The sequence below is a fragment of the Acidovorax sp. BL-A-41-H1 genome (assembly GCF_051942715.1).
The window spans coordinates 449206-560000 of sequence record NZ_JBPVJQ010000006.1 but is presented as its reverse complement, the minus strand read 5'-3'; the positions used below and the strand labels follow the sequence as shown (position 1 = coordinate 560000).

At 64.3% G+C, this 110795-nt stretch carries 110 protein-coding genes (2 of these 110 only partly in view); 39 read left to right on the top strand and 71 right to left on the bottom strand.

What is annotated here, in order from left to right; genetic code table 11:
- Window positions 1–2555: the 5' portion of an aconitate hydratase AcnA gene (acnA, locus tag ACTPOI_RS15820; RefSeq protein WP_440110473.1), read on the bottom strand. The gene continues 280 nt to the left of window position 1, outside the view; only the first 2555 of its 2835 coding nucleotides appear in the window; the start codon lies at window positions 2553–2555; its stop codon lies beyond the left edge, outside the window.
- A gap of 307 nt (window positions 2556–2862) precedes the next feature.
- A complete protein-coding gene (locus ACTPOI_RS15815; protein ID WP_440110471.1) occupies window positions 2863–3273 on the bottom strand; it encodes a hypothetical protein in 411 nt (136 codons plus the stop codon).
- 229 nt (window positions 3274–3502) lie between these two features.
- On the opposite strand from ACTPOI_RS15815, the gene ACTPOI_RS15810 reads away from it, so the two are divergent.
- Window positions 3503–4390: a helix-turn-helix domain-containing protein gene (locus tag ACTPOI_RS15810; protein WP_440110469.1), complete on the top strand. Its 888-nt coding sequence runs from the start codon at window positions 3503–3505 to the stop codon at window positions 4388–4390.
- 348 nt (window positions 4391–4738) lie between these two features.
- Here ACTPOI_RS15810 and ACTPOI_RS15805 read toward each other — a convergent pair whose 3' ends face one another.
- Window positions 4739–5041: an H-NS histone family protein gene (locus ACTPOI_RS15805; protein WP_440110467.1), complete on the bottom strand. Its 303-nt coding sequence runs from the start codon at window positions 5039–5041 to the stop codon at window positions 4739–4741.
- Window positions 5042–5490: 449 nt separating this feature from the next.
- Between ACTPOI_RS15805 and ACTPOI_RS15800 the strand changes: the two genes are divergently transcribed.
- On the top strand, window positions 5491–6333 hold the full coding sequence (locus tag ACTPOI_RS15800) for a symmetrical bis(5'-nucleosyl)-tetraphosphatase (RefSeq protein ID WP_440110465.1): 843 nt from the start codon (window positions 5491–5493) through the stop codon (window positions 6331–6333).
- Window positions 6334–6342: 9 nt separating this feature from the next.
- Here ACTPOI_RS15800 and ACTPOI_RS15795 read toward each other — a convergent pair whose 3' ends face one another.
- Both ACTPOI_RS15795 and ACTPOI_RS15790 read right to left on the bottom strand, forming a co-directional pair.
- Entirely contained in the window at window positions 6343–7413 is a 1071-nt protein-coding gene (locus ACTPOI_RS15795; protein ID WP_440110463.1) for an FAD:protein FMN transferase, read from the bottom strand.
- A gap of 11 nt (window positions 7414–7424) precedes the next feature.
- Window positions 7425–7841 (bottom strand): c-type cytochrome, encoded by a 417-nt coding sequence (locus ACTPOI_RS15790; protein ID WP_440110461.1) that lies wholly within the window; start codon window positions 7839–7841, stop codon window positions 7425–7427.
- Window positions 7842–8111: 270 nt separating this feature from the next.
- Here ACTPOI_RS15790 and ACTPOI_RS15785 point away from each other — a divergent pair, with 270 nt between their 5' ends.
- The 8 genes from ACTPOI_RS15785 to ACTPOI_RS15750 all read left to right on the top strand — a co-directional run bounded on the left by ACTPOI_RS15785 (window position 8112) and on the right by ACTPOI_RS15750 (window position 17617).
- Window positions 8112–8429 carry a hypothetical protein gene (locus ACTPOI_RS15785; protein ID WP_440110459.1) on the top strand — a complete coding sequence of 106 codons (318 nt, stop codon included), beginning with the start codon at window positions 8112–8114 and terminating at the stop codon, window positions 8427–8429.
- A 22-nt stretch (window positions 8430–8451) separates the two neighbouring features.
- Complete coding sequence (gene nosZ, locus ACTPOI_RS15780) at window positions 8452–10380, top strand: TAT-dependent nitrous-oxide reductase (RefSeq protein WP_440110458.1); 1929 nt, start codon at window positions 8452–8454, stop codon at window positions 10378–10380.
- A gap of 317 nt (window positions 10381–10697) precedes the next feature.
- A complete protein-coding gene (locus tag ACTPOI_RS15775; RefSeq protein WP_440110456.1) occupies window positions 10698–13319 on the top strand; it encodes a 4Fe-4S binding protein in 2622 nt (873 codons plus the stop codon).
- The gene (locus ACTPOI_RS15770) at window positions 13319–14596 is read left to right on the top strand and encodes a nitrous oxide reductase family maturation protein NosD (protein WP_440110454.1); all 1278 of its coding nucleotides are present in this window, start codon (window positions 13319–13321) and stop codon (window positions 14594–14596) included. Before ACTPOI_RS15775 ends, ACTPOI_RS15770 begins: the two co-directional genes overlap by 1 nt.
- Window positions 14571–15524: an ABC transporter ATP-binding protein gene (locus tag ACTPOI_RS15765; protein WP_440110452.1), complete on the top strand. Its 954-nt coding sequence runs from the start codon at window positions 14571–14573 to the stop codon at window positions 15522–15524. The genes ACTPOI_RS15770 and ACTPOI_RS15765 overlap by 26 nt, the downstream gene beginning before the upstream one ends.
- Before the next feature lie 2 nt (window positions 15525–15526).
- On the top strand, window positions 15527–16342 hold the full coding sequence (locus tag ACTPOI_RS15760; RefSeq protein ID WP_440110450.1) for an ABC transporter permease: 816 nt from the start codon (window positions 15527–15529) through the stop codon (window positions 16340–16342).
- The gene (locus tag ACTPOI_RS15755; protein ID WP_440110448.1) at window positions 16339–16923 is read left to right on the top strand and encodes a nitrous oxide reductase accessory protein NosL; all 585 of its coding nucleotides are present in this window, start codon (window positions 16339–16341) and stop codon (window positions 16921–16923) included. Before ACTPOI_RS15760 ends, ACTPOI_RS15755 begins: the two co-directional genes overlap by 4 nt.
- A gap of 7 nt (window positions 16924–16930) precedes the next feature.
- Window positions 16931–17617, top strand: a complete 687-nt coding sequence (locus tag ACTPOI_RS15750; RefSeq protein WP_440110446.1) for a nitrous oxide reductase accessory protein NosL — start codon at window positions 16931–16933, stop codon at window positions 17615–17617.
- Between the two features lie 77 nt (window positions 17618–17694).
- Here the strand turns inward: ACTPOI_RS15750 and ACTPOI_RS15745 are convergent, their stop codons facing one another.
- The gene (locus ACTPOI_RS15745) at window positions 17695–19191 is read right to left on the bottom strand and encodes a DEAD/DEAH box helicase (RefSeq protein WP_440110444.1); all 1497 of its coding nucleotides are present in this window, start codon (window positions 19189–19191) and stop codon (window positions 17695–17697) included.
- A gap of 205 nt (window positions 19192–19396) precedes the next feature.
- Entirely contained in the window at window positions 19397–20284 is an 888-nt protein-coding gene (ypfJ, locus tag ACTPOI_RS15740; protein WP_440110442.1) for a KPN_02809 family neutral zinc metallopeptidase, read from the bottom strand.
- A 196-nt stretch (window positions 20285–20480) separates the two neighbouring features.
- Here ypfJ and pcp point away from each other — a divergent pair, with 196 nt between their 5' ends.
- Complete coding sequence (gene pcp / locus ACTPOI_RS15735; RefSeq protein ID WP_440112640.1) at window positions 20481–21110, top strand: pyroglutamyl-peptidase I; 630 nt, start codon at window positions 20481–20483, stop codon at window positions 21108–21110.
- Window positions 21111–21176: 66 nt separating this feature from the next.
- Window positions 21177–22145: a delta(1)-pyrroline-2-carboxylate reductase family protein gene (locus ACTPOI_RS15730; RefSeq protein WP_440110440.1), complete on the top strand. Its 969-nt coding sequence runs from the start codon at window positions 21177–21179 to the stop codon at window positions 22143–22145.
- A gap of 78 nt (window positions 22146–22223) precedes the next feature.
- Here ACTPOI_RS15730 and dcd read toward each other — a convergent pair whose 3' ends face one another.
- From dcd to ACTPOI_RS15710, 4 genes are all read right to left on the bottom strand, one after another.
- Window positions 22224–22796 carry a dCTP deaminase gene (gene dcd, locus ACTPOI_RS15725; RefSeq protein WP_055401412.1) on the bottom strand — a complete coding sequence of 191 codons (573 nt, stop codon included), beginning with the start codon at window positions 22794–22796 and terminating at the stop codon, window positions 22224–22226.
- Window positions 22797–22891: 95 nt separating this feature from the next.
- The gene (locus ACTPOI_RS15720) at window positions 22892–24937 is read right to left on the bottom strand and encodes a PKD domain-containing protein (RefSeq protein WP_440110438.1); all 2046 of its coding nucleotides are present in this window, start codon (window positions 24935–24937) and stop codon (window positions 22892–22894) included.
- 156 nt (window positions 24938–25093) lie between these two features.
- The gene (guaD, locus tag ACTPOI_RS15715; RefSeq protein WP_440110436.1) at window positions 25094–26395 is read right to left on the bottom strand and encodes a guanine deaminase; all 1302 of its coding nucleotides are present in this window, start codon (window positions 26393–26395) and stop codon (window positions 25094–25096) included.
- An 82-nt stretch (window positions 26396–26477) separates the two neighbouring features.
- A complete protein-coding gene (locus ACTPOI_RS15710) occupies window positions 26478–27581 on the bottom strand; it encodes a BMP family ABC transporter substrate-binding protein (protein ID WP_440110434.1) in 1104 nt (367 codons plus the stop codon).
- Window positions 27582–27721: 140 nt separating this feature from the next.
- Here ACTPOI_RS15710 and ACTPOI_RS15705 point away from each other — a divergent pair, with 140 nt between their 5' ends.
- Window positions 27722–28177 carry an HIT family protein gene (locus ACTPOI_RS15705; RefSeq protein WP_440110432.1) on the top strand — a complete coding sequence of 152 codons (456 nt, stop codon included), beginning with the start codon at window positions 27722–27724 and terminating at the stop codon, window positions 28175–28177.
- On the opposite strand, the gene ACTPOI_RS15700 is transcribed toward ACTPOI_RS15705, so the two are convergent.
- The 6 genes from ACTPOI_RS15700 to ACTPOI_RS15675 all read right to left on the bottom strand — a co-directional run bounded on the left by ACTPOI_RS15700 (window position 28171) and on the right by ACTPOI_RS15675 (window position 35270).
- A complete protein-coding gene (locus ACTPOI_RS15700; RefSeq protein ID WP_440110430.1) occupies window positions 28171–29223 on the bottom strand; it encodes an adenosine deaminase in 1053 nt (350 codons plus the stop codon). The genes ACTPOI_RS15705 and ACTPOI_RS15700 overlap by 7 nt on opposite strands.
- A 171-nt stretch (window positions 29224–29394) precedes the next feature.
- Entirely contained in the window at window positions 29395–30561 is a 1167-nt protein-coding gene (locus ACTPOI_RS15695; RefSeq protein WP_300460559.1) for a BMP family ABC transporter substrate-binding protein, read from the bottom strand.
- Between the two features lie 108 nt (window positions 30562–30669).
- Window positions 30670–31590 carry an ABC transporter permease gene (locus ACTPOI_RS15690; protein WP_440110427.1) on the bottom strand — a complete coding sequence of 307 codons (921 nt, stop codon included), beginning with the start codon at window positions 31588–31590 and terminating at the stop codon, window positions 30670–30672.
- Entirely contained in the window at window positions 31591–32673 is a 1083-nt protein-coding gene (locus tag ACTPOI_RS15685) for an ABC transporter permease (protein WP_440110426.1), read from the bottom strand. It lies immediately after the preceding gene.
- Window positions 32660–34258, bottom strand: a complete 1599-nt coding sequence (locus ACTPOI_RS15680; RefSeq protein ID WP_440110424.1) for an ABC transporter ATP-binding protein — start codon at window positions 34256–34258, stop codon at window positions 32660–32662. Before ACTPOI_RS15680 ends, ACTPOI_RS15685 begins: the two co-directional genes overlap by 14 nt.
- Before the next feature lie 79 nt (window positions 34259–34337).
- Window positions 34338–35270, bottom strand: a complete 933-nt coding sequence (locus tag ACTPOI_RS15675; protein ID WP_440110422.1) for a LysR family transcriptional regulator — start codon at window positions 35268–35270, stop codon at window positions 34338–34340.
- A 292-nt stretch (window positions 35271–35562) separates the two neighbouring features.
- On the opposite strand from ACTPOI_RS15675, the gene xdhA reads away from it, so the two are divergent.
- Both xdhA and xdhB read left to right on the top strand, forming a co-directional pair.
- Complete coding sequence (xdhA, locus tag ACTPOI_RS15670; protein WP_440110420.1) at window positions 35563–37119, top strand: xanthine dehydrogenase small subunit; 1557 nt, start codon at window positions 35563–35565, stop codon at window positions 37117–37119.
- Entirely contained in the window at window positions 37116–39530 is a 2415-nt protein-coding gene (gene xdhB, locus ACTPOI_RS15665; RefSeq protein ID WP_440110418.1) for a xanthine dehydrogenase molybdopterin binding subunit, read from the top strand. The genes xdhA and xdhB overlap by 4 nt, the downstream gene beginning before the upstream one ends.
- A 63-nt stretch (window positions 39531–39593) precedes the next feature.
- On the opposite strand, the gene ACTPOI_RS15660 is transcribed toward xdhB, so the two are convergent.
- The 3 genes from ACTPOI_RS15660 to ACTPOI_RS15650 form a co-directional block, all read right to left on the bottom strand.
- A complete protein-coding gene (locus ACTPOI_RS15660; RefSeq protein WP_440110416.1) occupies window positions 39594–41702 on the bottom strand; it encodes a diguanylate cyclase domain-containing protein in 2109 nt (702 codons plus the stop codon).
- Window positions 41703–41993: 291 nt separating this feature from the next.
- On the bottom strand, window positions 41994–42617 hold the full coding sequence (locus tag ACTPOI_RS15655; protein ID WP_440110414.1) for a Crp/Fnr family transcriptional regulator: 624 nt from the start codon (window positions 42615–42617) through the stop codon (window positions 41994–41996).
- A gap of 267 nt (window positions 42618–42884) precedes the next feature.
- Window positions 42885–44231, bottom strand: a complete 1347-nt coding sequence (locus ACTPOI_RS15650; RefSeq protein WP_440110412.1) for a glycerate kinase type-2 family protein — start codon at window positions 44229–44231, stop codon at window positions 42885–42887.
- Window positions 44232–44403: 172 nt separating this feature from the next.
- Here ACTPOI_RS15650 and ACTPOI_RS15645 point away from each other — a divergent pair, with 172 nt between their 5' ends.
- Complete coding sequence (locus tag ACTPOI_RS15645) at window positions 44404–46281, top strand: EAL domain-containing protein (RefSeq protein ID WP_440110410.1); 1878 nt, start codon at window positions 44404–44406, stop codon at window positions 46279–46281.
- Between the two features lie 797 nt (window positions 46282–47078).
- On the top strand, window positions 47079–47465 hold the full coding sequence (locus ACTPOI_RS15640; RefSeq protein WP_440110408.1) for a RidA family protein: 387 nt from the start codon (window positions 47079–47081) through the stop codon (window positions 47463–47465).
- A 50-nt stretch (window positions 47466–47515) separates the two neighbouring features.
- On the opposite strand, the gene ACTPOI_RS15635 is transcribed toward ACTPOI_RS15640, so the two are convergent.
- Both ACTPOI_RS15635 and xdhC read right to left on the bottom strand, forming a co-directional pair.
- On the bottom strand, window positions 47516–48760 hold the full coding sequence (locus ACTPOI_RS15635) for a urate hydroxylase PuuD (protein WP_440110406.1): 1245 nt from the start codon (window positions 48758–48760) through the stop codon (window positions 47516–47518).
- 391 nt (window positions 48761–49151) lie between these two features.
- Window positions 49152–49979, bottom strand: a complete 828-nt coding sequence (gene xdhC, locus ACTPOI_RS15630; RefSeq protein ID WP_440110404.1) for a xanthine dehydrogenase accessory protein XdhC — start codon at window positions 49977–49979, stop codon at window positions 49152–49154.
- A gap of 142 nt (window positions 49980–50121) precedes the next feature.
- Between xdhC and ACTPOI_RS15625 the strand changes: the two genes are divergently transcribed.
- The gene (locus ACTPOI_RS15625; protein ID WP_440112638.1) at window positions 50122–50607 is read left to right on the top strand and encodes a hypothetical protein; all 486 of its coding nucleotides are present in this window, start codon (window positions 50122–50124) and stop codon (window positions 50605–50607) included.
- A 438-nt stretch (window positions 50608–51045) separates the two neighbouring features.
- On the opposite strand, the gene uraH is transcribed toward ACTPOI_RS15625, so the two are convergent.
- Window positions 51046–51396, bottom strand: a complete 351-nt coding sequence (gene uraH, locus ACTPOI_RS15620) for a hydroxyisourate hydrolase (RefSeq protein ID WP_440110402.1) — start codon at window positions 51394–51396, stop codon at window positions 51046–51048.
- Window positions 51397–51509: 113 nt separating this feature from the next.
- Here uraH and ACTPOI_RS15615 point away from each other — a divergent pair, with 113 nt between their 5' ends.
- Genes ACTPOI_RS15615 through ACTPOI_RS15600 form a run of 4 tightly spaced genes read left to right on the top strand, consistent with a single transcriptional unit; the run spans window position 51510 to window position 56204 of the window.
- A complete protein-coding gene (locus ACTPOI_RS15615; RefSeq protein WP_440110400.1) occupies window positions 51510–52178 on the top strand; it encodes a GntR family transcriptional regulator in 669 nt (222 codons plus the stop codon).
- A gap of 17 nt (window positions 52179–52195) precedes the next feature.
- Window positions 52196–53152 (top strand): allantoinase PuuE, encoded by a 957-nt coding sequence (gene puuE, locus ACTPOI_RS15610; protein WP_440110398.1) that lies wholly within the window; start codon window positions 52196–52198, stop codon window positions 53150–53152.
- A gap of 50 nt (window positions 53153–53202) precedes the next feature.
- A complete protein-coding gene (gene uraD, locus ACTPOI_RS15605; protein ID WP_440110396.1) occupies window positions 53203–54966 on the top strand; it encodes a 2-oxo-4-hydroxy-4-carboxy-5-ureidoimidazoline decarboxylase in 1764 nt (587 codons plus the stop codon).
- 8 nt (window positions 54967–54974) lie between these two features.
- Window positions 54975–56204 carry a M20 family metallopeptidase gene (locus ACTPOI_RS15600; RefSeq protein WP_440110394.1) on the top strand — a complete coding sequence of 410 codons (1230 nt, stop codon included), beginning with the start codon at window positions 54975–54977 and terminating at the stop codon, window positions 56202–56204.
- 978 nt (window positions 56205–57182) lie between these two features.
- Here ACTPOI_RS15600 and lolD read toward each other — a convergent pair.
- Together lolD and ACTPOI_RS15590 are read right to left on the bottom strand one after the other, a co-directional pair.
- Entirely contained in the window at window positions 57183–57866 is a 684-nt protein-coding gene (gene lolD, locus ACTPOI_RS15595) for a lipoprotein-releasing ABC transporter ATP-binding protein LolD (protein WP_440110392.1), read from the bottom strand.
- Window positions 57859–59112, bottom strand: a complete 1254-nt coding sequence (locus ACTPOI_RS15590; RefSeq protein WP_440110390.1) for a lipoprotein-releasing ABC transporter permease subunit — start codon at window positions 59110–59112, stop codon at window positions 57859–57861. The genes lolD and ACTPOI_RS15590 overlap by 8 nt, the downstream gene beginning before the upstream one ends.
- A gap of 89 nt (window positions 59113–59201) precedes the next feature.
- On the opposite strand from ACTPOI_RS15590, the gene ACTPOI_RS15585 reads away from it, so the two are divergent.
- A complete protein-coding gene (locus ACTPOI_RS15585) occupies window positions 59202–60191 on the top strand; it encodes a phosphoglycerate mutase (RefSeq protein WP_440110388.1) in 990 nt (329 codons plus the stop codon).
- Window positions 60188–61903, top strand: a complete 1716-nt coding sequence (recJ, locus tag ACTPOI_RS15580) for a single-stranded-DNA-specific exonuclease RecJ (protein WP_440110386.1) — start codon at window positions 60188–60190, stop codon at window positions 61901–61903. The genes ACTPOI_RS15585 and recJ overlap by 4 nt, the downstream gene beginning before the upstream one ends.
- A gap of 197 nt (window positions 61904–62100) precedes the next feature.
- On the opposite strand, the gene ACTPOI_RS15575 is transcribed toward recJ, so the two are convergent.
- Window positions 62101–63903 (bottom strand): methyl-accepting chemotaxis protein, encoded by a 1803-nt coding sequence (locus tag ACTPOI_RS15575; RefSeq protein ID WP_440110384.1) that lies wholly within the window; start codon window positions 63901–63903, stop codon window positions 62101–62103.
- Window positions 63904–64151: 248 nt separating this feature from the next.
- Between ACTPOI_RS15575 and ACTPOI_RS15570 the strand changes: the two genes are divergently transcribed.
- Both ACTPOI_RS15570 and ACTPOI_RS15565 read left to right on the top strand, forming a co-directional pair.
- A complete protein-coding gene (locus tag ACTPOI_RS15570) occupies window positions 64152–65009 on the top strand; it encodes a 3',5'-nucleoside bisphosphate phosphatase (RefSeq protein WP_440110382.1) in 858 nt (285 codons plus the stop codon).
- 172 nt (window positions 65010–65181) lie between these two features.
- Complete coding sequence (locus tag ACTPOI_RS15565; RefSeq protein WP_440110380.1) at window positions 65182–65817, top strand: L-threonylcarbamoyladenylate synthase; 636 nt, start codon at window positions 65182–65184, stop codon at window positions 65815–65817.
- Between the two features lie 66 nt (window positions 65818–65883).
- Here ACTPOI_RS15565 and ACTPOI_RS15560 read toward each other — a convergent pair whose 3' ends face one another.
- Window positions 65884–67047, bottom strand: coding sequence for a methyl-accepting chemotaxis protein (locus ACTPOI_RS15560; RefSeq protein WP_440110378.1), 1164 nt, complete (start codon window positions 67045–67047; stop codon window positions 65884–65886).
- Window positions 67048–67334: 287 nt separating this feature from the next.
- Here ACTPOI_RS15560 and ACTPOI_RS15555 point away from each other — a divergent pair, with 287 nt between their 5' ends.
- The 7 genes from ACTPOI_RS15555 to ACTPOI_RS15525 all read left to right on the top strand — a co-directional run bounded on the left by ACTPOI_RS15555 (window position 67335) and on the right by ACTPOI_RS15525 (window position 76284).
- Window positions 67335–68003, top strand: a complete 669-nt coding sequence (locus ACTPOI_RS15555; protein WP_440110377.1) for a site-2 protease family protein — start codon at window positions 67335–67337, stop codon at window positions 68001–68003.
- Window positions 68004–68070: 67 nt separating this feature from the next.
- Window positions 68071–69378 (top strand): tryptophan--tRNA ligase, encoded by a 1308-nt coding sequence (locus ACTPOI_RS15550; protein WP_440110375.1) that lies wholly within the window; start codon window positions 68071–68073, stop codon window positions 69376–69378.
- Window positions 69379–69658: 280 nt separating this feature from the next.
- Entirely contained in the window at window positions 69659–69928 is a 270-nt protein-coding gene (locus tag ACTPOI_RS15545; RefSeq protein ID WP_440110373.1) for a hypothetical protein, read from the top strand.
- Window positions 69928–71064, top strand: coding sequence for a formylglycine-generating enzyme family protein (locus ACTPOI_RS15540; RefSeq protein ID WP_440110371.1), 1137 nt, complete (start codon window positions 69928–69930; stop codon window positions 71062–71064). Before ACTPOI_RS15545 ends, ACTPOI_RS15540 begins: the two co-directional genes overlap by 1 nt.
- 166 nt (window positions 71065–71230) lie before the next feature.
- On the top strand, window positions 71231–71920 hold the full coding sequence (locus ACTPOI_RS15535; protein ID WP_440110369.1) for a response regulator transcription factor: 690 nt from the start codon (window positions 71231–71233) through the stop codon (window positions 71918–71920).
- 208 nt (window positions 71921–72128) lie between these two features.
- Window positions 72129–73880, top strand: a complete 1752-nt coding sequence (locus ACTPOI_RS15530) for a FecR family protein (RefSeq protein WP_440110367.1) — start codon at window positions 72129–72131, stop codon at window positions 73878–73880.
- 58 nt (window positions 73881–73938) lie between these two features.
- Window positions 73939–76284 carry a CHASE2 domain-containing protein gene (locus ACTPOI_RS15525; RefSeq protein ID WP_440110365.1) on the top strand — a complete coding sequence of 782 codons (2346 nt, stop codon included), beginning with the start codon at window positions 73939–73941 and terminating at the stop codon, window positions 76282–76284.
- Window positions 76285–76450: 166 nt separating this feature from the next.
- On the opposite strand, the gene ACTPOI_RS15520 is transcribed toward ACTPOI_RS15525, so the two are convergent.
- From ACTPOI_RS15520 to ACTPOI_RS15510, 3 genes are all read right to left on the bottom strand, one after another.
- Entirely contained in the window at window positions 76451–77515 is a 1065-nt protein-coding gene (locus ACTPOI_RS15520) for a porin (RefSeq protein ID WP_440110363.1), read from the bottom strand.
- Window positions 77516–77690: 175 nt separating this feature from the next.
- On the bottom strand, window positions 77691–78530 hold the full coding sequence (locus ACTPOI_RS15515) for a substrate-binding domain-containing protein (protein ID WP_440110361.1): 840 nt from the start codon (window positions 78528–78530) through the stop codon (window positions 77691–77693).
- A gap of 44 nt (window positions 78531–78574) precedes the next feature.
- Window positions 78575–79549 carry a Bug family tripartite tricarboxylate transporter substrate binding protein gene (locus ACTPOI_RS15510; protein ID WP_440110359.1) on the bottom strand — a complete coding sequence of 325 codons (975 nt, stop codon included), beginning with the start codon at window positions 79547–79549 and terminating at the stop codon, window positions 78575–78577.
- A 104-nt stretch (window positions 79550–79653) separates the two neighbouring features.
- On the opposite strand from ACTPOI_RS15510, the gene ACTPOI_RS15505 reads away from it, so the two are divergent.
- Together ACTPOI_RS15505 and ACTPOI_RS15500 are read left to right on the top strand one after the other, a co-directional pair.
- Window positions 79654–80553, top strand: a complete 900-nt coding sequence (locus ACTPOI_RS15505; protein ID WP_440110357.1) for a LysR family transcriptional regulator — start codon at window positions 79654–79656, stop codon at window positions 80551–80553.
- 251 nt (window positions 80554–80804) lie between these two features.
- Window positions 80805–81137 carry a DUF551 domain-containing protein gene (locus ACTPOI_RS15500; protein ID WP_440110355.1) on the top strand — a complete coding sequence of 111 codons (333 nt, stop codon included), beginning with the start codon at window positions 80805–80807 and terminating at the stop codon, window positions 81135–81137.
- Here the strand turns inward: ACTPOI_RS15500 and ACTPOI_RS15495 are convergent.
- From ACTPOI_RS15495 to ACTPOI_RS15295, 41 genes are all read right to left on the bottom strand, one after another.
- On the bottom strand, window positions 81130–81579 hold the full coding sequence (locus tag ACTPOI_RS15495) for a hypothetical protein (RefSeq protein ID WP_440110353.1): 450 nt from the start codon (window positions 81577–81579) through the stop codon (window positions 81130–81132). The genes ACTPOI_RS15500 and ACTPOI_RS15495 overlap by 8 nt on opposite strands.
- A complete protein-coding gene (locus tag ACTPOI_RS15490) occupies window positions 81576–82043 on the bottom strand; it encodes a lysozyme (protein WP_440110351.1) in 468 nt (155 codons plus the stop codon). The genes ACTPOI_RS15495 and ACTPOI_RS15490 overlap by 4 nt, the downstream gene beginning before the upstream one ends.
- Window positions 82040–82366 carry a hypothetical protein gene (locus ACTPOI_RS15485; RefSeq protein WP_440110349.1) on the bottom strand — a complete coding sequence of 109 codons (327 nt, stop codon included), beginning with the start codon at window positions 82364–82366 and terminating at the stop codon, window positions 82040–82042. The genes ACTPOI_RS15490 and ACTPOI_RS15485 overlap by 4 nt, the downstream gene beginning before the upstream one ends.
- Window positions 82356–83075, bottom strand: a complete 720-nt coding sequence (locus ACTPOI_RS15480; protein WP_440110347.1) for a hypothetical protein — start codon at window positions 83073–83075, stop codon at window positions 82356–82358. The genes ACTPOI_RS15485 and ACTPOI_RS15480 overlap by 11 nt, the downstream gene beginning before the upstream one ends.
- A 110-nt stretch (window positions 83076–83185) precedes the next feature.
- A complete protein-coding gene (locus tag ACTPOI_RS15475) occupies window positions 83186–84829 on the bottom strand; it encodes a hypothetical protein (RefSeq protein WP_440110345.1) in 1644 nt (547 codons plus the stop codon).
- 2 nt (window positions 84830–84831) lie between these two features.
- A complete protein-coding gene (locus tag ACTPOI_RS15470) occupies window positions 84832–86325 on the bottom strand; it encodes a hypothetical protein (RefSeq protein WP_440110343.1) in 1494 nt (497 codons plus the stop codon).
- 93 nt (window positions 86326–86418) lie between these two features.
- The gene (locus ACTPOI_RS15465) at window positions 86419–87222 is read right to left on the bottom strand and encodes a hypothetical protein (RefSeq protein ID WP_440110341.1); all 804 of its coding nucleotides are present in this window, start codon (window positions 87220–87222) and stop codon (window positions 86419–86421) included.
- A 1-nt stretch (window position 87223) separates the two neighbouring features.
- The gene (locus ACTPOI_RS15460; RefSeq protein ID WP_440110339.1) at window positions 87224–87580 is read right to left on the bottom strand and encodes a hypothetical protein; all 357 of its coding nucleotides are present in this window, start codon (window positions 87578–87580) and stop codon (window positions 87224–87226) included.
- Window positions 87580–88617, bottom strand: a complete 1038-nt coding sequence (locus tag ACTPOI_RS15455) for a hypothetical protein (RefSeq protein ID WP_440110337.1) — start codon at window positions 88615–88617, stop codon at window positions 87580–87582. Before ACTPOI_RS15455 ends, ACTPOI_RS15460 begins: the two co-directional genes overlap by 1 nt.
- A gap of 250 nt (window positions 88618–88867) precedes the next feature.
- Complete coding sequence (locus ACTPOI_RS15450) at window positions 88868–90412, bottom strand: hypothetical protein (protein ID WP_440110335.1); 1545 nt, start codon at window positions 90410–90412, stop codon at window positions 88868–88870.
- On the bottom strand, window positions 90412–90936 hold the full coding sequence (locus ACTPOI_RS15445; protein ID WP_440110333.1) for a hypothetical protein: 525 nt from the start codon (window positions 90934–90936) through the stop codon (window positions 90412–90414). Before ACTPOI_RS15445 ends, ACTPOI_RS15450 begins: the two co-directional genes overlap by 1 nt.
- Before the next feature lie 3 nt (window positions 90937–90939).
- Window positions 90940–91410 (bottom strand): hypothetical protein, encoded by a 471-nt coding sequence (locus ACTPOI_RS15440; RefSeq protein WP_440110331.1) that lies wholly within the window; start codon window positions 91408–91410, stop codon window positions 90940–90942.
- Complete coding sequence (locus ACTPOI_RS15435) at window positions 91410–91835, bottom strand: hypothetical protein (protein WP_440110329.1); 426 nt, start codon at window positions 91833–91835, stop codon at window positions 91410–91412. Before ACTPOI_RS15435 ends, ACTPOI_RS15440 begins: the two co-directional genes overlap by 1 nt.
- Window positions 91832–92692 (bottom strand): hypothetical protein, encoded by an 861-nt coding sequence (locus tag ACTPOI_RS15430; protein ID WP_440110327.1) that lies wholly within the window; start codon window positions 92690–92692, stop codon window positions 91832–91834. Before ACTPOI_RS15430 ends, ACTPOI_RS15435 begins: the two co-directional genes overlap by 4 nt.
- A complete protein-coding gene (locus tag ACTPOI_RS15425; protein WP_440110325.1) occupies window positions 92689–93288 on the bottom strand; it encodes a phage adaptor protein in 600 nt (199 codons plus the stop codon). The genes ACTPOI_RS15430 and ACTPOI_RS15425 overlap by 4 nt, the downstream gene beginning before the upstream one ends.
- Complete coding sequence (locus tag ACTPOI_RS15420; RefSeq protein ID WP_440110323.1) at window positions 93285–93623, bottom strand: hypothetical protein; 339 nt, start codon at window positions 93621–93623, stop codon at window positions 93285–93287. The genes ACTPOI_RS15425 and ACTPOI_RS15420 overlap by 4 nt, the downstream gene beginning before the upstream one ends.
- Window positions 93624–93698: 75 nt before the next feature.
- On the bottom strand, window positions 93699–94667 hold the full coding sequence (locus ACTPOI_RS15415) for an SU10 major capsid protein (protein ID WP_440110321.1): 969 nt from the start codon (window positions 94665–94667) through the stop codon (window positions 93699–93701).
- Window positions 94668–94679: 12 nt separating this feature from the next.
- Window positions 94680–95639: a hypothetical protein gene (locus ACTPOI_RS15410; protein WP_440110319.1), complete on the bottom strand. Its 960-nt coding sequence runs from the start codon at window positions 95637–95639 to the stop codon at window positions 94680–94682.
- A gap of 91 nt (window positions 95640–95730) precedes the next feature.
- Entirely contained in the window at window positions 95731–96027 is a 297-nt protein-coding gene (locus ACTPOI_RS15405) for a hypothetical protein (protein ID WP_440110317.1), read from the bottom strand.
- Window positions 96024–96428, bottom strand: coding sequence for a hypothetical protein (locus ACTPOI_RS15400; RefSeq protein ID WP_440110315.1), 405 nt, complete (start codon window positions 96426–96428; stop codon window positions 96024–96026). Before ACTPOI_RS15400 ends, ACTPOI_RS15405 begins: the two co-directional genes overlap by 4 nt.
- Complete coding sequence (locus ACTPOI_RS15395) at window positions 96429–97511, bottom strand: hypothetical protein (RefSeq protein WP_440110313.1); 1083 nt, start codon at window positions 97509–97511, stop codon at window positions 96429–96431. It lies immediately after the preceding gene.
- Complete coding sequence (locus tag ACTPOI_RS15390; RefSeq protein ID WP_440112636.1) at window positions 97512–99824, bottom strand: portal protein; 2313 nt, start codon at window positions 99822–99824, stop codon at window positions 97512–97514.
- A 5-nt stretch (window positions 99825–99829) separates the two neighbouring features.
- Entirely contained in the window at window positions 99830–99991 is a 162-nt protein-coding gene (locus ACTPOI_RS15385) for a hypothetical protein (protein ID WP_440110311.1), read from the bottom strand.
- Complete coding sequence (locus tag ACTPOI_RS15380; protein ID WP_440110309.1) at window positions 99988–101241, bottom strand: PBSX family phage terminase large subunit; 1254 nt, start codon at window positions 101239–101241, stop codon at window positions 99988–99990. Before ACTPOI_RS15380 ends, ACTPOI_RS15385 begins: the two co-directional genes overlap by 4 nt.
- Window positions 101225–101560 carry a hypothetical protein gene (locus tag ACTPOI_RS15375; RefSeq protein ID WP_440110307.1) on the bottom strand — a complete coding sequence of 112 codons (336 nt, stop codon included), beginning with the start codon at window positions 101558–101560 and terminating at the stop codon, window positions 101225–101227. Before ACTPOI_RS15375 ends, ACTPOI_RS15380 begins: the two co-directional genes overlap by 17 nt.
- Window positions 101561–101837: 277 nt before the next feature.
- Complete coding sequence (locus ACTPOI_RS15370; protein WP_440110305.1) at window positions 101838–102092, bottom strand: hypothetical protein; 255 nt, start codon at window positions 102090–102092, stop codon at window positions 101838–101840.
- Between the two features lie 86 nt (window positions 102093–102178).
- Window positions 102179–102556 (bottom strand): hypothetical protein, encoded by a 378-nt coding sequence (locus tag ACTPOI_RS15365; protein ID WP_440110303.1) that lies wholly within the window; start codon window positions 102554–102556, stop codon window positions 102179–102181.
- Window positions 102504–102695 carry an NrdR family transcriptional regulator gene (locus tag ACTPOI_RS15360; protein ID WP_440110301.1) on the bottom strand — a complete coding sequence of 64 codons (192 nt, stop codon included), beginning with the start codon at window positions 102693–102695 and terminating at the stop codon, window positions 102504–102506. Before ACTPOI_RS15360 ends, ACTPOI_RS15365 begins: the two co-directional genes overlap by 53 nt.
- Window positions 102692–103261, bottom strand: a complete 570-nt coding sequence (locus ACTPOI_RS15355; protein WP_440110299.1) for a recombination protein NinG — start codon at window positions 103259–103261, stop codon at window positions 102692–102694. The genes ACTPOI_RS15360 and ACTPOI_RS15355 overlap by 4 nt, the downstream gene beginning before the upstream one ends.
- The gene (locus tag ACTPOI_RS15350) at window positions 103261–103671 is read right to left on the bottom strand and encodes a recombination protein NinB (protein ID WP_440110297.1); all 411 of its coding nucleotides are present in this window, start codon (window positions 103669–103671) and stop codon (window positions 103261–103263) included. Before ACTPOI_RS15350 ends, ACTPOI_RS15355 begins: the two co-directional genes overlap by 1 nt.
- Complete coding sequence (locus ACTPOI_RS15345; RefSeq protein ID WP_440110295.1) at window positions 103664–103894, bottom strand: hypothetical protein; 231 nt, start codon at window positions 103892–103894, stop codon at window positions 103664–103666. Before ACTPOI_RS15345 ends, ACTPOI_RS15350 begins: the two co-directional genes overlap by 8 nt.
- Window positions 103891–104385 (bottom strand): HNH endonuclease, encoded by a 495-nt coding sequence (locus ACTPOI_RS15340; protein ID WP_440110293.1) that lies wholly within the window; start codon window positions 104383–104385, stop codon window positions 103891–103893. Before ACTPOI_RS15340 ends, ACTPOI_RS15345 begins: the two co-directional genes overlap by 4 nt.
- A complete protein-coding gene (locus tag ACTPOI_RS15335; protein WP_440110291.1) occupies window positions 104382–104657 on the bottom strand; it encodes a hypothetical protein in 276 nt (91 codons plus the stop codon). The genes ACTPOI_RS15340 and ACTPOI_RS15335 overlap by 4 nt, the downstream gene beginning before the upstream one ends.
- Window positions 104657–104857 carry a hypothetical protein gene (locus ACTPOI_RS15330; RefSeq protein ID WP_440110289.1) on the bottom strand — a complete coding sequence of 67 codons (201 nt, stop codon included), beginning with the start codon at window positions 104855–104857 and terminating at the stop codon, window positions 104657–104659. The genes ACTPOI_RS15335 and ACTPOI_RS15330 overlap by 1 nt, the downstream gene beginning before the upstream one ends.
- Complete coding sequence (locus tag ACTPOI_RS15325; protein WP_440110287.1) at window positions 104854–105822, bottom strand: DnaB-like helicase C-terminal domain-containing protein; 969 nt, start codon at window positions 105820–105822, stop codon at window positions 104854–104856. Before ACTPOI_RS15325 ends, ACTPOI_RS15330 begins: the two co-directional genes overlap by 4 nt.
- Window positions 105806–106150, bottom strand: a complete 345-nt coding sequence (locus ACTPOI_RS15320) for a hypothetical protein (protein WP_440110285.1) — start codon at window positions 106148–106150, stop codon at window positions 105806–105808. Before ACTPOI_RS15320 ends, ACTPOI_RS15325 begins: the two co-directional genes overlap by 17 nt.
- Window positions 106150–106833 (bottom strand): hypothetical protein, encoded by a 684-nt coding sequence (locus ACTPOI_RS15315; protein WP_440110283.1) that lies wholly within the window; start codon window positions 106831–106833, stop codon window positions 106150–106152. Before ACTPOI_RS15315 ends, ACTPOI_RS15320 begins: the two co-directional genes overlap by 1 nt.
- Window positions 106833–107030, bottom strand: coding sequence for a helix-turn-helix domain-containing protein (locus ACTPOI_RS15310; RefSeq protein ID WP_440110281.1), 198 nt, complete (start codon window positions 107028–107030; stop codon window positions 106833–106835). Before ACTPOI_RS15310 ends, ACTPOI_RS15315 begins: the two co-directional genes overlap by 1 nt.
- A 204-nt stretch (window positions 107031–107234) precedes the next feature.
- Window positions 107235–107396, bottom strand: coding sequence for a hypothetical protein (locus ACTPOI_RS15305; RefSeq protein WP_440110279.1), 162 nt, complete (start codon window positions 107394–107396; stop codon window positions 107235–107237).
- Entirely contained in the window at window positions 107393–107896 is a 504-nt protein-coding gene (locus ACTPOI_RS15300) for a transcriptional regulator (RefSeq protein ID WP_440110277.1), read from the bottom strand. Before ACTPOI_RS15300 ends, ACTPOI_RS15305 begins: the two co-directional genes overlap by 4 nt.
- 336 nt (window positions 107897–108232) lie before the next feature.
- Entirely contained in the window at window positions 108233–108451 is a 219-nt protein-coding gene (locus ACTPOI_RS15295; RefSeq protein WP_440110275.1) for a hypothetical protein, read from the bottom strand.
- Window positions 108452–108522: 71 nt separating this feature from the next.
- On the opposite strand from ACTPOI_RS15295, the gene ACTPOI_RS15290 reads away from it, so the two are divergent.
- The 4 genes from ACTPOI_RS15290 to ACTPOI_RS15275 all read left to right on the top strand — a co-directional run.
- A complete protein-coding gene (locus tag ACTPOI_RS15290; RefSeq protein ID WP_440110273.1) occupies window positions 108523–109206 on the top strand; it encodes a LexA family protein in 684 nt (227 codons plus the stop codon).
- Window positions 109203–109607 carry a hypothetical protein gene (locus tag ACTPOI_RS15285; RefSeq protein WP_440110271.1) on the top strand — a complete coding sequence of 135 codons (405 nt, stop codon included), beginning with the start codon at window positions 109203–109205 and terminating at the stop codon, window positions 109605–109607. Before ACTPOI_RS15290 ends, ACTPOI_RS15285 begins: the two co-directional genes overlap by 4 nt.
- Window positions 109608–109627: 20 nt before the next feature.
- Window positions 109628–109984, top strand: coding sequence for a hypothetical protein (locus tag ACTPOI_RS15280; RefSeq protein WP_440110269.1), 357 nt, complete (start codon window positions 109628–109630; stop codon window positions 109982–109984).
- Between the two features lie 597 nt (window positions 109985–110581).
- Window positions 110582–110795: the 5' portion of a hypothetical protein gene (locus tag ACTPOI_RS15275; protein WP_440110267.1), read on the top strand. The gene runs 56 nt beyond the window's last position; the window shows 214 of its 270 coding nt (coding positions 1–214); its start codon is at window positions 110582–110584; its stop codon lies off the right edge, out of view.

Here is a 110795-nt window from a genome sequence, read left to right as displayed (position 1 = left end):
CGCTCAAAGCTGCGTGCCACCACGGCCTTGATGCCCAGCAGTTGCGTACCCTTGGCCGCCCAGTCACGGCTGGAGCCGGTGCCGTATTCGTCGCCCGCCAGGATTACCGTCGGGGTGCCCTGCGCCATGTAGTCCATGGCGGCGTCGAAGATCGGAATCGTCCTGCCGTGTTGCGCGCCCTGGCCCTGGAAGATGGTCAGGCCGCCTTCTTCGCGCGAGCCATCGGCCGTGGGCGGCAGCATCAGGTTCTTGATGCGCACGTTGGCGAACGTGCCGCGCACCATCACATCGTGGTTGCCACGGCGCGCGCCGTAGCTGTTGAAATCCTGTTTCATCACACCGTTGGCGCGCAGCCACTGGCCCGCCGGAGAGCTCTCCTTGATGGAGCCGGCTGGCGAGATGTGGTCGGTGGTGATCGAGTCGCCAAACAGCGCCATGATGCGCGCGCCGCGCACGGCGGTCGAAGCCCCATCGTGTGCCGTCGGGTTCAGCGCAAAGTCTGCAAAGAACGGCGGCTCTGCAATGTAGGTGCTGGCGGGCCAGGTGTAGGTGGTGCCGCTCACGCCACGGATGGCGCCCCAGAGCTTGCCGGGCTCGGTGCCCACGCGGGCGTAGTTGTCGCGGTAGGCGGCGCCGTTCATCGCAAACCGCATCAACGCGTGCACCTCATCGCTGCTGGGCCAGATGTCGCCCAGGTAGATGTCGCGCCCGCCCCGGCCCTTGCCCACGGGTTCAGTCATCAGGTCCTTGAGCACCGTGCCGGCAATCGCGTAAGCCACCACCAGCGGCGGGCTGGCCAGAAAGTTGGCCTTGAGGTTGGGGTGGATGCGTGCCTCGAAATTGCGGTTGCCCGACAGCACGGCCGCACACACCAGGTCGTTGCTGGTGATGGCGTCGTTCAGCTCGGCCGTGAGGTCGCCTGCGTTGCCGATACAGGTGGTGCAGCCGTAGCCCGCCACGGCAAAGCCCAGCTTTTCCAGATACGGCAACAGCCCGGTCTGAGTGAGGTATTCGGTAACGATGCGCGAGCCCGGCGCCAGCGATGTCTTGATGTGCGGCTGCACCTTGAGGCCCGCCTCCACCGCCTTCTTGGCCAGCAGGCCGGCGGACAGCAGCACGCTGGGGTTCGACGTATTGGTGCAGCTGGTGATGGCCGCGATCAGCACGTCGCCGTTGCCCAAGGAAATGTCGCCCTTGCCCGAACCGGCCGGCTTGCCGGCCACGTCGGGCGGGGTATTGCCCCCGCCTCCGCGCACCTGGTGGCGCGTATGCAGCAGCTCGGCGGGGCGGTTGAATCCGTTTTGCGCATTGGGCTTGCTGAACAAGTCGGCAAACTGGCGGCTGACCTGGCCCAGCTCGATCCGGTCCTGCGGGCGCTTGGGGCCTGCCAGGCTGGGCGTCACATCGCCCAGGTTCAGCTGCACCACTTGCGAATAGTCGATCTGCCCGGCCAGTGGCACACCAAACAGCCCCTGGGCCCTGAAATAGGCCTCGAAGGCCTCGATCTCGGCTTCCGTACGGCCGGTGCCACGGAAGTAGTCGATGGTCTTCTCATCGACCGGAAAGAAGCCCATGGTGGCGCCGTATTCGGGTGCCATGTTGCCGATGGTGGCGCGGTCGGGCAACGACAGCGTGCGGGTGCCTTCGCCAAAGAATTCGACGAACTTGCCCACCACCTTGTGCTGGCGCAGCACCTCGGTGACGGTCAGCACGAGGTCGGTTGCCGTGACGCCTTCGCGCAATTGGCCAGTCAGTTCAAAGCCCACCACATCGGGCGTGAGCAGATACACCGGCTGGCCCAGCATGGCGGCCTCGGCCTCGATGCCGCCCACACCCCAGCCCACCACGCCAATGCCGTTGATCATGGTGGTGTGGCTGTCGGTGCCCACCAGCGTGTCCGGGTAGCAGACGTCGTCGGCGCGCCGGTGCACACCGCGGGCCAGGTATTCCAGGTTGACCTGGTGCACGATGCCAAAGCCCGGGGGTACCACGCCAAAGGTGTCGAACGCCTGCATGCCCCACTTCATGAACTCGTAGCGCTCGCGGTTGCGCTGGAATTCGAGCTTCATGTTGAGGTCGAGCGAGTTCTTCTTGCCGTAATGGTCGACCATGATCGAGTGGTCCACCACCAGGTCCACCGGCACCAGCGGCTCGATCTGCTTGGGGTTCTTGCCCAGCCGGGCGGCCACGCTGCGCATGGCAGCGAGGTCGGCCAGCAGCGGCACACCGGTGAAATCCTGCAACACGACCCGCGAGACCACGAAGGGAATTTCGTCCTTGCGCTCGGAGACCGGCTGCCAGTTGGCCAGTTGCGCCACATGCTCGGGCGTGACCTTGCGGCCGTCGCAGTTGCGCAGAACCGATTCGAGAACGATACGGATCGACACCGGCAAGCGATCGATGCGCGGGAACTGGGCGGCCAGCGCAGGCAGGGAGTACAGCTTGCCCCCTGGGCCGGACGCCGTCCTGAAGCTCTTGAGCGTATGGGCAAACGCATGGCTGGCGGGCGCAGCGGGGCGGGACGCACGAACGGACGACTTGGACGTTGAGGCCATGGGGCGCACTCCTTTCTGAGAGGACAAAGCTTATTCTGGCAGTCTGCCGTGTCCGTGCCGTCGTGGGGATATGCAACCCGTAGGCGACCATGCCGCGCCGGGGGCAAAGAGGGCGTCCCCTGCGACCCGAGGTCCGCAAGTGAGCGGTGAGCACCGCCTCTTGCAAACCAGGCGGCGGGGGCGAGGCGTATGCAAGCATGCACCACACCGCTGTCGCAGACGCTTTTCAGGCGTTGGGGGGCTGTAGCGCTTGAATCATATGCCCAGCTAGCTATAGTATGTATAGCAAAAAGTACAACGCGCCGTGTCATGCCATGGCCGCGGGAGCGCGAAGGCGCCGCAAACCACCCCACTGCGCCGCAGCCAGGACGGCCACCGACACCACATGCATCAGCAGGTACGCCTGCCCCCAAAACGGTGGTTCCAGCGCCGTGCCCAGCAGCAATCCCAGGCTGGCCAATGCCCAGCAGGCGTTGCCCAACACCAGTACGGCCAGCCAGCCACGCGGTATCCGGTCTGCCCGGGCAAGGGCCGTAGCCAGCAGCGCGAAACCCAGCAGCATCACCCCCGACACCTGCAGCAGCGCGGCGGGCAAGCCCAGCCAATGCATCAGCAGGGCCGGTGCCGCCAGATGCAGGGCGCCCAGGCCATAACCCGTGCTGGCATCGAACCAGAGAACGGCACGCAAAAAACGGAGAGAAAAAACATCACGCAACATGGCAGGCTCCTTGATTGAACAGGCCCTGATGTTTGCAACCGATCGGCAGTGCGTCGATGACCTGGCAGGTAATGGCAGGCAGGTCGGGACCGCTGGCAAACTTGCGCACCATGCTGCGATGACGGCTCAATCAGGCACCGCGCACATGCGACAGGCGGCCGCCCGCCTGCCCACCACAGTGCAGCGAAACGAGAGCCCATACAACCGCGGAGCAACCAGGATGCGAACCATGAAAGTCCCCACGACCGCCCTCGGAGCTCCGCGCACGGCGCGCGCGCCCAGCCTGCACAGCGCACTGCCGACAACACCCGAGCCTTTCGGCGCCCGCCTGCGCATCTGGCGGCAGCACCGGCACCTGAGCCAGCTTGACCTGGCCGATGCGGCCGATGTCTCGACAAGGCACGTCAGTTTTCTGGAAACCGGGCGGACCAACCCCAGCCGCGACATGGTGCTGCGCCTGTGCGAGCGGCTCGATGTTCCGCTGCGCGAGCGCAACGCGTTGCTGACAGCGGCCGGCTATGCCCCCATGTACCGGGAGCGCAGGCTGGACGACCCGGCCATGGCGGCCGCGCGCGCGGCAGTGGAACTGGTGCTCAAGGGGCACGAGCCCTGCCCTGCCATCGCTCTGGACCGCCACTGGAACATGGTGGCGTCCAACCGCGCAGCGCAAGCCTTGCTGTCCAGCCTGGTGGGCCCCGAGCAACTGGCCGATCCGGTCAACGTTTTTCGCCTCAGCCTGCACCCGCAAGGCCTTGCGCCGCGCATCGTGAATCTGGCGCAGTGGCGCGCGCACCTGTTCGCGCGCCTGCACCAGCAGATCCAGGCCACGGCAGACCCGCTGCTGGTGGAATTGCAGGCCGAGCTGATGCAATACCCTGCGCCAGCCGATACGGCACCAAGGTCAATGCCGGGCGAATTGCTCGGCGTAGTCATGCCGTTTTGCATTCAAACCCCACAGGGCCAGCTTTCACTGATCAGCACCACCACCATATTCGGCACACCGGTGGACGTGACACTGCAGGAGCTGGCAGTGGAATCGTTTTTTCCGGCAGACGAATTCACGGCGCAGGTGCTTCGCAACCTGACGCACCCGGCACAATCCACAAAAGCTGACTGAGGTATTACAGAATATCGAACGCATAGGTCTCGAAACCTTTGACCCTGTTGCATGCAATCACGGCATGCCCAATGCCTACGGGAGTGTTAGCGGCCGCACAGACTGGCCTGAAATCAGCGATGCGGGCGATATTCATCTACGCGGGTGGCGCATTGCGGATCGCGCGTGGTCGATCTGCGCAAGACCGCTCATCAAAAAGCCGTGCAGCAATTCAAGCCGCAGAAATCGACGCGCTTCCGTATTGGTATCGCTCACTAGCGCCTAGGGCAGAGCCAGCACACTGCCTGCGGATTCTGTGAGCGCAAAAAAGCCCGCTGCACGCGGGCTTTTTCGTTAACTATTATGGGCTCAGATCGCGAATTTTTCACGGCTCTCGTTTTGAATCCACCGAGGCGCCTTGCCACGACCCGTCCAGGTTTCACCGGTGGCGGGATTGCGGTACTTGGGGGCCACCTTGGTGCCCGCTGTAGAACTGCGCGCGCCCTTGGCTGCGCCGCGCGCTGCAGGGAACACGTCCTGTGCAGTCAGGCCAAACTCCGCGACCAGAGAACGCACTTGCGAAACAGCATCTGACAGCTCCCTGCGGCGAGCTTCGCTGATTTGCTGCTCAAGGGCTTCACGCTGCTTCAGGAGTTCTTTGTAGCTGGTCATGGTGTCAGTACTGCAGGGTTGGTTGGGATTTGCAGATTATAGGAATAATCTTCGGACTGTGTGAAACGACTTTTGCTTTTTAGCCAAATGACCGCGCGCACAAGCCTTAGCAATGCATTTGTCCACAGAATCTGAGTGCGCAATCGGTCAATTTCAGCAGTGGCCCGATATTGCCTGAAGCTGCCTGCTTTCAATGCACTGCGGGCCGGGTGTACGGAAAACGACTGCACCCTCATTGGGCTCAGGCGTGCCCGCAGCCGCCACGCAGGCAGACAGGCGCACTGCACAATAATCCTGCATATCGGGGCGCCATGGGGCCTCAGCGGCAACCGCAACCACCCCGCCACCCCGATAAACACAAGCATTTGACCGGGCTTGAAAATGCCCGAATGCCTCCGTACCGGGAACGCCGTTTCAGGCATTGAACAAACGGACCCATCAAGGAATACATGACCCTTTACTGCATTGGCGATGTTCAAGGGTGCGAAAGCGCACTGGAACACCTGCTCGATACCATCGGTTTTTCTGCCAGCCGCGATACGGTTTATCTGCTGGGTGATCTCGTCAACCGCGGACCCGATTCTGCGGCGGTACTGCGGCGGTGCATGGCTGCAGGCGATGCCATCCGTTGCCTGCTGGGTAACCACGACCTGCACCTGCTTGCCACAGCCCACGGCGCCCGGGCGCCGTCACGGCGCGACACGCTGGGGGCGGTGCTCGATGCACCAGACGCCCACGCATTGCTTGCCTGGCTGCAGGCCCAGCCGCTGGCCCGGGTGCATGACCATGCCGGTCAACAGTTGCTGATGGTGCACGCGGGCGTGCTGCCGGCCTGGTCCGCCAGCGACGTGCTGGCGCGGGCAGATGAAGTGCAAGCCGTGCTGCGAAGCGATGCGCTCCCCGGGTTCCTGCATGCCATGTACGGCAACACGCCCGACCACTGGCGCGACGATCTGGACGGAGCCGACCGCCTGCGCGTCATCGTGAACGCGCTGACGCGGTTGCGCTTTTGCACGCCAGCGGGCGTGATGGACTTTGAAAGCTCCGAAGCGGCCAGCGCAGCCCCGCCGGGGCTTGTGCCGTGGTTTGACGCACCCGGGCGCCGCACCGCGGGTACCGTGGTGGCTTTCGGGCACTGGTCCACCCTGGGGTGGCTGAACCGCAGCGAGGTGATCGGGCTGGACACCGGCTGTGTGTGGGGCGGCTGCCTGAGCGCGGTGCGCTTTGGCGCCACCCTGGCCGACCGCGAGCTGCTGCAAGTGCACTGCGAACAGGCCCAGAAGCCAGGCTGAACGACCGGCTCAGGAGACCGCGGGCTCCAGCCGGGCTGCCATTGAAGGCGATGTCCACACGCTCCCGTCGGCACCGGCCATCAGCACACCCACATCGGGTGACTTGCGCGCCAGGGCCTGGCCAGCGGCCTTGCCCTGGACCATCAACGCTGCGCCAAGGCCATTGACGGCCGCAACGCTGCTGGCCACCAGGCTTACGCCGTGCACGCCCGCCGAGGGGCGCCCCGTGCGGGGGTTGAGCACATGGTGCATACGCTGCCCCTGGCTCAGGAAGTACCGCTCGTAGTCACCAGACGACGCCACCACGCCTGCCCCCTTCACCGTCACGACGCCCAGCAGGCGCTCAGGCGCACGCGGGTCGCGCAGGCCCACACGCCACGGGCGGCCATGCCACAGGCCTTCGGCCAGCACATCGCCACCGCCATTGACCATGGCGTTCTGAACGCCCAAGGCCCGCAGCACGCCCAGGCCCGCTTCCAGAATGGGCAGCTTGGCAATGCCGCCCAGGTCGAGCGCCATGCCGCGCCGCGCCAGAAAGGCCGTACCGGCACGCGCGTCCAGCACCAGGCCATGTGCGCCCACCAGCGGAAGCTGCTGCGCAATCTCACGATCCGTGGGCAACACATGGGCACCGGGGCCAAACTGCCAGGTCTTCAGGGCGCCTATGGTCACGTCGAACGCACCCTGGCTCGCGGTCGACACGCGCTGGGCGGACTGCAACACGGCCATCACCTCAGGCGGAACTGCTACCGGAGAAATACCCGCTGCGAAGTTGATGAGGCTGACAGCACTGTCCGGCCGGTAGCGGCTCATCAGCGCTTCCAGCCGCTGCATCTCGGCATAGGCCTGATCGAGTGCATTGCGCAGCAACGCGGCATCCGGACCCTGCGCGGCAATGTCGACGCGCGTGCCCATGAGCGACCGGCTGTCGCGCAGCGACGTGTCGGGCGAGCCGGCCCAGGCTGACGGGCTGCCCGGCAGGCCACCACCCCACAGACCGCAGCCCAGCAGTGGCAACGCCATCACGAGGCTACGGCGTGTTCGGCTCGGGCTGGCCGGGCCGGAAAAAGACAGCGACATGGCGCGCTCCGTCACATCGACTTGCCAACCATGTAATCCACCGCGGCCTTGACCTCGGCGTCCGCCAGGCTGGCGGCGCCGCCCTTGGGAGGCATCATGCCCTTGGCGCCCGTAAAGCCCTCGATCGCATGCTTGTACAGCGTGTCGTTGCCCTGCGCGATGCGGGGCTGCCAGTCGGCCTTGTCACCGGGTTTGGGAGCGCCGGCTACACCCGCGGCATGGCACATGGCGCAGGTCTTGCCGAAGATGCTTTTGCCCAGTTCGTTTTCGGCCACTGCAGCCGCCGCCGCTGCAGGCGCGGCAGCGGGTGCAGGCGCCGCTGCAGGGGCGGGCGCGGCTGCTGGCGAGGGCTCAGGCCGCTTGTCGCCGCAGGCTGTCAGCAGCGCAGCCAGGGCAAGGGCTGCAACGGTCATCGTGGTTTTTTTCATGGCAAACATCCTTGTCAGTCATTCAATGGTTGGGAAGGGAGGGCTGCGCAATTGCGCGCCGCAAGCAGCCGTGCAGCACCCGCTGCGCACACTGCACGCGGGCTGAAAGTGCCGCAGTGCACAGGTCATCAATGTAGGAGCAAGCCGGCCCCTTGGGCAGGGGCTCACACCATCCAGACATGATCCAGATCAAATAGATTCATATAACGTGAATCTATTATCCAGCCCATGCAAAACGCACGGCAAGTCCTCCCCAAACCGAGTCTGCGGATGCTGGCCTGGTTGCTGGTGGCCCTGTGGGCATTGGTGGTGGCGCAGCTTGTCCAGGCCCGCACGGTTGAGCTGGCCTGCTCGGGCTCTGGCGCGGCCATGCTGGTGGTTCACGCCATGGACGGCACCCCCGTTTCAGACATGCCGGGCCCCGATTGCCCGCTGTGCCTGCCCTGCTGCATGGCGCCAGCCCCCGCTGACGACACGGTTGCCAGCGCCGGCGCTTCATCGATGACCACGGGCCACTTGCCCGGCGCCCCGCCGCCCCCCTTCACCCGGCACCGCCCTCCGGCGCGTGCGCCCCCGCTTTTTTCCTGAGCCCATCCTAGAGAGGTAAACCATGAGCAAGAACAAAGACCTGCAACCTGCAACCGTTGGCCTGGGCCGACGCAGCTTTATCAACACGGCCGCGCTGGTCGGCCTGACCGCAGGCGTTGCGGCTTGCACCGAAAAGCCCGGCTCTGCCGCTGCGCCCGCAGCCCCCGCACCGGCGGCTCCTGCATCGGCCCACGCCAGCGCTGGAGCAGCCACCCACCTCAAGCCCGGCGAGCTGGACACCTACTACGGCCTGTGGAGCGGTGGCCACACCGGCGACATGCGCGTGCTGGGTCTGCCCTCGGGCCGCGAGATCACCCGCATCCCCTGCTTTGTGCCCGACGCACTGGTGGGCTGGGGTATCACCAATGAATCCAAGGCCATCATGGGCACCAAGGCCGATGGCAGCCTCAAATACACGGTGGCCGACACCCACCACACGCACGCCTCGTACAAGGACGGCAACTACGACGGCCGCTACGCCTGGATCAACGACAAGATCAACAGCCGCCTGGCCCGCATCCGCCTCGACTATTTCGTCTGCGACAAGATCACCGACCTGCCCAACGTGCAGGGCTTTCACGGCATCTTCCCGGACAAGGCCGACCCGGTCGATCCGGCCATCAACTACACCACCCGCGTGTTCTGCGGCGCCGAATTTTCGATCCCGTTGCCCAACACGGGATCGGAAGACAGCACCAAGTACCGCTCGATGTTCACCTGCGTGGACGCCGAGTCGATGGAAGTGCGCTGGCAAGTGCTGATTGACGGCAACTGCGACCTCACGGCCACGTCGTACGACGGCAAGCTTGCTGCAACCAATCAGTACAACACCGAGATGGGCGCGAAGTACGAGGACATGATGTCCGCAGAGCGCGACGCCTGCCTGTTTTTCAACATTGCCCGCATCGAGGCGGCTGTGAAGGCTGGCAAGTTCAAGACCGTGGGTACCAGCAAGGTGCCCGTGGTGGACGGCACGCTGGAGGCCAACAAGGACCCCAAGACCGCACTGACCGCGTACGTGTCGGTGCCCAAGAACCCGCACGGCGTGAACGCCAGCCCGGACGGCAAGTACTTCATCTGCGCCGGCAAGCTCTCGCCCACCGGCACCGTGATCGAGCTGGCCAAGGTACTCGACTGGTTTGACGGCAAGCTCGAAAAGCTCGACGCCGCCATCGTGGCCGAAGTGGAACTGGGCCTGGGCCCGCTGCACACCGCGTTTGACGGCCGTGGCAATGCCTACACCACCCTGTTCCTGGACAGCCAGGTCGTGAAGTGGAACGTGGAAGCCGCCATCAAGTTCCACGCGGGCGACAAGGCCGCCAAGTACGTGGTGGACCGCATCGACGTGCACTACCAGCCAGGCCACATCAACGCCTCGCAATCGGAGACCAAGGCCGCCGACGGCAAGTACCTGGCCGTGGGTTGCAAGTTCTCCAAGGACCGCTTCCTGCCCGTGGGCCCGCTGCACCCCGAGAACGAGCAACTCATCGACATCTCAGGCGAAAAGATGGTGCTCATGGCCGACCACCCCGTGCGTGGCGAGCCCCATGACTTCATCATCTTCAAGCGGGACCTGGTGCGGCCCAAGCAGGTCTACACACTCGACGAGTCGCCCATCGCCGTCAAGGACCCCAAGGAATCGGGTGTGTTCCGCAATGGCAAGAAGGTCACCGTCAAGATCACGTCGCAGGCCCCTGCATTCAGCCTGCGCGAGTTCAAGCTCAAGAAGGGTGACGAGGTCACGCTGATCCTGACCAACCTGGACAAGATCGAAGACCTGACGCACGGCTTTGCGATCCCGAACTACAACGTGAACTTCATCGTGAACCCGCTGGAGACCAAGTCGGTGAGCTTCATTGCCGACAAGCCCGGTGTGTTCTGGTGCTACTGCACGCACTTCTGCCATGCGCTGCATCTGGAGATGCGCACGCGGATGATTGTGGAAGGTTGATGGGGCGATCCCCCTGAGGCGCTGGCGCGCCTTCCCCCTTCTCTCTGCGCGCTTCGCGCTCCGGGAAGGGGGACGCAGCCCTCGCGGCGGGGCGGCCCTTGCTTGGCTGCTCTCGCCTAGGGCGCGCCAGTTGCGCAGATTGCGCTTGTTGCGGATCGCGCTTGCCCCTCCCCCACCCGTTCGGGCTGAGCTTGTCGAAGCAATTCGCACCGCTCAGCGAGCGGCGCCCCCACAAATGCCGAGCATAGATATTTGAACCAAATTGGCCGCTAGCGCTTGATAGATAAGCGCGAACAGCTATCAAAAAGATAGTTCACATGACTTCCCTCCGTCGGCGTTTCGCCACGCTTCTTCTGGTCTTGCTCGCCACGTTTTGGCTGGCGCCGCGCGCCCACGCCGCGGCAGGCGCCTACGAGGCCGAGCTGCCTGCAGAGCTGGCCACCGCGCGCGACATGTGCGCGCTGGTGCCGTGCAAGGACGTGTTTCCGGGGGCAACCCATTTTTCGGAACGCAAGGGGCAGCCGCCCTATGTGGAGGCCTACGACCAGGCCAGCGAGCCGCGCAAGCTGCTGGGCTACGTGATGCTCTCTACCGACATCACAGACACCCCCGCTTACTCCGGCAAGCCCGTGGTCACGCTCATCGGCATGGATGCCACGGGCCGCTTCGTGGGCGTCAAGGTGCTCAAGCATTCCGAGCCCATCTTGCTGCTGGGCATTCCAGAATCAGCCCTGCTCAATTTCAATGCCCAGTACCTGGGCAAGTCGGTGGCCGACAAGATCGAGGTGGGCCAGTCGCGGCCCGATGAAGACGTGCTGGGGCTGGACGCCATCTCGGGCGCCACGGTCACCGTCATCGCGCAGAACCAGGTCATGATGGCTTCGGGCTCGGCCGTGGCGCGGCAGGTGGGCATCTTGGCACCCACGGTGCGCGAGCCCGCCCGCTATGCCGAAACCGGCAAAAGCCTGAGCTGGGCCGAGCTGGTGCAGCAAGGCATGGTGCAACGCCTGCGCGTGGCGCCCGAACAGGTGGGCCTGGACAAGGGCCCCGAGCCGTTCATCGAACTGTGGTTTGGCGACCTGAACCACCCCGACGTCGGCAAGAGCCTGCTGGGCAACAACGGCTGGAACAACCTGCGCCTGCAGCTCAAGGACGGCGAACACGCGTTTTTCATCATCCGCACCGGCGGCAAGGAATCGTTCAAGGGCTCGGGCTTTGTGCGGGGCGGCATCTACGACCGCGTGCAGGTGCGCCAGGGTGCCGATTCATTCACCTTCCGCGACCTGGATGCGCTCAATCTGTATGGTATCGATGCCGCAGGCGCACCCAGCTACAACGAGTCGGGGATCTTCATCATCCGCTCCCCCTCGTTTTCTGCCGCTTATCCGTGGAAGCTGAGCTTTCTGGGCAACCGCGTGGACCGCGCCACGGGCACGCGCAGCTTCACCAGCTTTGATGCGCCCTACTGGCTTCCCGCTGCCACGCTGCAGGGCGGGCGCCCCACGATCCAGGAGCCCGATGCGCCCTGGGTGCGCGTGTGGAAGACCCGCGCCGTGGAGATCGCGCTTTTCGCCGCGCTGCTGATCGCGGTGACGGTGGTCTATGCCCTGCGCGAGAAGCTCACGCGCCTGTCCACCCACAAGAACAAGTGGCCTGTGAACGCCTTCAAGTACACCTTCTGGGCGCTGGCCGTGTTCTGGATCGGCTTTGGCGCCATGGCGCAGCCCTCCATCACGCAGGTGCTGACCTGGTTCCATGCGCTGCTGTTCCAGTGGACGTGGTCGCTGTTCCTGTCCGACCCGTTCATCTTCCTGTTCTGGGTCTTCATCATCGTCACCGTGTTCCTGTTCGGGCGCGGACTGTTCTGCGGCTGGATGTGCCCGTTCGGGTCGTTGCAGGAGGCGATCTACAAGGTCGCCCGGGTGGTGGGCTTCAAGCGCTTTCAGACGCAGCTGCCGCAAAAGTGGCACGACCGCCTCAAGTGGGTGAAATACGCCGTGTTCTTCGCTCTGCTGGTGGTGTCGATGTTCTCGATGGGCCTGGCCGAAAAGCTGGCCGAGGTGGAGCCGTTCAAGACCACCTTCCTGGTCGGCGTGCTCAACCGCGCCTGGCCCTACAGCCTGTTCGTGGCCGTCATCCTGGGGGTGTCGATCTTCATCGAGCGGCCGTACTGCAAATACATCTGCCCGCTGGGCGCATCGCTGGCCATGCCCAGCACATTCCGCTGGTTTGGTCTCAAGCGCAAGCAGGATTGCAACAGCTGCAAGGCCTGCGCCGTGGGCTGCGGCGCGCAGGCCATCGACGCAGACGGCCGCATCGACCACCGCGAGTGCCTGCACTGCCTCGATTGCATGATCCTCTACACCGACACCAAGGGCTGCCCGCCCCTGGCCAAGGAAAGGAAGCGCCGCGAAAAGGATGGCCTGGAAATCACGCCCATCGGCGCCAACGGCTACTTCATCCCGATCCACCCCGCCACGGTGGCGGACCAGATCTCGGCCAAGGCCTCCAAGGGCCCGGACCCCCGCATGCCTACCCCGCCCGTGGTGCCCCAGCACAAGGCTGGTTCGCGCGGCCTGGGTTGGGTAGCCAAGGAAATCGTGGATCACCTCTGGCCCTGGAGCCGCGAAGGCTGGGCATCGCGCCGCGCACTGCAGATCGCCGGCTTCTCGCTGGCGGTGGCCGCCAGCGTGGCGTGGGTGATGGCCGCCATGGGCACGCTGTCATCGGGCGCCATCATCGGCTGGTGGTTTGGCTGGAGCCTGTACGAGGTGCTGATCCGCCTGTCGGCCAAGCGCTATGTGAAGGACGGCCCGTGGTGGCGCGACCAGTACCGCCGCGCGGGCGTGATGGACATGCTGAGCTACGTGGGCTTCAAGAACCTGCTGATCGGCGCGGCGCTGTTCCTGGCCATCAAGGCTGCGGTGGGGCTGGCGTGATGAAGCCTTTGCAAGCGTTCCTTGCGCTACTGACGTCCAGCCTGGCATGGCTTGCGCCTGCCGCCAGCGCTGCCACCGTGCAGGTGCGCCCCGGGCAGGATTTGCAGGCCGCCATCGCGGCCGCCGCCCCCGGCGACACGGTGGAGGTGCTACGCGGCTTCTACCGCGCCAACCTGCGCATCGACAAGCCACTGACCCTGCGCGGTATCGATCGCCCCACGCTCAGTGGCGGGCAGGCGGGCGACACCATCCGCATCACTGCACCCGACGTGGTGGTCGAAGGCCTGATCGTGCGCGACTCGGGCACCAGCTTGAAGGGCCAGAACGCAGGCGTCTACGTGTACCCCGGCGCGCACCGCGCCGTGGTGCGCAACAACGACCTCACCTACAACCTGTTTGGCCTGTGGATCGAGAAGGCCAACGACGTGCAGGTGCTGCACAACACCATCACCGGCCTGCGCGATGTGAACTCGTCGCAGCGCGGCAACGGCGTGCAGCTGTACAACACCACCGGCGCGCGCATCGAGGGCAATTACATCAGCTTTGTGCGCGATGCGCTGTATGTGGATGTGTCGCACCGCGCCGTGTTTCGCGGCAACCGGCTGCACCACAGCCGCTACGGCACGCACTACATGAACTCCTACTACAACCTGTGGGAAGACAACGACACCTATGCCAACCGCGGCGGCCTGGCCCTGATGGAAGTGCGCGACCAGGTGGTGCGCAACAACCGCGCCTGGGGCAACAGCGACCACGGCATCATGCTGCGCACCCTGCAGGACTCGGTGATCGAGAACAACGTGGTGGCAGAGAACCAGCGCGGTTTTTTCATCTACGACGTCGAGTACATCACCCTGCGCGGCAACCTGGTGACGCGCAACGCGGTAGGCGTGCACCTGTCGGCAGGCTCCAAGAACAACAAGGTCGAGGGCAACGACTTCATTGGCAACCGGGAGCAGGTGCGCTATGTGGGCGCGCGCGACGAACGCTGGGGCACCGAGAGCGGCAACCACTGGAGCAACTACCTGGGCTGGGACCGCGACGGCAACGGCGTGGGCGACGTGCCCTACGAAGCCAACGACATGGTTGACCGCCTGACCTGGCGCCACCCCACCATCAAGCTGCTGCTGGCCAGCCCCGCCGTACAGGCGCTGCGCATGGTCGGCCAGCAGTTTCCCGTGCTGCGCGTACCCACCGTGGTGGACGGGAAGCCGCGCATGCATCCGAACCAACCCCAACGGAATTTTCAGCGTGACACGCAACCCACCCCCCATTGACCTGAGCAACCTGGGCGATCTCCCCGCCATCGAGGTGCGGGGCGCGCACAAGCACTACGGCGCCCTGCACGCCGTGGACGGCATCGACCTGCGCGTCGAGCGCGGCGAGATCCTGGGCCTTATTGGCCACAACGGCGCGGGCAAGAGCACGCTGTTCAAGATGGTCCTAGGCCTGGTGCCTGCCACCGCGGGCGAGATCCGCGTGGGCGGCGCCACCGTGCAAGGCCGCGACTTCCGCGCCGCGCGCCGCCACCTGGGCTACCTGCCCGAAAACGTGGTGCTGTACGACAACCTCAGCGGGCTGGAAACCCTGCGCTTTTTTGCAAAGCTCAAAGGCGCGCCGCTGGCCCAGTGCCCCGAGCTGATGGAGCGCGTGGGCCTGGCCCATGCCGGCAACCGCGCCGTGCGCGAATACTCCAAGGGCATGCGCCAGCGCCTGGGTTTTGCACAGGCCCTGCTGGGCAACCCGCAGGTGCTGCTGCTCGACGAGCCCACCAACGGCCTTGACCCCCAGGCCATCCGCGACTTCTACGCCACGCTGCGCGGTTTGCAGGCGGGCGGCGTGACGGTGGTCATCACCTCGCACATCCTGGCCGAACTGCAGGAACGCGTGGACCGCCTGGCCATCCTGGCCGCAGGCAAGCTGCAGGCCCTGGGCAGCGTGCAGGCGCTGCGCGACCAGGCCCACATGCCGCTGACCATTGCGCTGCGCGTGGACGAAGCCGATGTGCCTGCAGCGGAGCAGGCTCTTGCGCCCCTGGCTGGCGTCACCTGCGCAGCGCAGGCTGGCGGGCTGCGCATCAGCTGCCCGCGCAACACCAAGATGGCCGTGCTGGGCGCGCTGGCGCCACTGGGCGTACGGCTGCTGGACGTGAACATCCAGGAACCTTCTCTCGAAGACGTGTACTTCGATCTCCGCCAAGGCTAGCCATGGAAATCTCCCAAATCCTCACCATCGCGGGCAAGGAGTTCCGCGACCGCATGCGCAACCGCTGGGTGCTGGCCGTAGCACTGGTGTTCACCGTGTTCTCGCTGGCCATCGCCTACTTTGGCGGCGCACAGCAGGGCACCGTGGGTTTTCGCTCCATCGAATTCACCATTGCCAGCCTTGTCAGCCTGGTCATCTACCTCATCCCGCTGATCGCACTGCTGCTGGGCTTTGACGCCATCGTGGGCGAGCGCGAGCGCGGCTCGCTCGACCTGCTGCTGTCGCTGCCCATCACCCGGCTGGAGCTGCTGCTGGGCAAGTACCTGGGGCTGGCGGCTGCGCTCACGCTGTCCACGCTGGCGGGGTTTGCGCTGGTAGCGGTGCTGCTGGCGCGGCAGTTCAACTGGGGCGCGATATTCCATTTCGGCGGGTTCATGGTGAGCTCGGTGCTGCTGGGCCTGGCCTTTTTGAGTATGGCCGTGCTGCTGTCGGTGCTCACGCACGAGCGCACCCGCGCCTCGGGGCTGGCCATTGCCGCGTGGTTCTTCTTCGTGCTGGTGTTCGACCTGCTGCTGCTGGGCGCACTGGTGGCCACGGGTGGCAGCGTGGGCGGCGAGGCCATGGCCTACCTGCTGCTGCTCAACCCGGCCGACGTTTTCCGCATCCTCAACGTGTTCTCGCTCGACGACGTGCGCACCCTGTACGGCCTGACCAGCATCGTGCCCCCTGCCCTGGCCAAGCCATGGCTGATGGGCGCGGTGATGCTGGGCTGGATCGTGGTGCCCCTGGGCCTGGCGAGCTGGAGATTCAAACCATGACCACTTCCTATCAAAGCCGGTGCGCCTGCACCACACGCCGCCAGCTGCTGGGCTGGGGCGCACTTGCCACACTGGGCGCCCTCACCGGTGCGGCGGGCCTGGGCAGCCTCACCGGCTGCACACAGGCCGACAGCAGTGCGCAGGCCCTCCAGCCCGCGGACATCGAGCGCAGCACCAGCTGCGAGCTCGACGGCATGCTGCTGGCCGACTACCCCGGCCCCAAGGCGCAGGTGCGCTATGTGGGGCAGGACAAGCCTTCGTTCTTTTGCGACACCGTGGAGCTGTTTGCCGTGCTGCTCACGGCCGAACAGGTGCGCGCCGTGCAAGCCGTGTACGTGCAGGACATGGGCCAGGCCGACTGGAACGTGCCCCGCGGCCACTGGATCGACGCCAAGAACGCGCTATATGTGGTGGGCGGCAAGCGCCACGGCTCAATGGGCCCCACGATTGGCAGCTTTGCTCAGGAAGCCGATGCGCAGAAATTTGCAGGCGAGTACGGCGGCAAGGTGCTCCGGTTTGCCGAGATCACGCCCGCCATGGTGGACCTGAGCGGCGGCGCCCTGAACGACACGCGCATGTAGGTCCGCTGTGCAGCCTGCCCAGCCCTCGCCACCCCGCAGCCACCGCACTGGCAGCACCACCACGCGGCGTGCCGCGCTGGCTGCCCTGCTGGCCGCCACGGGGGGCCTGATGGCGTGGCGCTGGCCCGATCTGCAAACGGCGGCAGGCAGTGCAGCCCTGGCCGCAGAGGGTGCGTTACCCGCGCCTGACGAGGATATCTGCGTAGTGGCACCGCCCACCCCGTTCAACCCGACATCCGGCCAGCCGCTGCACGCGGCACGGGAGGTGCCACCCGATGCGCGCTGCCCCGTGTGCGGCATATTCCCGGCGCGCTCGCGCGCCTGGGCCGCGCAGGTGATCTTTGCCGATGGCGATGCGTATTTTTTCGACTCGCCCCTGAGCCTGAGGCTGTACCTGCTGGATGTACCCCGCTACACGCGTGGGCGCAGCGCCAGCGACACGGTTGCCCGCTACGTGACCGACACCGATTCCGGCCTGTGGCTCGATGCCGCGCTGGCGGCGTATGTTCTGGGATCGTCGGCGCGGGGGCCGATGCGGGCCGGCAACCTGCCGGCATTTGCCAGCGAGGCAGCCGCGCGGCGATTTGCACAGCAGCGCGGCGGGCGCGTGGTGGAGTTTGGCGACCTGGATGCGGCCCTGTTGCGGTCGATGGTGCCGGACCGCACGGCCGGCCATCAACAACACCAGGTGTGATGCCAACAGCAGTTTGCTATTATTTAAATAGCAATACAACCAATCAAAACGGGCGCTACAGCCCGGTTTGACCTAAATTACTGCGTGGAAGCCTCGGGCTGGGTTGCCTTGAACAGTGCGGCCACCTTGCGCTTGGGCTTGATGTTGGCCGACACGCTGCTGCGCGGAGCCGACTTGGTTGCCTCCCAGGCGGGCGCTGCATCCGGCGCCACGCTGGCCTCGTAGGGTTTTTCAAAGAACGGGTCGCGCGAGGCCACGGCCGGGCGAAAGCCACGGTGCTGCTCGCGCGGCTCGCGGGCCTCGCGGCCACCGCGGAGGTCGCGCTCGCGCTCGCGGCGGGGGGCCGAAGGGATGGCGTCGCGGCCATCGCCGGTCTCGCCCGCTTCACGCCAGGCGCGGCGGCCGTCGTTAATGCGACCCTTGGGCTGGTCTTCCTCGTATTCGATGGCTTCGAGGTCGATCTTCTTCTTGATCAGCTTCTCGATGTCGGCCACCAGCCGGGCGTCGCTGCCCGACACCAGCGTGACCGCCAGGCCCGACGCGCCCGCCCGGCCCGTGCGGCCGATGCGGTGCACGTAGTCTTCGGCGTTGAACGGCACGTCGAAGTTGAACACCGCCGGCACGTCCTTGATATCAAGGCCGCGGGCCGCCACATCGGTACACACCAGCAGGTCGACTTCGCCGCTCTTAAAGGCTTCCAGCGCCTTCAGGCGCTCGTCCTGGCTCTTGTCACCGTGCAGCGCGGTCGTCTTGAGGCCCTCGCGCTCCAGGCTGCGTGCCAGGCGCGCGCAACCGAGCTTGCTGTTCACAAAGATGAACGCCTGCTTGATGCCACGGGTCTTGAGCACCTGGTGGATAGCGCGGCGCTTGTCGTCGTCATTGGCGCTGTAAAAGCGCTGCTCCACCGTCGAGGCCGTCTCGTTCGGGCGGGCCACTTCGATGGTGATGGGGTTTTGCAGGTAGCTGCTGGCCAGGCGCTTGATCTCGGGCGAGAAGGTGGCGCTGAACAGTAGCGTGGTGCGCTGCTTGGGCAGGTAAGAGAGGATGCGCTGCAGGTCGGGCAAAAAGCCGATGTCCAGCATGCGGTCGGCCTCGTCCAGCACCACGTACTCGACCTGGTTGAGCACCGCGTTCTTGGCCTCGATGTGGTCCAGCAGGCGGCCCGGCGTGGCCACCAATACCTCGACGCCTTTTTTCAGCTCGATGGTCTGCGGCTTCATGTCCATGCCGCCAAACACGACGGTGCTGCGCAGCTTGGTGTACTTGGCGTACAGCGCGATCTGCTGGGCCACCTGGTCGGCCAGTTCCCGCGTGGGCAGCAGCACCAGCGCACGCACGGGGTGGCGGGCGGGCGATGTGGAACTGCTCTCGTGCTTGAGCAGGCGCTGCAGCAGGGGCAGCGAGAATGCCGCCGTCTTGCCCGTGCCGGTCTGGGCTGCGCCCATCACGTCTTGCCCCGTGAGCACCACCGGAATGGCCTGCTCCTGGATGGGTGTCATGGACTCGTAGCCCATTTCGGCTACGGCGCGCGCCAGCGGTTCAGCCAGCGATAAATTGGAGAAGGAACTTGTCATTTAGCCCGCTATTGTCGCACCGGCAGGCAAAAACACCATGTTTTGCGGATTTCGGTGGCCGGAGGCGCGGACCAGCGCGCATCGAGGGCACGTTTTGGCCGTCTTCCAGGCATCGAGATGTACAGGACCGGCACGCCCGTCGCGCTGGCCTGCATGAGCGCGCAGCGGGCGGCCACCCCCGCTGCAGTAGCGGCCACCAACCGCTTCAGACCGAGCGCGCCGAGAACGTGTCGCAGCCCTTGACGCTGCCGTTTTGCAGGCCGTTGTGAAACCACCGCTGCCGCTGGGCGCTGGTGCCGTGGGTAAAGCTTTCGGGCACCACCGCACCGCCGTTGGCGCGCTGCAGGGCATCGTCACCAATGCGTGCGGCCGCGTTCATGGCCTCTTCCACATCCCCCTGCTCCAGAATCTGCCGCGCACGCTGCGCGTGGTGTGCCCACACGCCTGCAAAGCAGTCGGCCTGCAGCTCCAGCCGCACCGAAAGCGCGTTGTATTCCGCCTTGCTGACGCGCCCGCGCATCTGGTCGACCTTGCCCGAAATGCCCAGCTGGTTCTGCACATGGTGGCCTACCTCATGGGCAATCACGTAGGCCTGCGCAAAGTCGCCCGGGGCGCCCAGCCGGTTCTTCAGCGTTTCATAAAAACCCAGGTCGATATAGACCTTCTGGTCCGCCGGGCAGTAAAACGGGCCCATGGCCGCCTGGCCGGTGCCGCAGGCCGTGCGCGTGGCGCCGCGAAACAGCACCAGCTGCGGTTCCTGGTAGCGCGCACCGCCCTGCTGGAAGACGCCCTGCCACACGTCTTCGGTATCGGCCAGCACGGTCGACACGAAGCGCGCCATGGTGTCGTCGGCGGGTGGCCGCTGCGCCGGGCCGGGGGCATGTGCTGCCGGAGGCGCCCCACCGCCGCTCAGCAGGCCCAGGATGGTCAGCGGGTTGATGCCGAAGATCCAGCCACCCACCAGCGCGATCACGATGGTGCCGATGCCGATGCTGCGCCCGCCAAAAATCGGCGATCCACCGCCACCGCCGCCGTAGCCCTCGCCACGGCGGTCCTCCACGTTGTCGGATTCGCGATTGCCTTCCCATTTCATGATCACATCTCCCTGCCGGCGAATGCGCGGCTTGCGCGCATGGTAAGCCCGGCCGATGCCCGTTGGCATTGCACACGCGCCCTCGTTTGCAGCTTGGTGGCGTGTCGTACCTTTTAAAACCAGGCCCTCCGCTGATGGAGCGGTTACGCTCGGTTTCCATTCAGGCTCTCTGATACATCCGCAAGGAGCACCCTTGATTTTGCTTACCGGCTTTGATCCGTTCGGCGGCGACACGGACAACCCCAGCTGGCGGGTGGCCCAGGCGCTCGCCGGCCAGCGCATCGCGGGGCATGTGGTGACGGCTGCGCAGCTGCCTACCGTGTTCGACGCATCGCTGACCGAGCTGGCGCGCCTTGTGCACCTGCACCAGCCCGCCATCGTGCTGTGCCTGGGCCAGGCCGGCGGACGGATGGCACTTTCCGTAGAACGCATCGGCATCAACATCGACGATGCCCGCATCCCCGACAACGCGGGCGCGCAGCCGGTCGATACCGCAGTGATTGCGGCCGGGCCCGCGGCGTACTTCAGCAGCCTTCCACTCAAGGCCATGCTGCGTGCCGTGCAACGCACCGGTGTGCCGTGCGAGGTGTCGCAGACAGCCGGCACCTTTGTGTGCAACCACGTGCTCTACGGGCTGCTGCACCTGCTGGCGCAGCACCCTTCTCTGGCGCACACACGGGGCGGCTTTCTGCATGTGCCGTGGTTGCCTGCCCAGGGCACGCCGCACCTTGCGCTGCGCGACATGGTGCGGGGTGTCCACGAGGCGCTTTGGGCCGCGATGCTGACCGGTCACGACATCCGGCTTGCAGCCGGCGCGACGCACTAAACGCGGCCGGGGGCCTTGCATGCGGCCGGGCTCGGCGGTCACGCAGGCGCTGTGTACATTGAGCGCATGACCGACGCAATCTTTTCCGCCGCCATCTCCGCCTCCACTGCGCTCGATGCCACCGCTACTGCGGCCCGGCTGCCGTGGCTGCCGCTGGCCACCGAAATCGAAGCCCTGCTAAGCGATGACAGCGTGGCTGTACCGGTGCGCACCGTGGTGCGGCTGCCGGGCGGCGCAGCGCTGTTTGTGATGCCTGCGGCCGACAACGCGGTGGCCATCACCAAGCTCATCACCCTCACGCCCGCCAATGCGGGCACGGGGCGCCCGACCATCCAGGGCGATGTGGTGGTGTTCGATGTAGCCACCGGCGAGCGCCGGCTGGTGCTCGATGGCCCCACCGTCACGGCGCGACGCACGGCTGCCGTATCGCTGCTGGCGGCCCTGCGGCTGGCGCCCTGCACCACCGGGCCGCTGCTGGTGGTAGGCGCGGGCGTGCAGGGGCTCGCGCATGTCGATGCGTTTGTGCACGGCCTGGGCGTGAAAGAGGTGTGGATCAGCTCGCGCAGCGCCACCAGCGCCGAGGCCCTGGCCCGGCACGCACGCAGCCTGGGTGCCCGTGCCCGCGTGACCGACGACCCAGACGCCGCGCTGGCGCACTGCCCGTTGGTCGTTACCTGCACACCCGCCCATGCAGTGGTCCTGCACGCCACGCCGCGGGACGATGCCTTTGTGGCGGCTGTGGGCGCCTATACGTCGGCCATGGCAGAGCTGTCACCCGCGCTGTGCCGGCACTTCGCGGCCCAGGGACGCATCGTGGTGGATACGAGCGATGCGGCCCATGAGGCGGGCGATCTGCTGCAGGCCGGGCTGGATGTGGCGGTGCTGCCCACGCTGCGCGACGTGGTGCGCGGTGCCGATGCACCCCGCCGCGGACCGATGCTGTTCAAAAGCTGCGGATGGGGAGGCTGGGATTTGGCCGCAGCGCGGCTCGCGCTTGCGGGCGATGTCGGGGCTGGAGAGCGCACAGCAGGCTGAATTTGCGGCGAAAGGCCGCTTCGCATGGAATGCGTTGCGCAGGCCGCAGGCGCCGGCCTCGGTGAGTCAGGCCCCGGATCAGGCCTTGGGCAGCGTCACGCCGACCTGCCCCTGGTACTTGCCGCCGCGGTCGCGGTAGCTCACCTCGCACACGTCGTCCTTGTCGCTTTCAAAGAACAGTACCTGTGCGCAGCCTTCGCCAGCGTAGATGCGCGCGGGCAGCGGCGTGGTGTTGGAAAACTCCAGCGTCACGTAGCCTTCCCACTCGGGCTCGAAAGGGGTCACGTTCACGATGATGCCGCAGCGGGCATACGTGCTCTTCCCCAGGCAGATGGTCAGCACATTGCGCGGAATGCGGAAGTACTCCATCGTGCGGGCCAGCGCAAAGCTGTTGGGCGGGATGATGCAGCTGTCACCCTCAAAATCCACAAAGCTCTTCTCGTCGAAATTCTTGGGGTCCACCACTGTGCTGTGGATGTTGGTGAACACCTTGAATTCGGGCGCGCAGCGGATGTCGTAACCGTAGCTGCTGGTGCCGTAGCTGATGATCTTGCGGCCCTCGACCTCGCGCACCTGGCCGGGCTCGAACGGTTCGATCATGCCGTGCTCGGCTGCCATGCGGCGGATCCATTTGTCGCTCTTGATGCTCATAGTTCACTCCTACTGCCATTGTAGGCAGGCAGGCATGGCGGGCAGCCGCGCGAAGGAATCTGCGCAACAGCCAGCCCACCCCGCAGAGCTCGAACTCAGCGCGTGATCGAATCCGAAGTTTCGGTATTCGTACCCGGAGCGTACGAATAACCGTCGAGGGTGGCACCGATCACTGTGAAGATGTAGGTTCCCTGTTGCTTGGTGTTCGGCGACGTGAATCGCGCTACTCCACTGGCGTCGGTAATGGCACTTACACCCCCCTTGTTGACAATGCCGCTCCACGCGCCAACCACGGACGCACCCATGACAGGTGCACCGCTGGCGTTCACCAGCTTCACTGCAGCAGTGGCCTGTCCATTGTTGCCCCCCTTTGCCGCCAATCCCATCGAGATGTCAGCTACCCGCATGGACAAAACCGCCACGGGAGATTGCGCAGTCACCGTGACCTGGCTCAGGCCGGTCAGACCGGCGTTGTCAGTCACCTTGAGTTGCACTGTGTAGGTGCCAGCGGTAGCGAAAACACGGCTCACCGTGGCGCCCGTGCCAGTGGTACCGTCCCCAAAATTCCAATCCCACGCCACGACCGTCCCGTCAGCGTCACTAGACCCAGAACCGGAAAAATTCACCGTAAGCGGAACAACGCCGGTCAACGCGCTGTTCGTGATGCGCGCGACAGGAGGCTGGTTTCCAGACGGGGAATATGTAGCGGTCAGCAGATACTGGCCAACGCTGCCATAGCTGGTATATCCATCAACCAGCGCGTCTCCCTTGCCCGTGCCCTTGACCGACGCGTAATACGTGCCAGTGGCAGGCAAGGTGACCGTGATCGAGGCGGTGAGCAGGTCGACCGGGTTCGCGGACGTGATGACGGCGCCTGAACCATTGTGCAGAGTGAGCACAGCATCCAGGTTGGCCGAGCGGGCCGCAGGATTGAGCGTCAGGCTGGCGCTACCCGCGCTGGCATTAAAGCTGAAGTAGTCCACATCACTTGCGCGCTCGATCACGCCCGACGCTGATGCCGTGACCTGGCCAAGACCGTTGGGGGCACCGACCAGCGCCGTGGCCGAGGCAGGAGTTTCGCCATGGTCGTCTGCACGCAACGGCAGTCCGTTCGTCTGCATGACGGCAAAGTCATCCTGAGCGTTGTTCGCGCCGGAATACTCGCCCTTGCTGAACTGGACAAGTGGTCTGCTGTACCCCACACCCATGATTGGGGCCCAGCCGGTGACGCCACTGCCCTGCCCCTGGTAGTAGCCTGTGGAGGAAGTGCCGTCGTGAGACAGGCCCATGTTGTGGCCGGCCTCGTGCGAGATCGCTTCGGCCACAGCCTTTTCGGAGCCTGAGGCCAGTTGGTTGTAGAACACGAGCGCGGGTTTGTAATAGTCGCTGGTGTCATCGAAGATACCAAGGTAAGCCACACCCCCACACGAACAGCTGTATACCCCATTGCTGTTAGTGATCAGTACGGTGGTACCGTACACATCGTCGGTGGTGCCACTGCGGGTAATCTTGTCAGGGCTGGGCGGCTCTGTGGTCACGTTCACATCGAACGGCGCGTAATCCTCGGCAACCCGCTGCCAGATGTATTGGATGCGCTGCAGTTCTGTGTTGGAAAAAGTGGACGGTACTCCGTCCAGATCGAAAGGCTGCGCGTTGATGCTGCCACCGCTGCTGTTCCACGCAGTGTTCAGAAGCGTCGCGCCCCTGAAATTCAGGTAGATGGTCCGCTTCGACCCGGGTCGGCTGTGCATCAGAAACGTCTGCTCTAACGGGAGTAACGTACCTTCGAGCAGACTGCCGTCCGCACCGGAAGGTGATGCAGACACCGGCTCATCGTGCTCGTCCACATAGAACACACGACCACGTCGGTCAAGCTTCATGCGCCTGTCTTGTTGCAGCATGCTCCTGAATTCGTCTGGTGACTTCCCATACCAGGCCGCCACTTCGGGTAGGCGTGATCCCAGCAAGTCGATAGCCCGTTGGCCACCTGCCACCTCCGGCAGCGACACCGAAGGAAATGGCCCTTTCTCCACGTGCGGAACGTTGGGTTTCGAAGGGCCCGCCCCCTGTGCGATGGTTCCGGTAAATGCGACGACTAATGCCAATATGGCAAGTCCGATCTGCTGGACATACTTGTTCATGACTCCCCCTCCAGACGGTGTTGTTCGGCAAACAGCGTCGATTCAACGCCGTTCGCAGCTTTGCTTGTTACCCCAGCGCGGAGTATTTACAAAAACCTACAACAACGGAAAGAAGTTACAACTTTTTGCTTGGTGCGGTTGTTTGTTGCCAAGCTTTCAGCGCATTGCGTTGCGAGGTGAAGGGTTTGCAATGTGGGTGCTTTGGATGACCCGGTCGTCGCCGATCACGATCAGCGCAAACAACAGCTCCGCCAGATTCCGCGCCTGCTGGGTCTTGCGGGCCAGCAGGGGCGTGGCCGCGGGGTTGAGCACCACAAAATCGGCCTCGCAACCGGGTTGCAGATTGCCCACCACGCCGCCCAACCCCAGCGCCTTGGCAGCCCCCGCGGTGTGCTGCCACCACAGTTGCTCGGGTGAGAGGCTCAGCCCCTGTTTGGTCTGCCCCTCGCGCCCCACGTAGTAGGCGGCCAGCATGGTGTGAAACGGGCTAAAGCTGGTGCCGCCGCCCACGTCGCTGGCCAGGCCGTAGCCAAAACCCACCCGGTCGGCGCCCGCGTAGTCAAAGAAGCCGCTGCCCAGAAACAGGTTGCTTGTGGGGCTGACGGCCGCCACCGAAGCGGTGTCCCGCATCAGGGCGCGGTCGTCATCATCAAAGTGGATGCAGTGGGCGTACACCGCCCGCTCGCGCATCAGCCCGAAGTCGTCGTACACGGCCAGGTAGCTGCGCGATGCCGGAAACAGCTCGCGCGCCCAGCGGATCTCGTCGAGGTTCTCGGCCACGTGGGACTGGATCCACACATCCGAGTAGCGCGCCGCCAGCTCGCCAGCGCCGCGCAGCTGCTCGTGCGTGCTGGTAGGCGCAAAGCGCGGCGTGATCGCGTAGCCCAGGCGGTCCACGCCGTGCCAGCGGCGGATGAGGGCTTCGGTATCGATCAGGCTCTGCTCGGTTTCGTCGCGCACGCCGTCGGGCGAATGCCTGTCCTGCAGCACCTTGCCGGTGATCAAGCGCATGCCGCGGCGCTGCGCCTGCGCCATCAGTGCATCCACGGATGCAGGATGCGACGTGGCAAACGTGAGCGCGGTGGTCACGCCGTTGCGCAGCAGTTCGTCAATGAAGAACTCGGCTACCTGCTCGCCATAGGCCGGGTCGGCGAACCGCGTCTCGTGCGGAAAGGTGTAGTTTTCCAGCCAGGGCAGCAAGCCATCCGCGGGCGAGCCGATCACATCGGTCTGCGGAAAGTGGATGTGCATGTCGACAAAACCGGGCGCAATGATGCGGCCCGGCAGGTGCGTGACCGGGTGACCGGCATAGTGCGACGACAGGGCCTGCCAAGGGCCTGCGGCCACCACGCGCTCGCGGCCCGCCGCATCGGGGGCCACGGCCAGCAGGCCATCCTGGTCGTAGAGGGCGGTGCCATCGTCGGCAAAACGCAGAAGGGCAGAACGGTAGACGCGCATGGTGACAAGCTTAGCGGCCCTCATGCGTGAGGGCATACGGCGAGGGAGATAGAGGCTATGGACCGGCAGCGCGGCGCAATCGTCAGCGTGTGACCTTGCCCTGCACGCCTTCCACCAGCCAGTTCATCTGCAGGATCTGCGTATCAGAGAGCGCTTGCCCGGCGGCCATCACCTCGCGGCCTTCGTTGTCGCGCACCGGGGCTTTGCCGGCACGAAACGGCTGCAGGCGCCCCTCACCCACCGCCCTTTGCGCGGCCAGCACTTCCTTTTGCACAGCGGCAGGCACGCGGGTGCCGAAGTCGCCCACGCGGATCATTCCCTCGCGCACGCCGCCCCACACGCTGGCGGTTTTCCAGGTGCCCTGCTGCACGGCGCGCACGCGCTGCGTGTAGTAGTCGCCCCACTGGTGCGTCACGGCCACGATCTGCGCATCGGGCCCGGTTCGGCGCATGTCCGAGTGGTAGGCCACTGCCATCTTGCCGCGCTCCTGCGCCGCAGCCATCACCGCGGTGGAGCCCGTGTGGAAGGCGATCACGTCCACGTTCTGGTTGAAGAGCGCCATGGCGGCATCACGCTCTTTGGGCGGATCAAACCACACATCCAGCCACACCACCTTGACCACCGCCTGCGGGTTGACCGAGCGCATGCCCAGCGTGAAGGCGTTGATGCCCTGCAGCACCTCCGGAATGGGAAAGCCCGCCACGTAACCGGCCACACCCGTCTTGGTCATGCGCCCGGCCGCAATGCCGGCCAGGTAGCGGCCTTCGTAATACCGGGCATTGGCCGCCGACACGTTGGGCGCCGTCTTGTAGCCGGTGATGGACTCGAACTTCACATGGGGGAAGTCCTGCGCCACCTTGAGCGTGGGCTCCATGTAGCCAAAGCTGGGCGTGAAGATGATCTGGTGGCCGGTGGCGGCCAGGTCGCGGATCACGCGCTCGGCATCGGCACCTTCGGCCACGTTCTCGACAAACGTGGTCTTCACCTGACTGCCCAGCGCCGCCTCGACAGCCTTGCGGCCCTCGTCATGCTGGCGCGTCCAGCCGGCTTCGGTGATGGGCGAGACATAGACAAAACCGGCCTTCACCGGCTCTGCGGGAGCGCCGACTTTACCGGGCGCCGTTTGCGAAAACACGGGGGAGAAAAAACAGGCGGCCGCGAGCGCGGCAGCGAGGTTTTTGTACATGGTGGTCCTCTACATGGTCCCGATGACAGAAAAAGCAAAAGGCTGCCGGGACAGCAGCCTTTACAAGCCGGATTTTAGTGCAGGCGGCTGCCGGCCCCGGCTACCATGGATGTTTGCCATGCCACAGGAGCGCGCAATCCATGCCCATGTTTGTTGACACATCGCCCCCGGGGCACTGCATCTTCTGCCGCCTGGTTGCAGGCGAAATCCCGGCCGCCCGGGTGTACGAGGACGCGCTCACGCTGGCTTTCATGGACATGGGCCAGGTTAACCCCGGCCACGTGCTGGTGGCTACCAAACGGCATGCGGCCACGCTGCTCGATATCACCCCCGCAGAAGCGGCTGCCGTGATGCAGACCGCGCAGCGGGTGGCACGCGCGGTGCAGGCGGTGTTCGACCCTCCGGGTCTCACCCTGCTGCAGGCCAATGGCCGCGAAGGGGATCAGACGGTCTTCCACTTCCACATGCATGTGGTGCCGCGCCACGCACAAGACGGCATTGCGCTTACCTGGCCGCGCAAGGAGCCCGGCGCCCCGGTGCTGCAAGAATACGCGCGCCGGCTCAGTGCCGAGTTGGCGCGGGGGAATGCTCAGTAGTCGTGCTCCACGCAGTTCTCGAAGGTTTCCTTGAGCTTGTGCTCCCACACCCGCTTTTGCGCATTGGTGGCAAAGCTGGCCTCGAAGCTGTTGAACGCCAGCTGGTAGGCGTGCCGTGCCGTGAGGCCGGTGGCGGCAAACACCTGCGTGAAGTTTTCGTTGATGTAGCCGCCAAAGTACGCCGGGTCGTCTGAATTCACCGTGGCCGCAAGGCCTGCATCCAGCAGCTTGCCCAGGTTGTGGTCGGCCAGGTTGGGGAACACGCACAGCTTCTGGTTGGACAGCGGGCACACCGTGAGCGCAATGCGCTCCTGGGCCAGGCGCTGCATCAGCGCGACGTCGTGCACAGCCTGCACACCGTGGTCGATGCGCTCGACCTTGAGCACATCGAGTGCGCTCCAGATGTAGGCGGGCGGGCCCTCTTCTCCCGCATGGGCCACCAAGCGCAGGCCCAGCTCGCGGCAGCGGGCGAACACGCGGGCAAACTTTTCGGGCGGGTGGCCGACTTCGCTCGAATCCAGCCCCACGCCCACGATGCGGCCCAGGTGCGGCATCGCCTGCTCCAGCGTCTCGAAGGCCGACTCCTCGCTCAGGTGGCGCAAGAAGCACAGGATGAGCGTGGCACTGATGCCAAGGTCTGCCTCGGCCTCCACGCAGGCGCGGTGCAGGCCGTTGATGACGGTCTCCATCGCCACGCCGCGGGCGGTGTGGGTCTGCGGGTCAAAAAAGATCTCGGCGTGCAGCACGTTGTCGGCTGCCGCACGCACCAGGTAGGCGCGTGCCATGTCGTAAAAGTCTTGCTCGTGCAGCAGCACGCTGGCACCTGCGTAGTAGATGTCCAGAAAGCTCTGCAGGTTGGTGAATGCGTAGGCGCGCCGCAGCTCCTCCACGCTGGCATAGGGCAGCTGCACGGCGTTGCGCTGCGCCAGGGCAAAGATCAGCTCAGGCTCCAGCGAGCCCTCGATATGGATGTGCAGCTCGGCCTTGGGCATGCTGCGCAGCAGGCCCGGCAGGCGCTCGGCAGAAATGGTCGGGATCTTGAACATGGCGGTCTCCTGGGATGACGTTGCCCCGCGTTGTCAGCAAGGCAGATACGGGCTGTGGATAGATGATGCCTCGTTGGCGCGGCTGCGCAACCATGGTGCCGGCGGTTTGCTTCGCAAGGCATGAAAAAAGCCGCCCGGAGGCGGCTTTTTTGCAGTCAGCAACGAAGCGGATTACTTCTTCTCGCCGCCGGGGATCTTGCCTTCCACGCCCTTGACGTAGAAGTTCACACCGCCCAGGAACTTGTCATCGGCCACAGCGTCCTTCGCCAGGATTTCCTTGCCGTCCTGACCCACGATCGGGCCCTTCCAGATCACGAACGTACCGTCGGCCAGGCCCTTCTTGATGCCTTCGACCTTGGTCTTGATGTCGGCAGGCACATCTTCGGCGATGGAGACGATGTCAATCGCGCCTTCCTTCACGCCCCACCAGCTCTGGCCCGAAGCCCAGTTGCCGTCCAGCACGTCCTTGGTGGCCTTGATGTAGTAAGGGCCCCAGTTGATGATGGCCGAGGCCAGGTGGGCCTTGGGACCGTAGGCGGTCATGTCGGAATCCCAGCCGAAGGCGCGCTTGCCCTTTTCCTGGGCAGTCTTGAGCACGGCCGGCGAATCGGTGTTCTGGAACAGCACGTCGGCACCGCCGTTGATCAGGCTGGTGGCGGCTTCGGTTTCCTTGGGTGGGCTGAACCATTCGTTCACCCAGACCACCTTGGTCTTGATCTTGGGGTTGACGGACTGCGCGCCCATGGTGAAGCTGTTGATGTTGCGGATCACTTCAGGGATCGGCACCGAGCCCACCACGCCCAGCGTGTTCGACTTGGTCATGGCACCGGCAATCACGCCCGCCATGTAAGCACCTTCGTAGGTGCGGCTGTCGTAGGTGCGCAGGTTCTCGGCCGTCTTGTAGCCGGTGGCGTGCTCGAACTTGATGCCCTTGTTGTCCTCGGCCACCTTGAGCATCGACTCCATGTAGCCGAAGGTGGTGCCAAAGATCAGCTTGTTGCCCTGGCCGGCCAGGTCGCGCAGCACGCGCTCGGCGTCAGCCGACTCGGGCACGCTTTCCACAAAGCTCGTGACGACCTTGTCGCCGAATTCCTTTTCGATCGCCTTGCGACCGTTGTCATGCGCAAACGTCCAGCCACCGTCCCCCACCGGACCCACGTAGGCAAAAGCGATCTTCAGTGGCTCGGGCTTGGGAGCCGGGGCTTCGGCCGCAGGAGCGGGCGCTGGCGCGGGAGCCGGTGCGGGCTCTTCCTTCTTGCCGCAACCCACGAGTGCGGCAGCAGCCACAGCGGAGAGCGCAGCCACCTTGAGCAGGGAGCGTTTCTGCAGATCAGTCATGTCGGTTTCCTTAGTGAACAAAGAGGTAACAAGTGCAAAAGCGGGAACGGAACTCTCGATTATGGGGCGATCTACCGCCCGGTAACCATCGCGGCCTGCGGGGACTTTTCAAGACCCCGGGTAGAAAGGCTTGCCCAGGGACGCCGGCATGTTGATGCGTATCCATGCCGGATTGCGCGATATGAGGGCCAGCACCACGATGGTGGCCACGTAGGGCAGCATGCTCAGCAACTGGCTGGCCACCTGCACGCCCGTGGCCTGCAGATGGAACTGCAGCATGGTCACGCCACCGAACAGGTAGGCACCAAGCAATACGCGTGCCGGCCGCCACGTGGCAAAGGTGGTGAGGGCCAGCGCGATCCAGCCGCGGCCAGCCACCATGCCTTCGACCCACAGCGGGGTGTAGACGGTGGAGATGTACGCCCCCGCCAGCCCGCATAGAGCCCCCCCCGCCACCACCGCTGCCAGCCGGATGCGGCGCACCGGGTAGCCCAGCGCATGCGCGGATTCGGGCGACTCGCCCACCGAACGCAGCACCAGCCCTGCGCGGGTGCGGTACAGAAACCAGATCAGCGCCAGCGCCAGCACCATGGTGAGGTACACCACCGGGTGCTGCCGGAACAGCGCCGGGCCCAGCAGGGGGATGTCGCCGAGCACCGGCACGGCATAGCGCGTCAGCTCGGGCAGCTTGGCCTGCACGTAGCTGATGCCGGCAAAGGCCGAGAACCCCACGCCAAACAGGCTGAGCGCCAGCCCGGTGGCGTACTGGTTGGTGTTGAGCCAGATCACCAGCACGCCAAAGATGGCCGCCAGCAGGGCACCTGCCGCCATGCCGGCCGCAAAGCCCAGCCACGTGTTGCCCGTGTGCACCACGGTGGCAAAACCGGCAATGGCGGCGCAGAGCATCATGCCCTCGGCCCCCAGGTTGACGATGCCCGCCTTCTCGTTGATGAGCAGGCCCAGGGCCGCAATGGCCAGTACGGTGCCCGCGCTCAGCGTGGCGCCAATGAGGAGTGCGTACGATTCCATTTATGCAGCTCCCTTGCTGGGTGCGCGGGTACCTACCCAGCGAATGCGGTAGGCAATCAGCGTGTCGCACGCCAGCAGCGTGAACAGCAGCAGCCCCTGGAACACGCCCGTGAGCGACTTGGGCAGCCCCAGGCGGGACTGCGCCAGCTCGCCGCCGATGTAGAACATGCTCATGAGGATGGCCGAAAGAATCATGCCGACCGGATGCAGCCGGCCCACAAACGCCACGATGATGGCTGCGAAGCCGTAGCCTGCGGGTACATACGGTGTGAGCTGGCCGATGGGGCCAGCGACTTCCAGCGCACCCGCCAGGCCGGCAGCGCCGCCCGATATCAGCAGGGCCGTCCACAGCGCCTTGCGCGACGAAAACCCTGCGTAGCGCGCTGCGGCGGGAGCGAGGCCACCCACCTGCTGCGCAAAGCCCACGCGGGTACGGAACAGGAAAACCCATAGCGCCGCAGCCCCCGCGAGCGCCAGCAGCAGCCCGATGGACACGCGCGAGCCCTGCATCAGCCGGGGTATCTGCGTGACCTTGTCGAACATCTTGGTCTGCGGAAAGTTGTAGCCCAGCGGGTCTTTCCACGGCCCGTACACCAGGTAGCCCAGCACCAGCGTGGCCACGTACACCAGCATCAGGCTGACCAGGATCTCGTTGGCGTTGAACTTGTCGCGCAGCAGCGCCGTGAGCCCGGCCCACACCATGCCACCCAGCACGCCCGCCAGCAAAATGGCGGGCACGATCCAGGGGCCCGTGGTCTTGTCGGCCAGCAGCGCCATGCCGCCCGCCGCCACCGCACCAATCACGAACTGGCCTTCGGCACCAATGTTCCACACATTGGAGCGAAAGCACACGGCCAGCCCCAGCGCAATGAGCAGCAGCGGCGTGGCCTTGACCATGAGTTCGCCAATGGCGTACTGCGACTTGATGGGCTCCCAGAAAAAGACCTGCAGGCCCCGCACCGGGTCCTTGCCCAGCGCCATGAACAGCGCCACGCCAATCAGTACCGTGACCGCCAGCGCGAGCAGGGGCGAGCCGTAAGTCCAAAGCCGCGACGATTGCGGGCGCGCTTCAAGCTTGAGCATGCTGAGCCCCCTCGGTTGTCGTACGGGCCTTGGCCAGGTGGGCCTGCACATCGGCATGCCACAGGCCGCTCATCCATTCACCGATGCGCTCCACGGTGGCATCGGCACGCGGCACCGAAGGCGACAGGTGGCCCTTGGCCACCACATGCAGCCGGTCACAGATTTCAAACAATTCGTCCAGCTCCTCACTGACCACCAGCACCGCGCAGCCGGCATCGCGCAGCGCCAGGATGGCGCCGCGGATCTGCGCGGCCGCGCCCACGTCCACACCCCAGGTGGGTTGCGAGACGATGAGCAGTTTGGGGTTGGCATCGATCTCGCGCCCCACGATGAACTTTTGCAGGTTGCCGCCCGACAGCGACTTGGCCGCCGCGTTGGGACCACCGGCCTTGACGTTGAAGCGGGCAATGATGTCGGCCGCATGCTTTTGCAGCGCGCCCACCTTGATCCAGCCGCTGCCGCTGACCGAACTGGTGCGCGTGAGCAGCAGGTTGTGAGCCAGGCCCATGGTGGGCACGGCGCCACGGCCCAGGCGTTCTTCGGGCACAAAGTGCAGGCCGAGCGCACGGCGCTGGCGCGGCCCCATGCGGCCGGCGTTCTGGCCCGACACCTGGATAGTGGCGGCATCGGCGCGCGCATCCTCGCCCGACAGTGCGTAGAGCAGTTCCTTCTGGCCGTTCCCCGACACGCCGGCAATGCCGACCACCTCGCCCGCCTTCACGTCGAAGTCGATGTCGATGAGGTCCACGCCAAACTGGTCGGCGCGCGGCAGCGACAGGCCTTGCACCCGCAGCACTGTGGCGCCGGTCTGCACCGTGCGGTGCTGCAGCGCCGGCGGCTCGGCGCCGATCATCAGGCGCGAGAGCGAGGCGTTGGATTCTTCTGCGGGGTTGCACACACCGGTCACCTTGCCGCCGCGCAGCACCGTGCAGGCGGTGCACAGCGCGCGGATCTCGTGCAGCTTGTGGCTGATGTACAAAATGCTGCAGCCTTCAGACGCCAGCTTGCGCAGCACCACAAAAAGCTTTTCCACCGCCTGCGGCGTGAGCACCGAAGTAGGTTCATCGAGGATCAGCACCTTGGGGTTGGTGAGCAGGGCGCGGATGATTTCCACGCGCTGCATTTCGCCGACCGAGAGGGTGTGCACCGGGCGCAGCGGGTCCACATCCAGCCCGTATTCGGCCGCCTTGGCGGAGATGCGCTGGGTAACTTCGACCAGGCTCAGGCTTTTGTCCAGCCCCAGCCACACGTTTTCGGCCACCGTGAGGGTGTCGAACAGGCTGAAATGCTGGAACACCATCGCAATGCCCAGGGCCCGCGCCTCTTGCGGGTTGCGCACCTGCACGGCCTGGCCGTTGAAGTGCACGCTGCCTTCGTCGGGCTTGACCGAGCCGTAGATGATTTTCATCAGCGTGGACTTGCCCGCGCCGTTTTCGCCCAGCACGGCGTGGATCTCGCCCGGCTGCACCGTGAGCGACACGCCGCTGTTGGCCACCACGGCCGGGTAGCGTTTGGTGATGCCTGACAGCTGCAGCCGCGGCGGCTGCCGGCTGCCCGCGTCAGGGGAGTTGGGGGGTGAACTCATGCGGTCGATTGTCTCTCAGTTTGGCTGGCGCCATTTATATGAAATCACCTTCTTGCGCTTGTTCAGCGTGCGCTGGTAGCTATTCTTTTCGTAGCGTTGCAGCCACGCCCTTCACGCATTCGCGCAGCCACATGGCTGCGGCCGAGTGGTGCGTGCGGGCATGCCACAGCTGGTAGTACATCAGCCGCGGAAACGGCACCGGGCAGGGCAGGATGGCCAGCGGCAGGCGCGCCAGGTAGCGCTCGCAGTACTGGCGCCCGGTGGTCATCACCAGCAGGCTCGATGCGACGATGTCCGGAATCAGGCTGAAGTGCGCGCAGCGCGCGGTGATGTTGCGCGCCAGACCCAGGCTGTCCAGGTGCGCGTCGATCACGCCGCGCGCGCCGGGGTGGGTGGGCGTGGGTGCGATGTGCTCGGCCGCCAGCCAGCTGTCCACATCCCAGCCGCGGCGCACCGCGGGGTGGCCCTGCCCCACCAGGCACACCACCTCGTCGCCAAACAGGCGGCCCATGTGCAGGTCTTCGGGGGGCTGCGGCCAGTTGCCGATCACCACATCGACCTCGCCCTGGGCCAGATGGGCGTGGTAGTGCGCATCGGCCGACAGCGGGTGGATCTCGATGGGGCACAGGGGCGCCTCGACCTTGATGCGGGCCACCAGCTGGGGGAGGAACAGCGGGTCCAGGTAGTCGCTGGCCGCCACGCGGAACGTGCGCGTGGCCGTGCGCGGGTCGAACCCGCGGGCGTCGGAAAACAGGGCTTCGGCAGACCGCAGGATGGCCGCCGCCGGCTCCACCATGCGCAGCGCGGCATCGGTGGGCATCATGCTGGCGCCCGAGCGCACCAGGAGCGGGTCGCCCGAGAGGTCGCGCAGGCGCTTGAGCGCAGCCGACACCGCCGGCTGGTGCATGCCCAGGCGGACGGCGGCCCTCGATACGCTGCGTTCGATCAACACGGTGTGCAAGACCCTTATGAGATGGAGGTCTATCTTGTCGAAAAGGGCGTGGTCTCTCATAGCAGTGCGTGCATTGATGTCATAAGCTTGGACTTATGGTGGGCGCCCCGGGGCGACTTACCCTCTTGGGACCTGTCAGGAAGACTTTGCGCTGGCACATGCAGGAGGCATGCCCGCTGGAGGCAACGCGAGTGTGCCGCCTGGGTGCCCACTGCGGGGCTGGGGCTACCCCGGGGGCTGCGAAAGCCGTGTCCGCATGGCAAAGAGGCAGTGAACATCTGCACGCTGCCCGCTCCGCCTGGGGTCTTCTGAAACGGTACCGGATCACACAGCAACCGAATTGGCTTTTCACATGACGACCACACGTCCCCTGCACTTCCTGCGCCGTGGCCAGCCCGTGGCGCTGGGCAATGTACCACCCGACCGCACGCTGCTGGAGGTGCTGCGCGAGGACCTCGGCTGCACCGGCACCAAGGAGGGCTGCGGCGAAGGCGACTGCGGCGCCTGCACCGTGGTGCTGGGCGAGGCGCAGGGCGGCAAGGTGCACTACAGCGCCGTCAACAGCTGCATCCGCCTGGCGCATTCCATCGACGGCATGGCGCTGTGGACGGTGGAAGATCTGGCGGAAGACCCGCTGATCCAGCCGGTGGGCAATGCGCCCGGCGTTTGCGCCAACGCTATGCATCCCGCGCAGGAGGCGATGGTGCAGTGCCACGGTTCTCAGTGCGGCTTCTGTACACCGGGTTTCGTGATGAGCCTGTTTGGCATGTACCAGAAGCACATCGCACCTTCGTTGACTGGTCCGAGTGCCTACGCGCACGGGGGGGCGTTGCCTCGCATCACCCGCGCGCTGGCACAGGAAGAACTCTCGGGCAACCTGTGCCGATGCACCGGCTACCGCCCCATCCTGGACGCCGCGCAGCAGATGGCAGCGCTGCCACCCCGCGTGGTGGACGAAGCCGCTTTGCTACAAAAGCTAGAGCATTTAGGGCAATCAATACCTGGGCCTGAGGCCGATTTGGTACAAACATCGCCCTACATGGCCCCCACCAGCCTGCCCGCGCTGCTGGCGGCCCGTGCCGCGCACCCCCAGGCGCAGGTGGTGGCCGGGTGCACCGATGTGGGCCTGTGGGTGACCAAGCAGCACCGGCAGTACGACCACATCCTGGATGTGACCCGCGCGGCCGAGCTGCGCCAGGTGCAGCACGATGCGCAGCACATCACCATCGGCGCCGCCGTCAACCTGACCGATGCCTTTGCGGCGCTGGTGGCGCAGTGGCCGCAGCTGCACAGCTTTGCCAGCCGGTTTGCCGGGCTGCCCGTGCGCAACTCGGGCACGCTGGGCGGCAACGTGGCGAACGGCTCGCCGATTGGCGACTCGATGCCGCTGCTGATCGCCCTGCGCGCCCGCGTGGTGCTGGCCAGCGTGCGCGGCGAACGCGACATGCCGCTGGAAAACCTGTACTCCGGTTACCGCCAGAACGTGATGGCACCTGACGAGTTATTGGTCTGGATCGTCGTGCCGCGACCAAGGGTGACTGAGGCGTTGCGGGCTTACAAGATCTCCAAACGGTTTGATGACGACATCTCTGCCGTGTGCCTGGTCATCAACCTAGACATCGATGCCGGCGCGGTGCGCCACGCCAGCATCGGCGCAGGCGGCGTCGCAGCCACCCCGGCACGCGCCCGCCTCACCGAAGCCGCCCTCACCGGCCAGCCGTGGACGGCCGAAACGGTAGCCAACGCGGCCCAGGTGCTGCAAGGCGAATTCACCCCCATCTCCGACATGCGCGCCAGCGGCGACTACCGCCGCACCGTGCTCGCAAGCCTGCTGCAACGCTTCTGGCTGGAGAGCCAGGGCGAAGCGGCCGTGAGCGTCGAAAACTTCCGCCTGGAGGCATCGGTATGAACCAGCGTGATTCCATGCCTCTGAGCCGCGATGCGGTCGACGACCCGGTGGTCAACGCCGCCGACGCCCACGCTGCCGAGCCGCTGGCCCCGCTGCAGCCCAGCGCGCCCGCCAGCCAGCGCGCCATGGGCCAGTCGCACATCCACGAAAGCGCCCGCGCCCAGGTAGCAGGCGCTGCACATTACATCGACGATTTGCCCGAGGTGAAGGGCACGCTGTATGCGGCGCCCATCCTCTCCACCGTGGCGCACGGCACCCTGAACGGCGTGGATGCCAGCGCCGCCTTGGCGCTGCCCGGCGTACGTGGCGTGGTGCTGGCCGCCGATGTGCCCGGCGGCAAGCTGCTGGCCGCCTTTGCGCATGATGAGCCCGTCTTTGCGCACGACACTGTGCAGCACATCGGCCAGGTCATCGGCCTGGTGGTGGCCGACTCGGTCATGCAGGCGCGGCGCGCAGTACGCAGTGTCAAGCTCGACATCACCCCGCTGCCCGCCGTGCTGAGCGTGCACGATGCGCTCAAGGCCCAGAGCTACGTGCTGCCCCCCGTGTTCGTGCGCCGGGGCGATGCCGCGCAGGGCCTGGCACAGGCCGCGCACCGGCTGCAGGGCGCGTTTGAAGTGGGCGGGCAGGAGCATTTTTATCTGGAAGGGCAGATTGCCTACGCGCTGCCGCTGGAGCAAAGGCAGTGGTGCATCTACTCCAGCACGCAGCACCCCGGCGAGGTGCAGCACTGGGTGGCGCACGCACTAGGCATTGACAACCATGCGGTCAAGGTCGAGTGCCGTCGCATGGGTGGCGGCTTTGGCGGCAAGGAGACGCAGGCCGGCCACCTGGCCGTGTGGGCCGCGGTGGCGGCAAACAAGCTTGGCCGCGCCATCAAGCTGCGGCTGGACCGCGACGAGGACTTCATGGTCACCGGCAAGCGCCACCCGTTTGCGTACGAATACGACGTGGGCTTTGACGACACCGGCCGCATCACGGGCCTCAAGCTGCAGATGGCGGCCAACTGCGGTTTCAGCGCTGATCTTTCGGGCCCCGTGGCCGACCGCGCCGTGTTCCACGCCGACAACGCGTACTACCTGAGCGACGTGGACATCGCCTCGTACCGCTGCAAGACGAATACGCAGAGCCACACTGCCTTTCGCGGCTTTGGCGGCCCGCAGGGCGTGATCGTGATCGAGGCCATCATGGGCGACATCGCCCGTGCGCTGGGCCGCGATGCGCAGGACGTGCGCATGGCCAACCTGTACGGCAAGGACGCGGCCGAGGGCCGCAACGTGACGCACTACCAGATGACGGTGGAGGACAACATCCTGCATGCGCTGCTGCCGCAGCTGGAGCAAACGGCTGGCTACCGCGCGCGGCAGGCGGAGATTGCGCGCTGGAATGCGCAGAGCACGGTGCTCAAGCGCGGCCTGGCCATCACGCCCGTGAAGTTCGGCATCAGCTTTACCGCCACGCTGTTCAACCAGGCCGGTGCGCTGGTGCATGTGTATACCGACGGCAGCGTGCAGGTGAACCACGGCGGCACCGAAATGGGCCAGGGCCTGTACACCAAGGTGGCGCAGATCGTGGCCGACGAACTGGGCGTGCCCCTGCACCGTGTGCTGGTCACCGCCAGCGACACCAGCAAGGTGCCCAACGCCAGCGCCACCGCGGCCAGCAGCGGCACCGACCTGAACGGCCGCGCCGCGCAGTTTGCGGCGCGCAACGTGCGCGACAACATTGCCTCGTACGTCTGCGGGCTGGATGCCTGCGGCGCGGGCGCCATCCGCTTCGAAGGCGGGCAGGTGATCTCGCCCAAAAAGGTGCGGCAGTTTGACGACGTGGTGAAAGAGGCGTACGCCAACCGCATCCAGCTGTGGAGCGACGGCTTCTACCGCACCCCCAAGATCCACTACGACAAGGCCACACTCACGGGCCGGCCGTTTTACTACTTCAGCTACGGCGCCGCCTGCTCCGAAGTGGTGATCGACACCCTGACCGGCGAGAGCCGTGTGACGCGCGTGGACATCCTGCACGACGTGGGCCACAGCATCAACCCGGCCATCGATGTGGGCCAGATCGAAGGCGGCTTTGTGCAAGGCATGGGCTGGCTCACCACCGAGCAGCTGGTGTGGAACGACAAGGGGTATCTGGCCACGCACGCGCCTAGCACGTACAAGATCCCGGCCACGGGCGACATCCCTGAGCAGTTCCGAGTGGATCTGTGGCCGGAGGCCAACCGCGAGGACAACGTGGGCGGCAGCAAGGCCGTGGGCGAGCCGCCGTTCATGCTGGCGATCAGTGTGTATGAGGCGCTGCGCAATGCGGTGGCTGCGGGGCGGGCCGGTGCAGATGCCGCTCAGCCCGTGGTGCTGACAGCCCCCGCTACGGCGGAGAATGTGCTGCGGGCACTGGGCAGGCTGTAGCCTCTGCGTTTCGGGGCGGTGCCGGGGCTCTCGCCTTCTCGGGCCCGGAACTGCCGAAGTCGCTCAGGCGGCCCCCAAAGCCGCCCTGCCCGACACACTGGCCTCCACCGCCTGCCGTGTTTCCACGCGGTTGCGACCTGCCCTTTTCGCGTCGTAGCAGGCCATGTCGGCGGCGTACAGCACCGACGGCACATCCTGCAGGCTGGCATCCAGCACCACCAGGCCAATGCTCACGCCCAACGTGAAGCTGCGGCCCTGGTACGAGGGTTCCCATGCATGCACTGCGGCGCGCAGCTGCTCGGCCACGGCCTGCCCGCGGGCGGCCGCGCAGCCGGGCAGTACCACGGCAAACTCGTCGCCGCCCAGCCGTGCCGCCCAGCCGATCTGGCGGACATGCGACTCCAGCAGGCGGGCCACGTGGCGCAGCACGTCATCGCCTGCGTCGTGCCCGGCCACGTCGTTGACCAGCGTGAAGTGGTCCAGGTCCAGAAAAAGCACCACCCCGTCGCCACCCGAGCCGGGGGCCTGCGCCGCTGCATGGCGTGGCCGGGCCGAGCGCTCGGCCAGCAGCAAGGCCAGCTTTTCGTCAAAAGCCGGGCGGTTGTACAGCCGCGTGAGGACATCGTGCGTGCGCTCCCACGCATGCTCGGCCTGCGCCTCGCGCGCGGCGGTGATGTCTTCCAGGATCCACACCGTGCCACCGGCCATTTCGTGGGGCTGCACGGCGCGCCCCTGCACGCGTGCCCACACGGGCGTGCCGTCCTTGCGGTTGAAGCACACATCGGCATCAAACGCCCCGTGGGCCGAAAACTCGGCCTGCACCCGGGCGCCGACGCGTTCGTAATCGGCATCGCTGGCGTACAGCACGCGCGCCGGGCGGCCCTGCAGCTCGGCTGCGCCGTAGCCCAGCATCACGGCGGCCTGGCGGCCCACCACCTCGAGCAGGCCGTTGCGCGAGATGACGATGCCGACCGATGCGTTCTCCAGAATGGCCTTGAACTGGCCATCCAGCGTGGCGCGGTGCAGTTGCTGGTCGGTGCCCTGCTGGGCCAGGCGCCGAAACACCTGCACGAGTTCGCCGACCTCGCCGCCTGCACGGGGCCAGTCAATGGCCGCGGATGCTCCAGCCCAGGCCCTGCCGGGCTGACCGAGCTGGCGGGCGCTGTGGGTCAGTCGCGCCAGCGGCCGTGCCATCCAGGCCATCACTCCGGCAGCCAGCAGCACACAGGCCAGCATGCTGGCGGCGGCCAGCCACCAGGCCTGCTGCTGCGCCCCGGCCAGCGGCGCCAGCAGTGCCTGCGATGTGCTGACGCGCGCCACCATCCATTGCGGCAGCGGCATGCCCGCGATGCTCACGATATGGTCTGGCTGCACATGCGTCACCCCACGGCCGACCACCGGTGCGGCCTCTTCGAGCCAGCGTGCATACACGGGGCCCAGGCCGGGCTCGTCGCTCACCTTGCCCATCAGGCGGGCCGGATCGGAGTGCGACAGGATGGTGCCGTCGCGTGTGAACACCACCAGGCGCGAATCGTCGCGCACGGGCAGCGTCATCGAGGGCGGCAGCAGCCCCTGCGACTGCAGCCGCAGCGCGCCGGCCACCACGCCCAGCACGGTGCCGTCCTCGCGGTGCAGCGGCATCGTGAACATGACCCGTGCCTCGGCGGTACGGCCGGCGATGAGCTCGGAAACCAGTGGCTTGCCGTCGACCAGCGTGCGTCGCAATGCGTCGCGCTCGGCGGGGTCCACCTCGGATGCGCTCTGCATCCGGCCGTTGCGCAAATTCAGGCTCAGCTCGCCGTTGTTGCGGGCCACCTGCATGGTGTCGAAGAACTGCACCGCGGGCAGGCCCTGCTGCAGCAGCCATTCGAGCAACGAAGGCGAGGCCAGCGCAGCCGGCGTGATACCGGATGCCACCGTGCGCAGCACCTTCTGGCTTTGTTCAATCTTGCTGGCCAGCAGGCGGGCTACCACTTCGACCTCATCCGTCTGCTGGCTGACCACCCGGCGCATGGCCTCTTGCGACGATGCCCGCGTGACCACCCAGGCCGCCAGCGCCCCCGACAGCACCACCGCCAGCATGGCTACCGCGATCAGGCGCAGCACCAAACTTCCGGGCACAGGCCATCCGGGCGCCTCAGGCTGGGGCGCGGGGTGGTGCGCAGGCGTCATGTGCACTCCGCAGCGGGGGTGCGCAGGGGCTGGCGCGTGGGGGTGTGGGCGGGCATGGGACGGGGTTCGGCCGGGTCAGGTCCGAACAAATATACGCAGCCCCCGCGGCCCGGGGCTTGGGTGGAACCCTCAGTGAAACACGGGGAAAAACCCTGCCCTGCAAACACTTCGCAACGGGTTTTTACCCATGCCGGACGCACCGGTGCAGGCCGTGCCAATGCAGGCCCCCAACAGAATCACGCGGTACCAGCGCGCCGCGCGCGGGGCAGGGCCGGCAGGACGCAGGCGGCGTCAGCAGCCCGCCATGGACTGCAGCGCGCGCGGCCGCGGCAGGCTCAGTACGTTGCCCGTGCCATCAACCAGGCCCGCCTCGCGCAGGTGACGGAGCACACGGGAGAAGGTCTCGGGGGCAATGCCCAGTTGTGCCGCGATCAGGCGCTTGCGCTGGTGCAGGGTGACCTGCATGGCCCCGCTCTGGTCGGCCTCGGCATGGTTGAGCAGCCATTTGGCGCAGCGCGCCTCGGCATCTTGCGCCAGCCGGCTCACCGCCAGTTCAGATTGCTGGCGATACCCGTGGGCCATGTCCAGCAGCAGGCCGCGCGCGTCCCCGGGCATCTGCGCCAGGCCGCGGCGAAAAACGTCGATGGGCAAGCGGCGCACCTGCACGCGGGTGTCGGCCACCATGTCCACCGGTAGCGGCAGGCCCAGCAGCGCCGAAGCTGCATCCAGCCAGAACGGACCCTCCACGGCCCCGAGCTGATAGCGCATCAGGCCCTCTTCCAGCACCCCCCGCAGCACGCGCCCGCTCTCCAGGTGCAGCACCGAGGTCTGCACCTCGTTTCGCCGGCGCAGCACTTCGCCTGCGGCGATGAGTTCGGTTTCCGGAGGGAGGGAGAAATAGGTAGAAGGCAGCATGAAAGGAAATGTGCCGTGCCAGCCACCCATGGGCATTGAGCGAGATCAAAGGGGTGACACGCTGGCGGCGGGGGCGTGCCGGTTGTTGCGCCAGTTCACGCATTGATCGGCCTGGATTGGCCTGGGTCCGCCTGTACCGCGCCTGCCTGGTTGGTGCACCGCATCGACCATGAACGGCCACCATGCCCTCTGCGGCGTCTGGAAGGGCAAAAACACCGGAAAATTGACGAAATCAGCCTCAAGCCTAGGTAATAAATGCCTATGCAGCTACAAAATCAATAGCACCCGGAAGTCATTGACATTGGTGTGCGTCGGGCCTGTGGTCAGCAGGTCGTCCAGCCCGGCAAAAAAGCCCCAGGCGTCGTTCCGCGCCAGATGGTCGTCCACGCGCAGGCCGGCCGCGGCGGCGCGTGCGAGGGTGTCGGGGCCCACGAAGGCGCCGGCGTTGTCTTCACTGCCGTCGATGCCGTCGGTGTCGGCGGCCAGCGCCCACACATTGGCCTGGCCCTGCAGCCCCTGCGCCAGGCCCAGGCAGAACTCGCCAGCCCGGCCGCCGCGCCCGCGTGCTACGCCTGGCGCGCGGGGCCGCACCGTCACGGTGGTTTCGCCACCCGACAGCACTACGCACGGCGCAGCAAAAGGCTGGCCGCGCCGCGCCACCGCACGTGCCAGGGCGGCATGCACCTTGCCCACCTCGCGCGACTCGCCCTCGATCTCGTCCGACAGCACATGCACCGCCAGCCCTGCGGCGCGCGCCATGTCGGCTGCGGCCTGCAAGGCGCTCCAGGGCGTGGCGATAAGGTGCACCGCATGCCCCGCAAAGCGGGCGTCGCCGGGCTTGGGCGTCTCCAGTGCGCCCGCCTGCAGCGCTGCATGCACGGCGGGCGGCACGTCGATGCCATAGCGCCCCAGTATCTCCAGCGCGTCGGCGCAGGTGCTGGCATCGGGCACCGTGGGGCCGCTGGCGATCACCGACGGGTCGTCCCCTGGCACATCGCTGATGGTGAGCGTGACCACGCGCGCGGGCGCGCAGGCTGCCGCCAGGCGCCCGCCCTTGATCTGCGAGAGGTGCTTGCGCACGCAGTTCATCTCGCCGATGTGCGCCCCGCTGTCGAGCAGCGCGCGGTTGATGCGCTGCTTGTCGTCGAGCGTGAGGCCATCACACGGCAGCGTCAGAAGTGCCGAACCACCGCCAGAGATCAGGCACAGCACCAGGTCGTCTTCGGTGAGCCCCTGGGTCAGCGCCAGGATGCGCTGCGCAGCATCAAGGCCAGCCGCATCGGGCACGGGGTGGGCGGCTTCCACCACCTCAATGCGCTGCGCCAGGCCCGGAGCCCGGGGCGGCACATGCCCGTAGCGCGTGACCACCAGGCCGGACAAGGGCGCATCTGCGGGCCACAGCGCTTCCAGCGCCTGCGCCATGGCGCCGCCCGCCTTGCCTGCGCCCAGCACCACAGTGCGCCCCTTGGGCGGCGCGGGCAACCAGGCACGCATGCCATGCAGGGGCTGCGCATCGCGCACGGCGGCATCGAACAAGGCACGCAGGAACGCGCGCGGCTGGGTGCGGTAGTCCGGTGTGGGGGCCAGCGGGGTGGAGGGCGACGGATGTTGCATGGGCGCATTTTGCAATGGCAGCCGCCCGGAGAACGCCCTCGGGCCACAAGGTCATGCGGGGTGACGTGTCGGGAGCCCCGCCAGTCTGGCGACGCTTTGCCGCGCAGCGCATGTGTCGTGCCCCTGTCACAAGCGCACGCTACGGTCGCTGTCACATTCCGACATTCACCCGATGCACAACCCCCTTCGCAGCCAGCTGCAGGCCATGGTGAGGCGGCTGTTGCCGCAAACCCGCCGCGGCACCGGCCCGCTGTCGCAGCTGATGCGTACAGGCGGCCTGCACTGTGTGTTCCAGCCCCTGGCCGACCTGCGCGAGGGCAGCATCTATGCGCACGAAGCCCTGATCCGCGGCCCCGAAGGCTCGCCCCTGCACACGCCCGACGCCCTGCTGGAGCAGGCCCGCAAAGAAGGCAACCTGCGCGACTTTGAACTGCTGTGCGTTTTCACGGCGCTCACGCAGTGGAGCCAGCAGCAGTCGTCCGGCCGGCTGTTTGTCAACATCAGCGCTGATGCGCTGGTGCATGGTGTACGCCTGCTGGGTGCGCGCCACCTGGGCGAGCGTGCCCGCAGCCTGGGTGTGAACTGCCGCCTGCTGGTGCTGGAGATCACCGAACACGAGCGCGTGACCGACATGCCCGTGCTGCGCGAGGCCATCAAGGCCGTGCATGGCAGCGGCGCCCGCATGGCCCTGGATGACTTTGGCGACGGCCGCTCCAGTCTGCGGCTGTGGTCCGAGGTCAAGCCCGACTTCGTCAAGATCGACAAATACTTCATCCGCGACATCAGCGGGCACCCCGAGAACCTGCAGATGCTGCAGGCCATCAAGGGCATTGCCGACGTTTTTGGCACCACGCTGATCGCCGAAGGCATCGAAACCCCGGACGACTTGCGTGCCCTGCGCGACCTGGCAATTCCTTACGGCCAGGGCTGGCTGCTGGGCCGCCCCGCTGCACAGCCGCGCGAGGCCGTCCTGCCCGAGGCACTGGACGTGATGCAGGACCGGCGTGTGGCGGTGTTGCCCCACCTCGGGCAAACGGCGCGCCCGGGCATCCTGCGCAGCCTGCTGGTGATGCAGGCGCCGACCGCATCGCCAGTCACCAGCAACGAAGCCGTGGCCGCAATGTTCCGACAGTCGACGGAGCTGCACGCCCTGGCGGTGGTGGACGGCACCCGGCCGGTGGCGCTGATCAACCGCCAGCAGTTCATGAACCACTACGCCACGCCATACTTTCGCGAGGTGCATGGGCGCAAGCCCTGCATGGCGTTCGCCAACACGGCCCCGCGCGTGGTGGAGCTGGACTGCGACGTGGAGCAGCTGGTGGGCATCCTCACGTCGCAAGACCAGCGCTACCTGAACGACGGCTACATCGTGACCGACAACGGCCGCTACCTGGGCCTGGGCACAGGCGAGCAGCTGGTGCGCGCCGTGACCGAAACCCGCATCGAAGCGGCACGCCATGCCAACCCGCTGACCTTTCTGCCCGGCAACATCCCGATCAGCCTGCACATGCAGCGGCTGCTGGACGGGGGCACCGAGTTCGTGGCCTGCTATGCGGACCTGAACCACTTCAAGCCCTTCAACGACCACTACGGCTACTGGCGCGGCGACCAGATGATCCGCCTGGTGGCCCGCCTGGCCACCGCCCATTGCGACGCGCGCCGCGACTTCGTGGGCCATGTGGGTGGGGACGATTTCATGCTGGTCTTTCAAAGCAGCAACTGGCTGCAACGCTGCAAGCACATCGTTCATGACTTTGCGCGCGAGGCGCTCGCGCTGTTTGACGACAGCGCCCGGCTGGCAGGCGGCATCCACGCCGAGGACCGGCATGGCGTGCGCCGCTTCTTTCCCTGCACCACGCTTTCCATCGGCGCGGTACGCATCACACCAGGACACTTTCGCCACGCCGAAGAAGTCGCCAACCTGGCCGCCGTGGCCAAGCACGAGGCCAAGCAGGATGCCACCGGGGTGGTGATGCATGGTGGGTGGAACGAATCGGGCCAGGGGCTGGTTGCGGCGACGGGGGCGCTGCGGGATGTGCTGGCGGCGTAGGACGGCGCCAGACCACAAGCTGCCGCTGTGACGCTCGATGGACGCCAGTGGGACGACGCCGGCCCGCGCGGGTCGGGGAACGCTGCTGCGTAAGCTAGACCGCTTTGAGCCCTGTGCCTCCGTTGCATACGGTAGCTGCTACTGACTCGCAGCACGCTGCTGGAATCTCGCCGTCTGCCAACGGCAAGCTATAGTTTGCCGAGCAAATACGTGCCGGGTTTCACAGAATTTTTATATCGGGACGTTTGAACAATCCGACCCTTGCAACCCTTTGCTGCAAGCCGCTTTCAGGAGGGACACATGAACCACTCAAGGAGCAGCGCTGTACTTATAGAGCAGGTTTTGCTCTGGACATTACGTTAGACGGCGAAATGCGCGAAACAAAAGACTGGCGTTTGTCCAACCAGGAGCAGTACCTGCTTGGTGTGACCCTCGTTTGGCACAAGTATTCCCCTAACAATCCTGCGAACGATCACGATCACTGCGAGTTCTGCTGCACCAAGTTCATGGCGAGCGAACCGGACACCCTGCAGGAAGGGTGGAGCACTGAAGACCGGTATCGTTGGATTTGCTCTACGTGTTGCGACGACTTTCAAGACCTGTTCCACTGGAACCGATGTCGCACGTAGTTAAGTCCGCGCCGTCTAACGGATCGCTCGACGCAGATACTCACCGGCAGTGCGCGGAAGGTGTGTGGACAAGCCTACGCCGTGCACCGCACTGCCGGCGCTTACCGGTCAACTCCGGCGTTAACCGTTCCAAAGCGAACCAGCGCCACATCTCGCCACGCACCGCCCATGAACGAAGCCGAAATCGCCGCAGGCATGCCAGGCACGCCGAGCTATCAATACGCGCAGCAGGTTGGAAACCAGCTCTTCCTTGTGGGCCAGGTGCCGCAAGCCGCCGATGGCTCGATCGTGGCGCCCGGGGATCCGCACGCCCAGGCATCAAAGTGCCTTGCTAATCTCGGCAAGCTTCTGGCGATTCACGGATTTGCCGTGCCGGACATCCGCCGCCTGGTCGTCTATGTGGTGGGCGAACAGGCCAACCTATCAACGGCCTGGAGCGCGGTAACCGAGCACTTTGGCGGGCAGGTACCTGCAGCGACGCTGTTGGGCGTGGCCCGCCTGGGATACCCGGGACAGGTGGTGGAGATCGACGCCACCGTGGTCAAGGGTCCATAGTCTGCGCGGCTTCGCATGGGTGCAGGGTGTTGTCGCCCCCTCCACAACCCTCAAGGCCCCGTAGGTGCCCCCGCCTCAAACCAGCGGCCAATCAGCGCTCGCTCTGCATCCGTGATGCCGGTGGAATTGTTCATGGGCATCAGCTTGGTCACCACCACCTGCTGGTAGATGGCCTGGGCATGCTGTTTGGCGGCCTCGGGCGAGTCCACGCGCAGGTTCTTCATCTGCACCTGGGCGCCGTGGCACATGTAGCAGCGCTGTTCCAGCACGGTTTGCACCGATTTGAAGTCCGATGGGGGCACAGCGCTTGCTGCATTTTCCCCCGTAGCTCCTGAAACAATAGCAGGCGAAGACACGGCGGCGACCGGGTCTGGGCGCAGCCACACGATGGTGCCCACGATCACGGCCACGCCCACCAGCGCATAGGGCAGCGGGTTGCCATTGCGGCCCAGCTTGTAGCCGTGGCGCATCACAAAGAACTGGCGGATGGCCGCGCCCGCGAACATCATGAGGATGAGCACCAGCCAGTTCTGCGGGTGGCTCCAGGTGAAGCTGTAGTGGTTGCTCAGCATCGCAAAGATCACGGGCAGCGTGAAGTACGTGTTGTGCACGCTGCGCTGCTTGCCGCGCTTGCCGTGGATGGGGTCCACCGGCTGGCCGGCCTTGATCTGGCTGATGACGGTGCGCTGGCCGGGGATGATCCAGAAGAACACGTTGGCGCTCATGGCCGTGGCGATCATGGCGCCCACCAGCAGGAAGGCCGCGCGGCCTGCAAACCAGTGGCATGCCAGCCAGGAGGCAATGCACACCAGCACAAACACCAGCGCGCCCACGATGGCGTCGCCATTTTTGCGCTGGCCGAAGATGCGGCAGATCGCGTCGTACAGCAGCCAGAACACCACGAAGAACGCCAGCGCCACCACGATGGCGGTGGCCGGAGCCCAGTCCATCTTGGACTTGTCGATGAGGTAGGTGCTGGCGCTGTACAGGTACGACACCGTGAACAGCGCAAACCCGCTGATCCAGGTGCTGTAGCTCTCCCAGAAGAACCAGTGGAGGTGTTTGGGCAGCTGCGGCGGCGAGACCGCGAACTTGACCGGGTGGTAGAAGCCGCCGCCGTGCACGGCCCACAGCTCGCCGCTCACGCCCTGCTTTTTCAGGTCTTCGTCTTCGGGCGGCGTGAGGCTGCTGTCCAGAAAGACGAAGTAGAACGACGAGCCAATCCAGGCGATGGCGGTGATGACATGGACCCAGCGCAGCAGCAGGTTGGCCCAGTCGAGAAAGTAGCTTTCCATATCTCAACCTCGGCGGCGCACGGTTGCGCCGCATTTGAACGTGGTGCGCCCCAAATGGGCGCACGCGCGTTACTGGCAACCTGCTCACCACTGCGGGCGCTCTGAGCAGAACAAGGGGCCGCGCACCAGGGCATGCATTGCCCGGCACCGCTGCGACCGTCCAGGGACCCTCTGCACGAATCAGCGCGCCGTGTGCATCTGCGGGCTCGGGCGGTCTGCAGCGTTGCAAATGCTCGCAATAGCTACGGCTATTGCTGCGCTTTGCGCCTTGCAGCCCATCCCGATCCGCAGCGCACACTTGCCGCTCGATTCGTGCAGAGGATCCCACACGCCGAAAGTGTATGCAGGAATTGTTCCCACTTCCAGCCCGGGCAGACCCGGATGCCCTTGTTTATGACGGTGCACCCGCCGTTTCCAGGCTTTGCAGCAACTGCGCGGCCACGGCCACGGCAATCACAGCGGGCTCTTTGCCGGTGATACCGGGCACCCCGATGGGGCAGGTCACCCAGGCCAGCTCATGCGGCGCAAAGCCGCGCTCGGCCAACCGGTGCGAGAACGTGGCCCACTTGGTCTTGCTGCCGATCAGGCCGATGAAAGGTAAATCCCCGCGTTCGCGCTGGCGGCGCAGGCAGGCGGCCACCACGTCCAGGTCTTCGGCATGGCTGAAGCTCATGATTAAAACGCGCGTGCCGGGCACCAGCGCAGGCACGGCCTGCTGCACCGGTTCGGAGTGCTCGCACACCACGCCCGTCGGCGGCGTTGCCGGAAAAATGCCGTCGCGGCTGTCGATCCACGTGAGCGCAAAGGGCAGCGGAGCGAGGGCCTGCGCCAGCGCATGCCCGACATGCCCGCCCCCGAACAGTGCCAACGGGTGCAGCGGCGGGGCCAGCCGGGCCCGCAGCGCGCCAGCCGCAGCGGCGTCCACCACGCCCAGCTGTTCGTAGGCAAGGTACACCACGCCGCCGCAGCACTGGCCCAGCGCCGGCCCCAGCGGGTAACGCAGGCGGGGCTCACCGGGCTGGCCCGCCAGGCGCCGCCGCGCCTCCGCAATGGCCTGGTGCTCCAGGTGGCCGCCGCCGATGGTGCCGACAATGTGATCGGCGAACACGGCCATCCAGGCACCGGCTTCGCGCGGCACCGAGCCCTGCGTGGCATCCACGCGCACCAGGCATGCGGGCTCGCGGACCACGCCTGCCACCAGGGCATCCAGATCAGTCACAGAGTGTGTTCCTTCATACAATGCGGGCCAGTAGGCCATACGGCCAAAAATGCCCACCGAACGCCATTGGTCTGCCCACATGTCCCAAGACGCCCCCCAACGCACTTCCGGCCCCCGCAGCCACTGGCTGACAGCGGGCGTCATGGCCGCAGTGGCCGCCCTGGTGGCCGCCTGCAAGTCGGCGCCCGAAACCCCGCCCCAGCCCCCGCAGGACAGCCGCACGCCCGGTGGCGATGCTGCGCCTGCCGTCAAGGGCCCGGTGCCGGCCGCGGCCGGGTCTGCCCGTGCGTCTGCAGCAGGCACGCCCCGCGCGTACCGGCAGGATGCCGCCACCCACCTGTATGGGCTGAATGCCGAGCGCGTGTTCAAGGGCAAGCTGCCGCCCATGCTCTACGCCATTGGCGTGCTGGAAGTGGAAGTGGACCGCACGGGCCGCGTCACCCGGCTGAACTGGCTGCGCGCGCCACGCCATGCGCCTGAGGTGATTGCCGAGATCGAACGCACGGTACGTGCCGCGGCACCGTTCCCGGCTCCATCGCGCATGGGCAAGGTCACGTATACCGACACCTGGCTGTGGGACAAGAGCGGGCGTTTCCAGCTGGATACGCTGACCGAGGGGCAGCTCTAAGAACCTGTTCAAGATCTTTTCGTGGTCGCACAAGCGCTTTGCCGGGATGAGATGCAAGGCGCGGGGTGCAGCCAATAGCTTGGCTATTGGCAAGCGCCGCAACGCCGCAGACCGCCCGGCAAGGCACTTGCCCGAAGGGTTGGAGTGAAATCGGGCGATTGAACGCCCCGGCCGCTTGCATGGGCATGAGCCCATGCAGCGCATCCGAAGCATCCACTCATCCCGATTGCACTCCAATGCGATTCCGAAAAGATTTTGAACAGGTTCTAGGTCCATCCCCCTGAGGCGCTGCGCGCCTTCCCCCTTCTCTCGAACGTCTAAGCCATTCGGGAAGGGGGACGATGCCCTCGCTGCGGGGCGGCCCTTGCTAGGCATCACTCGCCTTGCGGCGCGCCAGTTTTGACGGACATCTGTCATGTCAGCGCGCAGACATATCCATCAAGACCCACGGTAAGTGGAATAGCTCCAGGGGCTGACCAGCAATGGCACGTGGTAGTGCTGGTCGGCATGGGCAATGCCGAAATCCAGGTTCACGCGGTTGAGGAAGTTGGGCTCGGGCAAGTCCACACCCCGGCCCTTGAAATAGCTGGCCACGTCAAACTCCAGGCGGTAGGTGCCGGTGCGCAGGCTGGTGTTGTCAAACAGCGGGGCATCCGTGCGGCCGTCGTGGTTGAGCACCAGGCGCTTGATGACGGTGGCGGTATTGCCATCGGTGGTATACAGGGTCACCTCCATGCCCGCGGCGGGGCAGCCGTGCATGGTGTCCAGAACGTGGGTGCTGAGGCCCATGGAAATCTCCTGAGGTTGCAAGGCAAGACAATACCGGCGCGTTTCTCCGTAGAAACGCTAGGTGTAGACCAAAAGTGTATACACTTTTTGGTGTTGCACCGTATCATGCCACCATGGAATCCTCCTCTACCAGCGCCATTGTTGAAGCCCTTACACGCGCCATCGTGGAGCACCGCCTGCAGCCCGGCACCAAGCTGGCCGAGCAAAAGCTGGCGGACCATTTCGGCGTGTCGCGCACGCTGGTGCGCCAGGCGCTGTTCCAGATGGCACAGAACCGGCTGGTCACGCTGGAGCCCGCGCGCGGCGCATTCGTGTCCACCCCTTCGGTTGAGGAAGCCCGCCAGGTGTTTGCCGTACGCCGCATGCTCGAGACCGAGATGACCCGCGCCTTCGTGCGCAGCAGCACTCCCGCCAAGATCAAGGCCCTGCGCGCCCACGTTGCGGCCGAGAAAGCCGCCATGGGCACCGATGACGCCAGCAGCCGCACCGAGCTGCTGGGCGACTTCCATGTGCGCATGGCCGAGCTGATGGGCAACGAGGTGCTGGCGCAGATGCTGGGCGACCTGATCTCGCGCTGTGCACTGATCACGCTGATGTACCAGTCGGCCAGCGCCGCCGAGCATTCGCACGATGAGCATGCCGACATCGTGGCGGCCCTGGCCGCCCGCGATGAAGACCGCGCCGTATCGCTCATGCAGGCGCACCTCGAACACGTGGAAGCCAGCCTTACCTTTGACCGCAAGCGCCCTGTCAGCGACCTTGCCGCTGCCCTGGCCACCTGACCGAACCGCACGCCCCCATGATCTACGACACCACCGCCCCCTACCCCCGCGACCTGATTGGCTACGGCCGCACCGTGCCCCGCGCCCAGTGGCCCGGCGGCGCCCGCATTGCCGTGCAGTTTGTGCTGAACTACGAAGAAGGCGGCGAAAACGCCGTGCTGCACGGCGACGCAGGCAGCGAGCAGTTTTTGTCGGAAATGTTCAACCCCGCCAGCTACCCCGAGCGGCACATGAGCATGGAAGGCATCTACGAATACGGCTCCCGCGCTGGCGTGTGGCGCATCCTGCGCGAGTTTGAAAAGCGCCAGCTGCCGCTCACGGTGTTTGGCGTGTCTACCGCGCTGCAGCGCCACCCCGAGCTGACGGCGGCCTTTGTGGAGATGGGCCACGAGATCGCCTGCCACGGCCTCAAGTGGATCCACTACCAGCACATCCCTGAAGACGTCGAGCGCGCCCACATGGCCGAAGCCATGGCCATCATCGCGCGCATGACCGGTGAAAGGGCGGTGGGCTGGTACACCGGCCGCGACAGCCCCAACACCCGCCGCCTGGTGGCCGACTTTGGCGGCTTTGAATACGACAGCGACTACTACGGCGACGACCTGCCCTTCTGGATGAAAGTGCAAAAGAGCGATGGCACCGTGGGGCCCCAGCTCATCGTGCCCTACACGCTGGACTGCAACGACATGCGCTTTGCGCTGCCCCAGGGCTATTCGCACGCTGACCCGTTCTTCCAGTACCTGAAGGACACGTTCGATGCCCTGTACGCCGAGGGCGACCCCGCGGGCGACAACGCCCCGAAGATGATGAGCATCGGCATGCACTGCCGCCTGCTGGGGCGCCCCGGGCGCATCACGGCGCTGCAGCGGTTTCTGGACCATATCCAGCAGCACTCCCACGTATGGGTTGCACGGCGCATCGACATTGCGCGGCACTGGAAGCAGGTATACCCGTACCCGGGCAGCGCGGCCTGACCCGCACCACCACCACGGCAAACCCAAGGCACAAGGCACAAGGCACCCCCATGGCAATGACCATTGAACAACTCAACAACGCCAGCCTGGCCGACGCCATGCGCGCGCTCGACGGGGTGTACGAACACTCCCCCTGGATTGCACAGCAGGCGCTGGCGCAGCGCCCGCTGCGTTCGCTCACGCACCTCAAACATGCCATGTCGGACTGCGTTCGCACTGCCAGCAGCGACGCACAGCTCAAGCTGATACGCGCCCACCCGGAGCTGGCGGGCAAGGCCATGGTCAGCAACACGCTGACCGCAGAGTCCACCAACGAGCAGAGCAAGGCCGGACTGACCCACTGCACGCCCGATGAGTTCGAGCGCATCCAGCAGCTCAACGCCGACTACAACGCGCGCTTTGGCTTCCCCTTCATCCTGGCCGTGCGCGGCCCGCGGGGCAGCGGGTTGACCAAGCAGCAGATCATCGACACCTTTGCACGGCGGCTGACCAACCACCCCGACTACGAACGTGCCGAAGCCCTGCGCAACATCCACCGCATTGCCGAGCTGCGGCTGAACGACAAGTTCGGCGCCGAGCCCACGCTGGGCAATGACGTGTGGGACTGGCATGAATCGCTGGCGCAGCACAGCGACCCCGGCTACGCCGAGCAGGGCCAGCTCACCGTTACCTACCTTACCGATGCCCACCGGGCCTGCGCCGAGAACATTCGCCAGCGCATGCTCGAATGCGGGTTTGACGAAGTCGGCATCGACGCCGTGGGCAACGTGGTGGGCCGCTACCACGCATCGGCCCCCGGCCTGCGCAGCCTGCTCACGGGGTCGCACTACGACACGGTGCGCAACGGCGGCAAGTACGACGGCCGCCTGGGCATTTTTGTGCCCATGGCCTGCGTGCGGGAGCTGCATCGCAGCGGCAAGCGGCTCTCGTTCGGTATCGAAGTGGTGGCCTTTGCCGAAGAAGAAGGCCAGCGCTACAAGGCCACTTTCCTGGGCTCCAGCGCGCTCACCGGCCACTTTGATTTCCAGTGGCTGGACCAGAAGGACGCCAACGGTATCGCCATGCGCGCCGCCATGTCCCACGCGGGCCTGAAGATCGAGGACATCCCCCGCCTCAAGCGCGACCCGTCCCAGTACCTGGGCTTTGTCGAGGTCCACATTGAACAGGGCCCGGTGCTCAACGAGCTCGACCTGCCCCTGGGCGTGGTCACTTCCATCAACGGCAGCGTGCGCTACCTGTGCGAGATGACCGGCATGGCCAGCCACGCAGGCACGACCCCCATGGACCGCCGGCGCGACGCCGCAGCGGGCGTGGCCGAACTGGTGCTGTACCTCGAAGAACGCGCCCGGATCGACGGCGACTCGGTCGGCACCGTGGGCATGCTGAACGTGCCCGGTGGCTCCATCAACGTGGTGCCGGGCCGCTGCCAGTTCAGCCTGGATCTGCGGGCGCCCAACAATGCCCAGCGTGACGCACTGGCGACCGATGTGCTGGCCAGCCTGCAACGCATTGCTGAACGCCGCGGCCTGCGCTGCACGGTGGAAGAATCCATGCGTGCCGCAGCAGCGCCCAGCGCGCCCGACTGGCAGCACCGCTGGGAGCGCGCCGTGAATGCCCTGGGCCTGCCACTGCACCGCATGCCCAGCGGCGCTGGCCACGACGCGATGAAGCTGCACGAAATCATGCCCCAAGCCATGCTTTTTGTGCGCGGCGAGAACGCCGGCATCAGCCACAACCCCCTCGAATCGACCACCAACAACGACATCCAGCTGGCTGTCGACGCGTTCAGCCACGTGCTGCGCCAGCTTGCCTAGGAAACCCCATGACCGATTACTCCGCCCTCGATGCCTGGATCGACCAGCACTTTGACGAGGAAGTGCGCTTTTTGCAGGCCCTGGTGCGCGTGCCCACCGACACCCCGCCCGGCAACAACGCGCCCCACGCCGAACGCACCGCCGACTTGCTCCAGGAGTTTGGCTACGCAGCCGAAAAGCACGCCGTGCCCACCGCCGAGGTGCACGCCTACGGCATGGAATCGATCACCAACCTGATCGTGCGCCGGCCCTATGGAGCCGGTGGCAAGACGATTGCCCTGAACGCCCACGGCGATGTGGTTCCCCCAGGCGAAGGCTGGACGCACGACCCCTACGGCGCCGAGGTGGTGGACGGCAAGATGTACGGCCGCGCTACCGCAGTGAGCAAGAGCGACTTCGCCAGCTTCACCTTTGCGGTGCGGGCCCTCGAAGCTGTCGCCAAGCCCACGAAAGGCGCGGTGGAACTGCACTTCACCTACGACGAAGAATTTGGCGGCGAGCTCGGCCCCGGCTGGCTGCTGCAAAAGGGCCTCACCAAGCCCGACCTGCTGATTGCCGCCGGCTTCAGCTACGAGGTGGTAACCGCCCACAACGGCTGCCTGCAGATGGAGGTGACCGTGCACGGCAAGATGGCCCACGCCGCCGTGCCGCACACCGGGGTGGACGCGCTGCAGGGCGCGGTGCACATCCTTAACGCCCTGTACGCGCAGAACGATGCATACAAAAAGGTGACTTCTAACGTCGCCGGCATCAAGCACCCGTACCTGAACGTGGGCCGCATCGAGGGCGGCACCAACACCAACGTGGTGCCCGGCAAGGTGACCTTCAAGCTCGACCGCCGCATGATTCCCGAGGAGAACCCGGTGGAGGTGGAAGCCACCATCCGCCGCGTGATCGAGCAGGCCGCCGGTGAGCGTGCCGGGATCAGCGTGGATATCCGGCGGCTGTTGCTGGCCAATGCGATGACACCGCTGGCAGGAAATGCCCCCCTGGTGGAAGCGCTGCAAAAGCACGCGGCCGCCGTGATCGGCGAGCCGGTGCCGGCCGTGGGTACGCCGCTGTACACCGATGTGCGGCTGTACGTGGAGCGCGGCATCCCTGGCGTGATCTACGGCGCAGGGCCGCGCACCGTGCTGGAGTCGCATGCCAAGCGGGCGGATGAGCGGCTGGATCTGGAAGATTTGCGCCGGGCGACGAAGGTGGTGGCGCGGGCTTTGAGTGATCTGTTGGCGGGGTAACTCCCGTCTCTGGGCGATTTTTGGGCCTTTTTCGCCCATAGCGCAGGTATTTATTGCCTTGGATGCTATGTTTTTGGCAGTGCTTGACTAGCCTTTGGCTCACTGATCCCTTCCGGATGCGCCTGCCGCAGCCTGGTTTGGCGGTGAGCACCACATGCCTGTGCTGCGGGCGGAGGCCGGGAGTCGCCCGGCAGGCGAGTAACTTTCTTTCGCGTCGCCGAAAGAAAGTCACCAAAGAAAGGGCGACCCCGCTGTCTGCGTCCCCGGCGCCGCGCGCCGGGGCAACCTGTGGTGCTCGTGCGTGGGGCGCGCTGCGGAACTCGCTGCGCGCCTGCGGCGCTCCGCTCAGACAGCCGCAGCGAGTCAGTCCACGAAGCGTGTGTCCTTCGGCACACGCCGCCCCACGCCCTGCGCTCCTCGGCGCACACAGAGGGGATGGGGAGCGGACATCCATTCGGGCCATTGCTTCGCTCGGCCCCACTTCGCGGGCGCACGCGCCTCGCGCTGGTGACCACCGCTGGCGCCAGGCAAGGCCCACGCCGGGTCGAGCGCAGCGATGACCCGTATGGCTGTTCGGCTCCCACCCCCTTCTGGCTGCGCCTGCGCCGAGGCGGTTGCGGGGTGGCAGTCGCGCAGGTGCGCGGCTGCTTCGTGAACTGACTCGCCGCGGCTGTCCGAGCGGCGCTGCGAAGCAGCAAAGCGAGTTCCGCGGCGCACCCCGCAACCGCCACGGCGCAGGTCTGCCCCGCAGCGAAGCGAAGGGGTCGCAGACTGAGGGTCGCCTTTTCTTTGCTTACTTTCTTTTGGCGAAGCAAAAGAAAGTGAGTCGCTCGCCGGGCGACTCCCGGCTCCCGCCCTGAACACAAGCATGCGGTAGCCACCGACAAGCCAGGCTTCGACAGGCTCAGCCCGCACCCAATCCGACCGCTCAATCACTATCAAATCCAGCGCTTATAAATAAAGCGCCACAACCCAAAATCACCCCAAAACCCCAGAAACCAACCTCACTACCCGATCACACCGCGCCGCCAGCGCCCCATCGTGCGTCACCATCACAAACGCCGTCCCCTGGTCCCGCGCCAGCTGCAGCATCAGGTCGAACACACCATCGGCCGTAGACCGGTCCAGATTGCCGGTGGGCTCATCCGCCAGCACACAGGCAGGCCGCGTGACCAGCGCACGCGCAATCGCCACCCGCTGCCGCTCGCCGCCCGACAGCTCGGCTGGCCGGTGGTGCAACCGGTCCTTCAAACCCACCGACGTGAGCACCCGCTCGGCCTCGGCATGGCACTCGGCCAGCGGCATGCGGCGGATGCGCAAGGGCATGGCCACGTTGTCCAGCGCGCTGAACTCGGGCAGCAGGTGGTGAAACTGGTAGATGAAACCCAGGTGCTGGTTGCGCAACTGCCCCTGGCGCTCGGCCGAGAGCGTGGACATCAGCTCGCCCTTGAGGCGCACCGTACCCGCCGTGGGCGCATCCAGCCCGCCCAGCAGGTGCAGCAGCGTGCTCTTGCCCGAGCCGGATGCACCGACGATGGCCAGCGTCTCACCCGCACGGATCTGCAGGTCCACGCCCTTGAGCACCGTCACATCCAGGCGGCCTTCGGTAAAGCGCTTGGTCAGGCCCTGGGCTTCCAGGACAACTTGGTTCAAATCACTCATAACGAAGCGCCTCGGCGGGGTTCACGCGGCTGGCGCGCCAGCTGGGGTAGAGGGTGGCCACAAAGGACAGCACCAGCGAGATGACGCCGATGGGCACGATGTCGCTGCTTTGCGGCTCGCTGGGCATCTTGCTGATGAGATAAATGTCCTTGGGCAAAAAGCTGGCGTTGAGTGCCCGCTCGATGGCGGGCACGATCACGTCGATGTTGAGCGCCACGCCCAGGCCCAGCAGCAGGCCCACGCACGTGCCGATGATGCCCACCATGGCGCCCTGCACCACAAAGATGCCCATGATGCTTTTCGGGCTGGCGCCCAGTGTGCGCAGGATGGCGATGTCGGCGCGCTTGTCGGTCACGGTCATCACCAGCGTGCTCACGAGGTTGAACGCGGCCACCGCCACGATGAGCGTGAGGATGATGAACATCATGCGTTTTTCGAGTTGCACGGCGGCAAACCAGGTGCGGTTTTGCTGCGTCCAGTCGCGGATCAGCAGCTGACCGCTGAGCGTGCGCGCCAGCTCCAGCGACACCTCTCGGGCCTGGTGCAGGTCTTTGAGCTTCAGGCGCACGCCGGTGGGTCCTTCTAGGCGGAAGATGCGCTGCGCGTCCTCATGGTGCAGCATCACCAGGGCCGAGTCGTATTCATAGTGGCCCGAGTCAAACGTACCCGCCACCGTCATCTGCTTGAGGCGCGGCACCACGCCCGCGGGCGTCACCTGCCCGGCCGGGGCGATCAGGGTGATGACATCACCGGCCCGCACGCCCAGCGAGCGCGCCAGCTCGCCGCCCAGCACCACGCGGAATTCGCCGGGCACCAACATGTTGAGCACCTGCTCGTTGGTGGCGGCCAGGTCGGTCACCGCGCCTTCCAGGGCCGGGTCGATGCCGCGCACCAGCGTGCCCTTCATGTCCTCGCCGCGCGCCAGCAGCGCCTGCGCGGCCACAAAGGGCGCGGCGCCGATCACGTTGGGGTTCTGCTTGGCCTCGGCCAGCGTGCGGGCGGGGTCGGGCAGCGCCGCGCCCTGGGGCGCAAAGATCTCGATGTGCGAGACCACGCTGAGCATGCGGTCGCGCACTTCCTTCTGAAAGCCGTTCATCACGCTGAGCACGATGATGAGCGCAGCCACGCCGAGCGCGATGCCCAGCATGGACACGCCCGAGATGAACGAGATAAAGCCGTTGCGCCGCGTGGCGCGGCCAGCGCGCGTGTAGCGCCAGCCCAGGGCCAGTTCGTAGGGGATTTGCATGGATCGGGAAAAAGGGGATGGCCAGCCCGGGCAGGACGGAATGTCTCCCCGGGGGCCGCGCCGATTGTGGCATCCCGCAAAATACCGGGATGTCGGACACCCACCATTTGCTCATTCCCCACGCTGCAAGCGCCTCCGAGGGATGCCAGCAAGCCCTGAAGGCCCTGGCCCTGCCCCACCTGGACCGGCTGCTGGCGCGGCTGGGCGCCGTGCCCGCCCCATTCGGCGCCACCCCCATCGAGGGCGAGGAAACCAGTTTCACCCCACCGCACGAACGCGTGCTGGCCCGCCTGCTGGGCCTGCCCGCCGAGGACGGCCGTATCCCCTGGGCTGCGTGGCATCGCCACCAGCAGGGCGCGCCTGCTAGTGATGGCCACGCCTGGGCCTTTGTCACGCCCTGCCAGTGGCAGGTCAGCACCGACCACGTCACCCTGCGCGACCCCAAGGCCCTGGGCCTGGACGAAACGGCCTCGCGCGCGCTGCTGGCCATCGTGTCGCCCTGGTTTGCCGAAGACGGGATCACCCTGCAATACGACCAGCCCACGCGCTGGCTGGCCAGCGGCGATGTGTTTGCACAGCTTTCCACCGCATCGCTGGAACGCGTGCTGCTGCGCGATGTGCGTGCCTGGATGCCCCACTCCACCGAACCCGCCGCCGCACGCACGCTGCACCGGCTGCACAGCGAGATGCAGATGCTGCTGTACACGCATGCCTTTAACGACGCGCGCGGCGAACGCGGCCTGCCGGTCGTCAACTCGTTCTGGGTCCATGGTGCGGGCGTGCTGCCTGCAGGGGCTGCGACAGACGCTGCACCTGCGCTGCCCGCCATGCCCACCGGCCTGCGCGATGCCGCGCTGCACGAAGACTGGCGCGCCTGGGCCACCGCCTGGGTCGCTATCGACGCCGGCCCTGTGGCCGACCTGCTGCGCCACGCCGAGCGCGGCGCCACGGTGCAGCTCACGCTGTGCGGGGACCGCAACTCGCTGGCGTTTGGCAGCAGTGCCCCGCGCGGCCTGATGCAGCGCGTTCAAAGCCTTTTCAGGCCGCAGAGCTTTTCCGATCTGCACGGAAAGCTATGAAAATAATAGCAAGAGACATCCCGCCCCGCGCCGCCTGGGCGCTGGAGCAGGCGGGCGTGCATCCGCTGCTGGCCCGGCTGTACGCCGCGCGCGGCGTGCTGGGCAAAGACGAGCTGGACGACGGCCTGGCCCGGCTGCTGCCGCCCGCCGGGCTCAAAGGCATTGATGAGGCCGCGCGCCTGCTGGCCGATGCGGTGCAGCAGGACCGCCGCATGGTCATCGTGGCCGACTACGACTGCGATGGCGCCACCGCCTGCGCCGTGGGCGTGCGCGGCCTGCGCATGCTGGGCGGCCGCCAGGTGGACTACCTGGTGCCCGACCGCATCACCGACGGCTACGGCCTCACGGCCTCCATCGCCCGGCGCGTGAAGGAGCGCGGGGCCGACGTGCTGATCACCGTGGACAACGGCATTGCCAGCGTCGATGGCGTGGCCGAGGCCAAGGCGCTGGGCCTGACGGTGGTGGTGACCGACCACCACCTGCCCGGGCCCGAGCTGCCAGCCGCCGATGCGATCGTCAACCCCAACCAGCCCGGCTGCACGTTCGACAGCAAGTCGATTGCCGGGGTGGGCGTGATGTTCTACGTGCTGCTGGCGCTGCGGGCCGAACTGCGCGCGCGTGGCCTGTTTGACCTGACCACCCAACCCAAGCTCGACCCGCTGCTCACGCTGGTGGCGCTGGGCACCGTGGCCGATGTGGTCAGGCTCGACGCCAACAACCGCCGCTTGGTGGCGCAGGGCCTGCGCCGCATCCGCGCCGGGCAGATGCCCGCAGGCATTTCCGCCCTGTTCCACGCGGCGGGCCGCAAGGCCAACGCGGCCACCACGTTTGACTTTGGCTTTGCCCTGGGCCCGCGCATCAACGCCGCGGGCCGGCTGGCCGACATGACGCTGGGCATCGAATGCCTGCTGACCGACGACGCGGGCCGCGCCGCCGAGCTGGCCGGGCAGCTCGACACCATCAACCGCGAGCGCCGCGAGATCGAGGGCGGCATGCGCGAGCAGGCCATGCTGATGGCCGAGAGCCTGTTCCAGGAAGACGAAGACCCGCCGCCCGCCATCAGCGTGTTCGACCCCGACTTTCACGAAGGCGTGGTCGGCATCGTGGCCAGCCGCATCAAGGACAAGCTGCACCGCCCCACCTTTGTGTTTGCGGCCAGCAGCGCGCCGGGCAAGGCCCACGAGCTCAAGGGCTCGGGCCGGTCCATCCCCGGGTTTCACCTGCGCGATGCGCTCGACCTGGTGGCCAAGCGCCACCCCGGCGTGATCCTGAAATTTGGCGGGCATGCCATGGCCGCAGGCTGCACCGTAGCGGCCGATGGCTTCGAGGTGTTTGAAAAAGCACTGGCGCAGGTGGCGCAGGAATGGCTGGACGCCTCCACCCTCACCCGCCGCATCGAGACCGACGGGCCGCTGGCCCCCGAATACTGCCGCGCCGACATGGTGGACACCCTGCACCGCGAGGTCTGGGGCCAGGGATTTGCGCCGCCCACCTTCAGCGAGGAAGTGCAGATCGTGAGCCAGCGCCTGGTGGGCGAGGCCAAGAACCACCTGTCGATCAAGATCATTCACCAGGGCAACCCGGTCGATGCCATCTGGTTCGGCCACACCGAGCAATTGCCCCAGCGCGTGCTGCTGGCCTTTCGCCTCGATGTGAACGAGTGGAAGGGCGAGCGCAAGGTGCAGTTCCTGGTGGAGGGGGCACAGCTGTAGCGGCTGCGCCGTGGCGCGAATGGGAACGCCGCGGAGGCGCCCCACCGCACTGCCCGGAGGCCTGCCGGGTGGCCCCCGGGGCATCAAAACGGCCTGAATGAAGGCTTTCAGGCCGAAAACGGCCTCAAGCGCCCGTTTTAATTGCCCATTAAGCTATCATTAATGTAGCAATCAAACCTGACGTACCCACGGCAGGGTCAGAAGCTCTCCCACTCGTCTTCACCACCTGCCGGGCGTGGTGCCGGGGCCGGTGCAGGCCCGGCAGCCTTGGCTGGCTTGGGCGCTGAAGCCGGGGCCGGGGCTGACGCCAGGCGTGCGGCTGCGGGTGCGGTGCCTGCCTTGGCGGCAGGTTTGCCCGCAATCTGGCGGGCTGGGGCGCCGGCCCGGCTGGAAGACACGGCCGGTGCAGGGCGCGGGGCAGGCGCGCGGGCCGGTGCCGCAGCGCGCACCGCCACGCCGCCCACGTTGAACACCGACACCACTTCGGCCAGGCGCTGGGCCTGGTCGCGCATGGATGCTGCGGCGGCGGTGGATTCCTCGACCAGCGCAGCGTTTTGCTGCGTCATCTGGTCGAGCTGGGCGACAGCCTGGTTGACCTGGGCGATGCCGTCGCGCTGCTCGGTAGACGATGCGGTGATCTCGCCAATGAGGTCACTCACGCGGCGCACGCTGGAGACGATTTCTTCCATGCTCTGCCCGGCCTGCGCGACCTGGGCCGAGCCCGATTCCACGTTTTGCACCGATGCGCCGATCAGGGATTTGATCTCCTTGGCGGCCTCGGCGCTGCGGCCGGCCAGGCTGCGCACTTCGCTGGCAACCACGGCAAACCCGCGGCCCTGCTCGCCGGCGCGGGCGGCTTCCACCGCGGCGTTCAGCGCGAGGATGTTGGTCTGGAAGGCGATGCCGTCGATGACACCGATGATGTCGTTGATCTTGCGCGAGCTGTCGGTGATCTGCTGCATGCTGGCCACCACCTGGCCCACCACTTCGCCGCCGCGGGCTGCGGCCTCGGCGGCAGTGCCAGCCAACTGATTGGCCTGGCGCGCCGTGTCGGCCGACTGCGACACCGTGGCGGTCAGCTCTTCCATGCTGGCCGCCGTCTGCTGCAGACTGGATGCAGCCTGTTCGGTGCGGGCCGACAAGTCGTGGTTGCCGCTGGCAATTTCCACCGACGCCGACGACACCGAATCCACCCCCAGGCGCACCTCGCTCACCACGCCGCGCAGGCGCTCGGACATCGCGCCCAGGGCGCCCAGCATGTGGCCGAACTCGTCCTTGCGGGACGACTGCAGTTCGCGCGTGAGGTCGCCGGCGGCAATGGCATCGAGCGTAGCCACGGCCTCATCCAGCGGCACGGTGATGGAGCGCACCAGGCGGCGCGCCAGCAGCAGCATCACGGCAATCAGCGCGGCCGAGGCCAGCAGGCCCTGCACGCCGTAGTCGATGCGCCGCTGGGTGGCTTCAGCGCGGATCTGGTCGCGCCGCTTTTGCAGCACGGACACGAAGTCGTCCTGGGCCTTGAGGTAGCGGGCCACCAGCGGCGTCAGTTCGGTATCGGCAAAGCGCTGGGTGGCCACGGCGTCGCCAGCCGCCTTGAGCTCCCACGTCTTGGCCGTGGCATCCAGAACAATCTTGCGCTCCGCCTGCACCTTGTCGAGCGCGGCCTTTTCCTCGGGCTCGGTGGCCGAGGCCATGATCCCTTCCTGGATCTTGTTGATGGCGCCGATGATTTCCTTGACCTTGGCCCCGTACTGTTCAGCCAGCACAGCATCGGTGGTCACCGCGGCGCCCATGACCATGTTGACCGCCGTTTCGGTGGACCCCCGCCAGCGCACTGCCGTGGAAATGCGCTGCTCGATCTCGACCACCTGGTCCATCGCGCCCGACATCGACGTGTTGGCCCGGTACTGCTGGAAGCCCGAAATCACGAGCATGGCCAGCATCAGCGCAATGAAGGCGCCCCACAGCTTTCGGGAGACGCGGATGTTGTCTAGTTGCATGCTTTACCTCATCGAAAGCCCGGCGGTCATGCCAACAAACCGGGCCAGATACCTTTAATTACAAATAACTTACATGGTACGCCATGCCACCGCAGGAACGCGCTGCGCAAGCGCTGCCGCAGGCGGGCAGGGGCAACCCACAAGCCCGTGCCCAAGCGCGGGCGGGGCGGTGGCCGCCGTCACCCACGTTACCGCAGCAACAGCCACGTTGGGGTGCGGGGCAACCCGCCCCCCGTAGAATCGACAGCGTGCCCAGCTACCTCAACGCCGACCTGCATTGCCACTCTGTGGTGTCCGACGGAACCCTCACGCCCGAGGAGCTGGCCAGGCGCGCCAAGGCCAACGGCGTCGATCTGTGGGCGCTGACGGACCACGACGAAATCAGCGGCCAGCACCGGGCGGCCGAGGCGGCCCGGGCACAGGGCCTGCCCTACCTGACCGGCACCGAAATTTCGGTGACCTTTGCCAACACCACGGTGCACATCGTGGGCCTGGGGTTTGATCCGGACAACGCACAGATGGCTGCCGGCCTGGCCGCCACGCGCGGTGGCCGCGGAGAGCGCGCCAAGGACATGGCCCAGCAGCTGGCGCAGGTCGGCATCAAGGGCGCCTACGAAGGCGCGCTGCAGTTCGTGGGCAACCCGGCGCTGATCTCGCGCACGCACTTTGCGCGGTTTCTGGTGGAAACCGGCGTCTGCCGCGACACGCCCGAGGTGTTTCGCAAGTACCTCACCGAAGGCAAGCCGGGCTATGTGGAACACCGCTGGGCTGCGCTGGGCGACGCCGTGCGCTGGATCACCGAGGCGGGCGGCATGGCCATCATTGCCCACCCGGCCCGCTACAAGTTTTCGGCCAACGAAGAATTCGCGCTGTTTTCCGAGTTCAAGCAGCACGGCGGCCACGGGGTGGAGGTGGTGACCGGCAGCCACACGGCGGCCGAATACGTGACCTATGCTGCCATGGCGCAGGAGTTCGGCCTGGCCGCATCGCGCGGCAGCGACTTCCACAGCCCTGACGAATCGCACACCGATCTGGGCCAGCTGCCGCTGCTGCCCGGCGCACTCACCCCCGTGTGGGAACTGCTGCAGGACCGCATCCGCCATTGAGCGAAAGGCAAGCCCTTGCGCCCGCGCGACAGCGGGCCCTGCGCGGATTGAAGAGCCCACCGCATGCCAAAGTCTCCGTCTGTCGCTCACCCACCTGACCTGGCGGCATCACGCTGCCTGCAGGGGATGGCTGCCGACAGGCCGCCTCTGCAAAAAGCGCTAACCTTCTGCCATGGCCCAGTACTTTGAAGTTCATCCCGACAACCCGCAGCCGCGCCTGCTCAAACAGGGGGCCGTGCTGCTGCAAAAGGGCGGCATCATGGCCGTGCCCACGGATTCCAGCTACGCGCTGGTATGCCATCTGGACGACAAGGATGCGGTCGATCGCCTGCGCCGTATCCGCGGGGTGGATGACCGCCACCACCTCACGCTGCTGTGCCGCGATTTGTCTGAGCTGGCCAACTATGCGCGGGTGGACAACCGGCAGTACCGCCTGCTCAAGCTCGGCACGCCAGGGCCTTACACCTTCATCCTGGAGGCCACCAAGGAAGTCCCGCGCCGGGTGAGCCACCCATCGCGCAAGACCATCGGCCTGCGGGTGCCCGACCGCAAGGGCCTGCAGCTGCTGCTGGAGCTGCATGGCGCACCGCTGCTGGCCACCACGCTCATCCCCGCGAACGAGACCGAGCCGCTGAACGACCCGCAGGAGATCCGTGCGCGCTATGAAAAGCTGCTGGATGGCATTGTGGACGCGGGCGCCTGCCCTTTGGAGCCCACCACCGTGATCGATCTCACGCCCATGGGCACGGGCGACGACCCGCTGGTGGTGCGCGAAGGCCGCGGCAGCCTGCAGGCGCTGGGGCTGTAAGGCCACGCATTCCCCCGGCCCGACCCGACGGCTGGGTCGTTGCGGCCCTGGAACGTGGCTGCGCCCTTAAAGGCGAAACGCGCCCACCGCCTGCTGCAGCTCGCGCGCCTGTGCAGACAAGGCCGTGGCGGTACCCACCGCATGCTGCACCAGCGCAGCTGTTTCCTGCGTGGTGCCGTCCATGTGCGAAACCGCGTCGTTCACATGGCCGATGGCGCTGCTCTGATCGCGCAGCGCGCTGGAGATTTCGCCCAGCAGGCCGCTGACCTGCCCCACAGCACTCACGATTTCCTGCATGGTGCGCCCGGCCTGGCCGACCTGGCCTGCGCCGCTTTCCACCTGTTCGACCGACGCGCTGATCAGCGCCTTGATCTCCTTGGCGGCCTCGGCGCTGCGCCCGGCCAGGCTGCGCACCTCGCTGGCCACCACGGCAAAGCCGCGGCCCTGCTCGCCAGCGCGGGCGGCTTCCACAGCGGCATTCAGGGCGAGGATGTTGGTCTGGAAGGCGATACCTTCGATCACCTGGATGATGTCCACGATCTTGCGCGAGCTGCTGCTGATGGCCTGCATGGTCTGCACCACCTCGCCCACCGCCACACCGCCCTGCTCGGCAATGGCCGATGCCTTGACGGCAAGGCCGCTGGCCGAAGTGGCGCGCTCGGCGTTCTCGCGCACGGTGGCCGTGAGCTGGCCCATGCTGGTGGCGGTTTCGGTGAGCGATGCCACCTGGTCTTCGGCACGGCGCGACAGATCGGTATTGCCGTGGTCGATGTCCACAGCCGATGCGCTGATGGCATCGGTGCTTTGCTTGATGCGCGTGACCAGGTCGGTGAGCGTGTCTTCCATGGTACCCAGCGCCCCCAGCAGGCGGCCAAAATCGCCCTTCAGATCGGACTCGAACTCCTGGCTCAGGTCGCCGGAGGCCACCGTTTCGGCAATCAGCAGAGCCTGGTTGAGCGGCGCCACGATGCTGCTGCGCAAGCTGAACACAGCGAACAGCGCCAGCGCAAAGACCGCGCATCCCGTGCCGATGACCCATAGCCGTGCGCCCTGCAGCTGCGCCACCACAGCCTGCGGTGCCACCGCGGGGGCCGATGTGCCCGCCTGGGTAAGCGCCCGCTCCGCATCGGCAATGCCGGACAGCGCGCTGCCCATCATCAAGGCCACCAGCAGCGCCAGGCTGCCAAACGCCAGCGTCAGCCGCGTTCCGATTTTCAGATGGTTCAACACCGGTATCTCCAGAAGTGTGTATGCAGGCGCGCGCGGCCTGAGGCAGGGTGCAGCGCGGCGCAGGCGGGCGCTGCCTTGCAGGCATGGCACCCCGTGATGGCGGCTGCCACACTGTAGCGGTCGCAGGGCGTCCCGCCGATCATGGGCGCGACAGGTACAGGGGGCCATACGTAAAACCCACACCATTGCCTGCCCGCGGCCTTCGCATGGCCTGCCCACAGCCCGGCTGCGCGGCTACCGGCGCCGAAAGCGCTGTGGCCGCGCCGGGCGTCTGAGACAATCCCGGCGTGGACACCTCCAACCTCATCCAGACCGTTCTCATCTACGCACTGCCCGTGCTGTTCGCCATCACCGTGCACGAGGCAGCCCATGGCTACGCCGCGCGCCACTTTGGCGACAACACGGCGTACATGCTGGGCCGCATCACGCTCAACCCCATCAAGCACATCGACCCCATCGGCACCATCCTGATGCCCATCGTGCTGTACTTCGCCACGTCGGGCGCTTTCCTGTTCGGCTACGCCAAACCGGTGCCCGTCAACTTCGGCAACCTGCGCAACCCCAAGCGCGACATGGTGTGGGTGGCGCTGGCCGGGCCGGCGTCCAACTTCATCCAGGCCATTGCGTGGGCCATCGTGCTGGTGTCGCTGGTGGGCTTCGGCGTGGACGAGCGCTTTTTCATCGAGATGGCGCGCGCCGGCGTGCTGGTCAACCTGGTGATGTGGGCCTTCAACCTGTTTCCACTGCCGCCGCTCGATGGCGGCCGCATTCTGGTGGGCCTGTTGCCCTGGAAGCAGGCGCACATGGTGTCGCGCATCGAGCCCTGGGGCTTCTTCATCGTGATGGGCCTGGTGATTGCCGGCGTGGTGGGCACACTGTGGCTGCGCCCGCTGATGAGCCTGGGCTATGGCGTGATCAACGTACTGCTCACGCCCATCACGGCCCTGCTGCGCTGACGCCCCATACGGCCTGCGCACGCCACCGCTGCTTCTTTTCTGCTGACTGACTACTGCCCCTGTTTCCATGAGTACCACGCGCTTTCTCACCGGCATCACCACCACCGGCACGCCCCACCTGGGCAACTTCGTCGGCTCCATCCGCCCGTCGGTGGCGGCCAGCCTGCAGCCCGGAGTGCAGAGCTTTTACTTCCTGGCCGACTACCACGCACTCATCAAGTGCGAGGACCCGGTGCGCATCCAGCGCTCCACGCTGGAGATCGCCGCCAGCTGGCTGGCCGCCGGGCTTGACCCGGACAAGGTCACGTTCTACCGCCAGTCCGACATCCCCGAGATTCCGGAGCTGACCTGGCTGCTGACCTGCGTGACCGGCAAGGGTGTGCTCAACCGCGCCCACGCCTACAAGGCCAGCGTGGACAAGAACACCGCGGCGGGCCGCGAGCAGGACGACGGCGTGACGGCGGGCCTGTTCATGTACCCCGTGCTCATGGGCGCCGACATTCTGATGTTCAAGGCGCACAAGGTGCCCGTGGGCCGCGACCAGATCCAGCACATCGAGATGGCGCGCGACATGGCCGCCAGCTTCAACCACCTGTATGGCGAGCATTTCGTGCTGCCTGAAGCCGCCATCGACGACCATGTGGCCACGCTGCCCGGGCTGGATGGCCGCAAGATGAGCAAGAGCTACGACAACACCATCCCGCTGTTCAGCTCGCGCGCGCAGCTGAAAAAGCTGATTGGCTCCATCCTGACCGACTCGCGTGCTCCCGGCGAGCCCAAAGAGGTCGAGGGCTCGGCGCTGTTCCAGATCTACCAGGCCTTTGCCACGCCCGACGAGACCGCGGCCCTCCGCAAGGCGTATGCCGACGGCATGGCCTGGGGCGACGCCAAGGAGCTGCTGCTCGAACGCGTGGACCAGGTGATCGCCCCCATGCGCGCGCAGTACGAAGAACTGATCAATAACCCCGCCCGCATCGAGCAGACGCTGCTGGCGGGGGCCGAGCGCGCCCGCACGCTGGCCACCCCGTTCATGCGCGAGCTGCGCAGCGCCGTGGGCCTGCGCAGCCTGGTGCAGGCCAGCACAGCCACCAAGCCTGCGAAGGCAGCCAAGGCAGCACTGCCGTTATTCAAGCAGTACCGCGAGGCCGACGGCAAGTTCCATTTCAAGCTGGTGGCGGCCGACGGGCGGCTGCTGCTGCAAAGCACCGGTTTTGACGCGCCCAAGGACGCCGGCCAGGCCATCGGCCAGCTGCAAAAGGATGCCGCGGGCGCGCTGCAGGCGCTGGCCCCGCGCCTGGCCCCGGTGGACGGCGTGGAGCAGGCCGATGTGCTGGCCGCGCTGCAGGCACTGGCGGACTCGGCGTCTGCCACCTGATCCGGTGTGCTATATTTTTTATAGCAAAACAGGCAAGTAAATTTAGGGCTAGCGGGCTAAAACACCTGAAAGTGGCGCCCAAAGACCGGCCAACAGCCGCTTGCCGCCGCCGCGACCCGCGCGACCCGCCCGGCCCGCACCGCAGAGGGCCGAGGCAGGGTACGGCCTCGCTGCGCACCCACAGGCCCTGGCACCGGCGCCGTCCCTGTCTGATATCGCTCGTCGGCGGGGCCCCCGCCTCGCTTGTGCGTAAACTGGCCGCCTTCTACCGGAGCTGCCCATGAAACTGCTGACCCTGTCATCCCTGCTGTGTGTTTCTGCCGTGCTGGCGGGCTGCAATGCCTCGGGCGGGCACTACCCGTCGGGGCCCATGGCTTCCGGGCGCGACCGCACCTTCAGCGTGCCCGTGTACGGCCGCGACACCGCCCCCGCCTATGCGGCTGCCACGCGCGAATGCCAGCAGCTTGCCCTCTTCCCCAAGCTGCTGCGCGACGATGGCTCGCGGCTGATATTCGAATGCGTGAGCGAAGCGCCAGACCGCCGGCCGTGATGGCTCCCCGTCACCGGCGGGCAGGCCATCTGCGTTTTGCAGGCCTGCGTACGGGCGTTCTGGCGGCGTTGGCACTGGCTACCTGCCCTGCGGTAACGCTTGCACAGCAGGCAGGGCAGACAACGACGCAGCCTGCACCTGCTGCCCCCGCAGCCTCTGCTGCGGTGGCTGTGCAGGCGGGCACCTGGACCAATTCCCTGGGCATGCGATTTGTGTGGGTGCCCGCAGGCAGCTTCACCATGGGCGGCCCTGAAAGCCCGCAAGTGCTGGCGCAGGCCTTTCCGCTGCTGGAGAACCAGCGCTTTACCGAGCTGACCGACGAAGGCCCGGCGCACACGGTACGCATCAGCCGCCCCTTTTACCTGGGTCAGCACGAGGTCACGGTGGGGCAGTTCCGCCGGTTTCTGGCGGCCTCGGGCTACCAGCCCGAATCGGTGGCCGACGGCACGGGGGGCTACGGCTACAACGCGCAGTACGACCCGGCTGCCTCGGCGCGCGGCGATGCATTCGAGGGCCGCGACCCGCGCTACTCGTGGGCCAACCCGGGCTTTGCGCAGACCGATGACCATCCGGTGGTCAATGTGACCTGGAACGACGCGCAGGCCCTGGCGGCCTGGCTCAGCCGCACCGAGGGCCAACGCTACCGCCTTCCCACCGAAGCCGAGTGGGAGTACGCCTGCCGCGCCGGAACCCGTACGCGCTACCCGCATGGCGACGATCCGCAGGCGCTGACCCGGCACGGCAACACCTTCGACCGCGAAGCGGTACCGTTCTGGCCGCGCTGGCAGCAGCACGCACTGGCTGCCAGCGACGGCCATGCCTTCACATCCCCGGTGGGCAGCTACGCGCCCAATGCCTTTGGCCTGCACGACATGCTGGGCAATGCCTGGGAATGGGTGTCGGACTGGCATGGCGACACCTACTACGCCGAATCGCCAGCCGCCGACCCCCAGGGCCCGGCCGATGGCTCGGTGCGGGTGCGCCGCGGCGGCTCGTGGCACACCTGGGCCTTCTATGCGCGTTGCGGCTATCGCAACTGGAACAGTCCGGGAACGCGCTACACCCTGGTCGGCATCCGGCTGCTGCGCGAGGCCGCGGTCACGCCAGCAGTGTCCGTCGCACCACCGCACCGGTAACCGCGCCTCCCCGCACCACGGCAGGGACTATTGGCACCATGGTGCCAATAGTTTTTGATGCAGTTCTGCCACGATACAGCGTCAACAACTGTCAACCCGCGCCCGCCCGAGCGAGGCAGCGCGGCCATGTCGCAATAATCCGCGATTGCATTCCGAAGGGGAGAACATGCGCATAGCCGCACTGGACGACGATGCGCTTCAGCTGGACTTGATCAGGCAGGCCACTGAAGCGATGGGGCATGTATGCCATACCCACTGCAGTGGCGCCGAGCTGCTGCGCGAGCTTCGCCGCCAGACTTTCGATCTGCTCATCATTGACTGGCAGCTGCCCGACACCACGGGACCGGAAGTGGTGCGCTGGGTACGCCAGCAAGTTGATGCGAAGCTTCCCATCCTCTTCGTCACGCACCGCCAGGAAGAGCGCGACATCGTGGAAGGGCTGGGCAGCGGTGCAGACGATTTCATGGTCAAACCCGTGCGCATCGGCGAGCTCAAGGCGCGCGTGACAGCACTGCTGCGCCGCGCCTACCCGGACAACACCGGCGGCGTGGTCGATTTTGGCCGCTACCGCTTCCTGCCCGAGACCCGCTCCATCGAGATGGACGGTGCACCTGTCGAACTGAAGAACCGCGAGTACGAACTGGCCCTGTTCCTGTTCCAGAACATGGGCCGCCTGCTGTCACGCGACCATCTGCGCGAAATCGTCTGGGGGCAGACTGCCGATGTGATGTCGCGATCGCTGGACACCCACATTTCGCGTTTGCGCACGCTGCTGGACCTGCGCCCGGGCAACGGCTACATCGTCACCGCCGTGTACGGCGTGGGCTACCGCTTTGAGGCAGTGGAAGCCGTGTGACCATCACCTGCCTGGCCACGGGCAGGTTCGGATTGCACCGCGCGGGCTACCGTGGTCAACGCATGGCGGCCGGCATCTTCCTGCATGCAGTCAGCTGAGCGCACGAAACAAGCCCTAACATCCCACACAACCACACACAGGCGGTCACCCGGCACCCCTGCCCGTCCAGCCGCCCACTTGCCGCCCCGCGGCATGAAGGAGATTCGCGTTGGCAGTCCATCACCCAGGCCGGGCCCCATGGCCCCTCGTCGCCGCAGCCGCGGTGCTGCTGACACACGCGGCATGGGCAACCGCATCACCGGCTCCCGCCGCTCCCGCCACGGACCCGGTTCAAACGGATGAGATCGCGCACATCGTGAAACCGGGCGACACGCTGGAGGGGCTGGCCGCCACCTACCTGGACGCCCCACGCCTGTGGCCCCTGCTGCAGTCACGCAACAAGCTGCACGACGCACGGCGTCTCAAACCCGGCTCGGTCGTGTGGATCCCGGTGCGGCTGCAGCCGCAGTCATCGGCCACCGTGGATTTTGTACAGGGCACCGCGACGGCGCGTGCCCCGGGGGCTACCGCTGCAGCGGCCATTGCTGCGGGCCAGAAGCTTGAAGAAGGCACGGCACTGAATGTGGCACCCGATGCCTTCGTGACCGTGGCCCTGGCCGACGGAACGGTGGTGCGGATCCAGTCGCAGTCGGATGTCGTGCTGCGCCAGCTGCGGCGGCGCGGCCGCGCGGGCAGTGTGCAGGCCGTACTGGAGATGCGCAGCGGCGCCGTGGAGTCAGCCGTGCAGCCCGCCGCAGGCCCGCGGCGCTTCGAGGTCCGCACGCCCCTGGCCATCACCAGCGTGCGCGGCACCCGGTTTGGCATTGCCATGGGGGAAACGGGCCAGACCACGGCGTCGGTGCTGGAAGGGACTGTGGGGGTGCAGGCACGCGATGCCGCTGCGCCTGCAGGGCTGCCGCACGACCCGTCTGCCGGCGTCGCCCTGGCCATGGGCCAGGGGCTGGCTGTGGCGGCCGACGGCAAGCTGGGCACACCGCGGGCTTTACTGGCCGCCCCCGACGTATCGCAGATTCCCGAGATGGTGAGCGACGCCGGCATCCTGGCGCTGAGCGTGCCTGCGCTGCCCGGCGCGCTGCGCTACGAAGCCCAGGTGGCCCGGGACGAAGCCTTTCGGCAGGTGCTGCGCCAGGGCCGCTTCAGCAACGGTGAGCTGCGGTTTCGGGCCCTGGAAGACGGGCGCTACTACCTGATGGTGCGTGCGCTGGATGACGCGGGCATTGCCGGCCTGCCGGCCACGCGCGCCTTCACCGTGAAAACCCAGCCGGCGCCCCCTCTGTACCAGCAGCCCGCACCGGGCGCGGTGGTGGCTGCCGGTGCCAGCGTGCTCGAATGCACCGAAGTGGCCGGCGCCCGCTGGTACCGCCTGCAGGTGGCTACCGACGCCGCTTTTTCGGGCATCGTGCGCGATGAGCCCCGGCTGGCCCAGTGCAGGCTGGAGCTGGGCGCGCTGCCCAAGGGCAGCTACTTCTGGCGCGCAGCCAGCGTGGCAGAACTGCCCGGCGGCGCCGCCGACCAGGGGCCGTTTGCACCGCCGCAGGCCTTCACGGTAGCCGACCGGCCGCCCGCGATGTCGTCCAACGCCCTGGATGCCAACGATGGCGGCACGCGCGTGAGCCTGCACTGGCCAGCGCAGCCCGGCCAGCGGTTCCGGCTGCAACTGGCCGCTGCCGCGCACCCGGACTTCAAGACGCTGGTGCAGGACACCGAACTCGATAGCCCCACCTGGGCTGCGGGCGAGCTGCCTGCAGGCGAATACCTGGTGCGCATCCAGGTGCTGGACCCTACCGGGCTGCAAAGCGAATTCTCTCCGGCACGCAAGGTGCGTGTGGGCACCGGGCTGAGCACCGCCTTCGGTCTGCCGCTGTCCACCCAGGGGGGCGACCCGGTACGGCGGCCCTGATGACAGAACTGATCGCCCGGCCAGGCCGCTGTGTTCGTCCGGAGCTTGGCACGGACCGATGACGGACATCGCACGCACCCGTAGCCACCGGCGCCGCCTGGAATGGACACTGCTGTCGGCCGTGCTGCTGGCGCTGGTGGCATGGCTGAGCCTGCCCGGCAACCTGGACCGCGCCAACCATGTGCTGCACGATGCCGGAACGCGCTTCCTGACCAGGACCGCGCAGCCCGACATCGTGGTGGTGGCGATCGACGACCAGAGCATTGCTGCCATTGGTCGCTGGCCGTGGCGGCGCGCACTGCATGCTGAGGCCATCCGCCGCATTGACGCACAGGGCCCGCGCGCCATCGGGTTCGATGTGCTCTTCAACGACGAAGACCTCGACTACCCGCAGGATGACCTGCTGCTGGCAAACGCCATCCGCAGCAGTGGCCGGGTCGTGCTGCCCGTGTTGCGGCGCGAATACGGCCCTGCGGGCGACACGTCAGACCTGCCGTTGCCGGCCTTTGCAGATGCGGCGGCGGCGCTGGGCCATGTGCATGTGGCGCCCGATACCGACGGCGTGGTGCGCAGCCTGTACCTGCAGGAGGGCCCGGCGGCTGCACCGTGGCAGCACTTCAGCGCGGCACTGCATTGCGTGGCGCAACAGACCCCCGTGGGCGGCCAGCCGTGCAAGCCGCAGGCAACAAGCGCCCCGGAAGCCGCTGGCGCCCTCGGCAGCTGGCAGCGTACCGGACGCACGCTGATCAACTACGCCGGCGGGCCGTCGCATTTCCCTGCGTACTCCTACATCGACGTGCTGCGCGGGGCCATCCCGGCGGATGCGTTCAAGGGCAAATACGTGCTGTTGGGCGCATCGGCATCCGGGCTGGGCGACATGTTTGCCACGCCCACCAGCGCGCAGTCGCGCCTGATGCCGGGGGTGGAGGTGGTAGCCCATGTGCTGGACGCACGCCTTGCGGGCCTGCACGTACAACCCGCCACCACCGTCGGCAACCTGTTGTTCAGCCTGGTGCCTGTGCTGTGTGCCATGGTGCTGCTGCTGGTCGCGGGCCCCTTTGCAGCGATGGCAGGCAGTGCCGTGCTGGCAGTGGGCACCCTGTTGCTGAGCATGGCCCTGGCCCGCTGGGCCGGGGTGCAGTTTGCCCCGGCCGCCGCGCTGGCAGGCATAGTGCTGGCCTACCCGCTATGGAGCTGGCGCAGGCTCAATGCCGCGGCTGATTTCCTGCAGATGGAGATGGACCGGCTGAAGGCCGAAGGCCTCGGTATGCGACTGCGCAAGCGCCCTCAAGACGCCAGCGATCTGCTGGAGCGGCGCATCAATGCGGTGGAGCGGGCGTCGCGCCAGTTGCGCGAGCTGCACCACTTTGTCAGCGACAGTCTGCAACAGCTGCCATCGCCGACGCTGGTGTGCGACGAGGGCGGCGGCATCCTGCTGGCCAACCGGGCGGCCCATGAATACGCCGCCAGCGCACAGGGGCGGCCGTTGCGCGGACAGTCGGTAGTGGACCTGCTGCACGAGCTGGTGGACACCACATCGCGTGAACCCGTCTTCAGACTGGAGCGCCTGCAGGCCGCAGACATGCCCCCACAGACGGATGCCATCGACGCCCAGGGCAAAAGCCTGCTGGTGCAGTGCCGCCCCTTCAGCGCGTCCGCTCAGGCTGCGTGGCTCATCACGCTGGTCGACCTGACCGAGATGCGCAACGCCCTGCGCCAGCGCGACGAGGCTCTGCACTTCATCTCGCACGACATCCGTGCCCCGAATTCATCGATCCTGACCCTGCTGGAAATGCAGCGCGCCTACCCGGACCGCATGGACGGAGACGAACTGATGCAGCGCATTGAGCGCTACGCCCGCGCCTCGCTGGACATGGCAGAGAACTTTGTGCAGCTGGCCAGCGCCCAGTCGCAGGACTACCGCATGGCCCCGCTGGACCTGACGGCCTTGCTGGCCGAAACAGTGGACGACATGTGGGCGCTGGCGCGCAGCCGGTCGGTGCGCATCACGATCGAGAGCACACCGGAGTACGCGCCCATCACCGGCGACCGTGCATTGCTGGGGCGGGCACTCACCAACGTGCTGCACAACGCCGTCAAGTTCAGCCCTGACAACGGCACCATCCGATGCGCGATCGAGGCCTTGCCGGACCAATGGGCGGTGTCGGTGCGCGATGAAGGGCCGGGAATCGACCCCGCACTGCAAGGCCGTCTGTTCACACCGTTCCAGCGTCTGCACGACCGCAGCCATCCCACCATCGGCGGGGTAGGCCTTGGGCTTGCGCTGGTGCGCACGGTGATCGTGCGCCACGGCGGCGCCCTGGAAGTGGCGAGTGAACCGGGCCACGGGGCGGAGTTTCGGGTGCTGCTGCCGGCGGCCCAGGTGCACGCCATGCCGGAGTGATTGCTGCACGCAGCTCCATCACGCCCTGCCTGTGACCCGGTGCAGACGCGCGCGGCGACCGCCGTAGATCTGGCGACCCGTCCAGACAACACCTGACCGGCAGCTTGATCCGGGCGCACTCGCCGGATGGCGATGCACTCATCTATACCCGATACCGGCTGCCTGCCTAGAACGTATGCACCAACCCGCCAGAAACACCTGTTCCGCCCGTTTTGGCAGCGGCCCCCTGGTAGCCACCCTGCCAGCGGGTACGGTCCAGCTCGGCATACAGCTTCGTACGACGCGAGAGCTTGTACTCGGCAAACAGGATGGCACGGGTATACCCGTCGCCCTTCAGGCCGGTCCGCGCACGTTCAAGCCGGTACACAGCAGCCGTGAGGTCCACCATATCGGTCGCTGCCCAGGTAGCACCCGCTGAATGCACGCGCTGTACGGTGGTGGCGCTTGCCGAGGTAGCCGCTTCGCTGCGGGCCGTGTTGACCGCAAGCCGGATGCTTCCAAGCTGGTAGGCAGCGCCCAGGGTAGCGGCCTGCAGTTCAAGGTCACGGGAAGTCTTGAAGCGCTGGTAGGCACCTGACACAACCCAGCCATCCGCGGCGTATGCCAGGCCGGCGCCCACAGACGACTGGGCCGAGCCAGCACCCGCGTTTTCTCCGAAGCTGTACATCACGCGTGCGGTGACGGGACCGATCTTCCCGGCGTACTTGAGCGAATTATCAAGGCGGTAGGAACCAGTGGAGGATCCGGCAGCGCCATATTCAAGGCCAAGGCCGTGAGCGCTCAGTGCGGCCGTCGCGATATTGGGGTTGAAGGACGCAAAGCGCATGCCCACGGCATCCACCGGGCTGATGGCATCGGCCAGCACGTTGGTCTGACGCCCCGCAGTCACCTGGCCCCAGGAGTACCCGACGCCAACGACAGACGCCCGATCGAAGAATTTGTTGGCGTTGGCTGTACCGCCCGTGTCGATGTTCAGCCCGGTTTCGAGGTTGATGATCGCGTAAAGGCCACCACCCAGGTCCTCGCGGGCGCGAAATCCGAGCCTGCTTGTGGAGTTGACCCCGCTGGCAAGACCGGTTGACGCCGCGGCGCTGGGGGTGTTGGTCTGGGTCAGCCCGGAGGTATGTCGCACACTGGCGTCGACAACGCCATAGATCGTGGGGCCGGCCTGGGCCAACGCAAGAGCTGGCGCGCACAGCGCGGCAGCCAGGGCAAAAGTGTGAGGTGTCATGGGGTCTCTGTCGTGGTGGTGATGCGAGCGCAAAGCAAGGCCGCGCGGTGCCCTGCCAATGCGCTTGACGGCTGATGCGTTTTCTTCTGGGGGTATGGCGTGGGATGGCGCACCGGCAAGCGCCTTGACTGGCGCGCCGGCGCCCCCTTGCATCAAGGGCGCCCTGCCCTGACGCTCAGCGAGCGGCAGGTGGCTCCATGCCAGTGCTGCGGATGATCGGCGCTGCGGCCGGCGCGGCGAGAAAGCGGATCAGATGGCGTGCCGCGTCAGGACTGCGGGAACCCGCAGCGATGCCTGCCGAGAAGAACACGCGCTGCTGCACTTCATCGGGCAACGGGCCCACAAAGTCGAGTTCCTTGAAGGGAAGCAGCTCGCTGACCTGCTGAAACCCGATCTCGGCATCGCCGCGCAGCACCACTGCGCCCACGCGCTCGCTGAAGATCTTGGTAGCCTTGTCCTTGATCTGCTCTGCCACACCCAGGCGCGGGAACAGTTCTGTAGAGAGGTACACGCCGCTTGCGCTGGCCGAGTAGGCGATGGACTTCGCGTTCAGCAAGGTCTGTTTCAGGGCTTCCACAGTGCTGATGTCAGGCTTCGGAGTGCCCTTGCGCACGCTCATGCCGATCATCGAGCGGGCGAGGTCCACGCGGCTGCCCTGCACCACCTTGCCCTGGCCGATCAGTGCTTCAAGTCCCGAGTCGGCCAGGATGACGATGTCGAACTGCTCATTGCGGGCAAAACGGCTGGGGATGGAGTCAGGCGCATTGCCCAGCGACGCACCCCGCTCCGTCACTACCTTGTGGCCCGTGGCCTGCTCGTAGAGCGGAATCAGCTGATCGTAGGCGGCCGAAAAGCCGCCTGAAGTGACCACGCGTATTTCTGCGGCACGCGCGCCGGAGGGCGCGGCACCTGCCAGCGCAAGCCCCACGCCGAGCATGGTGCCCAGCAGGGCGTTGAGCATCCTGCGGCGTGGCATGGCCATGGCAATGAGAGAGGTGGTTTTCACGGCGGTCATGTGTTGTCTCCGGATCGTTGTCATGTGTTTGGCGCCAAGTGGCTTCAGTCGGCGGTGATCTTGCGTTCGCGGACGATGCGGCCCCACTTGGCGTGTTCTGCAGCAATGAATTTGCCCAGCTCGTCACGGGTTCCCGGTGCAGCCGTCTGGCCATGCTTGAGCAGACTTTCGCGCACTTCGGGGGTATTCAGGACCTTCACCAGCTCCTGGTTCCAGCGGTCCAGCAACGGCTTGGGCGTCTTGGCCGACGCCACGAACGCGTACCAGTTGGTCGCGTTGAAGCCTGGGAACATTTCGGCCACCGTGGGTACATTGGGCAGGTAGGCGGGGCGGGTCAGGCCCGTAGTGGCCAGGGGAATGAGCTTGCCCGACTCAATATGGGGCAAGGCGGTTGGAGGCGCCGCGTAAAAGGAGGTGAGACGCTCGCCCAGCACGTCCTGCAACGCGGGTGCGCCGCCTTTGTAGGGCACATGCACGGTATCAATCTTCGCCACGTCGTTGAGCAGTTCCCCGGCCAGGTGCGAGGCAGAGCCCGGACCGGTGGAAGCAAAGTCCAACTTGCCGGGTTCGCGCTTTGCCCGGGCCACGAATTCACCCAGTGTCTTGATGCCCGTGCTGGCCGGCACCACCAGCACGTTGGGGAAACTGACCCCCATGGTGATGGGCGCAAGATCCCTGAGCGGGTCGTACCGAACGTTCATGAAATGCGGCGCAATGGTGAGCGGCCCGATGGACCCGAACAGCAGCACCGAGCCGTCCGCAGCGCCACCGGCCACCTGCGCATGGGCCAGGTTGCCGCCAGCTCCGGGTTTGTTGTCCACCACGACGCTCTGGCCAATGTTCTCCCCCAGTTTCTTGGCGATCACCCGTGCGGCGCTGTCGGCAGAGCCACCCGCGGCAAAACCCACCACCAGGGTGACGGGCTTCTTCGGGGGAAAGTCTTGCGCCTGTGCGGCTGAATGGGCCAGTGGAACAGTGGCGGCGAAAGCGGCGGCTGCGATCAGGGAACGTCGTTGCATAGTGGTTTCCAGAAGCGGCCAAAACACGGTCGGCCTAGCGAAAGAACGCCAGTCTAGGTACGGCACAATGATCTGTGAATTGCAACTTTTGAAGGAACTATTGCATGCAACGCATCAAATTCGATCTGGGCGAATTGCAGGCTTTTGTGGTCACCGCAGAAAAATCGAGTTTTCGGCTTGCGGCAGACGCGTTGTTCCTGTCGGCACCGGCACTGAGTCGCCGTGTGGAACGGCTGGAATCGGCCTTGGGCGTGCGACTGCTGGAGCGCACCACCCGAAGTGTCGAACTGACAGCCGTAGGTCAGGAGTTTCTGCACGAGGCGCGTTCCGCACTGGCCGGGCTGGACCTGGCGGTGCAACGTGTCAACGACCAGGTCCACCTGCGCCGGGGACGCGTGACCGTGGCGTGCATCCCCTCGGTCGCAAGCCACGTGTTGCCCCGCGTCTTGCGCGCGTTTGCCGTGGCACAGCCCGAAGTGCAGGTGCATGTGATGGATGAGAGCGCCCGCCAGGTGCTGGATGCAGTCATGCAGGGTGCAGCGGACTTCGGGTTGAGCTTTACCGGCAGCCAGGAGTCGGCGCTGCGTTTTGAAGCGCTGACCCGCGAACGCTACGTACTGGCCATGCCGCGCAGCCACCGCTGGGCAAAGCGCAAGGAAATCGCCTGGGCCGATCTCGCCGGTCAGCGCCTGGTGTCGGTATCGCGCGATAGCGCCAACCGCCTGTTGCTGGACCAAGCCACCGCCGACCTGGCCGACCCACCGGTGGCCTGGTACGAATGCAACCATGTAGCGGGGGCGTTGGCACTGGTGGAAGGCGGACTCGGGCTGGCCGTTCTGCCGCAGCTGGCGCTGCCACCGGAGCATTCCGTCGTCTGCGGAGTGCCCCTCATCGACCCCGACCTGTGGCGTACCCTGGGCCTGCTGCAGCGGCGCGACCGTATCCTTGGACCAGCCGCTGAAGCACTGCGACAACGGGTACTGCAGCTGCACGCCACGGCTTGACCGCACGGCGACAAGTCGGCACGGTCACGCTGCAACCGCCGACATGGCCGCGCGATTGGCCAGACAACCCCAGGCAGCGCCCAAAGAAAAAGACCCGGTGCTATCGATTAAATAGCTACCGGGCCTTGATACTGGCGGAGAGGGTGGGATTCGAACCCACGGTGATACTGCTACCACGCCTGATTTCGAGTTAGATTGTCGTCAATAGTGATAGCAGGGAAGCCGCACCAGATAACGATTCTTTGCTGTGCATGGAGCGCGTCAGGTGCGTGAAATGCACCCAGTTGTCCAAATATTTACCAGCAGATTTCAGCGCGCCTGTGAGGGCCAAGCACAAAGGAATTGATATGGAATGGCAACCGATAGAGACAGCGCCAAAGGATGGCACGCATATCCTGGCGCACGGTACGTATCAGTGGGAGGATTACGTCCACAATCAAAAGAGCGGCAGCGTCGTCGTTGCGTGGTACGACGCAGAGGGCTGGGGTGTTTCATGCTGGGTGCTGGTGAATTCAAACCCATATCAAGACCGGTGCCAACCCACCCACTGGATGCCGCTGCCACCACCGCCAGAGGCTACTTAGGCCAAGCCTCAAGCATCATCACTGCGTCTGCAGCGTGCCGATCAGCCGATTCCGCCACGCTTCGATATTCGTTGACGCACGCTCCGAATAGCTCTGCAGCGGTGTCGGCTCGCGCAATGAGGGCGGCTGTGGAAGCTTTGGGGAGACTGGCGCGGAATTGGTAGAGGGTGCCGCGCAGCCCATCAACAGTACGGCGGGCAGCATCAGCATCAGCGCGCAGCTTCGTTTCGCGTTTGGTAGCGGCATTTTGTGCGTCATGTAGTCGTTGGTTGAATGAGGCTTCCTGTGCGCGTGTAGCGGCTTCGGCCTTGGCTGATTCGCTGGCGTGCTGCGCGTGGAGCTTGGATAGCTGCGCGTCATAGCGCCAGGCTTGGGTATGCCATGCACCACCGAAGCCGATAGCTGCGGCTGCAATGGCTGTGGCGGCGTAGGTGTAGATCATGATTTCCCCTCACACATGACCCGCTCTGCCGCCCGTCTGCGCACCAGCCCGGGCAGTTCCTTCCCCCCGGCATAGGTCCAGCGGGATAGCTCAGCGCAAGCGCCGCGCATGTCGCCTGCATTAGCCTTGCGGACTAGCGTGGACTTGCAGAAATTGCCGTTGCCCACGTTGAAGGCGAACGACAGGAATGCGGCGCGCTGGCCTTCGGTCATCGGTGTTTTGACGCAATCAAGGGCGGCGGCGTGTTTGAGCAAATCCTCATCCAGCATGGCCTGGCACTCAGCAGCAGTGAAGCGCTTGCCCAGCGTCATCGTCTGATCGTCATGCCCGTAGCACGCAGCAAGACGGCCTATCGGGTCACGATGCACCCATGGGACGTATCCCTCGAAATGCACAACCAGCGGTACAGCGAGCGCAACAGCACCCGCACCGATCTTTGCGGCGAGCTTCTGGCGCGGCGTCATTTCGGGCTAACCCCGCTCTTGATTGCTGTCCAGAACGCTGCAATGGACGCCCCCATCCCCACGATGTACCCGATAGGCTTTGCTGCCTTGCCGATCCACTCCAACACCTTGAGCGCGCCCTTGAAGCTGTGGAAAGCCTCCAGAAGCTCGGCTGTATCAGCTTTGATGGAGTTGGTAGCGTCCGTGTTCTCTTTGAGTAAAACGCGGAACTGCGCCTGCTCCAGCTTGATCGCCGTCACTTCATCCGTGAGCGAGTTCATGCGCTTGTCACCTTCTGCGAGTTCGCGGGCGAAGTGCTGTTCAAAGTCGTCATCAAGCGGCATCGGTCGCCTTCCGTTTCAGGAGGCTCCAGGGAAGCCAAGTCAGATTTGCAATCGTGTGCTGGTTGTGCAGAACGTTGTTGATCTTCCAGCCGACATTGCGACGGATGACAAGATCAAGCCAGACGTGCATCACCCATTCGCCCGCCCACGGATCCCACCATTTTTTCGGTAATCGCACCGCAAATGTCTTGCGCTCTACGCTCATGATTTGCCAGCACTCACCCATGCGGTACACGCACACGCCGGGGTTTGCGCGGGAGACTTCTTCATCGCCCCATGTGCTGATAGGTGCGCCCATAGGTTCGCCGAGGTCGTGCGCGAGCTTGGATGCTTTGTTGCGCCAGCCGAGCCACACGTATCTGGCCCACTTGCTGCGGGGGTGGTGGCCTTCTGCCCAGTAGCATTTCGCGCGGGCTTCTGGCGTGTCTTCCAGCGGTGCGGGGCGGTACCACGAGCCGTCTGGGCGTTGTGCCCATCCCCATGGGTCGCCGTTGATCGATATATCGTTGTCCCACTTCGCATACTTGGCTGGCAGGTTCTCAGCTTCCCACGGCAGGCGGGGCACAACCCATGCCATCACCAACGGTGCGGAGAGCTTGTAGGGTGTGACCTGCTTTGATGCCTGGCGGGATCGCTCAAGGCTTTCCAGCGCCTGCTCGTGCAGGGTGGGCGGTACGCCTGCCGCATCTAGGTACTTTTGGAGGTTCATTTGATAATGACGTGTACGGGCGAAAAAAAGCCCGCAAAGGAGCGGGCATGACGACTGATGAGATGGTTCGCGCTGCGGCTGTCGGCGCAGTGATCCCGATTTACTCTTGGCTATTCAAGAAGGCCAAGGCCCATCTGAGCGCCCGCAGGGATGAGACCGGGCGATGCTTGGAGCAGCGATTGGCGTATCGCCTCGGCAGAGCCTGGGCGAGCGGATACCGCCGCGCCAAGCAGGCGCTGCATAGGTGAGCTGTAGAGCGCCGCGCCACCCAGCAACCCCATAGGGATCGCCGGATTGATGAAGCCAGCACCCAGGCCGCCCGCGCCCAGCATCAGGCGATCAGCCGTGGCGCTGTTGGGCACCTTGTTTCCAAGCACTGATTGACCGGGGCCGGACAAGTCCTGTAGCAAGGCAGTGCCACGCGCGGTAGCCCGGTCGCGAACGCTCTGATCTGCTTGGCGCACGGCCATTTGCAGTTGAGCGGGCGTGAATACCCCGCCGTTGTTCATCCCCGCCTTTGACGCGCCTTCCAGACGAACCAGATTGGCCCAGCCCTTATCGGCTGCTTTGAACAGCGCCGCCGCATCAGGATTGGCGCGCTTTGCGTTTTCGGCCACCACGCGTTGCAGCTCTTGGAATGCCGTACCCAACTGCTGTTGGTAGGCATCCGGAGCGCCTGAGAACTTCGCCGCCTCTTTGCCGAGCGTGCTGTCAATGCGCTTGAACACGTCCGAGGTGACTGTCCCATTGGGGGAAATGTCGCCCTTGATCTTGTTTACTACCGCATTGAAGGCTGCTTGCTCTTGTTTAGGCAGAGATTTCGCCATGCCCATCACGGCGCTGATCTCTTGCGCCCCCTGCTGGTCAATGGAGAAATTGCCCAGCTTGTTTCGCGCTGCGTTGTAGGCGCTGGAGAGAGCATCCCCAGCCTCTGCTACGGCCTGCTGCCCGGTGCCTTGCACCTTCACATTGATGGGCGCTGTTGCCCGGTTGATCGCGGCGTTGTTGAAGTCGTCCAAGGCGTTGCTGCGGGCCTTGGCAATCATGTCGCCCATGATGGGCAGGCTCATCAGCTTTTCTTCGCCACGATTCCATGCGCCGCCCAGAGACTGGCCCACCGTAGGTTGCACGCCTTCTGCGCGCAGGGCTTGCAGCTGCGGATTGCGCGAGGCCGCAGGGCTGATGACACGACCCAATGCACTTGTGAGCGCGGGAACCGCGGCACCGCCAGCCGTGCCAACTGCCAGCTGCTTGAGCTTTTCGTCCGTAAAGTCGCCATTGGCTACCGGGTTGAGCAGACTGGAAGCAGCACCACCCAGCGCACCAACGCCCACACGGCCAGCCATGGACGCCGCAGCGGGAAGGCTTGCGCCAATCGCCAGGTTCGCGGGATTCAGCACGTTGCCAAGAATGCGATAGCCATCCAAACCAGCATCCTTGCCCCGGGCTTGCTGATAGGCGGCATCGCTCTCGCGCACTTGCTGATCTACACCGCCTGCTGGCAAGCGCCCCACCAGTCCGGTTTTGTCGGCCAGCCAGTTGTTTGCCGCGTTGCCAGCCTGCACCACGCCACGCGGCAGCATGTTGGTCAGCAGCTGGGCACCGCCGTCAATGGGGTCGCGCAGGCCGCGCGCAAACTTGTCCATGCGTGACAACGCGGGCGCTTGCGGCGCGGGTTCGTCATCCAACAGGACATAGCCCTTTTGCTTGGGTGCCGAGGCGGGTTCGTCGTCTAGCAATACGTAGCCTGCCATGCTTACTCCTTCACCCACTTGCCACCGGTGCTGCGATAGATAGAGCCATCAGGGGCGCGCATACGCTTGCCGTCAAACTCTGTCGCCTTGGGCAGCATGGAAAATTCCTTGGCAGCTGGTGCGGGTTGTTCTTTGGCTGGGGCATCGCCACCACCGCCACCGCCGTTCAACGATGCGTATTTGTCCTGCAGCTTCTTGACTTCCTTGGCTGCGGCCAATCGCTCTGCAATGGGGCGCGTGCGGTCGCCCACAGTGCCCGCCATGGTCTGATAGTTCAGCACGTCCACATTCGACTGCGGGCCTTCCATGCGCGGCACGTTAGAGACCAGCCAGCCGGAGAGCGTTTCCAGCTGCGAAGCCGCCACCGATCCGCGAGTGGAAGCGCCCACAGAACCCAATCCCTTATCCACCAGCGCACCCACGCCGCTTGCTGTGGGGCCTTGGTTGAGCAGATCAATCGCGCGGTCAATGCCTGCCGTCAGTTGGCCGTATCGCTTGGCCTCAGATTGCCGCCCGGTATCGCGCTCTACGTCGGCCTTCGCCGTGCCCACCATGCGCGCCCTAAGAGCTTCGGCAGATGCGGTTTCGTCAGCACTTGGCCCGGCTGCGAAGTTGCCCGACTGCGCAACTTGTTGCCCACCGCCAAGCCGCTGCATCTCGCGCATGATCGCGGGCCGGTCTGGGTGGTTAGGTGGCAGGCGGTTGAGTTCGCTCTGCATGATCTGCAACTGCTCAGGTGCAGCGGATGCAGCAGAGCCGCCGTTGTAGCCAGCGCCAGAGTATTGCGGCTGGGCAGTAGCGCCACGCAGAGCCGTCGATTGCGGGACAAACTCTTCGCGCTGCGTCTGTGGGTTGAACACCTTCAATGGCGTGTTGGCCGACTGAATGCCAGCTTGGATGCCCTGGTACGTGCCAAAGGTTTCCGGCGCGCCTTGTGGAGCAGACACCACCGGCTGACCGTCTGGACCAATACGCACTTGCGTGGCCTTGCCATCGTTGCTGATGTTCAGCTGTGGCAGATAGCCAGCGCTCAGGCGATTCTTGTCGTATGCGTAGCCGTTCGTGACCTGCATATCAGGTGCGCCGCGCTGCATCAGCATTTCCGCGATTTTCTTGCCGCCGTTGTTCTTCCAGTCAGCGATCAATGCGTCTTTAGGGATTCCGTAGAGGCGAGACCATTCGTCAAACTTGCCTGCAGACGGCACTGGCGAAGCATTCCCGCCAAGGGTTGGCGCGACCTGCCCGTTCGATTGATTGCCCGAAATGTAGCCAGCGCCCTGTGGATTAGGAGCCTGCTCGCCGAAGTAGTAAGACTGCTCCCACGCTTGCCTATCTGTGGCCGCCTTCATCTGCTGCTCGCGCATCTTGTTCTGCGTCTTGTTCTCATCAATTTGAGATTGCAGATACTGCTGCTGCAAAGCCTGCTGCTGCATCCGGTCTTGGTTCGCCATCACGTCATTGAGCCCGCGCAGCTTGGGCGAGGATGCCGCCAGCATGGACAGGCCCAGCCGTGCGCCGGGGTCGCTCAAGAGCCCGCCGAAGATGCCCCCCGGCTGCTCTGCATTGAAGTCAAGAAGTCCTGCCATGTTTTACGCTCCTTCGCCGCGATAGCCTTCACCGGAGATGCGACGGCGCTCCCACTCTTCGCGGGCGAGGTCGTCGGGCGACTTCTCGGGCGGCTTGGTGTCAACCGGAGTTGGGGGGATGCCGTTCGTTGTGGAGGTGAACGGATTCAGCTCTGGGAAGTCCAGAAGCCCGTAGGAGCCGCTAGAAGGCGCTGGGAAAGGCCCGCCCATGCCAGCCTGGCCCAACGCAGTCAAGAGCCCTTGCTGGTCGAATGACGCACTACCGCCAGGCATCCCAGCGCCGAAGCTCTGCCCGCCGCTCATGTCGCCGCGCTGCATCTGGCTTGCTTGACCCATTGCACCCATGAGGCCACCGCCACCCATGCCCATGGGCTTGGTGTCGTACACGCCGTCACCGCCCTGTTGCATCATCATGGGCTGCTTCATGTTGGTCTGCATACCACCCATGCCGCCGCCGTAACCACCACCGCCGCCCTGCATGGCTTCCATCTGCGAGTTACGGGGGCCGCGCTGGTAGTCAGACTGCATCATCTGGTTGGCAAACTGCATCATCCCCGGCGCGATCTGGTTGCGGAACGAATCGAGGTCGGTGAACAGGTTTTGATAGCCCTGCTGCTGCAGGCGGTTGAACGGGTTGCGCTGGTAGTAGCGCTCCAAGTCCTGCCCGGTGTTGAGCGAGTTGATAAGCGGCTTGCGCGCTGGCTCCCATGGTTCTTTGGACTGAGCTTGCGAGCTGCCGCCCTCATCGCCACCCATCAAACCGCCGACCACTGCGCCCGCTACGGGGCCGAGAATTGCTCCTGGCATATCAAAGTTCCTTTTCTGCTGTCACGCAACGAATGCGGTAATCGGGACGACGGCGCGCACAACCTGGGCGGCCTGAGAAGTAAGAGCGAACGCAGCCGATGGACTTGGCCCAATCGTTGGCTTCGTCCACCAGTTCGGGTTCGTAAACGCCTGCGCTGAACTTGAGATCGATTGCAAGGCCGCGCTTGGTCTGGACAACCATGGAAATCAGCCAGTAGTCACCCTTACGCCATAGCTGGGCCTTGTCCTCTTTGCACATGGCGATCCAGTCTTCTACATACTGGTCGTCGCAATAGTCGAACGCAGGCCGCAGCGCATCCACCGCTTCTGCGGGGATGGTGGAAGGCGTGTAATGCATCAGCCGTAGATCCAATCGATGTTGTCGCTGGGGCCGCGATTGGTGCCGCTGCCGCCATACGTCCATCCTTGGGTGGCAGATGACGAGCCGCCGATGTTGCCCATGCCACCAGCGATCCGGCTGCCCAGCTGCGCACCACCGAGCGCACCCATGATGGGGTTGCCCTGCTGGCTGCTGCTGCCCGTAGTGGTGCCGTAACCCTGGCCGATGCCGTTGTACTGGTTGGAGAACTGGCTCCAGTAATTCATCGGCGTGTTCTGAATGTTCGTGCCCGCGTTGATACCGGCTTGATTGCCCTGCTGCTGGCGGTCGTAGATGCCCAGACCAAAATTCGCGCCGTTTAACCTATTGTTGAAGTTGTTTTGGTTGATCTGCGCGTCAAGCCCTGCAAAGCCCAAATCGTTGTTGCGCAGGCCGAGGTCGTAGTTCAGCGAGGTGTTGAACCCTTGGCCGTACAGGTTGGTCAATGCGTTGCCGATCTGGCCGTTCAGGTCGTTCATGGCGTTGGCTTCGATCACGCCTTGACGCGAACCGCCGAAACCGCCTGTAGCCATCATCTGGCTACTGATCTGCGGCATCACCTTGCGATTGAAGTTCTGGGTCATCTGCCCAGCCATTACGTCACCCATCTGCGAGAGGTAAGGGTTCTGCCCCGATGGTGCGCCGCCGAAGCTGCCGCCACCACCCATTGCGCCGCCCTGCCCGCCTGGTGCGCCGCCCATCTGCATAGGTTTGTTGTTGTAAACGCCTGCACCACCAGCACCACCGCCCGCAGGCGCAGAAGCACCCCACGAACCAGCACCACCGCCCGGGATGCCGCTCAGGTCTTGCGTGCCTGAGCCACCCTGCCAAACTGGGCGCGAATCCCAGCCATTTGCGGCGTTGACGGCTGCACCTTGGTCGCCCATCATTGAGCCCACCTGTGCGCCAGTCAATGCCCATGACGGCCTGTCTGCCGTTCCGTAGTTGTGCGGGTTCTGGTACGTCGAGCCGTCCGCATATGTGTAGATGCCCGTTTTGGGGTCAAGTCCTGCCATTTTTTCTCCTATCCCAAGAAGCGCCACGACCCGGCGCGATACCCGTAAAAACCAGCACCAGAGCCGGGGTTCCATAGCGTCCCGTCAGCTAGCGCGAGATCACCGTCACGCGGCCTTGTCGGCGCTACGTAAAGCGTTTCCATCTTCAAAGTTGGCGTGTTGATCGCGCGGGCGATGTTTTCCAGCTCCACCATGAAAAAACCCGGCAACTGGGCCGGGTCTTGTGGAACGTTTCGCGGTAGGTAGGCCATCAGTAGCCCCCCATCATTTGCACGTCAACGTCATAGCTGCGGATGCGCCATGGCTGGTTGTCCAGCGACTGAAAGCGGATCGCCAAGAACCGGCCCGAGGCGAAGGTGTCTGCCTTGAAGGTGGAGCCAACAGTGAAGGTCACGGGGTCTGACCATGTGGGAGCCACTTCCACGTCATTCGTGCCGCCTACTTGAACCTGCACTTGCGTGCCTTTGGCTGCGTCAATACGGGGATAAACGGCCTTGATGAGCTTGACCTGATCCGGCTTATCAAACGCAAGCCCGATGCGCTCCAGCTTTGACGTGAACACGGAGCCATTGAAGGTTGCCGACACATCGACAGCGCGAATGGACGGGCCTAGATGGGTCGTGAGTAAGCGAGACTGCGCCGGGCTCAGTTCGTCCTGATTCCATGCGGTAGTTGCGTCGTTCCACGTATCGCCGTTCGCCGCCCATGTGGAGATGATGTTGTAGTCAATCTGCCCCACAGCGCCATACGTCACATTGTTGAGCGGGCGAATCGCCCATGCGCCGGTCGTCCAGTTCCACACCGCTGCTTGCGTGCAGGCTTGTTTCCCAAGCTCAGGGAAGCACACCCACACTTCATTCGCTGCTGGGTTCGTCGTGAGGAATGCGCGCTTGCGGTTCGTACTGTCGATCTGGTTGAAGATCCATTTCCGAAGCACTGCAGTGATGATCGATTTAGGCCCTTGGCCGTTGTGCACGATCACATCACCGGGCGTGAGAACCACATGGCCTACATCGGTATTCACGATGCAACCACGCGCCAAAGCACCGACCGAACCCGGCAAGCGCTGGAAGCGGAAAACCTGTTCGTTCCCAGTGGGCACCATCGACCACATGGAGCTTTCCTTGTAGATGATGTTCGCATCTGCAAGGGGTAGCTGATCCACCATCAAAGACGGATCTTCTGCCAGGTCGATTTCGCCCGCGTTCTTGGTCAGGTCGGTTTCGTCGTAGGACGAAGGCAGCGCACCAGGCACGGCAGGATCAGACCACTTCACCATATGCGGAAACCTATTGTTCGTGGTTCCCACGTTCTTGGTCACATCCAAGCCGACCAGTACGTTCTTGTATGGCCGCAGGGACGCTACACGGGTCGTAGCGGGCCATGCAGTGAGGTTGGTTGCAACACCGGTACCACCCCAGCCAACGGGCACATTGACGCCGTTATTCGCCACCAGCACCCCATTCAGCACACCACCTGTCCAGCGGTCATCTACGCCACCTGTCGGAGCAGATGCTGGGGTAATCGTGGTGCGGGATGTGCCGTCATCTGCATACAGCGCAGACGTACCGGCATGGACAAACCAGCGCTTGCCGCCTTGGTTGTAGCCCTGCAGCCAGTACGGCGTGACCACGGGCGTGTCGAATAGCTGCTTTTCACCCTTAAATCGTTCGGCCCCGTTCTCACGGAAACGAACGTTTGCCGAGTCGGACCATGCGTTTATCGGCAACTCGTGCGGCGGCTGGTCTTTGATGACGCCGTACTGCCCTGCCATGGGAATGGTGATGATTGGCATCAGTTTGCCCCCAGCTTCACCGCTACACGCAGCAAGCGCGGGTCGAACAAATGCGCGTCAGGTTCAGGAACCCCCAGCATCGTCGCGCAAACTTCGCTGCACATGCCGCGCGACACCTTCGGCGGGAGAATCCACAGCAAGTAACGCGCAATGGCTTGCCAGTCGTACAAGCGGCCCTCGTTGTCGCTGGCCCACTGTGCAGCCAACAAAGCATCTGCGCGGGATTCATCCAGTGCCCAATGGTCGCCGGATACGTCAATGCGCTTAAAGCGGACTCCACCGATGCGACCCGCCCGGCGCTTAGACCATGCGGGCATACGCTCCAGACCCACACTAGAGCAGCACCAAAGCGCCCCATTGGCATCCGGCTGGCAGGTGCCATCGGGCATCAGGTGATCCACACCATCGCCTGGTTCAAAGACAATCTCGCTGTGGCTTTCACGTCCACCGAGGCGAAGGCGGATCAGGACGTTACCAATGCCCATCAAGCCCTTGCGGGTGCCGATGTAGGAGGCGAGCTTCATGTGTCAACCGCCCCGGAAGCGTTCAATCTCTTGCACAGGGGCGTCAAGGATCTGCAGAGCACGGCCCGCGGCGATCAACCCAGCGGCCTCCAGCGCCTGCACGCCCGTCCGAAGGTCTGCGTGGTCTAGATCAATAAAGGTCGCGCCCTCTTGGTCTTTCAGGTCTGCGCGCAGCGCTGCGGACTGCTGGCGCTGGGCCAGGCTGGCTGCAGGGTTATCCAGCGCAGCCATTTCGAGCGCGACCTTTTCAGCGCGCGTGAAGCGGTTACGAAAGGCCAATTTGATGACGTGGCGTAGGGCGGGAACAGCAGCGGGCGGGGTGAATTGCTGCGTGATCGCGTTGTACGTCTGCCCCAGAAGATCGCTGCGCAGTCCATCGACCAACACCAGATTTGCAGCAGCAGGAAGAACGGCTGCGGTTTCCGTGACTGAGGTCACAACGCCATTGCCGTTAAGTTGTGCGTAATAAGGCATCAGAAATACTCCACAAGCTGCCAGCTAACGGCGGTGTCCGACGCAGCAGACGCTCGCGTCGCGGTCAGGGTTGTGCTGTTGGTCAGCTCAAGCCGGGCGCATACGTTGACCCCTGTGCCCGAGGCCGTCTGCCCCAAATCAATCAAGATGGATTTGCTGACGTTGACTGACGAAATCGTGGCTGTAGCGGAAGCAGCCCCTGAAGCGCTCAAAACGCCACGCTGAATAGACTTGATAGCGCTCATCCCATCGGGCCGCCAATTGGTGCTGTCTGCGCTTGGGTCGGTCGTACCAGCGCCAGCAACTATGCGGACATATCTTTGCTGATCCGCTGGAGATCGCACGATGCGGCCTTGCGAATATGTGGAGCCGCTTACCCAATAGGGAGGCTCGCCGCCTGCGAAGAACTGAGACAAATTGCTCATGCGAAAACCCATCCTCTCGTTGCATCTGCAAACACCAGCAAACCGGGGGCGTGGGTGGCGTCAATCGTCAAATCTTCGGCCAGCCCCATGATGTTTTGACCGTTCCTGGCAATCACAGGGCTAACCGTTCCGCTGCGATTGCTAAAGCGCACCCAATCACCAGGAGATGGCGACGAGGGGAGCGTCAGCGTGGTGGACGCCGTGAAGACGTAATGGCTACCTCTGACGGCATTGGTCGGCGTCGAAATCACAACAACCGCGCCCGTCACACTGGCCCAGCTTGCAACGGTGCCGTTTGTAGTCACGAAACGCCCTGCGTTGCCCGACTGACCTGGCAGCGCAGCAGAGAAGGCCGTGGCCGATACGAACGCAGTGGATGCGGCGTTGTTCGTGGCATCACCTGCGGTAGCCGTGGGCACAGTGATCGTCGCCCCGGTGTAGTTGTGCGTGCCTGTCCACGTCTGTCCGGAAATAGCGCCCTTGCTATCAATCTGCGTTTGCAGCGGTGAGGTAACACCAGCAAGGCGCAGCAGTTCAGCCGCAGTGACCACGCCAATCGTGGTTGCGGCAGGAAGCGTGACCGCTGTGGCTCCGCTGTAGTTGTGCGTGCCTGTGTAGGTTTCGCCTGCCTTGTTCGCCTTGGCGGTGAACTGGGGTTGAATGGCTGACGTGACGCCTACGCAGTAGTTCAGTTCGGTCGCAGAGGCTGTGACAGCCGTGGTGCCGAAGTTGGGGAACTGCGTTTTCAGGACAGTCTTTGTCAGCCGGATATGGTCGTCACCTTCGCTGATGAGGTCGGCAGCGGTAGGCAGCGTGGTGTCTAGCTGGCTGATGAATGTTGCGGTTTCGACGGTCATCGATAGCTCCGTGGCTTGATCTGCATCGCGCCCGCTGCGGGTAGGCGTTTGCGTGCGTCCTGCGATGCGATCTGACTCATGACCATGTTGAACATGGGCGCATATTTGTTGGCCTCTGCGTCGTCGCGCGTGTAAAGGTGAAGCTGTACCAACGTGCCGTACAGGTAGGCGTCTGGGTGTTCAGTCAGCAGAAAGTTGGTCGTTGTCGTGTCCGAAAGCGGCACCAGCTTTCGCAGGTAGTTCAGCGTGTATTGCCCACCTGTGGGAGCGATGAACTTGATTTCGCCGTCCAGTACCGTGTAGCGGTTGGGGTTGCCGCTGACGTATGCGCTGACCCCGTTGGGTGACGTGTAGTCCATCGGGTACTCGCGCCCGTTGGAGTTCAGCACCAGCAGTTCCACCTGATCGAAGTCGGCAGGCAGTGCAATCGTTCCGGTGCTGGTACCGGTCACAGCCGTCTCAAATGCCCGCAACGGCAGTTGGCGAGACATCTCGCGTTCAGCGCGCTGGATGAAACTCGGGATCTTGTCTGCCAGGTCTGTGCGGTGCGATTCCGAGATGACTTCCGCTTGCAGGGATGCGTAATCGGTGATCACTTGAGCGCCCGATCAAACATCACAAACGCAGGGTTCTCACGCAAGAAGGTCATGATTGCTTTCCTGCGTTCGGCAGGGTCGCGAATGACCGAGATGCGGGCGTATTCAACGGGTGGAATGTGGCCGATCATCTTGCCCTCTCCCCATCGCTTGCCCTCTGTCGATTCCCGCGCAATGCGGGCGTGTTCAAGGTGTGGCGCGGCGTCGTAGGTCTTTTGGACAATGACCGAATCACCCTCAAAGTGGACTTGCTGACGCACGCCGAAAGCGTTGACGCCTTCGTCTACCGTGACGTTCTCCGCATAGCCCGTGGGCGACATGCCGACAAGATTCATAGCTTCCCCTTGCAGCGTCTCGCGACGGATGCATAACGACAAAGGGGGGCCGAAGCCCCCCTCTCTTGCGACCGTTTAGGCGGTCAGGTCGGCGATCTTGAACATCGCCTTTTCTGCGTCAAGACGCAGGGTCACGTCAGCGGTGATCAGCTTCTTCTTGCTGTCGCCGGTGTCGCCGATTTCCTTGGGCTTGAAGCCGTCAAGGAACGCCATCGAGGCGTACTCGGGGTTCACACCAAATACCGTGGTCGCGCCGCTCATGATGTAGTGCGGGACGATTTCCAGTTCGCCGAAGTCGGACATGTAAACGTCAGCACCGCCGATGATGCGACCCTGTTCCTTCTTGCCCACCTGGTAGCGGTTGACCGCGATACCCGTGAACGCAGAGAACAGCGTCTTGTGGTTGGGCGACATGACCACTTGACGGGGGATCATCCCGCTCTGTGTGTAGGTCGATTGCACCACCGTCTTGAGCAGTGTTTCCGTGAAGGCGCGACCCGTGCCAGGCGTAGGGGCCACGGTAGCAGCACCCGACGTGTGCGATGGAGTCGAGCCGCCAGCACCGTGCGAGGTGTTGGTGTAGATCATCGCGCCCAGACCGGCCAGCTTCGATGCAGTGGTGGAGTTACCCGCCACGGCGACGTTGTTGGACAGCACAGCGGCTTCCATGTCGCGCTTCATCTCCTTCATCATCTTGGCCGTCTGGTAGGCCATGGCGGTCTTCTGACCGGCCTTGTTGACGATGTCAGCGCGACGCGAGACCACAGGCTGCTTGCTGAAGATCTGGCAGTAGTTGCCCACGCGCTCAGTGCCGGTCAGGGCAGAGCCTGCGAAGTCGTCACCGTCGATCAGGGCGTTGTCTTTGTTCGCAGCTGCGAGCGAATCACGCTGCCACTCGTGGTAGGTGTTCGATGCGGTGGACTTGCCCAGACCGGAGGTCACGGGGGTTTCTTCGGGCGACGTGTTGAAGATCTTGTCGATCAGGTCTTCACGTACGGAGTTGTTGACGTCGTAACGGTCAAAGGTATTTGCTGGTTGTGGCATTTCTCGATTCCTTTACCGGCCAGTGGCCGACAGGTAGGCCGCCAGGTCATCCAGCTTTGCGCCACCCTTGCGGGCAAATCGCGTTTCGAGCTGTTTGATCTTGGTTTCCGAGCGGGCTACGGGTTGTTTGGTCGCAGGCAACTTCGGCGCGGATTGCGCCTTCTGCTGTACTGCTGGCTTTTTGTCGTGCAGGGCGCGATACGCCACCGCATCACGCAGGGCAAGCACCAGGCGCGGGTCGTAGACGTTGGCGAACTCTTGTTCACCAAAGCCGTAACGCTTCGACGCTTCCTGATAAATCCCTGCCAGCTTGGGCTTGTCGATGCCCTTCTCTTGGAGGACGCCCCATGCGCGCTGAAACAGCTGCTGGCGTTGTTGCGCCTGCATTTGCTGTGACTGCATTTGCTCTGTCTGCATCCCTTGCTGGAGCTGCTGCAAACGGCTTTGCACGAGGGCTGTGCGCTGTTGCTCCTGCACCCACAAAGAGGGGTCGGTCTGCGCCAGGACAGCCATTTCCTCCGCTGATCGCAAGCCTGCAAGCTCTCGGACTGCGGCGTGAGCCAGTTGGGCCTGCTGCATGTAGTGGTTGCGAGACTTCTCAATCTCAGACGTGACCACTTCGAAGGCTTGCCGTTCGCGTTCTGCCAGTGCCTGCGTCTTGACCGTGTAGTCGCGCTGGCGCTGATAGCCTGCAATCAGCTCTTTTTGATCAACCTCCAGGGTTTGATCAGCACCGTCTTCGCCTTTGACAGTGACTTTGAAAATTGCGCTTGGTTGATCTTCGGCGTCTTCCTCCGAGGCTTCTGCTTCGGATTCATCAACTGCGCTTTCGTCCTCGTCGGGGTCCTCTTGCGAGTCCGTCTGAGGTTGTGCGTCGTCTTCTTGTTCATCAGGGGCCTCTAAGGGCTTGTCCTCAAGAAACGACGCGAGGTCATCCAAACTACCGGGTGCCGTTACAGCTTGTCCGTCCATGTTTTGCTTTCGCTCTGAACCCTTCCAAAGCCACCGGAAGGGCTACGGGGTCGCATCACTGCGGTTGCCCCAAAAAGACAAGGTGGCTTGTCTACAAAACGCGGCGCATCAGCTTTTTGGCTGTGCTTTCGTTTCTCATGTCGTCCAGTTCCAACTGGCGTTGGGCGAACTTGCCGCCTTCCACCATCCCGGACAGGACGCTCTCGAACTTGTCGGTCAGCTTTGCCAGTTGCAGCAACAGGACTTGGCCCTCTTTGTCACGCACTGGGCATTTCTTCCACGCATCGACGACATCAGTGCGCAGGGCTTCCATCGCTGCCTTGTAAGCAGGGTTGTCCAGCACTTGCGATGCTTCGAAACCCTTTTGGGCAATCTGTTGGTTGGTCATGTCAGTAGCGCGATCAGCGCGTCCTCTTCGTCTTGCTCTTGCTCTTCCTGAACGCGGCGCACCCAGAAGGCAACCTGCGCAAGAAACAACTGGTACACATCGGGCGTATCGGCCTTGGGCATCTCAGGCGCTTGGGCCTGCCACTGGCGCATGAGCGTTTTCAGCTTCTGTTCGCCATCTCCCGCCAACACAGCTTGCGCGGCTTCCACTTCGATGACCTGGGCGCGCTTCTTTGCCCTGCGGCCCTTGGGCTTGAACCGTTCGGCCCTTGCTTCAAGCACCTCTTGCAGATACGTCTTGCGATAGACGATCTGCGCGCCCATCTCAAACCCCGCGTTGCGGGGTGGCGCTTCTTCTTCGGGCGGCGTCTCGCCTGTTTGCGCGAAGAGTAGGAGCAGCATTTAGGTGTACGTGGTTGCTACTTTGACTTCGCCAGCGCCAATGGCGGTGGTGTCCAAGTCCCCGGCAGCGCCAGTGATCGCCAGAGAGATACCAGTACCGAAGCGGATACCGTTCGATCCACCGTTGACCAGCACCGTGCCGCCCGATGGGATAGCAACGGTGAAAACCGGCGTGGATGTGCCGACAGTCGGGGCGGTGGTCAGGTTGAACAGTTTGAGGAGCCGTGAGGCGGCATTGGTGTTGCTTACCGCGATGCTCCAGAGCGTGCCTGCCGTGTTCTTGACCAGCGTTGCATTCGTTGTGGCCGCGCTGTTGGTAAACAGGGTGGTAGGCGTGACAGGCAGTACCGTGCCGCCCGTTACCGTCGCGGTGACAGTTCCCGATACCGGCTGTGTGCCGCTGATCTGAGCGGCTGGAATAGGCTCTGTAGCGTAGGTGCCGGGGATCATCGTCCACACCTGAGTGCCGGAGGTCCAAGCGGACGCGCGGACCCGGAACCACCTCATGGCGTTGACCGACAGTTCCCACGCATACGCAGGCGCTGCACCCAGCACGCCAGTGGTGGTTTCAATCGTGTTCGCGTTGGAGCGGATGGCTTGCACACCAAACCAAGTGCCGTCCGTGCCGTTGGTCGAGTCGAGCGAGCCCTCGAATGTGGCATTCACGCCCGCAAACGTGCCTTTGCAGTGAATCATCAGGTTGGAGAACCGCTCCGTGTTCACGAATACCGTGCTGGTGGCGCTCGTCACATTGCCAACGGTCGGCGCATAACTGGCGGGCTTGCTGGCGACCTTCAACCGGCCTTCTTCATCCATCTTGAGAATGGTGTAGTCGCCATCGTTCGCGGTCGGCAAGTCGTTATCCGAGCGGATTGCGAGCATCAGATTGCCGGTCGCACCCGATATGTGTGGGGAGTCCTCGGCGTAGGCAGATGCAGACGTGATGGGCAGAGGATTGGCAGCAGAGATGCGGGACGATGCCCCATCGCCGCCAATGTCCAGCTTCACTACCTGATACTGCACACCGCCCACATCGTCGGTCGCTACCACATCGCCTGCGCCGGGCAGGGTTACGTTGTCCATTTACTGCACTCCAATCACTTTGCCGGATTCATCCCGCACAACTGTTCGCATCTGTGAGCCTTGCTGAACGCCAACGACCTTGCCGGTCTCATCACGAACGATTGCCTTTGGTGCGTTGGACTGCTCCACGAGCGCGCCAAGGGCCTGCATGACCGAATCCATGGGGTCGGGCTTCTCCCATACTTCGCCGGTCTCTGGGTTGATCTCCAAGCCCGTCAACTGCGATTCAGGGTGTGCAATGCGGGCCGTGATGATCTTCGTCTTGTTGTCGGCGTCCGTCTTGTAGCGATCCAACTCCAACTGCGCCATGGCAAGCTGCTGCTTGTGCATTGCCATCAACTGTTCGCGCTCTGCATCGCGGGCATCGTTTGCGGCTTGTAGCTCAAGCTGCATCTGCGTCTCGCGCTGCTTTGCCTCAGCCTGCAACGATTCACGCTGCATGGTCAGTTGCTGTTCGGCTTGGAACTTCTGGGCATCTGCTGCAAGCTCCATCTGCTTGACCAGCACTTGCGGCGGTGGTGGTGGAGGCTGCTGTGGTGGTGGCGGTTCTTTCGCGGGGTCTTTCCAGAAGTCGCCCACGTTCTTAAAGCCTGCGTTCTCCACCAGCTTGGCTTGCGTGTTGTAAATCTTGGTCGGGTCGATCAGCGCAGGGCCAAAAGGAGACTGGGCCAACGCCATCTGCGATTGGAAGATCGCGCTCAGGTGGCGCAGCTGCATGTCCTTGTCGCCAGTGCCAAGGCCCACATTGATCGTCATGTCATACGAATCGCGCCACTCTTGCGGGTCGTACTCCACGAAGTCATTGCGCAGGCGGAAGGCGATCTTCTGCATGTCGCCTTCGGTCAGCAGCTTCAAGATGCCTTGGAAGATCGGCTTCACCAGGCATTCGGCCATGATGCGAGCGATCAGCTTGATGCGCATCTGGCTAGCGTTCATCAATCGGGCTGATTCGCCATTCGTCTTTTCCAGACCATCCGCGCCCAAGCCCTGCGAGTAGCGCGTCACACCTGTGCGGTTCTCGCGCATGGCATCGACGTACTCAAGGATTGGCAGGGTTTGCCCACCCACAAAGGGCGTGACGTACTCTTGCAAGCCGTCCATGCTCTTGGTGCGCAGAACACCGCCCGGCCTGTTGTCCAGCAGGTCATCGATGTTCGCCATTGGCGAGCCTTGCGCATCGGTCAGCACCTTCGTGCGCGGCGTGTTCGCCAGATACAGCGAGTTCAACATCTGACGGGTCATTTCCGTCTTGAGCTGCTGAATGTCGCTGACTGTCTCGGCAATGCTCATGCCGTCCCAGCGGTGAGCAACCAGAATAGGGGACGCGGTAGCAATCGGGACGTGTGACTCTTCCTCGTTCTTGAGGATCTTGTTCTTCAAGCGGTAGATGCAGCGACGTTCGGCAATGCCGTCGCCGTCATAGTCCACCAGCACATACTCGATGCGCAGATAGCCTTCAGTCAGCGAGTCGTCTTCGACACTGACCATGGTGTCGTCTTCGTAGGCGTCACCGTTCTGGCTCAAGCGCGAAGTGCGGAACTCTGCGTCTGCCGATTCGCTGGGGTCGTCCGATCCGGCCAGGTCTTCTGCCGTCACATCGGTGTAGCCCATCTCCACCAGGTCGGAGAGCGTCACGCGCATGATGCGGGCGACGTACGGGCAATCGTGCAAGAGCGGCTTGGTCCAATCGCGCTTGACCAGCAGATCCTCGGGGGGGAAGGCTTCTACCTTGATCTCTTGGGTCGTTTCTTCCTGCTCAAGTGTGGCGTTGTAGATGGTCAGCGCTTCGCCCGTCATGGGGTCTTGCACTTGGCCCACTGGCTCGGCGTTGAGCAGTTCGCCCCCCTGCTCCAGCGCCATCGTCAGCTGCATCTCGCTCACGCCACGCAGCGGAGTCTTGACCTTGCGGCGCTTGGTTTCCTTGCGCCAGTGAACGGCACCGTTCTTGACCAGCAATGCGTCCTTGATCGCTGTGTAAAGGATCAGGAAGCCGTCATTCTTTTTGGTGAAGACGTAATTGCAAGTGTCAGTCGCTTGCTCTGCGCCCTTCACGTCCTCGGCCTTGGTGGGCTCAAACGACACGATGGAATCAGTAGCAGCGAATATGTCCAGCAGCTGCGGCAAGATCCATTCCACGGTGTCTTGCACGTCACTGGTGACAATGGACGACCAGCCGTCTTCCTCATTGCCGTAGGGCATGCGGAAATACTCGCGCTGGGCCTTCTCGCGCTCGCCACCAAGCGCACCCCACACGAATGCCGCCGAATCTTCCTCCAAGGTCTGGAGGTGGTTCAGCAGAGCCTCGTCGTCCATGCGCTTCACTTGCTGGCCTTCTTCTTGGGCAGTTCGACTTCAACAGTCGCAGTTGCAGGCACTTGCTTGCCGTCCAACACATCAGCCAGCAGATCAGCCAATGCCTCGGCAGACGCAGGGCGGCCCATGGCTACGCCCTTCAACAGCTCGCGCAGTTGTTCTTTCATATCAGTGGCTTTCTCTTGTATTGGATGGGCTTGGATGCTTCTGCATTGCCCATCTGGTCAACTGCCATGCCTGCGTAACGGAACATGTCCGCGCCGTGGCTGTGTTCGTCGTGAAGTGGCGCGCCTGGCTCATTCGTGCGCAGGTTGATCGTTCGCCGGTAGCGCTTCAAATGCTCCAGCAAAGCGCCTGTTTTCTCTTGGTCAAAGTACGTGCGCGGAAACATCATCCGCGTGGCCTTGATGCCTTCTTCGATGCTCATGCGAGGCAGGACAACAACGTCCTTGCCCATGGCTTTCAATATCTCTTCGGTGCTCTTGCCGGTCAGGTAGTTGCCCGAGGCGCCGTCGTGCGGGATGAAGTACGTCCCGATGCGATAGGGCCGCTTTTCAACCTCGGCGATGTACCAATCCAGTGTGCGGAATGAGTCCTCTATGTACTCAATACAACGAACCTCAGCACCCGAGCGCTGAAAGAACCCGATGGTCATCGAGTCATTCCAGCCCAAGTCCCACACCAGATGAACACTCAGCAGCGGGTCATACGGAACAGACCGCACCCGGCTCTGCGCATACGCCTGGTCAATCTCAAGCGCGTATATCGCACCCTCTGCGACTCGCTTGGGCTTGCCCTCCCAAATGTTCTCGTAGCTGTCAGGGTCGCGGCGCAATGTCTCTTGGCGTTCCGCCTCAAGCACAGAAGGAAACCAAGGGTTGTCCTTCCAGTTCACTTGTTCGACCAATGCGTTAGGCGGTGGATTCGCCACAAACCGCTGATAGGTCTCGTCCGTCTCCATGTCCGGGTTCAGACTGAGCCACACCTCCGACCCATCCTTGCGGATCGTGGGCAGTAGCACGTCATACGAACGCTTCGTGATCACCTGGGCTTCTTCAAGCCAGCAAATGTCCACACCTTCAAACGACTTGATTGATTCGACCGTGTGCTGGCTCAAGCCTGCGAACAGGAACAAGCTGCCGTTCTTGCCGCGTATCTCTGACTCCAGCACATCGAACGATGTACCCAAGCCCAATGCCTGTATCTGGTCGGTCAGCAGGCGGTGAACTGAGTCTTTGATGGACTTCTGCACTTCGCGGCCACACAAGATGCGCAATGGCTTCTGTGCGGCCAGCAGGATCAATGCGCGGGCGAAGGCCCAAGACTTACCGGAACCGCGCCCGCCATGGGCTACCTTGTATCGAGCGGGTGTGAATAGGAATGTGAGCTTCCGAGGAAACTCAGCCGTGATCCGCATCCACTACCTTGATGACGATCTCTTGCAAGACTGGCCCGCCACCATCGCCTACATGCTCCACACGTCCTAGCTTCGGAGCCGCGAACTCGGCCAGCTTGGCAAGCAGGTCAAGCGCTTTGGCAGGGTCGGCCTTGTTCTCGCCGTGGCCCTCTGCGACTTGCGCGATCCATGTGCCCACGTTGTCTGCGTTGTCATCGAGCAGCTTGCGGACAGTCTCGCGAAACTCGGTCGTGACCTTGTTCGGCATGCCCTTGGGACGACCGGGGCCTGCACCCATGGCGGCTGCGCCGGTCGGTTTTCTCTTGGTTTTTATTTCCATGGCTCGGGTTCCAGTCGGATTGTCCGAATTAAAGTAAGCACCCATAGGACTACCCTTGCGGGCTGGGTGATGCCGTCGCTTTCCAGCACCGAGCTTTCGGCTAAGGAGTCCGCTCATTTACCCGTGAGCAGCTATCGCTGGCTGACAGTCCGTGCGGGGGTGAAGGGTGCGGGCGCTGCCACAGAGGTACAGAGACCGATATGTGTGACTGGCAGGCCCGCGAACGCAAAAAAGCCCGCTAGGCGCTAACCTGCGGGCTTGTGTGTCTAGGTCTATCCTAGCTTACGAATCCAGAAATGACAGCCTTCTTAGGCTTGGGCAATCGCTTGCCGGGGAATGTGTCCCTGATCCACTCGTACACAGGAAAATCCTTGTATGCGGTGAAACTGAGCGGCTTTGCCATCCTGCGGCGTCTTGCTCTTCCCGACTGGCCGTGCTGCTTGGTGAGCTTGCGGCGGGCTGTTCGGTCAAAGCGATAGAACGGCGTCGGGGATGGTGCTACTTGGAACACCAGGTCTTTGAGATCAGTCATAGGTCACGAATTTTGGACGCACCTATGCAACCCGGCGCAATCGTATTGAAAAAAGATGTGCATTGCAATCACTACGGGTAGTGTTTTCACATCACTCCGGCGCTCAAAAGCCGCCGCGTTAGCTCGTTCTTTGCCTCCATGAGGATCACAGCACGCTCCATCGGATCGGAAGGCAAACGCGGTGACAGCCATACCTTGTGACCTGTGCAGCAGTTGCGGGCGTGGATGTAGATGGCAGACCGGTGCGGATCTTTCATCTCGCACACCTGGAAGTCAATCGCCTTCATGGTCTTGCTGCGCAGCTCGTCGTCAATCACATCTGTGGTGCTGTCCCATCCCTTACAGCTTTTGGCGTTGCGAAACATTGGGTCAGCCGTCCGGGAGGGTTGGAGCTTTTCAGCGCGTGCCCAGCTATGCCACTCCGACAGCAGAGAGTCGAGGATTTCGTGTTGCTCGTTTTTCATGGCTCTCCTTTGTCACTGGGGTTTCTGTCGTCGTGAAGCGGTGAAGGTTTGCGCATTGGTAGCGGCGGTACTTGCTGCCGTCATCCCTTTGCCGGGTCTCCAGCACTTCGGTGTAGGTCTGACATGTGGGGCACCTCATGCCTTCACCTCTTTCAGCTTCCTCATGCGGCGCAGGCGCTTGCCCATCACTTCCTTGAACCGGTAGAGGTATTCCCGGCTGAACTTCTGCGACTTGGGTTGGTTGTCGAGCCACTCGATGCGCTCAGGGCCGTAGCCAGGCTTAATGAGCAAGCCCTTGATGAACCCTTCGCGGTTGCCGCCCTTGAAGTAGTTGCACTGCTCGCAAGCCTTGTGGATGTTCCACAGGTTGAATTGCAGGGATGAACAGCCGCCGTGGGCGCGGTAGTGGGAGCCGTGCCATATGCCGCCGTAGTTCGGCCCCATGTGGCATGAGATGCACCCATCGTTCCTGTCACGTATGCGGGCGATCTCTTGGACGATCTTGCGGCACTCGCTTTCCAGCGTGGAGATCTTCTTGATGGCCTCCTTGCGCGTCTTGATCTTGGCGCGCTCTTCCATCTTGGCCTGGCGTACCTTCTTCATAGCGCACGCAGGGCGGCAGACAACCTGCCCCATGCGGTCGGGCACGAACAGGGTTTTGCACACCTCGCAGGGCTTGGCCTTGGGGTTCTTGTAGGTCAGCATCAGTGCCCCTGTAAGTCATAGAAGGTCACGCCCAGCTCAGTAGCTGCGTATGCCTCCACCTTGTCGGAGAACTCGCAGAACTGGGCCGTGTCCAGATCCGTGCTGCTCAGGCCCTGCACGCTTCCATCGGGCAGTTCAATGACTCCGATGAACATGCGCTTGAACTGCTCGTGCCAGATCTCAGCCGGGTACAGCTTCCCATTCGGTGCGGCCTGCTCTGCAATCTGCTTGAGAACACCGTTACCCCAATAGCGGCGGTTTTGTCTGCTGGTGCGCTTGCGGCGGGTGATCGTCAGCACCCAGCGGTGCCCGCCTTGCAGCACTTGCGCAAGGAATGGGAACACCTGAGCCTTGATCGCTGCCCATGCCTGCTGCCGGTTGTGTAGTTCAACGGTCAGGGTTTCAGCCATTGCGACGGCCCTCCTGTGCATCAAGCTCAGCAATCGCGCGCTTGAGGTAAACCGCTTGGTCTAGGCACTCTTCATACGCGTGGTTCAACCACTCGCGCAGGGAAAGCGGGTTCTCTGCAACGGTCGTTCCATACTTAGATTTGCCCAATTGCTGGCGTCTGCCGATATCTATGCAGACTTCGGCCTCTGTGCCTTCGGGGAGGAATACGCCTACAACGCTCATACGGAACTCCCTGTGATTTCGGCAGCACGAGCCTGATAGGCTTCATGAGCGGCCTCTGCGGTGTGGAAATACCCCAAGTGGTTGCGCTTACCGTCGGCACAAATCTTTGCTGTCCACTTGCCTTGACGCTTGTTAAAGCTCACACCAACAAAACCGCTGGTGTTGTTCTTGAAAATTGGACGGTTCCGCATGTTTTGCGATGCTGTTGCCTCGCGCAGATTGGCGATGCGGTTGTCATCCTTCACGCGGTTGATGTGATCCAAATCCATCGAGGGCCAAGCGCCGTAAACGTGCAGCCAAGCCAAGCGGTGCGCCTTGTACCGCTTGCGGTAAATCAAAATGCATCGGTAGCCCTTGTTGTCAATGCAGCCAGCCACTGACCCAGCGGTGGCCGCGCCAGTTCGCGTGACACGCCAGGTAAAGACACCGGTATCGCAGTCGTAGGCCAAAAGCTCACGCAATTGATCTGCGCTCAGAAGATCGATGCTCATGCATTCCCCCTTGCGCGGATGGCTCCAGCACACTTTTTTGCTTCGTTCGCGGATATATGGCTGGCGTCGAGGCTAAGCGAGCGTGAACGGCTCTCGCAAACCTGTGCACACGCCTCACGCTGCTTTGCTGCTACCAGTGCGGCGAAGTTCGCCAGTTGCGCCCATTGGTCGTCGTCCTCGCTCTGCACAATCTTGATTCCGCATCTTTCGGTGAGGTCGACAAGGGAAAAGCCAACCTCTTCAGCCATCGCGAACACTTCGTCTTGCGTCATCACTTCACCCCTTCGATTTGTTGAGCCAAACCACCCTTGCTTGCGTCACATCCTCCGCAGCAGCCTTGTGCTGGTTGCATGTGTGCTGGGGTGGGAAGAACTGCCAGCGCTTGCCCTTGAGGCAGATTGCTAGGCCGTAGCGGGCCATCTGGCCCGATTGCTTGGGTGACCAGTTGAGACAGGTTGAACAGTTCATTCATGCTGTCTCCCGGTGCGGCCAATTGCGGAAGTACATGAGTGGGTCGTTGGGGTCGCCCTTGAACTGCTTGGAGTCCTTGTCGAACCAGAGCCGAATCGTGGGTTCTTCTTCGCCGTTGCGCTGCTTGCGGCACAGGATTGCGGCGTCATGCTCTTGCAGCTTGGTAGAGGCACGGCCCTTGGCCTTCACGTCATCCTCTTTGCCCTTGTTGCGCCACACCAGCATGAGGTTGTCCACCAGGTCAGTGATTGCGCCGGAACCCTTGGTGTCGTGCTTGTCGGGAATGTCCGTTTCCTTCGCTGGCTTGCGCAGGTGGTGGATCAGGTGGATATGCACGTTGTTGTCACGCGCCAGGGCGGTCAGTTCGTCCACAAACGACTTCTGGCCGTTGTAGTCGTCCTCGCCCATGACGCACTTCATCAGGCTGTCAATCACGATGTGCGTGACGCCCAATTCCTTCGCGCAGTAGCGGGCCATGCCCAGCACATGATTGGCCGAAACAGTGCCTTGACGGTCGTACACCCACAGGCGGTTATCCGTCCACTCGCCAAACTCTTGGTACAGATCCGTGAGGGCCTGCACACCCGCCTCGCCTTGGTACTCAGGGCTGAACGGGTTGGTCTGAGCGTACATGCGGCTCATCATTGCCAGCGTGGTTCCGGGCTTCATCTCAAAGCTGCCCACCACCACCTTTTCCTCCTGGCCCATCAGCGACAGCACAACTTGCGAAACCACTTGGGTTTTGCCGTGGCCGTTCTGCCCGGCCCACAGGGTAACTTCACCGGGGCGAAAGGCGAACAGGCCGTGTGTCTGCTCCCACGGCAGAAGAACCTTCTTCGTGCGGTCTGGGTTCTGCAGCTTGAAGATGAGTTCATCCATCCACAGGGATGCGGGCTTGACGTTCGCGGCGGCGTCTGTCTCGCGCTCGTACATCGCAAAGTCGATTTCGTCAGACAGGAAATGCATTGATCGTCCTCATGAGTTTTTGAAGGAGTTGCGTGTGGTCGTCGTTGATTCCGATGACACCGGCACGGCTTGCGACTCCGATTGATTTGGGTTTGGCGGCTTCGATGCAGTCCAGCGTTTCCAGCAGCAGAGCGGCGTTGTTACCGACTTCCACCAGATCCACATGCAGGCTGACCACTGCGCGCCAGTCGATGGTTTTGGGGTTGCGCTCCACCACCATGACGTCAGGCTTTTGCGTGATGTACTTCGGCGGCTTGCCCACGTACACCCACACCGAGCGGGGCGAGCGACCCTTGCGGCGCATGTCCGCGAGCGCTGCGGTTGCCATCAGTTCACCGCCCCTGCCCAGACGTCACCAGCAGGCAAAGCCCTGCGCCCCGGCTGCGCACGCTGGTTGCGCACCCAGTTGCGCCAGGTCGCCTGCCAATCGGTCTTGCGTCCGTCCTTGCCGGGTTTGGCAATCCAGAAGTCGCGGAACGACTCGGCGACCGTCACCACGTCGACGTCCGGGCGCTCGTTCACAGCCCATGTTTTCCAGTCATCAGGGAGAGTCCAGTCGGCAGGCAAAGCCGTGCCGCGTGGCGACTTCGGAGAAGGAGCGGTATCTATTACTTCTTCTCTTCTCTTCTCTTCTCTGATCCGCATTTCGTCCGCACCAGATGCGGACAATTTGCGGTCGTTGCGCTTGCGCTCTGTTTCCTGAGCCCTGCGCTTAGCGGATTGGCCGTTGTGCGTCTCAAACTCAGGCGTTTGCAGCCCAAGATCAGACTGAACCAGCCATCCCACAGACAGCATTGCGGCAGAAATTCCGGGCAATCCGGCCAGATCGTCGAGCGCCTGCGGGGTGTATCCCTCAAGCAGTCCGTCTTCTGAGTGCATGTCAAACAGACACCAGACCGCATACAGTCCGCCGACAGTCCGTACCCTGTCCGCATTGAATGCGGACGACATGCGGACAACTTTCGGATGTGTCAGCAAATTGGCCCGCATCTTGATCCAGTCACCGGCCATTAGCAGCCCTTCGTGATGCGATAAGCCTTGACGCGCTTGCCACCGACTTCTACCCACTTGTCGGCAATGGCAACGCCAGCGCGGCGCAGTTCAGATACTCGCGTGGCGAGCTTCATAGTCCCGCAGTCGCGCAGGGCATCAAGGCCCGTTGTCCAGCCGCGACGAAGACGTTTGACGATTGAGTTTTGCTGGGTCATAATTTCCCTCGGTTGATGTGAAAGCCGGTCGGGTTGCAGCCCATATGACCGGCTTTTTCTTTGCCTGCACTTTCGGTAGCAGGCGGCACCGTTAAACCTTGAACTTGGCTGCGAGAGCCTTCATGGCGGCTTCGTACTGTTCGGGGGTGGCTGCTGGATGGCGCTTGATCCAGTCCAGCTTTGCGGCCACGTAGAGCTGCCAGTTCATAGACCGCCCTTCACCAGAGCTGCGCGCTTGTCGTTCTCTTTGCGGCCCTGCTCTTGGTTGGTGATGTGGAAGCCCAGATAGCGGCGGTCAGTGCTGACGATGCGAATGCGTGGCGAAGGCGCTGGGGTTGCCTTGGGGCGTGCTGTGGGGAAGCTCATGCCGCAACCCTCCCGGCCAGTAGTTGGCGCATCAGGCGGTTCTCTGCCTCTGCGGCTTGAGCGCGCTGCTCTGCCAGTTCGGCACGGCGCTCTGCTTCTGTCTTGATCATCACGAGCGTGCAGCCCACTTGATAGGCAGACCACTCGGGGTAAATCGTGTTGCCGACCAGCTCGCAGAACTGCGCCACCAGATCAGCCTGCAGGGTGGCCTTGCCCTTCTTGATGTTGGAGAAGTACCCAGCATCAATCGACAGAGCCAGATAGATTTCCTTGTCCTCAAGCCCGGAGACACTGCAGGCCAGCGTGAAAGCTGCTGCGGCTGTCTTCTGTGCGCGGATCATTTCAAGAGGCACGGAGGCGCGTTGTGGTGCGCGGGCCAGTGCCAATTCGTGCTGGTCTTCAATCGAAGTCATGATGTTTGAACCGGGTTGAGTACCCTGTTGGGTCAAAAAAAAGCCACCATCCGGTTCATGCGAAACACGAAACGAATGACGGGACATGGCTCAGGCCGTAGCGGTGGGCTTGGCTGGGCCGCGCAGGGTGTTGCAGCGGTCACACACGGGCTCGACAGCCCACGGCTTCAAGTAGTCGCGGTGGTCGTAGCAAGTAGCAGGAACACCGCAATCGACGCAGGCATGAGCGCTTGGCTTAGCAAGCACGCCCTGTTTGATCAGCAGCTGCACCCGATACATCGCAGTGCTTTGGAACTGGGCAACCACTCCAGCGCACGCATGGCAGCGCTTCGCGGACTTGGTGCGGTTGGTTGGCCTTCCGCAGTCAATGCAAGGCGATTGACTAGGTGCGCGTGCATACAAACGACGATTGGCGATTTGCATCTAAACGGCCTCCTGAGTCTTCGCCTTACGCGCTGTGGCTGCTTCAAAGTCCACCCCGGCAAGCTGCTTCTTGTGGGCTGCACGCAGGAACATGACGCGGGCTTGCGGGATGCCGTCACGCTTCCAATCACTCACGCTTGGCATGGAGAGGCCGAAGATGCGTGACACCTTTGCGGTGCCCCCAAGGCGGTCAATAATGGTTGTTGCTGCTACGTTCATGGACCATATATTAGCCCAGGCTAAGATAAAAAGCAAGCCTAAGCTAACGAACGTAAAGTTAGGCTAGGCTAATGAGCACGCTACAAAGCAGACTGGCGGAATGCTTCCCGCCGCCCCGCCCTCGGGGTATCAACACCGAGATTGCAAACCTGTGCGGCGTCAAAGGTGCAAGCGTCACAAATTGGTTCAACAACCCGGAAAAGGTCAGTACGATCAGCCGCGCAAACGCTGAAAAGCTATGTGCGCACTTCAAATTGGAAGTGGCTCCGGCATGGCTGGCGGAGGGCGTATTGCCAAAGCACGCAGCCTCTAACGTATCTGCAGGCCCCGACGAGCGTGGCCGCTACCCCCTGATTTCTGAGGTGCAAGCTGGGATGTGGACAGAACTTTGTGACGAATTTCAACCCGGCGACGCAGAAGAATGGCTACCTTCCACCAGGAACCTTGGAAAGTGTGGGTACATGCTCCGCGTCACAGGGGACTCCATGGAAGATCCAGGCGGGCGCTTTAGCTTTCCGGCGGGGATGGTGCTGCATGTCAACCCGGATATGACGCCACAACCCAACCAATTCGTCATCGTGCGCCGTGAGGCCACACAACAGGCCACCTTCAAGCGATATGTCATGCTGGATGGTGAGCCGTACCTTGAGGCAATCAACCCGGATTGGCCCAAGGACAAGAAGTTTTTAAAGCTCCAGCCAGGCGACGCATGGTGCGGCGTCGTGGTCGATGCTTCTTTGGGGAACTTGCCATGAATGTCAAAACGATAGCGTGTCTTTTTGCGTGCGCCCTGCTTTCCGCGTGTTCGTACAAATTGACCTTGCAGCAGCGTGGCGGGCCAGGTGTGGGCTCTGGCGTTGCAACCGAGAATGACAAGGGCGTGCAAATCACCATCGGCACGCGAGTGTTCACAGGCCAATATGCCTACGCCTCTGACGCCTCTTTTGGCTCTTTTGTCGGGGTCGGCAAGGGTCGCACCTCTACGGGCTTTGTTTCCACCAGCTCAGGCGGGGGTGGAAACATCATTGCGCGATCAGCCGATGGAATAGGTTTGCGATGCCAGTTCCAGTTTTCCGAGATGAGCGGGCAAGGCTTCGGAGAATGCGCGGATGACACCGGCGCTACCTACGACCTGCAGATTCGCATGGGCGGCTAAGACTAGATTGCAGGTGAAGCATGGATGTAATCAAAGATTTTGACCTGGGCGAGCTGCCGGATGGGTCGTTTCAGTTGAGCCTGCGCTACGCGGATAAAAGTAGTCGCGTGGGGATTGTGTCGCCCGACTTGCTGGCGTCAATGTTGGTCACGCTCATGACTGCCATACCTCAAGCGAAGGATGCGAACGTCAAGAAGTGGGCTCAGGCTCTAACCATTCGGGAGGTGTCTGGCCGCGTTGAGCATGGGCTCGCCACTTTGACATATGAGCTAGAGGGCGCTCAGAACGTTCGACTAACGTCAACGATACCAGCCGATTGCGCCACGGCCTTATCGCAGGCTTTGGCTGCGGCAACCATAGATCCATCGAAGCACTAGCGCTGTCCTTCATCACCATCTCCCAACCGCCCACCGAGGCGGTTTTTTGTTGCCCAGATGGTACTACCTAGGCTAACTTTCGCAAAGTTTCTTAGCCTAGGCTATTGACAGGAGGTTAGCTTAGGCTAATAATTCACCCATGCCGCAAACAAAGCGGAGCAGCAAAGGGAACGCCCCGACGCGAGGACCACCACAGAGGGTCGGAACACTGTGTGAGGCTGACGAGCTAGTGCATCGGGTGGTGCATGTTGAGCAGGCCAAGAAAAGAAATGAACAGCCCTTGGAGACAGGGGCGAATCAAGATGGCTTTCCACCGAGAGCCATGCTGATTTCAACCAAGGAGAGAAGCATGGACACTGCAGCCGATCATGACAAGCGCTGCCCGGCAGCATGGGATTCAAGCGTGAAATGCAATTGTGGAGCTGCGACAGACAAGGAAATCCAGCTCATAGAAAAGACGCTCGAGCGTGTCGGAATCACCAGCCTTCTGAATCATGGAGCCGCGTCGTGTGTGTTCACAGAGGGGTGCTGTGGAGTAAGTCAGGAACACATCGTTGCGTACACCAGAGAGATCGCTTTGCAGTGTGCGGTTGCGCTATGCACTTCCTCACCGGAAGTGGTAGCAAGTCGCATTTCAGAGCCTGTGAAATGAAGGGCTGCTTTTTTTTGCGAAAACCACCACCTGATGTGAATTTTTTGCTCAAGGTGCTGGACTGTTCGGATGTCATCGAGCTCGCCGAGATGTACGGCGAGGCACGCGACGGGTTTAAGAGCCAAACACTGATGCAGGCCGTAAATGATCGCATGGCTG

What these genes read in the sequence shown, in the direction of transcription:
- ACTPOI_RS15795 (WP_440110463.1), bottom strand. Translation starts at nt 7,413, where the DNA reads ATGTCGCTGTCTTTTTCCGGCCCGGCCAGCCCGAGCCGAACACGCCGT.
- ACTPOI_RS15285 (WP_440110271.1), top strand. Translation starts at nt 109,203, where the DNA reads ATGAATGTCAAAACGATAGCGTGTCTTTTTGCGTGCGCCCTGCTTTCC.
- ACTPOI_RS15790 (WP_440110461.1), bottom strand. Translation starts at nt 7,841, where the DNA reads ATGAAAAAAACCACGATGACCGTTGCAGCCCTTGCCCTGGCTGCGCTG.
- xdhA (WP_440110420.1), top strand. Translation starts at nt 35,563, where the DNA reads ATGACGACCACACGTCCCCTGCACTTCCTGCGCCGTGGCCAGCCCGTG.
- ACTPOI_RS15320 (WP_440110285.1), bottom strand. Translation starts at nt 106,150, where the DNA reads ATGGCAACCGCAGCGCTCGCGGACATGCGCCGCAAGGGTCGCTCGCCC.
- ACTPOI_RS15660 (WP_440110416.1), bottom strand. Translation starts at nt 41,702, where the DNA reads ATGACGCCTGCGCACCACCCCGCGCCCCAGCCTGAGGCGCCCGGATGG.
- ACTPOI_RS15395 (WP_440110313.1), bottom strand. Translation starts at nt 97,511, where the DNA reads ATGGACAACGTAACCCTGCCCGGCGCAGGCGATGTGGTAGCGACCGAC.
- uraD (WP_440110396.1), top strand. Translation starts at nt 53,203, where the DNA reads ATGGCAATGACCATTGAACAACTCAACAACGCCAGCCTGGCCGACGCC.
- ACTPOI_RS15335 (WP_440110291.1), bottom strand. Translation starts at nt 104,657, where the DNA reads ATGACGCAAGACGAAGTGTTCGCGATGGCTGAAGAGGTTGGCTTTTCC.
- dcd (WP_055401412.1), bottom strand. Translation starts at nt 22,796, where the DNA reads ATGAGCATCAAGAGCGACAAATGGATCCGCCGCATGGCAGCCGAGCAC.
- lolD (WP_440110392.1), bottom strand. Translation starts at nt 57,866, where the DNA reads ATGAGTGATTTGAACCAAGTTGTCCTGGAAGCCCAGGGCCTGACCAAG.
- ACTPOI_RS15345 (WP_440110295.1), bottom strand. Translation starts at nt 103,894, where the DNA reads ATGAGCGTTGTAGGCGTATTCCTCCCCGAAGGCACAGAGGCCGAAGTC.
- ACTPOI_RS15755 (WP_440110448.1), top strand. Translation starts at nt 16,339, where the DNA reads ATGACCACTTCCTATCAAAGCCGGTGCGCCTGCACCACACGCCGCCAG.
- ACTPOI_RS15545 (WP_440110373.1), top strand. Translation starts at nt 69,659, where the DNA reads ATGAAACTGCTGACCCTGTCATCCCTGCTGTGTGTTTCTGCCGTGCTG.
- ACTPOI_RS15510 (WP_440110359.1), bottom strand. Translation starts at nt 79,549, where the DNA reads ATGCAACGACGTTCCCTGATCGCAGCCGCCGCTTTCGCCGCCACTGTT.
- ACTPOI_RS15375 (WP_440110307.1), bottom strand. Translation starts at nt 101,560, where the DNA reads ATGGAAATAAAAACCAAGAGAAAACCGACCGGCGCAGCCGCCATGGGT.
- ACTPOI_RS15400 (WP_440110315.1), bottom strand. Translation starts at nt 96,428, where the DNA reads ATGCTGCTCCTACTCTTCGCGCAAACAGGCGAGACGCCGCCCGAAGAA.
- ACTPOI_RS15460 (WP_440110339.1), bottom strand. Translation starts at nt 87,580, where the DNA reads ATGCATTACACGCCTTCCACCATCCCCGCAGAAGCGGTGGATGCGCTG.
- ACTPOI_RS15350 (WP_440110297.1), bottom strand. Translation starts at nt 103,671, where the DNA reads ATGGCTGAAACCCTGACCGTTGAACTACACAACCGGCAGCAGGCATGG.
- ACTPOI_RS15455 (WP_440110337.1), bottom strand. Translation starts at nt 88,617, where the DNA reads ATGGCAGGACTTGACCCCAAAACGGGCATCTACACATATGCGGACGGC.
- ACTPOI_RS15635 (WP_440110406.1), bottom strand. Translation starts at nt 48,760, where the DNA reads ATGGAAAGCTACTTTCTCGACTGGGCCAACCTGCTGCTGCGCTGGGTC.
- xdhB (WP_440110418.1), top strand. Translation starts at nt 37,116, where the DNA reads ATGAACCAGCGTGATTCCATGCCTCTGAGCCGCGATGCGGTCGACGAC.
- ACTPOI_RS15370 (WP_440110305.1), bottom strand. Translation starts at nt 102,092, where the DNA reads ATGACTGATCTCAAAGACCTGGTGTTCCAAGTAGCACCATCCCCGACG.
- ACTPOI_RS15525 (WP_440110365.1), top strand. Translation starts at nt 73,939, where the DNA reads ATGACGGACATCGCACGCACCCGTAGCCACCGGCGCCGCCTGGAATGG.
- ypfJ (WP_440110442.1), bottom strand. Translation starts at nt 20,284, where the DNA reads ATGAAATGGGAAGGCAATCGCGAATCCGACAACGTGGAGGACCGCCGT.
- ACTPOI_RS15470 (WP_440110343.1), bottom strand. Translation starts at nt 86,325, where the DNA reads ATGCTGGCGGCATCCTCGCCCAAGCTGCGCGGGCTCAATGACGTGATG.
- ACTPOI_RS15305 (WP_440110279.1), bottom strand. Translation starts at nt 107,396, where the DNA reads ATGAGCTTCCCCACAGCACGCCCCAAGGCAACCCCAGCGCCTTCGCCA.
- ACTPOI_RS15815 (WP_440110471.1), bottom strand. Translation starts at nt 3,273, where the DNA reads ATGTTGCGTGATGTTTTTTCTCTCCGTTTTTTGCGTGCCGTTCTCTGG.
- ACTPOI_RS15380 (WP_440110309.1), bottom strand. Translation starts at nt 101,241, where the DNA reads ATGCGGATCACGGCTGAGTTTCCTCGGAAGCTCACATTCCTATTCACA.
- ACTPOI_RS15535 (WP_440110369.1), top strand. Translation starts at nt 71,231, where the DNA reads ATGCGCATAGCCGCACTGGACGACGATGCGCTTCAGCTGGACTTGATC.
- ACTPOI_RS15340 (WP_440110293.1), bottom strand. Translation starts at nt 104,385, where the DNA reads ATGAGCATCGATCTTCTGAGCGCAGATCAATTGCGTGAGCTTTTGGCC.
- ACTPOI_RS15360 (WP_440110301.1), bottom strand. Translation starts at nt 102,695, where the DNA reads ATGAGGTGCCCCACATGTCAGACCTACACCGAAGTGCTGGAGACCCGG.
- ACTPOI_RS15590 (WP_440110390.1), bottom strand. Translation starts at nt 59,112, where the DNA reads ATGCAAATCCCCTACGAACTGGCCCTGGGCTGGCGCTACACGCGCGCT.
- ACTPOI_RS15615 (WP_440110400.1), top strand. Translation starts at nt 51,510, where the DNA reads ATGGAATCCTCCTCTACCAGCGCCATTGTTGAAGCCCTTACACGCGCC.
- ACTPOI_RS15290 (WP_440110273.1), top strand. Translation starts at nt 108,523, where the DNA reads ATGAGCACGCTACAAAGCAGACTGGCGGAATGCTTCCCGCCGCCCCGC.
- ACTPOI_RS15645 (WP_440110410.1), top strand. Translation starts at nt 44,404, where the DNA reads ATGCACAACCCCCTTCGCAGCCAGCTGCAGGCCATGGTGAGGCGGCTG.
- ACTPOI_RS15805 (WP_440110467.1), bottom strand. Translation starts at nt 5,041, where the DNA reads ATGACCAGCTACAAAGAACTCCTGAAGCAGCGTGAAGCCCTTGAGCAG.
- ACTPOI_RS15500 (WP_440110355.1), top strand. Translation starts at nt 80,805, where the DNA reads ATGGAGCGCGTCAGGTGCGTGAAATGCACCCAGTTGTCCAAATATTTA.
- ACTPOI_RS15430 (WP_440110327.1), bottom strand. Translation starts at nt 92,692, where the DNA reads ATGACCGTCGAAACCGCAACATTCATCAGCCAGCTAGACACCACGCTG.
- ACTPOI_RS15650 (WP_440110412.1), bottom strand. Translation starts at nt 44,231, where the DNA reads ATGCAACATCCGTCGCCCTCCACCCCGCTGGCCCCCACACCGGACTAC.
- ACTPOI_RS15325 (WP_440110287.1), bottom strand. Translation starts at nt 105,822, where the DNA reads ATGCATTTCCTGTCTGACGAAATCGACTTTGCGATGTACGAGCGCGAG.
- ACTPOI_RS15420 (WP_440110323.1), bottom strand. Translation starts at nt 93,623, where the DNA reads ATGAATCTTGTCGGCATGTCGCCCACGGGCTATGCGGAGAACGTCACG.
- ACTPOI_RS15810 (WP_440110469.1), top strand. Translation starts at nt 3,503, where the DNA reads ATGAAAGTCCCCACGACCGCCCTCGGAGCTCCGCGCACGGCGCGCGCG.
- ACTPOI_RS15675 (WP_440110422.1), bottom strand. Translation starts at nt 35,270, where the DNA reads ATGAGAGACCACGCCCTTTTCGACAAGATAGACCTCCATCTCATAAGG.
- ACTPOI_RS15355 (WP_440110299.1), bottom strand. Translation starts at nt 103,261, where the DNA reads ATGCTGACCTACAAGAACCCCAAGGCCAAGCCCTGCGAGGTGTGCAAA.
- ACTPOI_RS15485 (WP_440110349.1), bottom strand. Translation starts at nt 82,366, where the DNA reads ATGCCGCTTGATGACGACTTTGAACAGCACTTCGCCCGCGAACTCGCA.
- ACTPOI_RS15300 (WP_440110277.1), bottom strand. Translation starts at nt 107,896, where the DNA reads ATGTCCCGTCATTCGTTTCGTGTTTCGCATGAACCGGATGGTGGCTTT.
- ACTPOI_RS15410 (WP_440110319.1), bottom strand. Translation starts at nt 95,639, where the DNA reads ATGGACGGACAAGCTGTAACGGCACCCGGTAGTTTGGATGACCTCGCG.
- ACTPOI_RS15600 (WP_440110394.1), top strand. Translation starts at nt 54,975, where the DNA reads ATGACCGATTACTCCGCCCTCGATGCCTGGATCGACCAGCACTTTGAC.
- ACTPOI_RS15310 (WP_440110281.1), bottom strand. Translation starts at nt 107,030, where the DNA reads ATGACCCAGCAAAACTCAATCGTCAAACGTCTTCGTCGCGGCTGGACA.
- ACTPOI_RS15295 (WP_440110275.1), bottom strand. Translation starts at nt 108,451, where the DNA reads ATGAACGTAGCAGCAACAACCATTATTGACCGCCTTGGGGGCACCGCA.
- ACTPOI_RS15475 (WP_440110345.1), bottom strand. Translation starts at nt 84,829, where the DNA reads ATGGCAGGCTACGTATTGCTAGACGACGAACCCGCCTCGGCACCCAAG.
- ACTPOI_RS15480 (WP_440110347.1), bottom strand. Translation starts at nt 83,075, where the DNA reads ATGAACCTCCAAAAGTACCTAGATGCGGCAGGCGTACCGCCCACCCTG.
- ACTPOI_RS15710 (WP_440110434.1), bottom strand. Translation starts at nt 27,581, where the DNA reads ATGTACAAAAACCTCGCTGCCGCGCTCGCGGCCGCCTGTTTTTTCTCC.
- ACTPOI_RS15415 (WP_440110321.1), bottom strand. Translation starts at nt 94,667, where the DNA reads ATGCCACAACCAGCAAATACCTTTGACCGTTACGACGTCAACAACTCC.
- guaD (WP_440110436.1), bottom strand. Translation starts at nt 26,395, where the DNA reads ATGCGCGTCTACCGTTCTGCCCTTCTGCGTTTTGCCGACGATGGCACC.
- ACTPOI_RS15365 (WP_440110303.1), bottom strand. Translation starts at nt 102,556, where the DNA reads ATGAAAAACGAGCAACACGAAATCCTCGACTCTCTGCTGTCGGAGTGG.
- ACTPOI_RS15700 (WP_440110430.1), bottom strand. Translation starts at nt 29,223, where the DNA reads ATGTTCAAGATCCCGACCATTTCTGCCGAGCGCCTGCCGGGCCTGCTG.
- ACTPOI_RS15450 (WP_440110335.1), bottom strand. Translation starts at nt 90,412, where the DNA reads ATGCCAATCATCACCATTCCCATGGCAGGGCAGTACGGCGTCATCAAA.
- ACTPOI_RS15550 (WP_440110375.1), top strand. Translation starts at nt 68,071, where the DNA reads ATGAGTACCACGCGCTTTCTCACCGGCATCACCACCACCGGCACGCCC.
- ACTPOI_RS15800 (WP_440110465.1), top strand. Translation starts at nt 5,491, where the DNA reads ATGACCCTTTACTGCATTGGCGATGTTCAAGGGTGCGAAAGCGCACTG.
- ACTPOI_RS15690 (WP_440110427.1), bottom strand. Translation starts at nt 31,590, where the DNA reads ATGGAATCGTACGCACTCCTCATTGGCGCCACGCTGAGCGCGGGCACC.
- ACTPOI_RS15435 (WP_440110329.1), bottom strand. Translation starts at nt 91,835, where the DNA reads ATGAGCAATTTGTCTCAGTTCTTCGCAGGCGGCGAGCCTCCCTATTGG.
- ACTPOI_RS15315 (WP_440110283.1), bottom strand. Translation starts at nt 106,833, where the DNA reads ATGGCCGGTGACTGGATCAAGATGCGGGCCAATTTGCTGACACATCCG.
- ACTPOI_RS15745 (WP_440110444.1), bottom strand. Translation starts at nt 19,191, where the DNA reads ATGACAAGTTCCTTCTCCAATTTATCGCTGGCTGAACCGCTGGCGCGC.
- ACTPOI_RS15760 (WP_440110450.1), top strand. Translation starts at nt 15,527, where the DNA reads ATGGAAATCTCCCAAATCCTCACCATCGCGGGCAAGGAGTTCCGCGAC.
- ACTPOI_RS15655 (WP_440110414.1), bottom strand. Translation starts at nt 42,617, where the DNA reads ATGCTGCCTTCTACCTATTTCTCCCTCCCTCCGGAAACCGAACTCATC.
- ACTPOI_RS15405 (WP_440110317.1), bottom strand. Translation starts at nt 96,027, where the DNA reads ATGACCAACCAACAGATTGCCCAAAAGGGTTTCGAAGCATCGCAAGTG.
- ACTPOI_RS15695 (WP_300460559.1), bottom strand. Translation starts at nt 30,561, where the DNA reads ATGACTGATCTGCAGAAACGCTCCCTGCTCAAGGTGGCTGCGCTCTCC.
- uraH (WP_440110402.1), bottom strand. Translation starts at nt 51,396, where the DNA reads ATGGGCCTCAGCACCCACGTTCTGGACACCATGCACGGCTGCCCCGCC.
- ACTPOI_RS15705 (WP_440110432.1), top strand. Translation starts at nt 27,722, where the DNA reads ATGCCCATGTTTGTTGACACATCGCCCCCGGGGCACTGCATCTTCTGC.
- ACTPOI_RS15680 (WP_440110424.1), bottom strand. Translation starts at nt 34,258, where the DNA reads ATGAGTTCACCCCCCAACTCCCCTGACGCGGGCAGCCGGCAGCCGCCG.
- ACTPOI_RS15785 (WP_440110459.1), top strand. Translation starts at nt 8,112, where the DNA reads ATGCTGGCCTGGTTGCTGGTGGCCCTGTGGGCATTGGTGGTGGCGCAG.
- ACTPOI_RS15770 (WP_440110454.1), top strand. Translation starts at nt 13,319, where the DNA reads ATGAAGCCTTTGCAAGCGTTCCTTGCGCTACTGACGTCCAGCCTGGCA.
- ACTPOI_RS15625 (WP_440112638.1), top strand. Translation starts at nt 50,122, where the DNA reads ATGGCCGCAGTGGCCGCCCTGGTGGCCGCCTGCAAGTCGGCGCCCGAA.
- ACTPOI_RS15720 (WP_440110438.1), bottom strand. Translation starts at nt 24,937, where the DNA reads ATGAACAAGTATGTCCAGCAGATCGGACTTGCCATATTGGCATTAGTC.
- ACTPOI_RS15585 (WP_440110388.1), top strand. Translation starts at nt 59,202, where the DNA reads ATGTCGGACACCCACCATTTGCTCATTCCCCACGCTGCAAGCGCCTCC.
- ACTPOI_RS15490 (WP_440110351.1), bottom strand. Translation starts at nt 82,043, where the DNA reads ATGACGCCGCGCCAGAAGCTCGCCGCAAAGATCGGTGCGGGTGCTGTT.
- nosZ (WP_440110458.1), top strand. Translation starts at nt 8,452, where the DNA reads ATGAGCAAGAACAAAGACCTGCAACCTGCAACCGTTGGCCTGGGCCGA.
- ACTPOI_RS15775 (WP_440110456.1), top strand. Translation starts at nt 10,698, where the DNA reads ATGACTTCCCTCCGTCGGCGTTTCGCCACGCTTCTTCTGGTCTTGCTC.
- ACTPOI_RS15465 (WP_440110341.1), bottom strand. Translation starts at nt 87,222, where the DNA reads ATGCCAGGAGCAATTCTCGGCCCCGTAGCGGGCGCAGTGGTCGGCGGT.
- ACTPOI_RS15575 (WP_440110384.1), bottom strand. Translation starts at nt 63,903, where the DNA reads ATGCAACTAGACAACATCCGCGTCTCCCGAAAGCTGTGGGGCGCCTTC.
- ACTPOI_RS15385 (WP_440110311.1), bottom strand. Translation starts at nt 99,991, where the DNA reads ATGAAAGAACAACTGCGCGAGCTGTTGAAGGGCGTAGCCATGGGCCGC.
- ACTPOI_RS15540 (WP_440110371.1), top strand. Translation starts at nt 69,928, where the DNA reads ATGGCTCCCCGTCACCGGCGGGCAGGCCATCTGCGTTTTGCAGGCCTG.
- recJ (WP_440110386.1), top strand. Translation starts at nt 60,188, where the DNA reads ATGAAAATAATAGCAAGAGACATCCCGCCCCGCGCCGCCTGGGCGCTG.
- ACTPOI_RS15495 (WP_440110353.1), bottom strand. Translation starts at nt 81,579, where the DNA reads ATGATCTACACCTACGCCGCCACAGCCATTGCAGCCGCAGCTATCGGC.
- ACTPOI_RS15445 (WP_440110333.1), bottom strand. Translation starts at nt 90,936, where the DNA reads ATGAAGCTCGCCTCCTACATCGGCACCCGCAAGGGCTTGATGGGCATT.
- ACTPOI_RS15330 (WP_440110289.1), bottom strand. Translation starts at nt 104,857, where the DNA reads ATGAATGAACTGTTCAACCTGTCTCAACTGGTCACCCAAGCAATCGGG.
- ACTPOI_RS15280 (WP_440110269.1), top strand. Translation starts at nt 109,628, where the DNA reads ATGGATGTAATCAAAGATTTTGACCTGGGCGAGCTGCCGGATGGGTCG.
- ACTPOI_RS15505 (WP_440110357.1), top strand. Translation starts at nt 79,654, where the DNA reads ATGCAACGCATCAAATTCGATCTGGGCGAATTGCAGGCTTTTGTGGTC.
- ACTPOI_RS15730 (WP_440110440.1), top strand. Translation starts at nt 21,177, where the DNA reads ATGACCGACGCAATCTTTTCCGCCGCCATCTCCGCCTCCACTGCGCTC.
- ACTPOI_RS15520 (WP_440110363.1), bottom strand. Translation starts at nt 77,515, where the DNA reads ATGACACCTCACACTTTTGCCCTGGCTGCCGCGCTGTGCGCGCCAGCT.
- ACTPOI_RS15515 (WP_440110361.1), bottom strand. Translation starts at nt 78,530, where the DNA reads ATGACCGCCGTGAAAACCACCTCTCTCATTGCCATGGCCATGCCACGC.
- ACTPOI_RS15685 (WP_440110426.1), bottom strand. Translation starts at nt 32,673, where the DNA reads ATGCTCAAGCTTGAAGCGCGCCCGCAATCGTCGCGGCTTTGGACTTAC.
- ACTPOI_RS15440 (WP_440110331.1), bottom strand. Translation starts at nt 91,410, where the DNA reads ATGCCTTATTACGCACAACTTAACGGCAATGGCGTTGTGACCTCAGTC.
- ACTPOI_RS15640 (WP_440110408.1), top strand. Translation starts at nt 47,079, where the DNA reads ATGAACGAAGCCGAAATCGCCGCAGGCATGCCAGGCACGCCGAGCTAT.
- puuE (WP_440110398.1), top strand. Translation starts at nt 52,196, where the DNA reads ATGATCTACGACACCACCGCCCCCTACCCCCGCGACCTGATTGGCTAC.
- ACTPOI_RS15565 (WP_440110380.1), top strand. Translation starts at nt 65,182, where the DNA reads ATGGCCCAGTACTTTGAAGTTCATCCCGACAACCCGCAGCCGCGCCTG.
- ACTPOI_RS15390 (WP_440112636.1), bottom strand. Translation starts at nt 99,824, where the DNA reads ATGGACGACGAGGCTCTGCTGAACCACCTCCAGACCTTGGAGGAAGAT.